The sequence below is a fragment of the Novosphingobium cyanobacteriorum genome (assembly GCF_029436685.1).
Classification (GTDB): Bacteria; Pseudomonadota; Alphaproteobacteria; order Sphingomonadales; family Sphingomonadaceae; genus Novosphingobium; species Novosphingobium cyanobacteriorum.
Genome location: NZ_JAROCY010000005.1, coordinates 1 through 112952, shown reverse-complemented (window position 1 = coordinate 112952; position 112952 = coordinate 1). Strand labels below are relative to the sequence as shown.

General features: G+C 66.3%; 105 protein-coding genes and 2 tRNA genes (1 of these 107 running past the window's edge). 40 read left to right on the top strand and 67 right to left on the bottom strand.

Annotated features, from left to right (window positions below; translation table 11 throughout):
• The 3 genes from rpoB to POM99_RS06755 all read left to right on the top strand — a co-directional run.
• Positions 1-4129, top strand: the 3' portion of a protein-coding gene (gene rpoB, locus POM99_RS06765; protein ID WP_277276097.1) for a DNA-directed RNA polymerase subunit beta. It extends 32 nt beyond the left edge of the window; the window shows 4129 of its 4161 coding nt (coding positions 33-4161); its start codon lies beyond the left edge, outside the window; its stop codon occupies positions 4127-4129.
• 128 nt (positions 4130-4257) lie between these two features.
• Positions 4258-8541, top strand: a complete 4284-nt coding sequence (gene rpoC, locus POM99_RS06760; RefSeq protein ID WP_277276096.1) for a DNA-directed RNA polymerase subunit beta' — start codon at positions 4258-4260, stop codon at positions 8539-8541.
• A 166-nt stretch (positions 8542-8707) separates the two neighbouring features.
• Complete coding sequence (locus POM99_RS06755; protein WP_277276095.1) at positions 8708-10507, top strand: methyl-accepting chemotaxis protein; 1800 nt, start codon at positions 8708-8710, stop codon at positions 10505-10507.
• 21 nt (positions 10508-10528) lie between these two features.
• On the opposite strand, the gene glpX is transcribed toward POM99_RS06755, so the two are convergent.
• Positions 10529-11521, bottom strand: a complete 993-nt coding sequence (gene glpX / locus POM99_RS06750) for a class II fructose-bisphosphatase (protein ID WP_277276094.1) — start codon at positions 11519-11521, stop codon at positions 10529-10531.
• A 146-nt stretch (positions 11522-11667) separates the two neighbouring features.
• On the opposite strand from glpX, the gene POM99_RS06745 reads away from it, so the two are divergent.
• The gene (locus POM99_RS06745) at positions 11668-12081 is read left to right on the top strand and encodes a hypothetical protein (protein ID WP_277276093.1); all 414 of its coding nucleotides are present in this window, start codon (positions 11668-11670) and stop codon (positions 12079-12081) included.
• Positions 12082-12094: 13 nt separating this feature from the next.
• On the opposite strand, the gene POM99_RS06740 is transcribed toward POM99_RS06745, so the two are convergent.
• Together POM99_RS06740 and POM99_RS06735 are read right to left on the bottom strand one after the other, a co-directional pair.
• Positions 12095-13411, bottom strand: a complete 1317-nt coding sequence (locus POM99_RS06740) for a homoserine dehydrogenase (RefSeq protein WP_277276092.1) — start codon at positions 13409-13411, stop codon at positions 12095-12097.
• 137 nt (positions 13412-13548) lie between these two features.
• Entirely contained in the window at positions 13549-14373 is an 825-nt protein-coding gene (locus POM99_RS06735; protein WP_277276091.1) for a hypothetical protein, read from the bottom strand.
• A 397-nt stretch (positions 14374-14770) separates the two neighbouring features.
• On the opposite strand from POM99_RS06735, the gene POM99_RS06730 reads away from it, so the two are divergent.
• From POM99_RS06730 to POM99_RS06715, 4 genes are all read left to right on the top strand, one after another.
• Positions 14771-15427, top strand: a complete 657-nt coding sequence (locus POM99_RS06730; protein WP_277276090.1) for an energy transducer TonB — start codon at positions 14771-14773, stop codon at positions 15425-15427.
• Between the two features lie 77 nt (positions 15428-15504).
• The gene (locus POM99_RS06725; RefSeq protein WP_277276089.1) at positions 15505-16260 is read left to right on the top strand and encodes a MotA/TolQ/ExbB proton channel family protein; all 756 of its coding nucleotides are present in this window, start codon (positions 15505-15507) and stop codon (positions 16258-16260) included.
• 125 nt (positions 16261-16385) lie between these two features.
• Positions 16386-16913, top strand: a complete 528-nt coding sequence (locus POM99_RS06720; protein WP_277276088.1) for an ExbD/TolR family protein — start codon at positions 16386-16388, stop codon at positions 16911-16913.
• 57 nt (positions 16914-16970) lie between these two features.
• Positions 16971-17402 carry an ExbD/TolR family protein gene (locus tag POM99_RS06715; RefSeq protein WP_277276087.1) on the top strand — a complete coding sequence of 144 codons (432 nt, stop codon included), beginning with the start codon at positions 16971-16973 and terminating at the stop codon, positions 17400-17402.
• Between the two features lie 149 nt (positions 17403-17551).
• On the opposite strand, the gene POM99_RS06710 is transcribed toward POM99_RS06715, so the two are convergent.
• Positions 17552-19993: a ligase-associated DNA damage response DEXH box helicase gene (locus POM99_RS06710; protein WP_277276086.1), complete on the bottom strand. Its 2442-nt coding sequence runs from the start codon at positions 19991-19993 to the stop codon at positions 17552-17554.
• A 194-nt stretch (positions 19994-20187) separates the two neighbouring features.
• On the opposite strand from POM99_RS06710, the gene POM99_RS06705 reads away from it, so the two are divergent.
• Positions 20188-21297: a BON domain-containing protein gene (locus POM99_RS06705; protein WP_277276085.1), complete on the top strand. Its 1110-nt coding sequence runs from the start codon at positions 20188-20190 to the stop codon at positions 21295-21297.
• 87 nt (positions 21298-21384) lie between these two features.
• Here the strand turns inward: POM99_RS06705 and pgmG are convergent, their stop codons facing one another.
• From pgmG to POM99_RS06690, 3 genes are all read right to left on the bottom strand, one after another.
• Positions 21385-22788 carry a phosphoglucomutase/phosphomannomutase PgmG gene (gene pgmG, locus POM99_RS06700; RefSeq protein ID WP_277276084.1) on the bottom strand — a complete coding sequence of 468 codons (1404 nt, stop codon included), beginning with the start codon at positions 22786-22788 and terminating at the stop codon, positions 21385-21387.
• A 72-nt stretch (positions 22789-22860) separates the two neighbouring features.
• Positions 22861-23172 (bottom strand): J domain-containing protein, encoded by a 312-nt coding sequence (locus POM99_RS06695; RefSeq protein WP_277276083.1) that lies wholly within the window; start codon positions 23170-23172, stop codon positions 22861-22863.
• A complete protein-coding gene (locus tag POM99_RS06690; protein ID WP_277276082.1) occupies positions 23169-23987 on the bottom strand; it encodes a division plane positioning ATPase MipZ in 819 nt (272 codons plus the stop codon). The genes POM99_RS06695 and POM99_RS06690 overlap by 4 nt, the downstream gene beginning before the upstream one ends.
• Positions 23988-24097: 110 nt before the next feature.
• On the opposite strand from POM99_RS06690, the gene panC reads away from it, so the two are divergent.
• The gene (gene panC / locus POM99_RS06685; RefSeq protein ID WP_277276081.1) at positions 24098-24949 is read left to right on the top strand and encodes a pantoate--beta-alanine ligase; all 852 of its coding nucleotides are present in this window, start codon (positions 24098-24100) and stop codon (positions 24947-24949) included.
• 22 nt (positions 24950-24971) lie between these two features.
• On the opposite strand, the gene POM99_RS06680 is transcribed toward panC, so the two are convergent.
• Together POM99_RS06680 and POM99_RS06675 are read right to left on the bottom strand one after the other, a co-directional pair.
• Positions 24972-25589 carry an energy transducer TonB gene (locus tag POM99_RS06680; RefSeq protein ID WP_277276080.1) on the bottom strand — a complete coding sequence of 206 codons (618 nt, stop codon included), beginning with the start codon at positions 25587-25589 and terminating at the stop codon, positions 24972-24974.
• A 91-nt stretch (positions 25590-25680) separates the two neighbouring features.
• Positions 25681-26316 (bottom strand): SOS response-associated peptidase, encoded by a 636-nt coding sequence (locus tag POM99_RS06675; protein WP_277276079.1) that lies wholly within the window; start codon positions 26314-26316, stop codon positions 25681-25683.
• Between the two features lie 30 nt (positions 26317-26346).
• Here POM99_RS06675 and POM99_RS06670 point away from each other — a divergent pair, with 30 nt between their 5' ends.
• Together POM99_RS06670 and POM99_RS06665 are read left to right on the top strand one after the other, a co-directional pair.
• The gene (locus POM99_RS06670) at positions 26347-27114 is read left to right on the top strand and encodes a class II aldolase/adducin family protein (RefSeq protein ID WP_277276078.1); all 768 of its coding nucleotides are present in this window, start codon (positions 26347-26349) and stop codon (positions 27112-27114) included.
• Between the two features lie 34 nt (positions 27115-27148).
• Entirely contained in the window at positions 27149-27658 is a 510-nt protein-coding gene (locus POM99_RS06665; RefSeq protein ID WP_277276077.1) for a (2Fe-2S)-binding protein, read from the top strand.
• Between the two features lie 196 nt (positions 27659-27854).
• Here the strand turns inward: POM99_RS06665 and POM99_RS06660 are convergent, their stop codons facing one another.
• On the bottom strand, positions 27855-29927 hold the full coding sequence (locus POM99_RS06660; RefSeq protein ID WP_277276076.1) for a TonB-dependent receptor: 2073 nt from the start codon (positions 29925-29927) through the stop codon (positions 27855-27857).
• A 145-nt stretch (positions 29928-30072) separates the two neighbouring features.
• Here POM99_RS06660 and arsC point away from each other — a divergent pair, with 145 nt between their 5' ends.
• Positions 30073-30414 (top strand): arsenate reductase (glutaredoxin), encoded by a 342-nt coding sequence (gene arsC, locus POM99_RS06655; RefSeq protein WP_277276075.1) that lies wholly within the window; start codon positions 30073-30075, stop codon positions 30412-30414.
• Between the two features lie 8 nt (positions 30415-30422).
• Here arsC and POM99_RS06650 read toward each other — a convergent pair whose 3' ends face one another.
• From POM99_RS06650 to POM99_RS06630, 5 genes are all read right to left on the bottom strand, one after another.
• Positions 30423-32108: an Ivy family c-type lysozyme inhibitor gene (locus POM99_RS06650; RefSeq protein ID WP_277276074.1), complete on the bottom strand. Its 1686-nt coding sequence runs from the start codon at positions 32106-32108 to the stop codon at positions 30423-30425.
• A 129-nt stretch (positions 32109-32237) separates the two neighbouring features.
• Positions 32238-32360, bottom strand: a complete 123-nt coding sequence (locus tag POM99_RS06645; protein ID WP_277276073.1) for a hypothetical protein — start codon at positions 32358-32360, stop codon at positions 32238-32240.
• 106 nt (positions 32361-32466) lie between these two features.
• Positions 32467-33600, bottom strand: a complete 1134-nt coding sequence (locus POM99_RS06640) for a M14 family metallopeptidase (protein ID WP_277276072.1) — start codon at positions 33598-33600, stop codon at positions 32467-32469.
• Complete coding sequence (locus tag POM99_RS06635) at positions 33597-34175, bottom strand: DUF4136 domain-containing protein (RefSeq protein ID WP_277276071.1); 579 nt, start codon at positions 34173-34175, stop codon at positions 33597-33599. Before POM99_RS06635 ends, POM99_RS06640 begins: the two co-directional genes overlap by 4 nt.
• A gap of 45 nt (positions 34176-34220) precedes the next feature.
• Positions 34221-34925: a DUF4136 domain-containing protein gene (locus POM99_RS06630; protein WP_277276070.1), complete on the bottom strand. Its 705-nt coding sequence runs from the start codon at positions 34923-34925 to the stop codon at positions 34221-34223.
• A 190-nt stretch (positions 34926-35115) separates the two neighbouring features.
• Between POM99_RS06630 and galE the strand changes: the two genes are divergently transcribed.
• Positions 35116-36123, top strand: coding sequence for a UDP-glucose 4-epimerase GalE (gene galE / locus POM99_RS06625; RefSeq protein ID WP_277276069.1), 1008 nt, complete (start codon positions 35116-35118; stop codon positions 36121-36123).
• Between the two features lie 61 nt (positions 36124-36184).
• Here galE and POM99_RS06620 read toward each other — a convergent pair whose 3' ends face one another.
• Positions 36185-37117 (bottom strand): isoaspartyl peptidase/L-asparaginase family protein, encoded by a 933-nt coding sequence (locus POM99_RS06620; protein WP_277276068.1) that lies wholly within the window; start codon positions 37115-37117, stop codon positions 36185-36187.
• Positions 37118-37166: 49 nt separating this feature from the next.
• Between POM99_RS06620 and POM99_RS06615 the strand changes: the two genes are divergently transcribed.
• Positions 37167-37661: a GNAT family N-acetyltransferase gene (locus POM99_RS06615; protein ID WP_277276067.1), complete on the top strand. Its 495-nt coding sequence runs from the start codon at positions 37167-37169 to the stop codon at positions 37659-37661.
• A gap of 119 nt (positions 37662-37780) precedes the next feature.
• Here POM99_RS06615 and POM99_RS06610 read toward each other — a convergent pair whose 3' ends face one another.
• The 8 genes from POM99_RS06610 to POM99_RS06575 form a co-directional block, all read right to left on the bottom strand.
• Positions 37781-38713: an electron transfer flavoprotein subunit alpha/FixB family protein gene (locus tag POM99_RS06610; protein WP_277276066.1), complete on the bottom strand. Its 933-nt coding sequence runs from the start codon at positions 38711-38713 to the stop codon at positions 37781-37783.
• Positions 38713-39459, bottom strand: a complete 747-nt coding sequence (locus POM99_RS06605; RefSeq protein ID WP_277276065.1) for an electron transfer flavoprotein subunit beta/FixA family protein — start codon at positions 39457-39459, stop codon at positions 38713-38715. Before POM99_RS06605 ends, POM99_RS06610 begins: the two co-directional genes overlap by 1 nt.
• An 82-nt stretch (positions 39460-39541) precedes the next feature.
• A complete protein-coding gene (locus POM99_RS06600) occupies positions 39542-41563 on the bottom strand; it encodes an acetyl-CoA carboxylase biotin carboxylase subunit (RefSeq protein WP_277276064.1) in 2022 nt (673 codons plus the stop codon).
• Positions 41564-41565: 2 nt separating this feature from the next.
• A complete protein-coding gene (locus tag POM99_RS06595) occupies positions 41566-41817 on the bottom strand; it encodes a hypothetical protein (RefSeq protein ID WP_277276063.1) in 252 nt (83 codons plus the stop codon).
• A gap of 317 nt (positions 41818-42134) precedes the next feature.
• Positions 42135-44279, bottom strand: a complete 2145-nt coding sequence (gene scpA, locus POM99_RS06590) for a methylmalonyl-CoA mutase (RefSeq protein WP_277276062.1) — start codon at positions 44277-44279, stop codon at positions 42135-42137.
• A 153-nt stretch (positions 44280-44432) separates the two neighbouring features.
• Entirely contained in the window at positions 44433-44870 is a 438-nt protein-coding gene (gene mce, locus POM99_RS06585) for a methylmalonyl-CoA epimerase (RefSeq protein WP_277276061.1), read from the bottom strand.
• Between the two features lie 2 nt (positions 44871-44872).
• Positions 44873-46051, bottom strand: a complete 1179-nt coding sequence (locus POM99_RS06580; RefSeq protein WP_277276060.1) for an acetyl-CoA C-acyltransferase family protein — start codon at positions 46049-46051, stop codon at positions 44873-44875.
• Positions 46052-46080: 29 nt separating this feature from the next.
• Positions 46081-47607: an acyl-CoA carboxylase subunit beta gene (locus tag POM99_RS06575; RefSeq protein WP_277276059.1), complete on the bottom strand. Its 1527-nt coding sequence runs from the start codon at positions 47605-47607 to the stop codon at positions 46081-46083.
• Between the two features lie 113 nt (positions 47608-47720).
• Between POM99_RS06575 and POM99_RS06570 the strand changes: the two genes are divergently transcribed.
• On the top strand, positions 47721-49130 hold the full coding sequence (locus POM99_RS06570) for a helix-turn-helix domain-containing protein (protein WP_277276058.1): 1410 nt from the start codon (positions 47721-47723) through the stop codon (positions 49128-49130).
• 103 nt (positions 49131-49233) lie between these two features.
• On the top strand, positions 49234-49629 hold the full coding sequence (locus POM99_RS06565; RefSeq protein ID WP_277276057.1) for an endonuclease domain-containing protein: 396 nt from the start codon (positions 49234-49236) through the stop codon (positions 49627-49629).
• Positions 49630-49755: 126 nt separating this feature from the next.
• On the opposite strand, the gene POM99_RS06560 is transcribed toward POM99_RS06565, so the two are convergent.
• From POM99_RS06560 to sucC, 3 genes are read right to left on the bottom strand one after another with little or no spacing between them, the layout of a single operon-like run.
• Positions 49756-50160 (bottom strand): hypothetical protein, encoded by a 405-nt coding sequence (locus POM99_RS06560; protein ID WP_277276056.1) that lies wholly within the window; start codon positions 50158-50160, stop codon positions 49756-49758.
• Positions 50161-50172: 12 nt separating this feature from the next.
• Positions 50173-51057, bottom strand: coding sequence for a succinate--CoA ligase subunit alpha (gene sucD, locus POM99_RS06555; protein ID WP_277276055.1), 885 nt, complete (start codon positions 51055-51057; stop codon positions 50173-50175).
• A gap of 3 nt (positions 51058-51060) precedes the next feature.
• Positions 51061-52260 carry an ADP-forming succinate--CoA ligase subunit beta gene (gene sucC / locus POM99_RS06550; protein WP_277276054.1) on the bottom strand — a complete coding sequence of 400 codons (1200 nt, stop codon included), beginning with the start codon at positions 52258-52260 and terminating at the stop codon, positions 51061-51063.
• 236 nt (positions 52261-52496) lie between these two features.
• Between sucC and POM99_RS06545 the strand changes: the two genes are divergently transcribed.
• Entirely contained in the window at positions 52497-53282 is a 786-nt protein-coding gene (locus POM99_RS06545) for a 3'(2'),5'-bisphosphate nucleotidase CysQ (RefSeq protein WP_277276053.1), read from the top strand.
• A gap of 156 nt (positions 53283-53438) precedes the next feature.
• On the opposite strand, the gene POM99_RS06540 is transcribed toward POM99_RS06545, so the two are convergent.
• The 3 genes from POM99_RS06540 to POM99_RS06530 all read right to left on the bottom strand — a co-directional run bounded on the left by POM99_RS06540 (position 53439) and on the right by POM99_RS06530 (position 56274).
• Positions 53439-54440: an aldo/keto reductase gene (locus tag POM99_RS06540; RefSeq protein ID WP_277276052.1), complete on the bottom strand. Its 1002-nt coding sequence runs from the start codon at positions 54438-54440 to the stop codon at positions 53439-53441.
• 363 nt (positions 54441-54803) lie between these two features.
• Positions 54804-55259: a hypothetical protein gene (locus tag POM99_RS06535; RefSeq protein ID WP_277276051.1), complete on the bottom strand. Its 456-nt coding sequence runs from the start codon at positions 55257-55259 to the stop codon at positions 54804-54806.
• Between the two features lie 322 nt (positions 55260-55581).
• Positions 55582-56274: a YiaD family glycine zipper/OmpA-like lipoprotein gene (locus POM99_RS06530; protein WP_277276050.1), complete on the bottom strand. Its 693-nt coding sequence runs from the start codon at positions 56272-56274 to the stop codon at positions 55582-55584.
• A 160-nt stretch (positions 56275-56434) separates the two neighbouring features.
• Here POM99_RS06530 and POM99_RS06525 point away from each other — a divergent pair, with 160 nt between their 5' ends.
• On the top strand, positions 56435-57760 hold the full coding sequence (locus tag POM99_RS06525; protein ID WP_277276049.1) for a hemolysin family protein: 1326 nt from the start codon (positions 56435-56437) through the stop codon (positions 57758-57760).
• Positions 57753-58085, top strand: coding sequence for an immunity protein CdiI family protein (locus POM99_RS06520; protein ID WP_277276048.1), 333 nt, complete (start codon positions 57753-57755; stop codon positions 58083-58085). The genes POM99_RS06525 and POM99_RS06520 overlap by 8 nt, the downstream gene beginning before the upstream one ends.
• 59 nt (positions 58086-58144) lie before the next feature.
• On the opposite strand, the gene POM99_RS06515 is transcribed toward POM99_RS06520, so the two are convergent.
• From POM99_RS06515 to POM99_RS06470, 10 genes are all read right to left on the bottom strand, one after another.
• Positions 58145-58558 (bottom strand): DUF3035 domain-containing protein, encoded by a 414-nt coding sequence (locus POM99_RS06515; protein ID WP_277276047.1) that lies wholly within the window; start codon positions 58556-58558, stop codon positions 58145-58147.
• Complete coding sequence (gene lspA, locus POM99_RS06510) at positions 58551-59099, bottom strand: signal peptidase II (RefSeq protein WP_277276046.1); 549 nt, start codon at positions 59097-59099, stop codon at positions 58551-58553. Before lspA ends, POM99_RS06515 begins: the two co-directional genes overlap by 8 nt.
• Complete coding sequence (gene ileS / locus POM99_RS06505; protein WP_277276045.1) at positions 59099-61951, bottom strand: isoleucine--tRNA ligase; 2853 nt, start codon at positions 61949-61951, stop codon at positions 59099-59101. Before ileS ends, lspA begins: the two co-directional genes overlap by 1 nt.
• A 99-nt stretch (positions 61952-62050) precedes the next feature.
• Positions 62051-63073, bottom strand: coding sequence for a glycerophosphodiester phosphodiesterase family protein (locus POM99_RS06500; protein WP_277276044.1), 1023 nt, complete (start codon positions 63071-63073; stop codon positions 62051-62053).
• Complete coding sequence (locus POM99_RS06495; RefSeq protein ID WP_277276043.1) at positions 63057-63995, bottom strand: bifunctional riboflavin kinase/FAD synthetase; 939 nt, start codon at positions 63993-63995, stop codon at positions 63057-63059. Before POM99_RS06495 ends, POM99_RS06500 begins: the two co-directional genes overlap by 17 nt.
• A complete protein-coding gene (locus POM99_RS06490) occupies positions 63992-64480 on the bottom strand; it encodes a dihydrofolate reductase (protein ID WP_277276042.1) in 489 nt (162 codons plus the stop codon). Before POM99_RS06490 ends, POM99_RS06495 begins: the two co-directional genes overlap by 4 nt.
• Positions 64477-65535: a 5-(carboxyamino)imidazole ribonucleotide synthase gene (locus POM99_RS06485; RefSeq protein ID WP_277276041.1), complete on the bottom strand. Its 1059-nt coding sequence runs from the start codon at positions 65533-65535 to the stop codon at positions 64477-64479. The genes POM99_RS06490 and POM99_RS06485 overlap by 4 nt, the downstream gene beginning before the upstream one ends.
• 103 nt (positions 65536-65638) lie before the next feature.
• On the bottom strand, positions 65639-66127 hold the full coding sequence (purE, locus tag POM99_RS06480; RefSeq protein ID WP_277276040.1) for a 5-(carboxyamino)imidazole ribonucleotide mutase: 489 nt from the start codon (positions 66125-66127) through the stop codon (positions 65639-65641).
• A 29-nt stretch (positions 66128-66156) separates the two neighbouring features.
• Positions 66157-66843, bottom strand: a complete 687-nt coding sequence (gene gpmA / locus POM99_RS06475) for a 2,3-diphosphoglycerate-dependent phosphoglycerate mutase (RefSeq protein ID WP_277276039.1) — start codon at positions 66841-66843, stop codon at positions 66157-66159.
• 42 nt (positions 66844-66885) lie between these two features.
• A complete protein-coding gene (locus POM99_RS06470) occupies positions 66886-67041 on the bottom strand; it encodes a hypothetical protein (RefSeq protein ID WP_277276038.1) in 156 nt (51 codons plus the stop codon).
• Positions 67042-67162: 121 nt separating this feature from the next.
• Here POM99_RS06470 and POM99_RS06465 point away from each other — a divergent pair.
• Positions 67163-67237, top strand: a tRNA-Thr gene (locus POM99_RS06465).
• 184 nt (positions 67238-67421) lie between these two features.
• The gene (locus tag POM99_RS06460; protein ID WP_277276037.1) at positions 67422-68402 is read left to right on the top strand and encodes a sensor histidine kinase; all 981 of its coding nucleotides are present in this window, start codon (positions 67422-67424) and stop codon (positions 68400-68402) included.
• A 1-nt stretch (position 68403) separates the two neighbouring features.
• On the opposite strand, the gene POM99_RS06455 is transcribed toward POM99_RS06460, so the two are convergent.
• Positions 68404-68730 carry a GNAT family N-acetyltransferase gene (locus POM99_RS06455; protein ID WP_277276036.1) on the bottom strand — a complete coding sequence of 109 codons (327 nt, stop codon included), beginning with the start codon at positions 68728-68730 and terminating at the stop codon, positions 68404-68406.
• Positions 68731-68806: 76 nt separating this feature from the next.
• Between POM99_RS06455 and POM99_RS06450 the strand changes: the two genes are divergently transcribed.
• Both POM99_RS06450 and POM99_RS06445 read left to right on the top strand, forming a co-directional pair.
• Complete coding sequence (locus POM99_RS06450) at positions 68807-69823, top strand: threonine aldolase family protein (protein ID WP_277276035.1); 1017 nt, start codon at positions 68807-68809, stop codon at positions 69821-69823.
• 10 nt (positions 69824-69833) lie between these two features.
• Positions 69834-70754, top strand: a complete 921-nt coding sequence (locus POM99_RS06445; protein WP_277276034.1) for a DMT family transporter — start codon at positions 69834-69836, stop codon at positions 70752-70754.
• Here POM99_RS06445 and POM99_RS06440 read toward each other — a convergent pair.
• Positions 70664-71503 carry a Rossmann-fold NAD(P)-binding domain-containing protein gene (locus POM99_RS06440; RefSeq protein ID WP_438822993.1) on the bottom strand — a complete coding sequence of 280 codons (840 nt, stop codon included), beginning with the start codon at positions 71501-71503 and terminating at the stop codon, positions 70664-70666. The genes POM99_RS06445 and POM99_RS06440 overlap by 91 nt on opposite strands.
• Before the next feature lie 15 nt (positions 71504-71518).
• Positions 71519-72829, bottom strand: a complete 1311-nt coding sequence (locus POM99_RS06435) for a M48 family metallopeptidase (protein ID WP_277276033.1) — start codon at positions 72827-72829, stop codon at positions 71519-71521.
• Between the two features lie 119 nt (positions 72830-72948).
• Between POM99_RS06435 and pepN the strand changes: the two genes are divergently transcribed.
• Together pepN and pgeF are read left to right on the top strand one after the other, a co-directional pair.
• A complete protein-coding gene (pepN, locus tag POM99_RS06430) occupies positions 72949-75591 on the top strand; it encodes an aminopeptidase N (RefSeq protein ID WP_277276032.1) in 2643 nt (880 codons plus the stop codon).
• Entirely contained in the window at positions 75588-76355 is a 768-nt protein-coding gene (pgeF, locus tag POM99_RS06425) for a peptidoglycan editing factor PgeF (RefSeq protein ID WP_277276031.1), read from the top strand. The genes pepN and pgeF overlap by 4 nt, the downstream gene beginning before the upstream one ends.
• On the opposite strand, the gene POM99_RS06420 is transcribed toward pgeF, so the two are convergent.
• The 8 genes from POM99_RS06420 to POM99_RS06385 form a co-directional block, all read right to left on the bottom strand.
• A complete protein-coding gene (locus POM99_RS06420; RefSeq protein ID WP_277276030.1) occupies positions 76344-76853 on the bottom strand; it encodes a DUF3828 domain-containing protein in 510 nt (169 codons plus the stop codon). The two genes, pgeF and POM99_RS06420, sit on opposite strands and share 12 nt — an antisense overlap.
• Positions 76854-76913: 60 nt before the next feature.
• Positions 76914-77528 carry an HAD-IA family hydrolase gene (locus POM99_RS06415; protein ID WP_277276029.1) on the bottom strand — a complete coding sequence of 205 codons (615 nt, stop codon included), beginning with the start codon at positions 77526-77528 and terminating at the stop codon, positions 76914-76916.
• A 150-nt stretch (positions 77529-77678) separates the two neighbouring features.
• A complete protein-coding gene (ykgO, locus tag POM99_RS06410) occupies positions 77679-77804 on the bottom strand; it encodes a type B 50S ribosomal protein L36 (protein WP_011446910.1) in 126 nt (41 codons plus the stop codon).
• A 324-nt stretch (positions 77805-78128) separates the two neighbouring features.
• Positions 78129-79052, bottom strand: coding sequence for an HpcH/HpaI aldolase/citrate lyase family protein (locus POM99_RS06405; RefSeq protein WP_277276028.1), 924 nt, complete (start codon positions 79050-79052; stop codon positions 78129-78131).
• Positions 79009-80316: an MFS transporter gene (locus POM99_RS06400; protein ID WP_277276027.1), complete on the bottom strand. Its 1308-nt coding sequence runs from the start codon at positions 80314-80316 to the stop codon at positions 79009-79011. Before POM99_RS06400 ends, POM99_RS06405 begins: the two co-directional genes overlap by 44 nt.
• Positions 80313-80768, bottom strand: a complete 456-nt coding sequence (locus tag POM99_RS06395) for a DUF2141 domain-containing protein (RefSeq protein ID WP_277276026.1) — start codon at positions 80766-80768, stop codon at positions 80313-80315. Before POM99_RS06395 ends, POM99_RS06400 begins: the two co-directional genes overlap by 4 nt.
• Positions 80765-81475: a sterol desaturase family protein gene (locus POM99_RS06390; protein ID WP_277276025.1), complete on the bottom strand. Its 711-nt coding sequence runs from the start codon at positions 81473-81475 to the stop codon at positions 80765-80767. The genes POM99_RS06395 and POM99_RS06390 overlap by 4 nt, the downstream gene beginning before the upstream one ends.
• 92 nt (positions 81476-81567) lie before the next feature.
• Positions 81568-83121: a DEAD/DEAH box helicase gene (locus POM99_RS06385; protein WP_277276024.1), complete on the bottom strand. Its 1554-nt coding sequence runs from the start codon at positions 83119-83121 to the stop codon at positions 81568-81570.
• 281 nt (positions 83122-83402) lie between these two features.
• Between POM99_RS06385 and POM99_RS06380 the strand changes: the two genes are divergently transcribed.
• Both POM99_RS06380 and POM99_RS06375 read left to right on the top strand, forming a co-directional pair.
• Positions 83403-84707, top strand: a complete 1305-nt coding sequence (locus POM99_RS06380; protein WP_277276023.1) for a M20/M25/M40 family metallo-hydrolase — start codon at positions 83403-83405, stop codon at positions 84705-84707.
• Positions 84704-84895: a DUF1289 domain-containing protein gene (locus POM99_RS06375; protein ID WP_277276022.1), complete on the top strand. Its 192-nt coding sequence runs from the start codon at positions 84704-84706 to the stop codon at positions 84893-84895. The genes POM99_RS06380 and POM99_RS06375 overlap by 4 nt, the downstream gene beginning before the upstream one ends.
• On the opposite strand, the gene POM99_RS06370 is transcribed toward POM99_RS06375, so the two are convergent.
• Complete coding sequence (locus tag POM99_RS06370; protein ID WP_277276021.1) at positions 84868-86262, bottom strand: alginate export family protein; 1395 nt, start codon at positions 86260-86262, stop codon at positions 84868-84870. The genes POM99_RS06375 and POM99_RS06370 overlap by 28 nt on opposite strands.
• Before the next feature lie 329 nt (positions 86263-86591).
• Here POM99_RS06370 and POM99_RS06365 point away from each other — a divergent pair, with 329 nt between their 5' ends.
• The gene (locus tag POM99_RS06365; protein ID WP_277276396.1) at positions 86592-87164 is read left to right on the top strand and encodes a TMEM165/GDT1 family protein; all 573 of its coding nucleotides are present in this window, start codon (positions 86592-86594) and stop codon (positions 87162-87164) included.
• Positions 87165-87299: 135 nt separating this feature from the next.
• Here the strand turns inward: POM99_RS06365 and POM99_RS06360 are convergent, their stop codons facing one another.
• Positions 87300-87797 (bottom strand): MmcB family DNA repair protein, encoded by a 498-nt coding sequence (locus POM99_RS06360; protein WP_277276020.1) that lies wholly within the window; start codon positions 87795-87797, stop codon positions 87300-87302.
• A gap of 40 nt (positions 87798-87837) precedes the next feature.
• Positions 87838-88266, bottom strand: coding sequence for a hypothetical protein (locus POM99_RS06355; protein ID WP_277276019.1), 429 nt, complete (start codon positions 88264-88266; stop codon positions 87838-87840).
• A gap of 173 nt (positions 88267-88439) precedes the next feature.
• Here POM99_RS06355 and POM99_RS06350 point away from each other — a divergent pair.
• A tRNA-Arg gene (locus tag POM99_RS06350) sits at positions 88440-88516 on the top strand.
• A gap of 224 nt (positions 88517-88740) precedes the next feature.
• Here POM99_RS06350 and POM99_RS06345 read toward each other — a convergent pair.
• From POM99_RS06345 to POM99_RS06305, 9 genes are all read right to left on the bottom strand, one after another.
• Positions 88741-89346 carry a TetR/AcrR family transcriptional regulator C-terminal domain-containing protein gene (locus POM99_RS06345; RefSeq protein ID WP_277276018.1) on the bottom strand — a complete coding sequence of 202 codons (606 nt, stop codon included), beginning with the start codon at positions 89344-89346 and terminating at the stop codon, positions 88741-88743.
• A gap of 146 nt (positions 89347-89492) precedes the next feature.
• Positions 89493-90089: an FMN-dependent NADH-azoreductase gene (locus tag POM99_RS06340; protein WP_277276017.1), complete on the bottom strand. Its 597-nt coding sequence runs from the start codon at positions 90087-90089 to the stop codon at positions 89493-89495.
• An 8-nt stretch (positions 90090-90097) separates the two neighbouring features.
• Entirely contained in the window at positions 90098-91300 is a 1203-nt protein-coding gene (locus POM99_RS06335; protein ID WP_277276016.1) for an aspartate aminotransferase family protein, read from the bottom strand.
• 66 nt (positions 91301-91366) lie between these two features.
• Positions 91367-93802 carry a TonB-dependent receptor gene (locus tag POM99_RS06330; RefSeq protein WP_277276015.1) on the bottom strand — a complete coding sequence of 812 codons (2436 nt, stop codon included), beginning with the start codon at positions 93800-93802 and terminating at the stop codon, positions 91367-91369.
• A 264-nt stretch (positions 93803-94066) separates the two neighbouring features.
• Positions 94067-94966 carry a phosphotransferase gene (locus tag POM99_RS06325; RefSeq protein ID WP_277276014.1) on the bottom strand — a complete coding sequence of 300 codons (900 nt, stop codon included), beginning with the start codon at positions 94964-94966 and terminating at the stop codon, positions 94067-94069.
• Between the two features lie 76 nt (positions 94967-95042).
• On the bottom strand, positions 95043-96281 hold the full coding sequence (locus tag POM99_RS06320; RefSeq protein ID WP_277276013.1) for an acyl-CoA dehydrogenase family protein: 1239 nt from the start codon (positions 96279-96281) through the stop codon (positions 95043-95045).
• Positions 96282-96324: 43 nt separating this feature from the next.
• The gene (locus tag POM99_RS06315) at positions 96325-97779 is read right to left on the bottom strand and encodes an amidase family protein (RefSeq protein ID WP_277276012.1); all 1455 of its coding nucleotides are present in this window, start codon (positions 97777-97779) and stop codon (positions 96325-96327) included.
• Position 97780: 1 nt separating this feature from the next.
• Positions 97781-99016, bottom strand: coding sequence for an acyl-CoA dehydrogenase family protein (locus tag POM99_RS06310; RefSeq protein ID WP_277276011.1), 1236 nt, complete (start codon positions 99014-99016; stop codon positions 97781-97783).
• A 648-nt stretch (positions 99017-99664) separates the two neighbouring features.
• The gene (locus POM99_RS06305) at positions 99665-100609 is read right to left on the bottom strand and encodes a hypothetical protein (protein ID WP_277276010.1); all 945 of its coding nucleotides are present in this window, start codon (positions 100607-100609) and stop codon (positions 99665-99667) included.
• Positions 100610-100646: 37 nt separating this feature from the next.
• Between POM99_RS06305 and POM99_RS06300 the strand changes: the two genes are divergently transcribed.
• Positions 100647-101156: an OmpA family protein gene (locus POM99_RS06300; RefSeq protein ID WP_277276009.1), complete on the top strand. Its 510-nt coding sequence runs from the start codon at positions 100647-100649 to the stop codon at positions 101154-101156.
• A gap of 12 nt (positions 101157-101168) precedes the next feature.
• Here POM99_RS06300 and POM99_RS06295 read toward each other — a convergent pair whose 3' ends face one another.
• The 4 genes from POM99_RS06295 to POM99_RS06280 form a co-directional block, all read right to left on the bottom strand.
• Entirely contained in the window at positions 101169-104195 is a 3027-nt protein-coding gene (locus POM99_RS06295) for a CHAT domain-containing protein (RefSeq protein WP_277276008.1), read from the bottom strand.
• A 377-nt stretch (positions 104196-104572) separates the two neighbouring features.
• Positions 104573-106057, bottom strand: a complete 1485-nt coding sequence (locus POM99_RS06290) for a N,N-dimethylformamidase beta subunit family domain-containing protein (RefSeq protein ID WP_277276007.1) — start codon at positions 106055-106057, stop codon at positions 104573-104575.
• 182 nt (positions 106058-106239) lie between these two features.
• Positions 106240-107097 (bottom strand): SMP-30/gluconolactonase/LRE family protein, encoded by an 858-nt coding sequence (locus tag POM99_RS06285; protein ID WP_277276006.1) that lies wholly within the window; start codon positions 107095-107097, stop codon positions 106240-106242.
• Entirely contained in the window at positions 107094-108155 is a 1062-nt protein-coding gene (locus tag POM99_RS06280; RefSeq protein ID WP_277276005.1) for an aminotransferase class III-fold pyridoxal phosphate-dependent enzyme, read from the bottom strand. Before POM99_RS06280 ends, POM99_RS06285 begins: the two co-directional genes overlap by 4 nt.
• Between POM99_RS06280 and POM99_RS06275 the strand changes: the two genes are divergently transcribed.
• The 9 genes from POM99_RS06275 (at position 108140) to POM99_RS06235 (ending at position 112812) form a co-directional block, all read left to right on the top strand.
• Complete coding sequence (locus tag POM99_RS06275; protein ID WP_277276004.1) at positions 108140-108388, top strand: DUF6878 family protein; 249 nt, start codon at positions 108140-108142, stop codon at positions 108386-108388. The two genes, POM99_RS06280 and POM99_RS06275, sit on opposite strands and share 16 nt — an antisense overlap.
• A gap of 3 nt (positions 108389-108391) precedes the next feature.
• Positions 108392-108790, top strand: coding sequence for a DUF6915 family protein (locus POM99_RS06270; RefSeq protein WP_053556590.1), 399 nt, complete (start codon positions 108392-108394; stop codon positions 108788-108790).
• On the top strand, positions 108774-109118 hold the full coding sequence (locus POM99_RS06265; protein WP_053556493.1) for a hypothetical protein: 345 nt from the start codon (positions 108774-108776) through the stop codon (positions 109116-109118). Before POM99_RS06270 ends, POM99_RS06265 begins: the two co-directional genes overlap by 17 nt.
• Positions 109119-109137: 19 nt before the next feature.
• A complete protein-coding gene (locus tag POM99_RS06260) occupies positions 109138-109833 on the top strand; it encodes a hypothetical protein (protein ID WP_053556494.1) in 696 nt (231 codons plus the stop codon).
• Entirely contained in the window at positions 109830-110954 is a 1125-nt protein-coding gene (locus POM99_RS06255) for a phosphoadenosine phosphosulfate reductase domain-containing protein (RefSeq protein ID WP_277276003.1), read from the top strand. Before POM99_RS06260 ends, POM99_RS06255 begins: the two co-directional genes overlap by 4 nt.
• Positions 110955-110977: 23 nt before the next feature.
• The gene (locus tag POM99_RS06250) at positions 110978-111358 is read left to right on the top strand and encodes a hypothetical protein (protein ID WP_053556495.1); all 381 of its coding nucleotides are present in this window, start codon (positions 110978-110980) and stop codon (positions 111356-111358) included.
• Between the two features lie 20 nt (positions 111359-111378).
• The gene (locus POM99_RS06245) at positions 111379-111636 is read left to right on the top strand and encodes a hypothetical protein (protein WP_053556496.1); all 258 of its coding nucleotides are present in this window, start codon (positions 111379-111381) and stop codon (positions 111634-111636) included.
• A gap of 183 nt (positions 111637-111819) precedes the next feature.
• Positions 111820-112362, top strand: a complete 543-nt coding sequence (locus tag POM99_RS06240; RefSeq protein WP_277276002.1) for a hypothetical protein — start codon at positions 111820-111822, stop codon at positions 112360-112362.
• Positions 112363-112557: 195 nt separating this feature from the next.
• Positions 112558-112812 (top strand): hypothetical protein, encoded by a 255-nt coding sequence (locus tag POM99_RS06235; RefSeq protein ID WP_053556498.1) that lies wholly within the window; start codon positions 112558-112560, stop codon positions 112810-112812.
• Positions 112813-112952 lie beyond the last annotated feature (140 nt).

Genomic DNA, 112952 nt, shown 5'->3' with positions numbered 1-112952 from the left:
GAAGAAGCGCATCCGCAAGATCTTCGGTGACATCCACGAAGTGGTGCAGATGCCGAACCTGATCGAGGTGCAGCGCGAATCGTACGAGCAGTTCCTCCGCTCCGATCCGGCGACCGGCTATGTCTCGGGCCTGGAAAAGACGCTGCGTTCGGTCTTCCCGATCCAGGACTTCGCCGGCACCGCCAGCCTCGATATCAAGGAAAAGGACGGCTACGTTCTCGAGGCGCCGAAGTACGACGTGACCGAATGTCGCCAGCGCGGCATCACCTACGCCGCACCGATGAAGGTGACGCTCAAGCTCGCGACCTTCGAGGTCGATGCCGAGACCGAGACCAAGTCGCTCATCGATATCAAGGAGCAGGACGTCTACATGGGCGACATCCCGCTCATGACCGAGAACGGGACGTTCTTCATCAACGGCACCGAGCGCGTGATCGTGTCGCAGATGCACCGGTCGCCCGGCGTGCTGTTCGACCATGACCGCGGCAAGACGCACTCTTCGGGCAAGTACCTCTTCGCCGCGCGCGTGATCCCCTATCGCGGGTCGTGGCTGGACTTCGAATTCGACGCCAAGGACATCGTCAACGTCCGCATCGACCGCAAGCGCAAGCTGCCGGTCACCGCGCTGCTCTATGCGCTGGGCCTGAACGGCGAACAGATCCTCGACTACTTCTATGACAAGGTCGTCTGGGCCCGTGGCGAAGGCGGCTGGCGCGTGCCCTTCGTGCTCGACCAGTGGCGCGGCGCCAAGCCGGCGTTCGACATCGTCGATGCCAAGTCGGGCGAAGTGATCTTCCCCGCCGGCCAGAAGATCAGCCCCCGCGCCGCCAACAAGGCGGCCAAGGACGGGCTCGAGGAACTGCTGATCCCGACCGAGGAAATCTTCGGCCGCTATTCGGCCAAGGACCTGATCGACGAATCGACCGGCCGCATCTGGATCGAAGCGGGCGACGAAGTCTCGCCTGAAAACCTCGACATGCTCGACAAGGCCGGCGTCGACCGTCTCGAACTGCTCGACATCGACCACGTCTCCACCGGTCCGTGGATCCGCAACACCATGAAGGCGGACAAGGCCGAGGACCGCGACCACGCGCTGGCCGACATCTACCGCGTGATGCGCCCTGGCGAGCCGCCGACGCGCGAAACCGCCGAAGCGCTGTTCGACGGCCTGTTCTTCGATCCGGACCGCTACGACCTCTCGGCCGTGGGCCGCGTGAAGCTGAACATGCGCCTGGGCCTCGATGCCGAGGACACCATAACCACGCTGCGCACCGAGGACATCCTCGCCGTGGTCAAGGAACTGGTGAACCTCAAGGACGGCAAGGGCGAAGTCGACGACATCGACAACCTCGGCAACCGTCGCGTTCGTTCGGTGGGCGAACTGCTGGAGAACCAGTACCGCGTCGGCCTGCTGCGCATGGAACGTGCGGTCAAGGAGCGCATGAGCTCGGTCGACGTGTCGACCGTGATGCCGAACGACCTCATCAACGCGAAGCCCGCCGTGGCTGCGGTGCGTGAATTCTTCGGTTCCTCGCAGCTCTCACAGTTCATGGACCAGACCAACCCGCTGTCGGAAGTGACGCACAAGCGTCGCGTCTCGGCGCTCGGGCCGGGCGGTCTCACCCGCGAGCGCGCCGGCTTCGAAGTCCGCGACGTTCACCCGACCCACTATGGCCGCATCTGCCCGATCGAAACGCCGGAAGGCCCGAACATCGGTCTGATCAACTCGCTTTCCACCTTCGCGCGCGTCAACAAGTACGGCTTCATCGAAACCCCGTACCGGAAGGTTGTCGACGGCAAGGTCACGCGTGACGTGATCTATCTTTCGGCCATGGAAGAACAGAAGCACACGGTGGCGCAGGCTTCGGCCGAAACCAACGCCGATGGCTCGTTCGTGGAAGAGCTCGTCTCGGCCCGCCAGAACGGCGAATTCGTGATGGCTCCGCGTGACACGATCACGCTGATGGACGTTTCGCCCAAACAGCTCGTCTCGGTCGCCGCCTCGCTCATTCCGTTCCTGGAAAACGACGACGCCAATCGCGCGCTCATGGGCTCGAACATGCAGCGCCAGGCCGTGCCGCTGATCAAGGCGGATGCACCGTTCGTGGGCACCGGCATGGAAGAAACCGTCGCCCGCGATTCCGGCGCCGCCATCTCGGCGCTGCGTTCGGGCGTGGTTGATCAGGTGGACGCCACCCGTATCGTGATCCGCGCCAGCGGCGATATCGAACCCGGCCAGTCGGGCGTCGATATCTACCGCCTGCAGAAGTTCGAACGCTCGAACCAGTCCACCTGCATCAACCAGCGCCCGCTGGTGAAGGTGGGTGACCTGATCGAGAAGGGCGACATCATTGCCGACGGTCCCTCGACCGAGTTTGGCGAACTGGCGCTGGGCCGCAACGTGCTCGTCGCGTTCATGCCCTGGAACGGCTACAACTACGAAGACTCGATCCTGATCTCCGAACGGATCGTGAAGGAAGACGTCTTCACCTCGATCCACATCGAGGAGTTCGAGGTCATGGCCCGCGACACCAAGCTCGGGCCCGAGGACATCACCCGCGACATCCCGAACGTCGGCGAGGAAGCCCTGCGTAACCTCGACGAGGCGGGCATCGTCTACATCGGCGCCGAAGTGCACCCGGGCGACATCCTCGTCGGCAAGATCACCCCCAAGGGTGAATCGCCGATGACGCCGGAAGAAAAGCTGCTCCGCGCGATCTTCGGTGAAAAGGCCAGCGACGTGCGCGACACCTCACTCCGCCTGCCGCCGGGCGTTTCGGGCACGATCGTGGACGTGCGCGTGTTCAACCGCCACGGCATCGAGATCGACGACCGTACCCGCGCCATCCAGAACGAGGAAATCGAACGCCTCGCCAAGGACCGCGAGGACGAGCGCGCCATTCTCAACCGCGCCACCTTCAACCGCCTGAAGGACATGCTCCTCGGCCAGGTCGCCTCTTCGGCGCCCAAGGGCATCAAGAAGGGCACCGAGATCGACGAGCAGGTTCTCGCCGATGTCGAGCGGCACGAATGGTGGAAGTTCTCCGTGGCCGACGATGCGCGCCAGCAGCAGCTGGAAGCGGTCAAGGGCCAGTACGACGCCAGCGTCAAGGCGATCCAGGAGAAGTTCGAGGACCGCAAGGAGAAGCTGGAGCGTGGTGACGAGCTCGCTCCAGGCGTGCTCAAGATGGTCAAGGTCTTCGTCGCGGTGAAGCGCAAGCTGCAGCCGGGCGACAAGATGGCCGGCCGCCACGGCAACAAGGGCATCATCAGCCGCATCCTGCCGCAGGAAGACATGCCGTTCCTCGAGGACGGCACCCCGGTGGACTTCGTGCTCAACCCGCTGGGCGTGCCTTCGCGCATGAACGTCGGGCAGATCTTCGAAACCCACCTCGGCTGGGCCGCCCGCGGCCTCGGCAAGCGGATCGGCGCGGCGCTCGACGCCTGGCGTGAAGCGAACCCGAACCCCGAAGCCGGCCAGCCGCCGGAAGCGGTGCGCGAGCTGCTCAAGGAGATCTACGGCGACAACTACACCGCCGAGATCGACGCGCGCAGCGATGACCAGATCGTCGACTTCGCGCAGTCCGTCCGTGCGGGCGTGCCGATGGGCTCGCCGGTGTTCGACGGCGCGGTGGAAAAGGACGTGACCGACATGCTGCGTCTGGCCGGGCTCGATGAATCGGGCCAGGTCACGCTGTACGACGGCCGCACCGGCGAAGCCTTCGACCGCAAGGTCACCGTGGGCATGAAGTACGTGCTCAAGCTGCACCACCTGGTCGACGACAAGATCCACGCGCGTTCGATCGGGCCCTACTCGCTCGTCACCCAGCAGCCGCTGGGCGGCAAGGCGCAGTTCGGCGGCCAGCGCTTCGGCGAAATGGAGGTCTGGGCGCTGCAGGCCTACGGTGCTGCGTACACGCTGCAGGAAATGCTCACGGTGAAGTCCGACGACGTGGTCGGCCGCACCAAGGTCTACGAAGCGATCGTCAAGGGCGACGACACTTTCGAGGCCGGCATTCCCGAAAGCTTCAACGTGCTCGTCAAGGAAATGCGCTCGCTGGGCCTCAACGTCGAACTGTCGTCCTTGGACGACGAGGACGACGACGGCCTCGCGCAGGCGGCGGAGTAAGACGAACCTTCCCCCCTCCCGCTTGCGGGAGGGGCTGGGGGAGGGCCTGTTAGGGCAGGCACTTTCCCAGAGCGAACATGCCCTCCCCTAACCCCTCCCGCGAGCGGGAGGGGAAATGGAGCGAACAGATGAACGACCTGACCAAATTCACCAACCAGCTCGCCAAGCCCGAGACCTTCGACCAGATCCAGATCGGTCTGGCCTCGCCCGAGCGCATCCGCAGCTGGTCCTTCGGCGAGATCAAGAAGCCGGAAACCATCAACTACCGCACGTTCAAGCCCGAACGTGACGGCCTGTTCTGCGCGCGCATCTTCGGCCCCGTGAAGGACTACGAGTGCCTGTGCGGCAAGTACAAGCGCATGAAGTACAAGGGCGTCGTCTGCGAAAAGTGCGGCGTCGAAGTCACCGTCACCAAGGTGCGCCGCGAGCGCATGGGCCACATCGAACTGGCCGCACCGGTCGCGCACATCTGGTTCCTCAAGTCGCTGCCCTCGCGCATTGGCCTCCTGCTCGACATGCAGCTCAAGATCCTTGAGCGCATCCTCTACTTCGAAAGCTACGTGGTCACCGAGCCGGGCCTGACCCCGCTCGAAAAGTACCAGACGCTGACCGAGGACGAACTGCTCGACGCGCAGGACGAATACGGCGAGGACGCCTTCAGCGCCGGCATCGGTGCCGAGGCCGTCAAGCACATGCTGATGAACCTCGACCTCGAACAGGAACGCAAGGACCTGCTGGAGGAGCTTGCGACCACCAAGTCCGAGCTGAAGCCCAAGAAGATCATCAAGCGCCTCAAGGTCGTGGAATCGTTCATCGATTCGGGCAACCGCCCCGAATGGATGATCCTCGATGTCGTGCCGGTCATCCCGCCCGAACTGCGCCCGCTGGTGCCGCTCGACGGTGGCCGCTTTGCCACGTCTGACCTCAACGATCTCTATCGCCGCGTCATCAACCGCAACAACCGTCTGAAGCGGCTGATCGAGCTGCGCGCGCCGGACATCATCGTCCGCAACGAAAAGCGCATGCTGCAGGAAGCGGTTGATGCGCTGTTCGACAATGGCCGCCGTGGCCGCGTCATCACCGGCGCCAACAAGCGTCCGCTCAAGTCGCTGTCCGACATGCTCAAGGGCAAGCAGGGCCGCTTCCGCCAGAACCTGCTCGGCAAGCGCGTCGACTATTCGGGCCGTTCGGTCATCGTGACCGGGCCCGAGCTGAAGCTGCACCAGTGCGGCCTGCCCAAGAAGATGGCGCTCGAGCTGTTCAAGCCGTTCATCTACGCGCGGCTGGATGCCAAGGGTCTGTCGATGACCCTGAAGCAGGCCAAGAAGTGGGTCGAAAAGGAACGCAAGGAAGTCTGGGACATCCTGGACGAGGTGATCCGCGAACACCCGGTCATGCTCAACCGTGCGCCCACGCTGCACCGCCTGGGCATCCAGGCGTTCGAACCCGTGCTGATCGAAGGCAAGGCGATCCAGCTGCACCCGCTCGTCTGCTCGGCCTTCAACGCCGACTTCGACGGTGACCAGATGGCCGTCCACGTGCCGCTTTCGCTGGAAGCCCAGCTGGAAGCGCGCGTGCTGATGATGTCCACCAACAACATCCTCAGCCCCGCCAACGGCAAGCCGATCATCGTGCCTTCGCAGGACATGGTGCTGGGCCTCTATTACCTGTCGATGGACCGCAAGGGCGAGCCCGGTGAAGGCATGCTGCTGGCCGACATGGCCGAAGTGCATCAGGCGCTGAACGCCGGCGCGGTCACCATGCACTCGAAGATCACCGCGCGCGTGCCGCAGACCGACGAGAACGGCCAGCAGTACCTGAAGCGCTTCGAGACGACTCCGGGCCGCATGCTGATCGGCGAATGCCTGCCCAAGAGCCACACCGTGCCCTTCGAGCTGGTCAACCGCCTGCTCACCAAGAAGGAAATCGCGGACGTCATCGACCAGGTCTATCGCCACACCGGCCAGAAGGAGACCGTGCTGTTCGCCGACGCGATCATGGCGCTGGGCTTCCGCAACGCGTTCAAGGCGGGCATCTCGTTCGGCAAGGACGACATGATCATCCCGGCGAGCAAGGACGCGCTGGTGGCCGAGACCAAGGAACTGGTCGCTGATTACGAGCAGCAGTACCAGGACGGCCTGATCACCCAGCAGGAAAAGTACAACAAGGTGATCGACGCCTGGAGCCGCTGCGGCGACCAGGTGGCCGCCGCCATGATGGACGAGATCCGCGCGACCCCGGTGGACGAGCACGGCCGGGAAAAGCCGGTCAACTCGATCTACATGATGTCGCACTCGGGCGCCCGTGGTTCGCCAACCCAGATGAAGCAGCTGGCGGGCATGCGCGGCCTGATGGCCAAGCCTTCGGGCGAGATCATCGAGACGCCGATCATCTCGAACTTCAAGGAAGGCCTGACCGTCCTTGAATACTTCAACTCCACCCACGGCGCCCGCAAGGGTCTGGCCGACACCGCGCTCAAGACGGCGAACTCGGGTTACCTGACCCGCCGCCTGGTCGACGTGTCGCAGGACTGCGTCGTCACCATCGACGATTGCGGCACCGAACGGGCGCTGGAAATGCGTGCGATCGTGCAGGGCGGTTCGACGATCGCCTCGCTGGGCGAGCGCATCCTCGGCCGTACGCTGGCGGAAGACCTGGTCGAGGCCAAGACCGGCGCGGTCATCGTTGAGAAGGGCACCCTGCTCGACGAACCGACCGTGGCCCGCATCGAGGCGGCGGGCGTGCAATCCGCACGCATCCGTTCGCCGCTGATCTGCGAAGCCCAGCAGGGCGTCTGCGGCACCTGCTATGGCCGTGACCTCGCGCGCGGTACGCCGGTGAACATCGGTGAAGCGGTCGGCGTCATCGCCGCGCAGTCGATCGGTGAACCCGGCACGCAGCTGACCATGCGTACGTTCCACATCGGTGGTGCGGCGCAGGTGAACGAGCAGTCGAACCTCGAAGCGCTGTGCGACGGTACCGTGGAATACCGCGATATCCCGACCATCATGGACAGCCGCGGGCGTCGCCTGTCGCTGGCCCGCAATGGCGAGATCGCGGTGATCGACACCGACGGCCGCGAACGCGCGGTGCACCGCGTGCCTTACGGTACGCACCTGCTGAACGAAAACGGCGCGACCATCGCGCAGGGCGATCGCCTGGCGGAATGGGACCCGTTCACCACGCCGGTGATCACCGAAAAGCCGGGTATCGTCCGCTACCAGGACCTGATCGACGGCCGCACGCTGACCGAACAGGTCGACGACGCGACCGGCATCGCCCAGCGCGTGGTGACCGAAAACCGCGCCGGTGGCCGTGGCAAGAAGGAAGACCTGCGTCCGCGCCTGACCCTGCTCGACGACAACTCGGGCGAGGCCGCGCGCTATCTGCTGGCGCCGGGCACAACCCTGTCGGTCGAAGACGGTCAGGAAGTGAAGGCGGGTGACATTCTCGCCCGTGCCTCGCGCGAAGCCGCCAAGACCCGCGACATCACCGGCGGTCTGCCGCGCGTTGCCGAACTGTTCGAAGCCCGCAAGCCGAAGGACAATTCGATCATCGCCAAGATCGCCGGCCGCGTGGAATTCGTCCGTGACTACAAGGCCAAGCGCAAGATCGCGATCATCCCGGAAGAGGGTGATCCGGTGGAGTACCTGGTGCCGAAGAGCCGCGTGATCGACGTCCAGGAAGGCGACTACGTCAAGAAGGGCGACAACCTGATCTCCGGTTCGCCGGACCCGCACGACATTCTCGAGGTCATGGGCGTCGAAGCCCTGGCCGAGTACCTCGTGGCGGAAATCCAGGAAGTCTACCGCTTGCAGGGCGTGAAGATCAACGACAAGCACATCGAGGTGATCGTTCGCCAGATGCTGCAGAAGGTCGAGATCACCGACGGTGGCGACACCACCCTGCTGCCGGGCGAACAGGTTGACCTCGAGGAGATGAACGACACCAACAGCAAGCTGGAAGCGGGCCTGCGCCCGGCCGAAGGCAAGCCGGTGCTGCTCGGCATCACCAAGGCTTCGCTGCAGACGCGTTCGTTCATCTCGGCCGCGTCGTTCCAGGAAACCACCCGCGTGCTCACGCAGGCGGCCGTGGAAGGCAAGAAGGACTCGCTGATCGGCCTCAAGGAAAACGTGATCGTCGGCCGACTCATCCCCGCCGGTACCGGTGCGGGCATGAACCGCCTGCGTGTCGCCGCTTCCAGCCGCGATGCCGCGCTGCGCGCCTCCTACCGCAAGCTGCAGGAATCGCTGATCGCTCCGGCGACGGCGGCCGAAGAGCACGCGGCCGAGCTGGCGCAGGGTCCGGAAGCGGCGATCGGTGACGATCCGCTGGCCGTGGTCGAGGGTGAAACCCACGGCACCGATGCCGATGCGGGTGACTACCTGATCGAAGGCGGCGACGAAGCGTAAAAACGGACATCGCCTAAGTCATTGAAAAAGCCCTGCCGGACTTGTTCGGCGGGGCTTTTTTGCGCGAAAGTTCTACGCATAAATAGGAAGCGGCGTTCTGATCGGACGTTAACCCGGATGAGGGACACTCTCAGCACAGTGAGAAGAACCGTGCGGAGACGATAGGATGATCAGTCACAAGGCGAGGCTTGGTGCGCGCCTGCTTGTGGGCTTGCTGCTTGCCGGCATCCTGATCGCCAGCGGCGTCGTCTATGCCGTCCGCCACGGCGGCCCGATTACCAAGCGGATCGCCCTGCAGGATGAACTTGTGGCCGATATCCTCCCGCCACCCGCTTTCGTCGTGGAATCCTATCTCCACGCCTCCCTGATCCTGCATGATCCTTCCCAGGCACCGGCCCAGTTGGCCGAGCTCAAGGAGGAGAAGGAACAGTTCATCGCCCGGCGCGCCTATTGGCGCTCCGCCCCCATTCCCGACACGATGCGCCCCGATCTTGACCAGACGATCGCCACCGCCGCGCATTTCTGGGACGTGATCGACACCAAGTTCCTGCCCGCCGTCGCGGCGGGTGATCAGGCCGCGATGAACGCTGTCTTCAACGATGAACTGACGCCTGCCTATGCCGCACAGCATGAACAGGTGGTCAAGCTGGTCGCTCTTTCCGCCAAGTTCCGGCAGGAAGCGAGCGACACCGATGCCACCCGGATCACTGCCGCGCTCGGCCTGCTCGTCGCGCTCGCTGCCGGGGTATTGGCCGCCATCCTGTTGATCGCCAAGGCTGCCGATCGCCTGGTGGTAAAGCCGCTGGTGGACACCGCCGATGCGATGAACATGATGGCCGGGGGTGACTATACCCATGCCGTCGAAGGCACCGAACGCCAGGATGAAGTGGGCCTGATGGCCCGCGCCATGGAAGTGTTCCGTGCCAACGGCATCGCCCGGCTGCAAGCCGCTGCCGACCAGGAAGCCGTGGTCATCGCGCTGGGCACCGGGCTGGACAAGCTGGCATCGAAGGACCTTGAACACCGGATCGAGCAGACCTTCCCCGAAGGGTACGAAGAACTGCGGCGCAACTACAACGCCGCTGTCGATTCCCTCGCGGCCGCCCTGCGCACGGTTCGCGTCGGCGCCGGCAGCGTGCGCTCCAGCATTGCAGAGATCCGCGCTGCCGCCGATGACCTTGCCCAGCGCAACGAACAGCAGGCCTCCCGCCTGGCCGACACTGCCGGCGCGATGAACGGCGTGACCGGGTCGATCCAGGAAACCGCCGGCAGCGCCATGCGGGTCGAAAAGGCCATCGCCGCCGCGCACCAGGAAGCCACCGAGGGCGGCGCCGTGGTCCAGCGCGCGGTGCAGGCCATGGCCGAGATCGAGAACTCCTCGGCCGAGATCGGCAAGATCATCGCCGTGATCGACGGGATCGCCTTCCAGACCAATCTTCTTGCGCTCAACGCCGGGGTGGAAGCGGCCCGGGCCGGGGATGCGGGCAAGGGCTTTGCCGTCGTTGCCAGCGAAGTGCGCGCACTCGCCCAGCGCAGCGCCGACGCCGCGCAGGAGATCAAGGCGCTGATCACCGCCAGCAGCGAGCATGTCGGCGCGGGCGTCGAACTGGTCGGTGAAACCGGATCGAAGCTGGTCGGCATCGTCAACCGCGTGGGCGAGATCACCGGTCTGATCGGAGAGATTGCGGGCGCGGCGCAGAGCCAGGCCGAAAACCTGCAGCAGGTGAACGTCGCGGTGGGGGAAATGGACCGGATGACGCAGCAGAACGCTGCGATGGTCGAACAGTCATCGGCCGCCGCACGCAGCCTGTCTGCCGAGGCGGAGCGACTGACCGAACTGGTCGCCAGCTTTCGCACCCGCAATGTCGACAACCGCCCGATGCGCGTGGCCAATCCGGAACGGCACCGGCGCAATTCCGCGCTGCAGGATGAATCCGGCCCGGTGCGGATGGCGCTCGCCAGCTAGGCCGAGCGCCATCGCCAGGCCTCAGCGCGGCTTGCGGTGTTCGCCCTTCACCCAGCGCACGGTGCCCGAACTGGCGCGCATCACCACCGATTCAGTGGTCATCACGCCGTTCTTGTGGATCTTCACGCCATCCAGCAGCGAACCATCGGTCACGCCGGTGGCGGCAAAGATGCAGTCGCCCTTGGCCAGTTCCTTCAGGTCATACTGCTTGTTCAGGTCGGTGATGCCCCATTTGCGCGCGCGGGCCTTCTCGTCCTCGTTGCGGAACAGCAGGCGGCCCTTGAACTGCCCGCCCACGCAGCGCAGCGCCGCTGCGGCCAGCACGCCCTCGGGCGCGCCGCCCGATCCCATGTACATGTCGACGCCGGTTTCCTCGTTGGTCACCGCGATCACGCCGGCCACGTCGCCGTCGGGGATCAGGTTGATGCCGCAGCCCAGCGCGCGCAGCTCGGCGATCAGGTCGGTGTGGCGCGGGCGGTCAAGCACGCAGACGATGATGTCGCCCGGTTCCACGCCCTTGGCCGCAGCCACCGCGCGCACGTTGTCGGAAACCGACTTGTCGAGATCGATGATCCCCTCGGGATAGCCGGGGCCGACGGCCATCTTGTCCATGTACACGTCGGGCGCGTTCAGCAGGCCGCCTTCCTCCGCCACGGCCAGCACCGCCAGTGCGTTCGGCCCGGCCTTGGCGGTGATGGTCGTTCCTTCCAGCGGATCGAGCGCGATGTCGATCTTCGGGCCCGTGCCCGGCGCGGCGCCAACCTTTTCGCCAATATAGAGCATCGGCGCTTCGTCGCGCTCGCCTTCGCCGATCACCACGGTGCCGTCCATCCACAGCTCGTTGAACGCGGCGCGCATTGCTTCCACGGCGGCGGCGTCGGCCGCCTTTTCGTCACCACGCCCGATCAGCTTGGAGGCGCCGATGGCGGCGGCCTCGGTCACGCGGACCATTTCCAGCACGAGGACGCGATCGAGGACTTGCGAAGCGGCGGGATTGTGGTTTGGTGCGGTCACGTTGACTCCAATGGCTGGCGGCGTGAAATAGGCCTGTGCAGACGTATGCGTGCCCTAACCCCATGACAGCCCGTTTGTCGAGAGCGGGGCACGGCCCAATCGCGTCCGGGGCGCTCGCAATCTGTCTGATCCTGTTCGCATTGGCCATGCCCGCGCAAACAAGGGCGGCCGAAACCACCTATCGTCTGCCCCAGCAGGGTGACACCGCAGAGACAGCGCCCCCCACCCAGGCCGATCTCGCCCAGCGCCTGCTCACCCCGCTGAAGCGTGAACGCTGCATCCCGTCGTCCGATGGGGAAACCATCGTGGTCTGCGGCAACAATGAAGAGAACGCGCGGCAGAAGCTGTCGGAGAACCACGAGCCGGACACATCGCGGCAAAGCGGCGACGGAACCCCGCGTGCGCCGAACGTATCGGGCCTGCGTGATTGCAGCCGCGGGTGCCTCGGCTTCGGCGGCGTGCCGCCACCGATGTATTACTTCGATATCACCAAGCTGCCGGAACCGCCTGCGGGCTCTGACGCGGACCGAATCGCCAAGGGCGAGATCCGCGCCCCCTAAGGCGCCGTTCCGCTCATTCTTCCAGCAGCGGCATCACCAGGGGCGGTTCGGCCAGGCTGGGTGATCCTTCCAGCAGGCGCAGCGCTTCGGCAATCCCGCTTTCGGGCCCCTCATGCGTGACCAGCGCCACCAGCACGCGCTCCTCGCCATTCACTTCCACCCGGCCCTTCTGGATCAGGCTTTCGATGGAAACGCCGGCATCGCGCATGGCCGCGGCGATTTCCGCCAGCGTACCCGGCCGGTCGGCCACGGTGAATCGCAGATAGGCCTTGCCCGTGCGGTGCCCGCTTTCGGCGGGGGCGGCCTGCGTCAGTTCCGCCGCGGGAATCGAGAACGGCGCACCGATATCGCCCCGTGCGATGTCGATCAGGTCTGCCACCACCGCGCTGGCGGTCGGCCCATCGCCGGCGCCCGCGCCCTGGAACAGCAGCCGGCCCACGAAGTTGCCTTCCGCCACCACGGCATTGGTCGCGCCGTCCACGTGGGCCAGCGGGTGGTCGCGATGCACCAGGTGCGGGTGCACGCGCTGGAACAGGCGATGGTTGCCCTGCGCATCCACTTCGGGCTCAGCCATGCCGATCAGGCGGATGTAGTATCCCAGCGCATCGGCCTGCGCGATGTCTGCGGCCAGCACGCGGCGGATGCCGGTTGCGGTCACGCCCTTGAAATCCACGGCGGTGCCGAATGCGATGGCAGACAGGATCGACAGCTTGTGCGCGGCGTCGATGCCGTCGATGTCGAAGGTCGGATCGCTCTCGGCATAGCCCTTGGCCTGCGCCTCGGCCAGCACGTCGGCAAAGTCGCGACCGGTGTCTTCCATGGTGGAGAGGATATAGTTGCAGGTGCCGTTCAGGATGCCATAGACGCGCTTGATCTCGTTGGCCGCTGCGCCTTCCTTCAGGCCCTTGATCACCGGGATGCCCCCGGCCACCGCGGCTTCGAACTTGAACGCCACCTTCGCCGCCTCGGCCTTGGCCGAAAGCTCAAGTCCATGGTGCGCGATCATCGCCTTGTTTGCAGTCACCAGCGCCTTGCCGGCTTCGAACGTGGTGCGCGCCAGCGCAAGCGCCGGGCCATCGGCTCCGCCCACCAGCTCCACCACCACGTCCACGTCGGGCCGTTCGCCCAGGATCACCATGTCGTCTTCCCAGGCATAGCCGGAAAGGTCGACCCCGCGGTCCTTGCTGCGGTTGCGCGCGCTGATCGCGGTGATCTGGATCGGGCGTCCCGCCCGCCGGGCAATCAGGCTGGCATTCGCCTCGATCAGGCGAATCACGCCGCCGCCCACGGTTCCCAGCCCGGCCAGCGCGATGCGCAATGGTTCGCTCATGATCACCCCGTCCCGCCGCACACGCGGCGCTGCAATATGGTCGCCGGCCCGTGCGCCGGCGGAATCGTGCGCGCCTTAGGCGGATGCGCGCGGAGCCGCAACCGTCCGAAGTCACGATGCCGGGTCAGAATGCGCTCTCAAGGCTGGGTGCGTGTCCGCGCACAGGGCCCCAGTTCGCGCACCACCTGTGCATAGTCCTCGGCCGCCACGCGGCGCAGCTGCGCACTGGGCGAGATGTTGGCCCGGTCGGGCAGGGTGGCCGGCAGAGAACAGGCCAGCCGGTACCACGCCAGGCTCTCGGGGGCGGGCGGACGCGCCGCCTGGTCCACGATCTCGCTGAACGACACGCCCCAGGTGGTGTCCATGCCGGGTCTGCGAATGATCGAAAGCGAAACGGGCTTGCCGCCCTCGGTGGCGAAGAACAGCTGGGTCTCGCCTTCGCCGGCCAGGTTGCCCGGCACGTGCAGCGCTTCGCGCAGGGCGGTGATGTGCGGCGGCGCATCGGGCTGGACCATCTCGGTCAGGATGGCGCGCAGCTTCTGTTCCAGCTCGGCGCTCCATGGCAGCATCGCATCCGGCGCCACCAGCGCCAGGTCTGCTGGCTTGCCCGGCACGGTGCGCGCCAGCACCAGCACCGGCAGCTTGTTCAGCTTGGGCGGCTTGCCCTTCGCGTCGAGCGGGACATCCGCCAGGAATCGCACCGATTCGCCGGTCGCGGGGCCGATCAGCAGCGCCTGCGTCGTCGCTTCTATATAAAAGCGGACCCTGCCCGGTGCGATGCCGGGCGAATCCGCAGGTTTCAGGCGGGATGCTTTGCGCACCTGCACCTTGGCCACGAAATCTGCCGGAAGGGCCAGGTCCACCAGGTCGGCATAGGTAAGCGGGCTGGCAGCCGGCGCAACGGCGCCAGCGGTGCGAATCGGTGCCGCCTGCGGTTGCGCCTTCGCGTCCCCTGTTGACACCCCGACAAGCCCGAAGGCGCAGATCATTGCTGCAACTGGAAAAAATGGCAGGCGGATCATTCTCTCGGACCTTCGCAAATCGGGAATATGAAACATCGCGCAATTCAGCCGTTTCAGCCAGCGCAACCGTGAATCAGTCATTAATGGATAAAGCATTTGCGCACCCCAATCCTTGGCGTTAAAGCTTGCCGCCATTCGGGCAATCCAAAAACAATCGCCCGAAACAGCCGCCGCCGGGACCCTTGCGCCCGATGTCGGCGGACCGGGTTGCCGGCAGGGTGGATTGAAATCGCTGGATTGGCCTTTCGTGCGGGACGGTGATCCTGCACGTGGCTCCGTCATGATCTGCGCCAACCCGGCGTGGGGCAGGGCGGAAGATCAGGAGTTATGGAGCTGAATGGCATACGCTGACCAACAGATGAGCGGTAACAAGATCACCGCGCTCATCGTCGTTGCGATTCTTCATGTCGTCGTCGGCTATGCGCTGGTCACTGGCCTCGCGTACTCGGCCTTCAAGAAGATCAAAGAGGTGACCACCGCGGTCAAGATCGACGAGGATAAGCCGCCGCCACCGCCGCCGCCGCCGCCGCCGAAGGATGCGCCGCCGCCGCCGCCGATCGTGGCGCCGCCGCCGCCGATCAGCTTCAACGCGCCGGCTCCGCAGCTGCAGACCGTGACGGAAGCGCCGCCGCCTGCGCCGCCGCCGCCCGTGGTCGTGCTGCCGCCGCCGCCGGCTGCACCGCCGCCGCCGCCGCCGCCGCCGACCCCGTTCCAGCCCAAGGGCCGGCCGGGCGAGTGGGTGACGACCAACGACTACCCGTCGCGTGCGCTGCGTGAAGAACGCGAAGGCGTGACCGGTTTCCGCCTGGACTTCGACGCCACTGGCAAGCCGTCCAACTGTTCTATCACCCGTTCGAGCGGCAGCCCCGATCTCGACGAGGCGACCTGCTCCAACCTGATGCGCCGCGCGCGCTTCAAGCCGGGCATGCAGAACGGCCAGCCGGTTGCCGGGTCCTATTCCAGCTCGGTCCGCTGGGTCATTCCGAAGGATTGATCCCGGGCCGTGCCTGGCGGCACGTCACACCTTTCACGCACTTTGCACTTTTTTGAATTCTTGAGAGGAAGATCCGAATGCTTATCCAGACGCTCGCCGCGGCCGCGACCACTGCCGCGCCGCAGAACAAGTTCGGCTTCGTCGAAGCCCTTCAGGCCGGTGGTTTCATTTCCTACGCCACCGTCATCATCCTCGGCATCATGTCGTTCGGTTCGTTCTTCATCCTGTTCACCAAGTTCTTTGAACAGTCGAAGATCATGAACCAGTACAAGAACAACGTCGCCAACTTCTGGCGCGCGCCCACCCTCAAGGAAGGCGCTGCCAAGCTCGAGAAGAACTCGGCCTGGCGCCAGATCGTCGACGACGGCATCGCCGCCGAAGACCAGGTGTCGAAGATGGACGCCACCGAAGCGCACGATTGGACCCACGGTTCGCTCGCCCGCTCGGAAGCCTCGATCAACGCCAAGCTCGCCAGCGGCCTGCCGTTCCTCGCCACCGTGGGCGCCACCTCGCCGTTCATCGGTCTGTTCGGTACCGTGGTCGGCATCTACCGCGCGCTGATCGCCATCGGTCTGGCCGGTTCGGCCTCGATCGACAAGGTCGCCGGCCCGGTCGGTGAAGCTCTGATCATGACCGCGCTCGGTCTGCTCGTCGCGGTTCCCGCGGTGCTCGCCTACAACTACCTGCAGGCCCGCAACAAGCGCATTGCCGAACTGCTGACCGGTTTCAGCACCGACGTGCTCGCCAACCTCGCCTCGAAGGGCGTGGTGAAGCCTGCCGTCCCGGCTGCTGCCGCTGCGAAGCCGGCTGCTCCGGCTCCGGCCAAGAAGTAAGCTGTAACCCTGGGACCGGCGGGTTCTCCGTCGGTCCCGGTTTCCGGAAACGCGGGTCTTTGCCGGGGAATGGAATTCCCTGCTCCCCGGCCCTCCCGCGGCTCAGATCGGATAGGATGTAACCAATGGCAATGTCTGTAGGCGGCGGCGGAGAAGAACGCCCGATGTCGGACATCAATACCACGCCGCTCGTGGACGTGATGCTCGTGCTGCTGATCATCTTCCTCATCGCGGTCCCGGTTGCGATCCAGACCATCGAAAAGCTGAAGGTCCCCGTCCTCGCTTCTGAAGAGACGCAGGACAAGGTGGAAAACCTGCTGCTGGCCGTGGTTTCGACCGATGCCGCCGGCCGCAGCCCCGGCCAGCCGGGGTATGAAGGCTCCTCGCCCAACGGCGAATGCCGCGTCTACCTCAACAACATCACGCCGGTGGACAACACCGAACTCGCCAAGCAGGCTTTCGATCGTCTCGACGCGATCGTGAAGCGTGAAGGCGGCGCCACGAACATGGACCCGGACAAGATCCCCGAAGTCCACATCCGCGGTGACGTGCACGTGCCGTGGCGTTGCGTGGCCGGTGCGATCTACAACGTGCAGATCGCCGGCTATCCCAAGGTAGGCTTCATCTCCACCCCGGTGGACCCGAACGGCTGAGCCAGGCGCCGGGCTGAGACACGCCCGGCGACCGACGATCGAACAGGAGTACTCCCCATGGCAATGAGCGGCGGCAAGGACGACGGCTCGCCGATGATGGAAATGAACACGACGCCGTTGATCGACGTCATGCTCGTTCTCCTCATCATGTTCATCATCACCATCCCCGTTGCCACCCACTCGGTGAACGTGAATCTTCCGCAGGCGACGCCTCCGAAGAACGACGTGAAGATCGATCCGGTGAAGAACAAGCTGGGCCTCACCGCCCAGAACCAGATCGTCTGGAACGGCTCGGCGATCACGCCCGGCAACCTCCAGTCGCTGCTGAAGGCAACGAAGTCGATGAAGCCGGAGCCGGAACTGCAGTTCCAGCCCGATGCCTATGCGAACTACGAAATGGCGAACTACGTCCTGAAGATCATCACCGATTCGAAGGTCAGCAAGTTCGGCTTCGTCGGCAACGAGAACTACGCCGTCTTCGGCAAGTGATCGTCTGATCCGCAAGGGCCATTGATGGCAGGAAAAAGGGGCGGTGCAGACCGCCCCTTTTTTCGTGCCGCTCAACCCCTGAAAATGCGGTCTCAACCGCTCTCAGTCGATCTCAACCCCCTCTCAATCCGTTTCAACCCCCTGTCAATTCACGCGTCCGAAGGCCGCATCGCAGCCGCCGCCAGCCCTTCCGCCTCGGCCAGCAGCTCGTCGTCGGCCGCGCCGGCGGGCAGCGTTTCGCGCCCGATCATCACCATCACCGGCACCGCCAGCGGCGTCACCCGGTCCAGCTCCACATGCACCAGCCGCCGCTGCGCCCGCTCCAGCACATCGGCCAGCCGCGCAAGGTCGGTCATCCGCGTCCGCGCATCCGCCCAGGCCGCCTCGATCAGCAGGTGGTCGGGCTCATGCTTGCGCAGCACGTCATAGATCAGATCGGTGGAGAAGGTGACCTGCCGCCCGCTCTTGCGCTTGCCCGGATGCTGGCGCTCCACCAGTCCGCCGATCACCGCCACTTCGCGGAAGGCGCGGCGCAGAAGGTAGGAATCCTGCACCCATTCCACGAACTCGTGGGTCAGGATCTCGGGCGAAAGCAGCCGCGCTGGATCCTCGATCCGCCGCAGGCCCCATACCCCCAATGAATAGTCATTGGCGACAAAGCCCATCGGGGAAAGGCCGGCATCCGCCATGCGCCGGGTGATCAGCATGCCCAGGGACTGGTTCGCGTTCCACCCCTCGAAGGTATAGAGCACGCTGTAATGCTTCTCGCGATGCGGGAAGCTCTCCACCAGCAGCTCGCCCGGCTGCGGCAGGCGGCTTCGCCAGTCCTGCACCTCAAGCCATTCCCGCACATCGTCGGGAAAGCGTGCCCAGCCCGCACGATCGGCCAGCATCGCCTGCACCCGGTCTGCCAGATGGGTGGTCAACGGCATGCGGGCGCCCATGTAACTGGGAATCTGCCCGGCGGATTTTGCAGCCTTCACAACGAGTTCCAGATCGCGAACGCCCTCCACTTCAAGGTCCAGCCCGGCGAACCGGAAGGTATCGCCCGGCCGCAGCGATGCGCCGAAGTTCTCCTCCACCTTGCCCAGCGAACGCCCGTTGCGGAAACGCACTTCCAGCATTTCGGCATCGACAATGATCCCGGCATTCAGCCGGTGCCGCGCCGCCTGCTCCGGGTGCGCCAGCCGCCACACGCCCGCCTTGTCGCGCACGATCCGCCGGAACCGGTCATAGGCGCGCAGCGAGTAGCCACCCGTCGCCACGAACTCCAGCACCCGAGTCCACCCGGCTTCGTCCAGCCAGCTGTAGGCGAGCGAGGAGCGCACTTCGGCCAGCAGCGCCTTCTCCTCGAACGGCCCGGCGCAGGCGCAGGCCATCACGTGCTGCGCCAGCACGTCGAGCGCGCCGGGGCGGAAGTCCTCGCCATCGCGCCGCCCTTCGTCCACCGCGTCCTTGGCCGCCATCGCCTCAAGGAATTCGAAGCGGTTGCCCGGCACCAGCAGCGCGCGCGAAGGCATGTCGAGCCGGTGGTTGGCGCGCCCGATCCGTTGCAGCAGGCGCGATGAACCCTTCGGCGCGCCCATCTGCACCACCAGGTCGATATCGCCCCAATCCACGCCCAGATCGAGGCTGGCGGTGCAGACCAGTGCCCGCAGTTCGCCCCGGGCCATCGCGCCCTCGACCTTGCGCCGCGCCTCCTTCGACAGCGAGCCGTGGTGGATGCCGATCGGCAGCTTGTCGTCATTCACGTCCCACAGCAGCTGGAAGATGTACTCCGCCAGGAAGCGGGTATTGGTGAAGACCAGTGTGGTGCGGTTGGCGCGGATCAGGTCATAGATCTGCGGCACGGCCCAGGCGGCGGCATGACCGCCCCACGGCACGCGCTCCTCCTGCGGCAGCAGCAGCTCCACCTCGGGCGGGGCGCCGGGCTCGCCTTCGACCAGCGCAACGCTGTCAACATCCCCCCACGGCGCCAGCCAGCCGCGAAACGCCTCGGGATCGGCCACGGTGGCGGAAAGCGCGGCACGCTGCATGGCGGGGGCCAAGGCCTGCAGCCGCGCCAGCGAAAGCGCCAGCAGGTCCCCACGCTTGCCGGTGGCAAAGGCATGCACTTCGTCGATCACCACGCGCTTCAACGTGGCGAACAGCTCCGTGCTTTCGGGATAGCTGAGCAGCAGCGAAAGCGATTCGGGGGTTGTCAGCAGCACATGCGGCGGGCGGGCGCGCTGCCGCGCCTTGCGGTCAGACGGGGTATCGCCACTGCGCGTCTCCACCCGGATCGGCAGGCCGATGTCCTCGATCGGGGTCAGCAGGTTGCGCTGCACATCATGCGCCAGCGCCTTCAGCGGGGAGACATAGAGCGTGTGCAGGCCTTCGGGGGCGGCGGCGCCATGCAGCAGCGAAGGCGCGAAATCGGCCAGAGTCGGCAGGAATCCCGCCAGAGTCTTGCCCGCCCCGGTATCGGCCACCAGCAGGGCGTGCTTTCCCGCCCGCGCGGCGGCGAGCATGCCCAGCTGGTGCCGCCTTGCACGCCAGCCCCGCCCGGCGAACCAGTCTTCGATCTCGGCAGGGAGGGCAGGGTCGATCATCGCGTGTGGTGTAACGCGCAAGGCGGCGGAACGCACCCGCCGTATGGGGCACGACCAGACGCCCCAGCCCCGCGACAGGCATCCGGACCCCGACCTGGGCTGCTCCGTTGATTGCACGAGCGCCGGCGGGATCTTCCTCCCCGTCGGCGCGCCCCCATACAATTCCCCGCATTTTCCAGTACAAGGAGAGAGCCATGGACGACCGCAACGATCGGGACCGCTTCGACAGGGATCGCTTTGACAGAGATGGGTACCATCGCAGCCGGGACTACCGCGAACGCTATGGCCACGATCGGTCCGGCGAGCAACGGCCGGCCTGGCGCGGCGAAGGCCGGGACTACCAGAGCAATGAGCGCGCGGACGAGAGCCGCAGTGACTACGGCAACCGCGACTATCGCGGCCACAGCCAGTCCCGCGACGACTGGTCGATCGGCAACACCGACCGCAATCGCTATGGCCGGGAGACCGACCGGAGCCGTGAGACCTCGATGAGGACCAGCGCCGGTTATACCGGCGACTATCGCGGCGGTTACGGCGCTGCATCGCAGACCGGCGACTACTTTGGTGTCGGCGATTTCGGGTCGGGCAGCCATGCCTGGGATCGTGGAAACAGCGGATCGCGAGGCTATTCGGCCTATGGTGGCGGCAGCGGCGGGCAGACCGTGCAGCGCGACAACCGCCAGTGGGGCGATCGCCAGATGGGTGGCTCCTACCAGCCCGGCGAAGGCTATGCCCGCGACGACAACCAGCGCGGCTTCATCGAACGCGCCACCGACGAAGTGATGAGCTGGTGGGGCGACGAGGACGCCGCCCGCCGCCGTGAGCAGGATCATGCCGGGAAGGGGCCTTCGGATTACACCCGGTCTGACGAGCGTATCCGTGAGGATGCCAACGACCGCCTGACCGATGATTGGCGGGTCGACGCCCGCAGCATCAGCGTGACGGTGAACGATGGTGAGGTGACATTGAACGGCAGTGTGCCGAGCCGGCAGGAAAAGCACCGCGCCGAGGAATGCGTGGAACGCGTTTCCGGGGTGAAGCACGTGCAGAACAACCTGCGGGTGACCGGTGGCGATCGTGCCTCCACCACGGGCAATACGATGGGCGCCGGTTCATCATCGCCATCGCCGCTGGGCCAGACCGCGCTGCCCGGCAGCCAGTCAGGCGTGCCTGCCACCACGGGTGAGCCGGGCTATCAGAGCGAGCTGCAGTCTCGCAGCGATGCGAACCGCACCGGCAAGACGGCCGATGGCGCGCAGTCCGGCAGCACAACGTCCGGCAGCACCACTGGCGGGCGGGCGTAAACCCTCAACCACGGGGCCGTTGCCCCCAATCCACGGCCCCATGGGTTGGTGCCCCGCCGGATCGGCGGGGCGCCTTCCTGTTTGCGATCAGTGGCCGGCCTGCGGGCCGCGCTCCAGCCCGGAAGCCTCAAGCTGGGCGTCGATCTGCGTCATCAGCCGCTCCAGGCCTTCTTCCGAGTAGCTTTCGGCACGCGCCACCAGCACGTCCTGCGTGTTGGATGCGCGCAGCAGCCACCAGCCATCGGGCGTGTTGACGCGCGCGCCGTCGGTGTCGTTCACTTCGGCCCCATCGGCCTGCAGGCGCGCCTTCACTTCATCGATCACCGCGAACTTGCGGCTTTCATCCACCTGAAAGCGCAGTTCGGGCGTGTTGATCATCGCCGGCATCGCGCCACGCAGGGCTGTTACGGACTTGCCGAGGCGCACGGACGCGGCAATCAGCCGAATCGCAGCATAAAGCGCATCGTCAAAACCGTAATATTCGTGCGCGAAGAAGACGTGGCCGCTCATTTCACCGGCCAAGGGGCTGCCCGTTTCCTTCATTTTGGATTTGATCAGGGAGTGCCCGGTCTTCCACATCAGCGGCGTGCCACCCAGTTCGCTGACCCGGTCAAACAGGGCCCGGCTGGCCTTAACGTCGGCAATAATGGTCTGGCCCGGAACGATTTTCAGCAAATCCTCGGCATAGATCATCAGCAGCTGATCGCCCCAGATGATGCGGCCTTCGCCATCGATGGCACCGATCCGGTCACCATCGCCGTCAAAAGCAATTCCGAAGTCGAGGTTTCCGGAAGCGACAGCTTCCCGCAGATCGACAAGGTTTTTCTCTTCCGTCGGATCAGGATGGTGGTTTGGAAAATGCCCGTCGACTTCGGTAAACAGCAGGGTGTGCTTTCCGGGCAGCAGCGCGGTGAGCTTTTCCACGACCGGGCCGGCGGCGCCGTTGCCGGCATCCCACGCGATGGACAGGCCTTCGAGTTCGGCCGGGGCGATGCCGTCCAGGCCCTTCACCAGGCGGGCGACGTACTCGTCCATGATGTCGACGGATTCGGATGTGCCGTTGCCGGATTCCCAGTCACCGCTTCCGGCGAGGACGCCGAGATCGAGTATGTCTGGACCGAAGAACGGACGCCCCTGAAATACCATCTTGAAGCCATTGTAATTGGCGGGATTGTGGCTGCCAGTTATCTGTATGCCGCCATCCACTTCTGGCATTGAAGCCGCTGCGTAGTACAGCATCGGCGTAGGGCCGAGGCCGATCCGCACCACGTCGATCCCGCTGGCGTTCAATCCTTCCACCAATGCGTGTTCCAGCACGGGCGAGCTGACGCGGCCGTCATAGCCGACGGCCACCTTCTTGCCGCCCGCACGTGCGATGCGGGTGCCGAAGCCGCGGCCAATGGCGCGGGCATCGTCGGGGCCAAGCGTTTCGCCGATCACGCCGCGGATATCGTATTCGCGCAGCACGGTGGGGTGGAACGTGTGGGTCATCGCGGAACAGGTCCTTCGTTATGCAAGGGGCCGGAACGCGTTGGGCGCGCGCCGGCTCGGCTGATCTGCCCTTCAGGCGCCGCGGCTTGTGGCGCTGCGGCTTTTCTCTCCCAGTCGCGCGAGCAGGATATCCCGCGCGGCATTGGCTTCGTGCACCGCTTCGGACGTACCGCCCCTGTCCGGGTGGACCCGTGCGATAAGCTTGCGGTGGGCATCGACGATTTCGTCACGCCCGGCAGCCGGAGCTACCCCCAGAAGGTTGCGCGCACGTTGCTCCGCGACCGAACGGGCATCGGAGCGAAACAGTTCCCACGGCCACTTGCCCGTAAGCAGGCGGACGGCGAGGCTGGCCAGCAGCGCAAGTTCCAGCAGTTTCAGGATCATGCCGCTCCTTCAAGCGCAAGCTGGCCCGATCCGGACGTTGGCACCGGCAGGTTCAGGCCGGCCACCAGCGTGCGCAGTTCCTGCCGCGCGACGAGGTGACTGGTGCCGAGTTCGCCAAGGTGCCCCTTGTCCAGCAGGGTGAGGCCGCTGGGAAACAGCTCGCGATAGATCACGCGTTCCGAAAGGCCGCTGGCGATGCGGAAACCCACGCGCTTTGAAAGCTCTGTCAGCGCCTGGTCGATGCGCCGCTGGTTGCGCGCTTCGGTATAGCCGGTGCGGTTGCGCACCACGACCCAGTCCATCTCTCGCCGCGCATCCTTGATCGTGGCCATCGCCCGCTTCTTGCGCGCTTCCCAGATCAACTCGGCATAGAACGACAGGCGGCGCACCTTGAAGGTTTCGGCATCCACTTGTCCGATCAGGTCAAAATCGACGAAACTGTCGTTCAGCGGGGTGACCAGCGTATCGGCGCGGGTGGCGACATGGCGGGCCAGCGGATCGTCGCGGCCGGGGGTGTCGAACACGATGAAGTCGTGCCCCTGGCCCAGCTGCTCGGTCAGTTCGTCCAGCGCCTCGATGCTGTCATGCCCATAGACGCCGAAGCTGGCGCTGGGCAGCGCGATTTGGCGCCGCTTCATGGTTTCGGCACGGTTCTCGAAATAGCGGTGCAGCGTGCGCTGGCGGGAATCGAGATCGATCGCGGCAACGCGCGCGCCCTGGTATGCCAGAGCCACGGCGACGTGGACCGCCGTGGTCGATTTGCCGGTGCCGCCCTTTTCGTTGGCGAAGACGATGCGGTGTGGTCCGGTCGACACAGGGCTTTCTCTCTCAACGCGTTGCTTTAACCGAGCGCTTGATGCCCGGGGGATCGGGGGCTAGGGGCGGGCCCTTGTCCTGACATTGGCTTAAAGGAGCGGCTTGCGCCGTGCAAACCATCTCTCGCCTTGATGCGCTGCGCAATGCGGTGGATGGGTTCAAATCCGGGGGAAAAACCCTCGCGCTCGTCCCCACCATGGGCGCGCTGCACGAAGGGCACCTGACACTGGTGCGCGAGGCGAAGGCGCGGGCCGACCATGTGGCGGTATCGATCTTCGTCAATCCGCTGCAGTTCGCACCGGGCGAGGACCTCGATGCCTATCCGCGCCGGCTGGCGCAGGATGCCGCGCTGCTGGAGGCGGAAGGCGTGGACCTGCTGTGGGCACCGACGGTGGATGTGATGTATCCTTCGGGGTTCGCCACCACGGTTTCGGTCGGCGGGCTGGATGCGGTGCTGTGTGGCGCGGCGCGGCCGGGGCACTTCGATGGCGTGGCCACGGTGGTGGGCAAGCTGTTCAACCAGGTTCGCCCGGATATCGCGGTGTTCGGGGAAAAGGATTGGCAGCAGCTGGCCATCATCCGCCGCATGGCGCGCGATCTCGATCTGGTGGCACCCCATGCCGATGCGATCGTGGGCGTGCCCACGGTGCGCGAGGCCGACGGGCTGGCGATGAGCAGCCGCAACCAGTACCTGACCGCAGCGCAGCGCGCACAGGCCGCTTCGCTCTCGCGCGCCATGCGCCATGCCATCGCGCAACTGCAGCAGGGCGAGGTGGCGGGGCCGGTGCTGGCCGGGCTGACCGCCGAGATCATCGCCGGGGGCTTTGCCAGCGTCGATTATGCGGACCTGCGCGATGCGGCGACGCTGGAAGCGATGGACCGGCTCGATGGCCGGGCGGCGCGGCTGTTGGTGGCGGCGCGCATCGGATCGGCGCGGTTGATCGACAACATGCCGGCCTGAGGCTGGCCGATCTACAGGCGGATCACGCCCCGGCGTGGATGCGCACGGTGGCTTCGGTCACATAGGGCACCGGCTGGCCGCGCTCGTCCTGCAAGGGGCCGGTGCGAAAGATCGTCCGCGCCTTGCAAATTGCCCGGGCGAGATCGGCCTGGGATTCGTCCTTCGCGCCGCATTGCGTCACCGCGCCCTTCCGGCTGACCTGCAGCACCATGCGCACGTCGGTCAGTGGCGGGGTATCGGCGGCAGGGGCGACGCGCACGTCGTAGTCAGGGCCGGGCTGAACCGCCGCCACCTTGTCGGCATCGGGGCTGCCGGGAACCCACAGCCGCACCGTGGTGGTCACCTGCGCATGCGCGGGCGCGCCATCCAGCAGGCGGGCGGCGAAGTAGCGCTTGCGCATGGCGATCTCGCAGATGCTGTTGCCGAGTGAGGCATCACCCACCACCGCCGCCACGCGACAGCCGATGGGACGGCCATAGGGATCGACGCGGATTTCGATCGTGGCCGCGGCGGACTTGCCCGTGGTCAGCGCTTCGGCGGGGTATTCCTCGGCCGTGACCAGCCCGGGCAGGTCTGACTGGGCCATGCCGGGCGTGGCAAGCGCGGTGGCGGCAGCAAGAGCGGGCAGCAGCAGGGGCATGGCGTTCTCTCCTCTCGCGGGCGGAGAGAATACGCCCAATGGGCCGAAGTACGCCAGTGTTACATTTTCATGTCACATCCATATCACCGAATTACAGCAGCTTGCCCTGCGCCGAGGTTTCCTCCTGCGGCGAATCATCGGGCGCAACTTCGTGCATCTCGGCATCGGGAAAGGGGCATTGCAGCGCGGCGGCCCGTTCCAGCGGCGCGGAAAGCCAGCGGTCGCAATCCGCACCGGGCCGCAGCATCACCGGCATCGCCTTGGGATGCACCGCCCCCACCGTCATGTTCGCCTCGCAGGTCAGGAACGCGAAGCGCGCACCCTCGGGTGTCGGTCGCCACAGCCCGGCGAAGGCGAACAGCGGCGCATCGCGCATCGTGAACCAGTGCTTGCGCTTGCGCCCGGTGGCGGGATCGGGGGTCAGCGACCATTCGGAAAACTCGGTCACCGGCACCAGGCAGCGCCGCGCCGGATCGGCCAGCGCCCCGCGCCACATCGGCGAATCGAGATTGCGGATATTGGTCACCGGCCGCTTCACCTGCCCAAACGGCGGCCAGCCCCAGCGCATCATGTCCAGCCGCCGCGCGCCGTCCTGAGCCACCACCACCGGGGCCATCTGGTCTGGGAAGATCTCGTGAAACGGCGGCAGGTTGCGCCCTGCGGTATCCGCGGCAAACAGCTGCGCGATTGCTTGCGCGTTGCCGGTCATGCGATACAAGTTGCACATAGAAACGCGAAGCCTTTCGGAGAGCACGCCATGGCCACCAGCATGCGCCCCAATATCGAATGCAGCGACGCCGAATGGCAGGCGCGGCAGAAACTGGCCGCATGCTATCGCATCTTTGACCTGATGGGATGGTCCGAATCGGTCTACAACCACATTTCGCTGCGCGTGCCCGATGAAGAGAACGCCTTCCTGATCAATCCCTTCGGCCTGCTCTACAGCGAAGTCTGCGCCAGCAACCTGGTGAAGATCGACATCGACGGCAACAAGCTGGACGGCAGCCCCCACGCGGTGAACAAGGCCGGCTTCACCCAGCACGGCTATTTCCACCGCCACCTGCACTGGGCGCACGCCATCTGCCATGTCCACACCACGGCGACGATGGCGGTATGCAGCCTCGAGGAGGGGCTGCTGCCGATCAACTTCTATGCCTGCAACTTCATCGGCCGCGTCGCGTATCATGATTTCGAAGGTGTCACCGTGCGCGCGGAAGAGGGCGAACGCCTGCTCAAGAACCTGGGAAACAAGAACATCCTGATGCTGCGCAACCATGGCCCGGTGGTGATGGCGCCCACGCTGGAAGGCATGTTCCTGCAGCAATGGGCGCTGCAGCGCGCCTGCGAGATCCAGATGGCCACGCTTTCCATGGGCCGCCCGCCCAGGTTCGTGCCCGAAGAGGTGATCGCCGTGCACCAGCGCGACCTGAAGGAAGCGACCCCGCCCGGCGGCGGCCCCGGCATGGGAGACTTTGCCGCATGGACCCGCCGCATCGACAAGATCGACCGCAGCTGGCGGGATTGAGCGGCAGACACCGCCGGGCTAGAGCGGGCGCACCATGGCCCGCCTGACCGTCAACAACCAGCCGCTCGAATTCCGCCTGGAAGACGATACGCCCCTGCTGTGGGCGGTCCGCGATGCGGCGAACCTCACCGGCACGAAGTACGGCTGCGGCACCGGCGAATGCGGCGCCTGCATGGTCATCGTCGACGGGCAGGCCATGCCCAGCTGCACGCTCTCGCTGGGCGAGGCCGAGGGGCGCAGCGTGACCACGATCGAAGGCCTTTCGCCCGATCGCACCCACCCGGTGCAGCAGGCGCTGGTGGCGGAACAGGCGATCCAGTGCGGGTTCTGCACGCCGGGGCTGGTGATGAACGCCGCCGCCCTGCTGGCGCGCAACGCCAATCCCACCGAGGCGGACATCGCCGCCGCGCTCACCAACATCTGCCGCTGCGGCGTCTATCCCCGCCTGATCCGCGCCATCCAGCGCGCCGGCCGTATCCTGCGCGGCGAGGAACGCGGCCTTCCCATGCCCGCCCCCGCCACATCGACCGCGCCGGGTCTTTAACTTGCATAGCGCCCATGGGGTGCTCGCAGAGTTCGCAGAGAAGAAGGGGAGGCCGCAGAGCGCTTTCTGCGGGCCGAAGGCCCTCCACCCGATGGCGCGCTTGCCCGTGAAGGGCCTGCCTGAGCAATCAGGTCATAACATCCCTGCGGTCTCTTTTCCCTCCGCGCCTCTGCGAGAAACAATACTCCTGAAGCTCTCAGAACTTCGCCCGGATCGTCAGCCGCGCATTCAGCGGCTTGCCCGTGGTGATGTTGTTGTCGGTGTGGGCCGAGGGGAAATAGTCGGTGTCGAACAGGTTCTCGACATTCAGCTGCAACGCGATCCTGTCAGACAGGTCATAGAACGCCGCTGCATCCACGCGGGTGAAGGCGGGCAGGCGCACTTTGTTGCTGATCGTGGTGTACATCGAAGACTGATGCGTCAGCCCCAGCCCGAGGCCGAACCGCTTGGTAAAGTCATAGCGCGTCCACGCCGAAGCCTGCATGTGCGGCAGCTGGGCCAGCGTGCTTCCGGCAGGAATTTTCGTACCGCCGCTGGTGATCGCCGAGCGGACCTCTCCCTCCTGCAACGCCAGGCCCAGGCTCGCCTGCCAATTGGCCATGATTCGCCCAGCGAGAGAGAACTCGACGCCCTGCGCACGGGTCCGTCCGGATTGCTGTACGTTGCCACTGTCGTCGGTGAAGCGCGTGTTGTCGCGCGTGAGGCGGTAGATCGCGCCGGTCAGCGCCAGCGCGGGGTTCACGTCCCACTTGAAGCCGGCTTCCACGTTCTCGAACTGCTCGGGATCGAGCGTCGCCTGCGTGGCGTCCAGCGATCCGAACTGGTCGCCCGACTGCGGCAGGAAGCTGCGGGTATAGCTGGCGTAGAACGACATCTCCTTGCGCGGCTTGAGGATGATGCCGCCGCGCGGAGACCACTTGTTGTCGGTGCGCGATGCGCCCGTGCCGTTCACCGCGCCATCGATGCTGAAGCGGTCATAGCGCACCCCGCCCACGATCTGCAGGAACGGCGCCAGCTCGATCTGGTCCTGGATATAGGCGGAAAGCGTGTCGACGCTGCTCACGGTGGCGCGGCGGTTGGCGGTGAAGGTGGCGGTGGGGATGGTCAGCCGCTGTGCCAGCGTAACGGTTGAACCTGCAGGAAACACCGCATCGAAGCGCAGGCCGTCGGTATCCTGCTTCGAAGCTTCGAACCCGGCGAGCAGGGTGTGGCCGATGCCGCCGGTCTGGCCTTCCCACACCAGGTTCGCCTGCCCGATCCAGCTCTCGCGCACCGTGGCGCTGCTGTATCCGCTCAAGGTCACGGTGTTGTTTGCCGGGTTCACCGCAGCGCCGGCGAAGAGGTTGCCATAGTACTTGTCGGTGTGGCTGTACTGCCCGATCACGTTGAAGGTCAGGTTGTCGGCCAGCTGCTGGTCCAGCCGCGCCTGCGCGATATGCGCCTTCACCTTGGCCAGGTTCAGCGCATCGGACCCGAAGAAGGTGTTGTCGTATTCTTTCAGCGGGCCACCGTTGATCGAAGGCACGCCGCGATCGGTGGTGCGGCTGTCGTCATCATAGTTGTAGGACAGCTCGATCCGCGTATCCGGCCCGGCCTCAAGCGCCAGCGTGGGGTTCACGCCGATGAAGCGCCCGTCGAAGTCCTGCCGGTGGTTGTTGAACTCTTCGTAGGTGGCGTTCAGGCGCGTGCCGATCATCTCGGACAGCGGCTGGTTCACGTCGCCCGCAATGCTCCACGCGCCGAAGCTGTCCACGCTGCCGACGGCGGACGCCATGCTCTTGCCGAGGTCAGGCGTCTTGCTCACGCGGTTGATCACGCCGCCGCCGCCGCCCCGGCCAAACAGCAGCGCGTTGGCGCCCTTCAGCACTTCCACGCGCTCGATGTTGTAGAGCGAGCGGTAGTACTGCGTGTCGTCGCGCAGCCCGTCGAGGTAGAAGTCGGCGGTGGTGTTCTGCCCGCGCAGCGTCACCTGGTCGCGGTGGCCTTCGCCCTGGCCCAGCACCACGCCTGGCACATAGCGCAGCGCGTCGCCAAGCTGCGTCACCGCCTGGTCGTCCAGCTGCTCACGCGTCAGCACCGTCACCGTCTGTGGCACGTCGACCAGCGGGGTGGGGGTCTTCACCGCGTTGGCGTCTTCGGGGCGGTATCCCACCGCCTTGCCCGTCACCACGATCGTCACCCGGCCCTCGGCATCGGCGGCTTCCTCGGCAAAGGCGTGCGAGGGCGCCAGCATGGCGGTTCCGGCAAGCAGGGCGGCGATACGGATCATGGAAATTCCCCTTTCGCTGCCCCCGTTAATGCGAGTCGTTTTCAATAGCAAGGGAGATTGCGAATTAATCGCAACAAGCGCCGCCGCTTCCACGCCAGTGGAAACAACTCTAGAGCACGGGGCACGGAATCTGCGGAGAACGGCAATGAAAGCAATGATCTGGCACAACCCCGCCTGCGGCACCTCGCGCAACACTCTGGCAATGCTGCAGCAGGCGGGCGCCGAGGTGACCGTGGTCGAATACCTGAAGACCCCGCCCACGGCTGAAAAGCTGGCGCAGCTCTATCGCGATGCGGGCATCACGCCGCAGCAGGGCCTGCGCCTGCGCGGCACCGATGCCCAGGAACGCGGCCTGCCGCAGGCGGACGACGCCACGGTGCTGGCCGCCATGGCGACGGAACCGAAGCTGATCGAGCGCCCGCTGGTGGAAACCGACAAGGGTGTGCGCCTGTGCCGGCCCAAGGAACTGGTGCTCGAAATCCTCTGATCGGGGGGCTAGTGCCCGGCGTGGGCGGCCTCGGCATCATGCGCCGCCGCCGCCGCCTTTGCCGCGGTCGCCTTTGCGGCAGCCACCTTGCCATCGCCACTGTGCCCGGCCGTATGCCTGGCTTCGGCCGGGGCGCTTTGTCCTGCCCGGTTCAGGCGGGCATGGATGCGCGCCACGATTTCCTCGGCCGAAGCGCCTTCCTGCAGCCCGCCCACGGCGGAAACGCCGCCTTCGGGATCTGGCGTCTCTTCCGCCTCGCCGCCTTCGCCCATGGTCTGCGCCGCCAGTCCGCGCGGGGGTGGGGGCGGATGGGGAAAGCCTTCGCAGGCCGGAATCTCGCGCGATCCCTCTTCGTCATAGATCCATGACGAAGCGGCCGTGGGCATGCCCGTCTCGGGATTCACGTAAGGCTGGGTGATGCAGATCGACACGCGCTTGTTGGCGGTGTCGTATTCGGCCACGAAGTTTTCCTGCCCGCAGGTTTCGGGATTGCAGGCGCGCACCAGGATCCGTGCGCCGGTGCGGGTGATCGGTCCTGTCGCGCGCACGCGATCAAGCATGCTGTCGATGCGCGCGGAAACTTCCGGCCCGCCAACCAGCTCGTCGACCGCGTCCTTGAACTCCTCGCTTTCGAAGATGGTCTTGTCCTCGATGCGGAAATCCATCCCTTCGCCCACATAGCGCATGATGCCCTCGGGCTCGGGCGCGGCGCTTTCGTGCGCGGCGGGGGAGGCTTCCACCGTATGGACCAGCGTGCCCATCCAGTAGGACAGCGCGTTGCTGCCCAGCAGCAGCGCGGCCAGCCCGGCGATGGCCGGTACGCCACCGGGCAGCGCAAGCCGGGGCAGCGCGATCTTTGGCAGCGAGCGCTTCTTGCGCTCCTTCTTCGGGGCGGGTTGCTCCGCCTCCGGTTCGGACACGTCGATGACTGCAGGCGCATCCACCACTTCAGGTGGCGCTTCTTCGATCTCGTCCACCGGCTCCGCAGCGGGTGGCGGCGGATCGGCAACTTTTGCCACCGGGGCAGGCGGCGGCGCGATCTCGCCGAGCAGATCATCCAGCGGATCGGGTTCGGCAGGCGGCGCGGGAAGCTCGCCCAGGATATCGTCCAGCGGATCGATCTCCGGTGGCGCTGCGGGGGCGGGGGCAGGGGCGGGAGCGGGCGCAGGCGTCAGCTCGCCAAGGATATCGTCGAGCGGATCGACCGTCGGCGGCGCTGCGGGCACCAGCTCGCCCAGGATATCGTCAAGGGGATCGACCGTCGGGGGCGGGGCGGGGGCAAGTTCGCCCAGGATGTCGTCGAGCGGGTCCACCACCACCGCGGGTTCCGGCGCAGGGGGCGGGTCGAGGATTTCGCCCAGCAGGTCATCAAGATCGATGCTTGCGGCAGGTGTTGCAGGTGTGGCGGGGGCGGCTGGCGGTGCGGCGGGCAGCTCGGCCAGGATGTCGTCCAGCTCGGTCACCGCCACGCCCAGCGGGGCAGGGGATTGGGCTGGGGTCGGTTCGGGGGCTGAAAGTTCGGCCAGCAGGTCGTCCAGATCCGCACCTGGTGCGGGGGCGGTGGTGGTCGAGGCGAATTCGCCCATCAGGTCGTCGATGCCCAGCGCAGCCGCGCTCGGCGGGGCGAGCTGCGTCTTCGTCGTGCGCTTGCGGACCGGCTTGGTTGCCGTGTTGCCCTGCGGTTTGCGTGCCATTGCCCCGGAAATCCGAACCCTGTTGCCCCTGCGCCGCGCGAAACGCGGCAGGAACGGATTAACCATGAAACTTGCACGCCGCGTGTGGCGCAGGTTACGTGTTTCTGCGGATGGGAGAACGCCGGGGCGTCAGAACGGGAAGGCGCGACCGGCCATGATCAGCGACAGCGCGCAGGCCAGCACGATTCCCGTCCGCACGATCTCGGCCAATGGCAAAACGGGCAGGACAACGGGGCGCAGCGCTTGGATCATTCCCTGCTTCTGCGCCCGTGACTCTTAACGCCCGGTAAAGGGGGCTGAGGGCGGTTGAAAACGACTGAAAGGGGGTGGAAACGGGTTGAGACGGATTGAGCGGGGATCAACCCCGCTCGACCAGCCACTCGTAAAGCGCCGCCATGCAGTCCCGCGCCAGCAGCTTGCTGCGCTCCGGGCTCCACCCCTGGATGGCGCAGGGCAGGTCGTCGTTGTCCTTGAACGGCATCTCCAGCGTCATCGCCACTGCACCGAAGCGTTCGGCTACCTGGTTGGTGGACATGGTCAGGTTGGCGGTGCCGGGACGCGCCTCGGGATAGCCGCGGCGGGTCTGGAAATCGGGGGTGCGGCGTTCCAGGATGGCGCGATAGCGGCGGTATCCCACGCCCTGCGCCTCGGTCCATGAAGGGATGCCTTCGAACCCGGCAAGGAACACGTGGGGAATCGCCTCGTCCCCGTGGACGTCCATGGCGAAGTGGACGCCGGTTGCGTCCATCGCGTTGCGGATGGCGAGCACTTCGGGAGAACGTTCCGGCGTGGGTTCGTGCCATTCGCGGTTGAGGTTCACGCCCGCGGCATTGGTGCGCAGGTGGCCGCGCGCCGAACCATCCGGGTTGGCATTGGGCACCACGTTGAACGTGCAGCGCTTGCGCAGCGCGCGGCCGTGCGGATCGGCCGGGTCGGTCAGCAGGTCCAGCGCGCCTTCCATCCACCATTCGGCCATCGATTCGCCGGGATGCTGGCGGGCATAGAGCCAGACCTGCACCGGCCCTTCGCCCAGCATCAGGCAGTCGATCGCCCGCCCATCAAGGCTGTGGCCCAGCACGCGGTGCGTCACGCCGGGGTTCTGTGCCGCCTGCGCCACCAGGTCGAAGTGCCGCTCCAGCGAATAGGGCGCGAAATAGGCGAAGTGGCACAACCCGCCTTCGGGGGTGTGGCGGATGGTCAGCGTGCCGCTATCCTCCGCCCGGTCATAGCTGGTTTCCGCCCGCGCCCAGAACTCGCGATCCTCGGAAACCACAGCGCGATAATTGGGCCAGCCATCGGGATAGGCCGAACCGCCAAGCCCGGTGATCCGCAGGGTCAGCGGCTGGCCCGCCGCGCCCGCCACGCGGAAGTGGAACCACTGGAAGAAATCGGACTGGTGGTCCTTGCGGATGCGCAGGGTGGCGGTGCGGCCCTCGATGCCGAGGACTTCGATGTTGCCGCTGTCAAACGCGGCGTCGATGGCGATGGTCATTTGACCACGATAGTCTCACCCGACCTGCCGGGGAAGCCCGCGAAGAGAGCGTGGGCAAGGCGCGGGGCCGCCTGCTGCACCGACGCGCGCGCGTCCTTGGCGGATTCGGTGTTTTCCGCACGACCCTCCCACAGCGCCTTGCCGCTCAGGCGATCACGGATGGTCACCGACAGCCGCGTATACGTGCGCTGCTTTGGCCCGCCGCCAAAGCTGAAGCCGAGCCCGAGCCCGACGCCGCTGTTCCATCCGCCGGTCGATCCGCCAACGCCGACCGAGACCGGGTTGCGCGTGCGTTCGCTGGTCAGTGTCTCGCGCTCCACCCGCACTTCCACCACGCGGTCCGCCGCGCCGGGCGTCGATTCACCAAACCCGAGCAGCGCCACTTCCTTCTGCACCGCAGAGAGCCAGGTGCCGGTCTCCAGGCTTTGCGAATCCATGCCCGCCGCGGGCACGACCGCCGCCGCGCCGGTGCGCACGCTGGCCAGCGTTTCGGGCGTGTGGAACCGGGTGACCTCCACCGGCTTCGCAAAGGCGGGGGTCGAGAGAAGGGCGAGAGCGATGAGGCAATGACGCATCCCGCGCTTATGCGCCTGACCGCATGCCCCGTGCAATAACATCGGTTATTCGGCCGCCGGTGCCGGCGGCGCGGCAGGCGCATCGAGCGGGCCCGATTCGAGCGGGGTCACGCTCTGCCCATCGGGAAAGCGGGCGAACAGCGCGGCGGCGAGGCGGTTGGCGACCGCGCCGTTGTCGAGTCCCGCATCGTCCTCGCGCGACTGGCCCTGTGCGTGCCCTTCCCACAGCACCCGGCCACTGGCCTTGTCGCGGATGCGCACGTCAAGCCGGGTGGAGACGATGGCCTTGGCCGGCTTGCTCAGATCCACCGCCAGCGCCATGCCGAAGCCGGTGCCGCGATTGCTCACCGTGGTGCTCACCGCGCCTGAAACCGGCCTGTGCGGCGCTTCTTCGGGCACCACGGTGTGGTGGCTCACGGCCACCTGCACCACCTGCCCCGGATCGGCAGCGGTGGCGGTGTCATAGCCGTGGCGGGCCAGCTGGTCGACAACGGCGGCTTCATAGACGGGCAGCTTCCATTCCGCCTCGGCCCCTTGCGCAGCCGAAACGACCACGCGCCCCTGGCCCAGCGCAGCGCCCGCGTCCGCCGCGCGGAAGGTTTCGATGTCGATCTTTTTCGACGGCTGCACGCGCCCGCGCTCCACCCGCTCCTCACGCCGCTCCTCACCCCAGCCGCCGCGCCCGCCGCGCCAGCTTTCGCGGCCCCAACCATCCATCGATTGCGCCAGTGCGGGGGCGCAGATCGCCATCAGGGGCAGAAGGATTGCAAGAGTGCGGACCCGGTTCATGTGCAGGCGCCTTTCCGGCCGGAGTGTGATGCGATCCCGCTTCGGGCGCTAGGCCCGATGCGCTGTCACCATGCTGAACGGATGAAACGGGGATTCCCTGCACGGCCCATGCTGCTAGTGCGAAGAGACGAGGGTAAACGAGGTGATTCGCATGGGTGACAAGGTTCCTGTCCTGGTGACCGGCGGCGCGGGATACATCGGCAGCCATGCCGTGCTCGCGCTCAAGGATGCTGGCTGGAAGGTGGCGGTGATCGACAACCTGACCACCGGCTTCCGCTTCGCCATTCCCGAAGGCGTGCCGCTGTACGAAGGCGATATCGAGGACGGCGCGCTGGTGGCGCGGATCATTGCCGAACAGGGCATTGGCGCGATCATGCACTTCGCCGGTTCGATCATCGTACCCGAATCGGTCGAAAATCCGCTGAAGTACTATCACAACAACACCGCCAAGAGCCGCGCGTTGATCGAGGCGGCGGTGACGGGCGGGGTGAAGCACTTCATTTTCAGCTCCACCGCGGCGACATACGGCATCCCCGAGGTTTCGCCGGTGACCGAGGACAGCCCCAAGCAGCCGATCAATCCCTATGGCATGTCGAAGCTGATGACCGAGACGATGCTGGCGGACACGGCGCGGGCGCATCCGATCAACTTCTGCGCGCTGCGCTATTTCAATGTGGCCGGCGCTGACCCGCAGGCCCGCACCGGGCAATCGACCGCCGGCGCCACGCACCTGATCAAGGTGGCGGTGGAGGCCGCGCTGGGCAAGCGCAGCCATGTCAGCGTGTTCGGCACCGATTACGACACGCCCGATGGCACCGGCGTGCGCGACTATATCCATGTGTCGGACCTCGCCAACGCGCATGTGCTGGCGCTGGAAGGGCTGATCGACCAGCCGGAACGCTCGCTGACGATGAACTGCGGCTATGGCCGGGGCTTCTCGGTGCTGGAAGTGCTGGATGCGGTGGACCGGGTGACCAACCTGAAGATCGTGCGCGAAATGGGCCCGCGCCGCGCGGGCGATCCCGATTCGCTGATCTCCGACAACCGCCGCATCAAGGCGACGGTGCCGTGGGTGCCGCAGTACGACAACCTCGAGACGATCGTGACCCATGCACTGGCATGGGAGCGCAAGCTTTCTGAGATCCGCGGGCAAGGGTGACGGGGCAGCTGGCGGGGGCGGAAAGGCCATCCGGCCATTCCTGGGCCGCACCCGCCTGCGCCTATTCTCCGAAGATCCCCACCTCGCACAGGCCGGTGCTGTCTGCCCGGCCCCTGAACATCCCCGGCGTGGTGTGGGCGAACACCGTTTCGCCCGCAGGCGTCACCACGATCACCCCGCCCACGCCGCGCATCGCGCCCACTTCGGCCAGCACCGCGTCGGCCGCCCCCTGCGCGCTTTCACCGCCCAGCCGCATCCGGGCACAGATCTCGTGGGCCACACCCACGCGCATGAACTGTTCGCCCGATCCGGTGCAGCTCACCGCCCCGGCGCGGTCGTCGGCATAAGTGCCTGCGCCGATCACCGGCGAATCGCCGATGCGGTTCCACCGCTTGCCGGTCAGCCCGCCGGTCGAGGTGGCGGCGGCGACATGGCCCGCCGCGTCGCAGGCCACCGCGCCCACCGTGCCGTATTTCAGCCCGTCGTCGAACCAGCCCAGTTTCCTGGCCTTCAGCTCCTGCAGCTGCCGCCAGCGCTCCTCGGTGGCGAACCAGTCCGGGTCGACCTGCTCCACCCCATGCTCGCGCGCAAACTCCTCCGCGCCCGCGCCGGCCAGGAATACGTGCGGCCCCGCCTCCATCACCGTGCGTGCCAGCTTCACCGGGTTGCGGGTGTGCGTCACCCCCGCAACCGCGCCCGCCGCGCGGCTGGCGCCGTCCATCACGGCGGCGTCGAGTTCGTTGGTGCCGTGGTAGGTGAACACCGCGCCTCGCCCGGCGTTGAAGAGCGGATCGTCCTCCAGCGCCACGACGCTGGCGGTCACCGCGTCCATCGCGCTGCCGCCTTCGCGCAGCACCGCCGCACCCGCTTCCAGCGCCGCGTGCAGCGCCGCCTCGTGCGTGGCCACGCCCGCGTCATCCATCGTGGCGCGCTTCATCGATCCTGCCCCGCCATGGATGGCGATGGCCCACTGCTTCCCGCTTGTCTCGCTCATGGCAAAAGCGATAGCAGATGAAACGAACCGTGCCAGCAAGGGAGCATGCATGCCGGGCAAGAAGGTGGATGGGCTGCACATTCGCGAAGACGACCTGACGGGCGAGGATATCCAGGCCCTTGTCGCCATCCACCTTTCGGGCATGCATGCCAGTTCCCCGGCCTGCAAGGTCCACGCGCTGCCGGTTGACAGGCTGCGGGCGCCGGGCGTCACCTTCTATTCGGCCTGGGTCCGTGGCGCGCTGGCGGGCATGGGTGCGATCAAGCAGCTCGACGCCAGGCATGGCGAGCTCAAGTCGATGCGCGTCGCGCCCGAATGGCTGGGCCACGGGGTGGGCGAAGCCATGCTTCTCCACCTCATCGCCATCGCCCGCGCCCGGGGCTATACCCGCGTCAGCCTCGAGACCGGCCGCGGCCCCGCCTTCGAACCCGCGCTGGGCCTCTACCGCAAGCACGGCTTCACCGCCTGCGAGGCCTTTGGCGACTATGTGGCCGACGACTTCAGCCAGTGTCTGAGGCTGGGGCTGGAGGGGCCGGAAGTTTAGGACGCATTGCCCATTTGAGACATGGCGAGCTTCCAGGACGGCTACGCTGTTTGAATAGCTTCAAAGAAAAAGGGCCCCGCGTTGGCGGAGCCCCTTTCTTATCGCGTCGAGTGGGATGCTCAGAGCTTTTCGGTCAGCTCGGGCACCAGCTTGAACAGGTCACCCACCAGGCCGATGTCAGCCACCTGGAAGATCGGGGCGTCCTCGTCCTTGTTGATGGCGATGATGGTCTTGGAGTCCTTCATGCCGGCAAGGTGCTGGATCGCGCCCGAGATGCCGACCGCGACGTAGACTTCCGGCGCCACGATCTTGCCGGTCTGGCCGACCTGGTAATCGTTGGGCACATAGCCTGCGTCCACCGCGGCGCGGCTGGCGCCGATCGCGGCGTTCAGCTTGTCAGCCAGCGGGGTGATGGTGGCGGCGAAGGTTTCCGCATCCTTGAGCGCACGGCCGCCCGAGACGATGATCTTGGCCGAGGTCAGTTCGGGACGTTCGCTCTTGGCGATTTCCGAGCCGACGAAGCTGCTGGTGCCGGCATCGGCCGCACCGCCAACCGCCTCGACTGCGGCGCTGCCGCCGATTGCACCGGCCTTGGCGAAGGCGGTGCCGCGCACGGTGATCACCAGCTTGGCATCGGTTGATTCGACCGTGGCGATGGCGTTGCCGGCATAGATCGGACGGGTAAAGGTCTTGGGACCTTCAACCGAGAGGATATCGGACACCTGCATCACATCGAGCAGCGCGGCAACGCGCGGGGCGACGTTCTTGCCGGTGGTGGTGGCGGGCGCGAGGAACGCGTCATAATCCGCCATCAGCGAGGCCACGAGCGGCGCGACGTTTTCAGCCAGTGCGTTGGCGAGCGACGCATCGTCGGCCTTGAGCACCTTGGCCACGCCTTCGATCTGCGCGGCAGCAGCGGCGGCGCCTTCGCAACCCGAGCCGGCGACCAATGCGGTCACTTCACCCAGCTTTGCAGCGGCGGTCACGACGGCGAGGGTGGCGTCCTTGACGGAGGCGTTGTCGTGTTCGACCCAAACGAGAACCTTCGACATCAGGCTACTCCCAGTTCCTTGAGCTTGGCGACGAGGGCGTCCACGTCTGCCACCTTCACGCCGGCAGAGCGCACCGGCGGTTCGGAGACCTTCAGCGTCTTGAGCCGCGGCGCGGTGTCGACGCCGTAGTCCGCCGGCGCCTTGGTGGCGAGCGGCTTGGACTTGGCCTTCATGATGTTGGGCAGCGAGGCATAGCGCGGCTCGTTGAGGCGCAGGTCGGTGGTGACCACTGCCGGCAGCGCCAGCTTCACCGTTTCGAGACCGCCATCGACTTCACGCTTCACCACGACCGAATCGCCTTCGACGGCAACTTCGTTGGCGAAAGTGCCCTGCGGACGGCCGAGCAGCGCGGCGACCATCTGGCCGACCTGGTTGCTGTCGTCGTCGATCGCCTGCTTGCCGGTGATGATCAGGCCTGGCGCTTCCTCGTCGGCAATGCCCTTGACGATCTTGGCAACCGCCAGCGGCTCCACCTCGTCATCGGTCTGGACGAGGATCGCGCGGTCCGCGCCCATCGCCAGCGCCGTGCGCAGCGTTTCCTGCGCCTTGGCCGGGCCGACAGAGACCGCCACGATCTCGGTCACCACGCCCTTTTCCTTCAGGCGAATGGCTTCCTCGACCGCGATCTCGTCGAACGGGTTCATGCTCATCTTCACGTTGGCGAGATCAACACCCGTGCCGTCCGCCTTTACCCGCGGCTTCACGTTGTAATCGATCACGCGCTTCACGCAGACCAGGGCTTTCATCTTCTCAAGCCTTTCCGTGTTTCTCAGCGCTGCGCTTACTTTGCGCTTACGTTAACGTCAACTGCCCTCCGGGGAGAGCGACTCATTCCATCTCAAGGATGATGGCGTCCACGGCAAGGCTTTCACCCGCCTTGGCATTGACCGCCTTCACCTTGCCTGCCTTTTCGGCGCGCAGGATGTTTTCCATCTTCATCGCCTCGACCACCGCCAGCGGCTGGCCCGCTTCAACGGTATCGCCTTCGGCCACGTTGAGCGCAACCAGCAGGCCCGGCATCGGGCAGATCAGAAACTTAGAAAGATCCGGCGGGATCTTTTCGATCATGTGCGCGCGCAAGGCGGCAACCCGGCGCGGCAAGGCCTGCACGGTGAAAATGCGGCCGCGCGTGGTCATTTTCCATCCGGTGGCGGTGCGCGACAGCTTCACGCCCAGCACGTCGTCACCCACTTCGGCCTGGACGAAGCGTTCGCCCGGCAGATAGGCCATGGTCAGGTCAACGCGATCGCCATTCACCTTCACCTTCTTTTCGCCCACCGTGACCTTGTGGTCCACGCCATCGACGAGGACCTGCCACTTGTGCACGGGTTCGAGCCGCCCGCCGAGCTGGCCATCGATGCGGCGGGCGCGATCGGATTCGGCGGTGGCGATGAAGCCGGCGATGGCCGCCAGCTTTTCATGCAGCCCTTCGGCCGGGGCGGCGCCGGTGAAGCCCTCGGGATATTCCTCGGCAATGAAGCCGGTGGTCAGCTCGCCCGAGCGGAAGCGCGGGTGCTGCATGATCGCACTGACGAAATCGATGTTGTGGCCCAGCCCTTCGATCTCGAAGGCATCCAGCGCGGCGATCTGCTTGTCCGCCGCTTCGTCGCGCGTCTTGCCCCAGGTGATCAGCTTGGCGATCATGGGGTCATAGAACATCGAGACTTCGCCGCCTTCATAGACGCCATCGTCCACGCGCACGCCGTCCATGCCACGGCGGCCATTCTCGGCGCCGTCGTCGGTCCAGCCGGCCACGGGCGGCTGGTAGCGCACCAGGCGGCCGGTGGAGGGCAGGAAGCCGCGATAGGGGTCTTCGGCATAGACGCGGTTCTCGATGGCCCAGCCGTCGATCTTCACATCATCCTGCCCGAAGGCGAGCTTTTCACCGGCGGCGACGCGGATCATCTGTTCGACGAGGTCCACGCCGGTGATCGCTTCGGTGACGGGGTGTTCCACCTGCAGGCGGGTGTTCATTTCAAGGAAATAGAACGATTCGCCCGTCGGATCCGCGCCAGAGACGATCAGTTCGACTGTGCCGGCGCTGTAATAGCCCACCGCGCGGGCCAGCGCGACGCACTGTTCGCCCATCGCCTTGCGCATCTTATCCGTGACGAAGGGCGAGGGCGCCTCTTCGACCACCTTCTGATGGCGACGCTGGATCGAGCATTCGCGTTCGTTGAGGTAGAGAATGTTGCCGTGCTTGTCGCCGAGGATCTGGATCTCGATGTGGCGCGGGTTGAGGATGAACTTCTCGATGAACACGCGGTCGTCGCCGAACGAGTTCAGACCCTCGCGCTTCACGGCCTCGAAGCCTTCGCGCACGTCCTTCTCGTTGTAGGCAAGGCGCATGCCCTTGCCGCCGCCGCCGGCGGAAGCCTTCATCATCACCGGATAGCCGATCTCGTTCGAGATGCGCACGGCGTGCTCGGTGTCCTCGATCTCGCCCACGAAGCCGGGGACGACGTTGACGCCCGCTTCCTTGGCGAGCTTCTTCGATTCGATCTTGTCACCCATCGCGGCGATCGCGCCGACGGGGGGCCCGATGAACTCGATGCCCTCGGCGGCCAGCGCCTCGGCAAAGGAGGTGCGTTCGGAGAGGAAGCCGTAGCCCGGATGGACCGCCTCGGCCCCAGTGGCCTTGCACGCGGCGATGATCTTGTCCGCGATCAGGTAGGACTGCGCGGCTGGCGACGGGCCGATGTGCACGGCCTCGTCCGCCATCTGCACGAAAGGCGCGCGGGCGTCGGCGTCGGAATAGACGGCGACGGTCTGGATGCCCATGCGACGCGCGGTCTTGATCACGCGGCAGGCGATTTCGCCACGGTTGGCGATGAGGATTTTCTTGAACATTCTTATTCCTTCTCAGCCTTCGCTGCCCGCAGCACCGAAGCAATCCGGATCAGGTCGACAGTAAAGATCAGCGCAAACAAACCGAGATACATCTGGCCGGCAGGAGCGAAGCATTCTGCCCACAAGCGAGAGCGTGATTCCTGCAGCTTGCAACTCGTTTCCAGCGTGGTGAGCAACGACCAAAGTGTTGCCCCCAGCAGAACCCACATCAGCAGGCTGGTCAAAACGAATGACATACGACGACGCCCGCTCATGCCATCGTACCTTCACCCCCCGTCACCCCGGACTTGATCCGGGGTCCCGCCGTTCCTGCCACGCTGCGCAAGGCAGCGGGACCCCGGGTCAGGCCCGGGGTGACGGAATGGGAAAAGGCAGTCCACAAGCTCAAAATTTCCATCTCCAAGCCCTCTCCCCGCTCGGGGAGAGGATAGCGCAGCTTGCTCCGCAAGGAGCTAGCGAAGCTTGGAGAGGGGTGCGCTGCGCCCGAGAGCGCACAGGCCCCTCTCCAACTTCGGCTAGGCGGCAAGCCGCCAAGCCTTCGTATCCTCTCCCCGTGCGGGGAGAGGGTAAATTACTCCGCTGCTGCCAGTTCTTCGCCCGCAGGCGGCATGTTGTGGCCCAGCAGGCGCAGCATGTCCGCCGCGCATTCGACGACGTTGGAGCCGGGGCCATAGATGCCCTGGACGCCGGCTTCGCGCAGGAAATCGTAGTCCTGCGGCGGGATGACGCCGCCGGCGACGACCTTGATGTCCGCGCGGCCGGCAGCTTTCAGGTGGCCGATCAGTTCGGGGATCAGCGTCTTGTGCCCGGCGGCGAGGCTGGAGGCGCCGACGGCGTCGACGTCCTTTTCCAGTGCCAGCTTGCAGGCTTCTTCCGGAGTCTGGAACAGCGGGCCGGAGGTGACGTCGAAGCCCATGTCGGTGAAGGCCGAGGCGATGACGTTGGCGCCGCGATCGTGGCCATCCTGGCCCATCTTGGCGACGAGCATGCGGGGCTTGCGCCCGAGGCGACGGGTGACCGCCTCGACGCCATCGAGAACCTGCTGGTAGCGGCTGTCACCGGCATAGGCCGCGCCGTAGATGCCCTTGACCGGGGTGGGCACGGTGCCGTGGCGGCCGAAGACGATTTCCATCGCGTCGGAGATTTCACCCAGCGTGGCGCGGTGACGCGCGGCCTCGACCGCCAGTTCGAGCAGATTGCCGCCGGTCTTGGCGCCTTCGGTCAACGCGTTCAATGCGGCGCGGCACTTCGTCTCGTCGCGGGTTTCGCGCACGCGCCTGATGCGGGCGATCTGCGCTTCGCGGACAACGTGGTTGTCCACCTCCAGCGTTTCGAGCTGGTCTTCGTTGGCGAGGCGGTACTTGTTGACGCCGACGATCACGTCTTCGCCGCGATCGACGCGGGCCTGGCGGCCGGCGGCGGCTTCCTCGATCATCGCCTTGGGCCAGCCGGCGGCGACCGCCTTGGCCATGCCGCCTTCGGCCTCGACGCGTTCGATGATCTCCCACGCCTTGTCGACAAGTTCCTGGGTCAGGCTTTCGATGTAGTACGACCCGCCGAGCGGATCGACCACCTTGGTCATGCCGGTTTCTTCCTGGATCACGATCTGCGTGTTGCGCGCGATGCGGGCGGAAAAATCGGTGGGCAGCGCGATGGCTTCATCCAGCGCGTTGGTGTGGAGCGACTGGGTGCCGCCCAGCATCGCGGCCATCGCCTCGATCGTGGTGCGGATGACGTTGTTGTAGGGGTCTTGCTCCTGCAAGCTGACGCCCGAGGTCTGGCAGTGGGTGCGCAGCATCTTGGAGCGTTCGTCCTGCGCGCCGAGCTTGGTCATCACGCGGTGCCAGAGGACGCGCGCGGCGCGGAGCTTTGCCACTTCCATGAAGAAGTTCATGCCGATGGCGAAGAAGAACGAGAGGCGGCCAGCGAACTTGTCGATATCGAGGCCCGAGGCGACGCCATACTTCACGTATTCCATGCCGTCGGCGATGGTGAAGGCCAGTTCCTGCACCTGCGTCGCGCCGGCTTCCTGCATGTGATAGCCGGAGATGGAGATCGAGTTGAACTTCGGCATCTCGCGGCTGGTGTAGCCGAAGATGTCGGAGATGATCCGCATCGAGGGTTCGGGCGGGTAGATGTAGGTGTTGCGGACCATGAACTCCTTGAGGATGTCGTTCTGGATGGTCCCGTCGAGCAGCTTGCGGTCGACGCCCTGTTCCTCGCCCGCGACGATGAAGAAGGCGAGGATCGGGATCACCGCGCCGTTCATGGTCATCGAAACAGACATCTGATCGAGCGGGATGCCGTCGAACAGGATCTTCATGTCCTCGACGCTGTCGATGGCCACGCCCGCCTTGCCGACATCGCCCACCACGCGGGGGTGGTCGGAGTCATAGCCGCGGTGGGTGGCGAGGTCGAAGGCGACCGAGAGGCCCTTCTGCCCCGCAGCCAGGTTGCGGCGGTAGAAGGCGTTGGATTCCTCGGCGGTGGAGAAGCCGGCGTACTGGCGGATGGTCCAGGGGCGGCCGGCGTACATGGAGGCGCGCACGCCGCGCGTGAACGGGGCGAAGCCAGGCAGGCCGGGATCGGCCTTGACGTCCTCGGCGGTGTAGAGCGGCTTCACGGCGATCCCTTCCGGGGTCTGCCATGTAAGGTTCTTGCCCTTCACTTCCTTGGTGGCGGCGGCCTGCCAGTCTTGCAGCGTCTTGTCGGTCATTCCCTGTCTCCATGCCCCTCTCTCCGTGTCGGGGAGAGGATACGAAGGCTTGGCAGTTTGCTGCCTTAGCCGGAGTTGGAGAGGGGGCCCTGTCCTCGCGGACGCTGAACCCCCACACCCAACCCTCTCCCCACCGGGGAGAGGGCTATCGATTCAATGCGCCTCTTTCGGCGTTTCCATGATCTCGGTGAGCTGGCCGCCCATGTCCTTGGGGTGGACGAAGAAGATCAGCGTGCCGTGGGCGCCAATGCGGGGTTCGCCCAGCACGCGCTTGCCCTGGCTTTCGAACCAGGCCTTGGCGGCGTGGATATCGGGCACTTCGTAGCAGAGGTGGTGCTGGCCGCCGAGCGGATTGGCGGCGAGCCACTTGCCCACGGCGCTGTCCGGGCTGGTCGGCTGGATCAGCTCGATCTGCGTGCCGGCCGTGCCGTTCTGGCCCGGGGTGTTGACGAAGCACACGCGCACCTGCTGGCTTTCCAGCACGAAAGGCTCGGTGATGTCGCTCGCGCCCATCACGTCGCGGTAGAAGGCGATGGAAGCGTCGATATCCGGCGTGGCGACGCCGACATGGTTCAAGCGGCCCAGCTTCACGATCAGACCCTTTCGATGACCATGGCGATGCCCTGGCCGCCGCCGATGCACATGGTGATCAGGCCATAGCGGCCGCCGGTGCGGTGCAGTTCGTACATCGTCTTGATGGTGAGGATCGCGCCGGTGGCGCCGATCGGGTGGCCGAGCGAGATGCCCGAGCCGTTGGGGTTGGTCTTGGCGGGATCGAAGCCGAGTTCCTTGGCGACGCCGCAGGCCTGCGCGGCGAAGGCTTCGTTGGCTTCGATCACGTCGATCTGATCGAGCGTGAGCCCGGCGCGCTGCAGCGCGACCGGCACGGCCTTCACAGGGCCGAGGCCCATCACGTTCGGTTCGACGCCGGCATGGCCCCAGCCGAGGATCTTCGCCATGGGCTTGAGCCCCAGTTCCTCCACCGCCTTGCCACTGGCCAGCACGACCGCGGCGGCGCCATCGTTGATGCCGCTGGCGTTGCCGGCGGTGACGGTGCCGTCCTTCTTGAACACCGGCTTGAGCCCGGCGAGCGATTCGGCGGTGGTGTCACCGCGCACGTGCTCGTCGGTGTCGAACACCGTCACGCCCTTGCGCGTCTTGATCTCGACCGGGACGATCTGTTCCTTGAAGTAGCCCGCGGCGATGGCGGCGGCGGCGCGCTTCTGGCTTTCGGCGGCGACGGCGTCCTGCTCTTCACGGCTGATGCCGCAGCGTTCGGCGACGTTCTCGGCCGTCACGCCCATGTGGATGCCTTCGAACGGATCGTGCAGCGCGCCGAGCATGGCGTCCATCAGCACCTGGTCGCCCATCTTCTGCCCGTTGCGGGCGGTGAGGATCATGTGCGGGGCGTTGGACATGCTTTCCGCACCGCCGCCCACGGCGACGTCCTGTTCCCCCAGCGCGATGCCCTGCGCCGCCGAGACGATGGCCTGGAGGCCCGAACCGCACAGGCGGTTGACGTTCATCGCGGGCGCTTCGATCGGGATGCCGGCGTTCACCGCGGCGACGCGGCTGACGTAGGCGTCCTTGGGCTGGGTCGGCACGACGGTGCCGATCACCACGTTCTGCACCTTGTCCGCCGTGATCCCGGCGCGGGCGATGGCTTCCTTGATGACGATGGCGCCGGTTTCAGCCGGACGCAGCGAAGCGAGGCTGCCGCCGAACGAGCCGATGGCGGTACGCGCGCCCGAAACGATGAAAATGTCGGTCATGATCATGAAATCCTTGGACTATCCGGCGCTCAAAGCGGGATGTTGTCGTGTTTCTTCCACGGGTTCTCGAGCGCCTTGTTGCGCAGCTTGCGCAGGCCCAGCGCGATGCGGCGGCGGGTCGAGTGGGGGTGGATCACTTCGTCCACGAAGCCCTTGCTCGCCGCCACGAAGGGATTGGCGAAGCGGTCTTCGTATTCCTTGGTCTTCACCGCCTGCTCTTCTGCAGAAAGGCCGCGGAAGATGATCTCGACCGCGCCCTTGGCGCCCATCACCGCGATTTCGGCGGTCGGCCAGGCATAGTTCAGGTCACCACGCAGGTGCTTGGAGGCCATCACGTCATAGGCGCCGCCATAGGCCTTGCGGGTGATCACGGTGATCTTGGGCACGGTGGCTTCGGCATAGGCGAAGAGCAGCTTGGCGCCGTGCTTGATGATGCCGTTGTGTTCCTGCGCCGTGCCGGGAAGGAAGCCGGGCACATCGACGAAGGTGACGATGGGGATTTCGAAGGCGTCGCAGAAGCGGACGAAGCGCGCCGCCTTCTTCGACGAGTTGATATCGAGCACGCCCGCCAGCACCATCGGCTGGTTGGCGACGACGCCGACGGTGCGCCCTTCGATACGGCCGAAACCGCAGATGATGTTACCCGCGTGCTTGGGTTGGACTTCGAAGAAATCGCCCTCGTCCAGCACCTTGCGGATGACTTCGTGCATGTCATACGGCTGGTTGGCCGAGGCCGGGACCAGCGTGTCGAGGCTGTTGTCGAGCCGGTCCCACGGATCGTTGCTGGGACGTTCGGGCACGCCCGACTGGTTGGACAGCGGCAGGTAATCGAAGAATTCGCGCGCCATCAGCAGCGCCTCGATATCGTTTTCGCAGGCGAGGTCCGCGACCGAGGTCTTGGTGGTGTGGGTGACCGCGCCGCCCAGCTCTTCCTGCGTCACGATCTCGTTGGTCACGGTCTTGACCACGTCGGGCCCGGTGACGAACATGTAGGAGCTGTCCTTCACCATGAAGATGAAGTCGGTCATCGCCGGGCTGTAGACCGCGCCGCCGGCGCAGGGGCCCATGATCAGCGAAAGCTGCGGCACCACGCCCGAGGCGAGCACGTTGCGCTGGAAGATTTCGGCATAGCCGCCCAATGAGGCGACGCCTTCCTGGATGCGGGCGCCGCCCGAATCGTTGAGGCCGATCACCGGGGCGCCGACCTTGAGCGCCATGTCCATGATCTTGCAGATCTTCATGGCGTGGCGTTCGGACACCGCACCGCCGAAGACGGTGAAATCCTGGCTGAACACGAAGACGAGGCGGCCGTTGATCGTGCCGCTGCCGGTGACCACGCCATCGCCGGGGATGGTGGTTTCGGGCATGCCGAAATCGACGCAGTTGTGTTCGACGTAGGCGTCGACTTCCTCGAAGCTGCCTTCATCGAGCAGGATATCGAGCCGTTCGCGCGCGGTCAGCTTGCCCTTGGCATGCTGCGCATCGATGCGGCGCTGGCCGCCACCCATGCGCGCGGCTTCGCGGCGCTTTTCCATTTCGGCAATGTTCGCGGACATAAATGAGCCCCGGAAATGACAGATCGGATGGGGCGTTGCCGCATTCGCGAAGGCCTGTCCAATGTAATCCTGCAAAGTTGCAAAGCATGACTTTGCAAACTACCCTGCCATTTATGGCGAACCGGCGACTCTTTGCAGGGCAGGCCCTGCGCACACTGCGACAAAGGCGAGGGCTGAAACAGGCCGACATGGCGCAGGCGCTGGGCATCAGCGCGCCCTATCTTTCGCAGCTGGAATCGGACGAGCGGCACCTGACCCCGGCGCTGGCCGACGCGCTGCGCGCGGCCTTTCCGGTAGACTGGGCCGACCTTGCGCCCGCAGACGGGGAGACGCTGGCCGATGCGCTGCGGCTGGCGCTGGCCGATCCGCAGCTGGCGGGATCGGTGCCGGGCGAGCAGACCGAACGGCTGGCGCGGCAGTTTCCCGCCTTTGCCGAACAGTTCGTGGCGCTGCACGGCCTGTTTGCCCATAGCCGCCAGCGGCTGGAGATGATGGACGAGACGATCGGCGCGAACCTCGCGTCTGGCGGGCGGCTGCCGTGGGAGGAAGTGCGCGACTGGTTTCACCTCGCCAACAACTATGTCGACCGCATCGACCGCGACGCCGAGCGGCTGGCGCACGAGATCGCGGGCGAGGAGGCGAGCCCGCGGGTGCGATCGATGCAGCAGTGGCTGCGCCGCGAAGGGGTGAGCGTGGAATGGAAGAGCGGCGGGGCGATGCGCCGCTTCGACGCAGCGAGCCGGCACATCCAGCTCGATTCCAACCAGCCGCTGGAATCGGGGCGGTTCCAGCTGGCCTACCAGGTGGCGGCGCTGGCGCTTTCGGAACAGATCGCCGGGATCGTGGCGGCGGCGCCCTTGCAGACCGAAGCGGCGCGCCACCTGCTGACGGTGGGGCTGGGCAACTATGCCGCGGGGGCGCTGCTGATGCCCTATGAACGGTTCCGCACCGCAGCGCGCACGCTTCGCCACGATATCGACCGGCTGCGCCAGCTGTTCCATACCAGCTTCGAGCAGTGCTGCCACCGCCTGTCCACGCTGCAGCGCCCGCAGGCGCGCGGCATTCCGGTGTTCTTCTGCCGGGTGGACATGGCGGGCAACATCACCAAGCGCCATTCGGCCACGCGGCTGCAGTTCGGCCGCTTTGGTGGGGCCTGCCCGCTGTGGATCGTGCACGAGGCTGTCGCGATCCCTGACCGCATCCACGTGCAGCTGGCGGAAATGCCCGACGGCATCCGCTATGTCTCGATTGCCAAGGGGCTGGTGAAGCCATCGGGCAGCTTCTACCGCCCGCCGCGCCGCTATGCCGTGGCGCTGGGGTGCGAGGCGGCGCTGGCCGACGAGTTCGTCTATGCCGACGGGCTGAACCTGAAAAGCGAGGAGGCGATGACGCGCATCGGCATTTCCTGCCGCATCTGCCCCCGCGACCGCTGCGACCAACGCGCGTTTCCGCCGAGCGACCGGGGCATCGATGTGGACCCGAGCCAGCGGGATCTGGTGCCTTATCGGATTGTGGAGGGGTAGGGGGGCGCGGCACCATTACCCCTCCGTCAGCCTTCGGCTGCCACCTCCTCTTCCAAGGGAGGATGGGTTGGCAGGTGGGCAAAAATGGCGCACGTTACGTTGCATGCTTCATGGACCGAAAGGGACGCAGCAACTGGCGGCGGGAATGCGGCAGGCCATGTCGTTGCCCGAGGTGCTGTTGTGGCGGCAATTGCGGTTTCGGCCGGAGGGGCTGAAGTTCAGAAGGCAGCATCCGGCGGGCCGCTACGTGCTTGATTTCTTTTGCGCCGAGGCGAGGTTGGCGATCGAGATCGAAGGTCATGCGCACAACACCGGGGATTGGCCCGAGCGTGACCGGGTGCGCACGCTGTGGCTGGAGAAACAGGGGATCAGGGTGCTGCGGATCGCGGCTGCGCGAGTTCTGCAGGACCCGGTCGGGACAGCGGAAGCAATTGCGCAGTACGCGCAGTACGGCCGGCCCGAGCATCCTCCCCTGCAAGGGGAGGGGGACCGCCCGTAGGGTGGTGGAGGGGTACTGGGCTAGGGTTGTGCTGACCGGTCTAGCGTGGCGCTTTCCGTTACCCCTCCGTCAGCCTTCGGCTGCCACCTCCCCTTTCAGGGGAGGATGAAAGAGGCGGTCAATTTCTCAAAGGCGCGACCAGTATTCGGTCCAGAGCTCCCGCCATTCGGATCGTGTCTTGTCCGGTCCGAGGAGCCGCTCGAGTGCCCGGTACTGCTTGTGGCACCGGCGCATTGCCGCTCTATCCCAGCGATGCACCTTTGCTTCGTCAGTATCGATGTCGAAGCCCTTTGCGGTCATGAATGTGGCGTAGCAGTCCAGCAGCCGCTCATAGGCGCCGCCGGGGTTGGCATAGGGATCTTCCTTGGCTGCCACGGCTTGCGGGGCGAAAAGCATCAAACTTGCGATTGTCGCGAACGTCTTGAGTTGAACCACCACAGGCCCTCCAATCGTCGCCACCAGCGCCAGCAGGTGGGCACACATATGAAACAGGCCGGAAGGTTTCCCTTCCGGCCTGTTTTCTTGTCGCAAGGTGCGAGGGGATCAGCCCTTCAGCACTTCGGCCAGCGTTTCGCCCAGCAGGCTCGGCGAGGGGCTGACGCGGATGCCGGCGGCTTCCATCGCGGCGATCTTGCTTTCGGCATCGCCCTTGCCGCCCGAGACGATCGCGCCGGCGTGGCCCATGCGGCGGCCCGGAGGGGCGGAACGGCCCGCGATGAAGCCGGCCATCGGCTTCTTGCGGCCCTTCTTCGCCTCGTCGATCAGGAACTGCGCGGCCTGCTCCTCGGCGTCGCCGCCGATTTCGCCGATCATGATGATCGACTTGGTGTCGTCGTCGGCCAGGAACAGTTCGAGCACGTCGATGAAGTTGGTGCCGTTGACCGGGTCACCACCGATGCCGACCGCGGTGGTCTGGCCCAGGCCGATGTTCGAGGTCTGGAACACGGCTTCATAGGTGAGCGTGCCCGAGCGCGAGACGACGCCGACCGAACCCTTCTTGAAGATGGAGCCGGGCATGATGCCGATCTTGCATTCATCGGGCGTGAGCACGCCGGGGCAGTTCGGGCCGATGAGGCGCGACTTGGAGCCCGAGAGCGCACGCTTCACGCGGACCATGTCGAGCACCGGGATGCCTTCGGTGATGCACACGATCAGTTCCATCTGCGCGTCGATCGCTTCGAGGATGGCGTCGGCCGCACCCGGAGGCGGCACGTAGATGCACGAGGCGGTGGCGCCGGTCATGGCCTTGGCCTCGGCCACGGTGTCATACTGCGGCAGGCCGATGTGGGTGGTGCCGCCCTTGCCCGGGGTGACGCCCGCGACCATCTGCGTGCCATAGTCCAGCGCCGCCTGGGTATGGAACGCGCCGGTCTTGCCGGTCATCCCCTGGGTGATGACCTTGGTGTTCTTGTTGACGAGAATGCTCATGGTTCAGGAAACCTTCCGGACTTCGGCCACGATCTTCTGCGCGGCGTCGCCAAGGTCGTTGGCGGGAACGATGGGGAGACCCGAGTTGGCGAGGATGTCCTTGCCCTGCTGCACGTTGGTGCCTTCGAGACGGACGACCAGCGGAACCTGCAGGTTCACTTCCTTGGCCGCGGCGACGATGCCGTCGGCGATGATGTCGCACTTCATGATGCCGCCGAAGATGTTCACCAGGATGCCCTTCACCGCGGGATCGCGGAGAATGATCTTGAACGCCGCGGTGACCTTTTCAGTGGTGGCGCCGCCGCCCACGTCGAGGAAGTTGGCCGGGAATTCACCGTTGAGCTTGATGATGTCCATCGTCGCCATGGCAAGACCCGCGCCGTTGACCATGCAGCCGATGTTGCCGTCGAGCTTGATGTAGGCGAGGTCGTACTTGCTCGCCTCGATCTCGGCCGGGTCTTCCTCGGTCTCGTCACGCAGGGCGACGACTTCGGGGTGACGGTAGAGCGCGTTTGAATCGAAGCTCATCTTGGTGTCGAGGACGAGCAGGTTGCCGTCCTTGGTTTCGACCAGCGGGTTGATCTCCAGCATGTCGCAATCCAGCGCGTTGAACGCGGTGAACAGCTGCTTGGCGATGGTGCCGGCCTGCTTGGCGAGATCGCCCGAAAGCTTGAGCGCAGCGGCCACGGCGCGGCCGTGGTGCGGCATGAAGCCCTGTGCCGGATCGACCACGATCGTCGCGATCTTTTCGGGAGTCGAGTGGGCGACCTCTTCGATGTCCATGCCGCCTTCGGTCGAGACGATCATGGCGACGCGGCCGGTGCCACGGTCCACCACCATCGACAGGTAGTATTCCTTGGCGATGTCGACACCGTCGGTCACGTAGAGGCGGTTCACCTGCTTGCCGGCTTCACCGGTCTGCACGGTGACGAGGGTGTTGCCGAGCATTTCCTTGGCGAACGATTCGACTTCCTCGACCGACTTGGCGAGGCGGACGCCGCCCTTGGCGTCGGCAGGCAGTTCCTTGAACTTGCCCTTGCCGCGGCCGCCGGCGTGGATCTGGGCCTTGACCACATAAAGCGGCCCCGGAAGCTGCTTTGCAGCCGCGACGGCTTCTTCAACCGTCAGGGCGGCGATGCCGGCCGGAATGCCGACGCCGAACTTGGCGAGCAGTTCCTTGGCCTGATACTCGTGGATGTTCATGCAGAGTTCCCCGCTGTGACAGGTGGGAGGAAAGCGCCCAGCGGACGCCATTGCCCACGCTGAGTCGCGCCGCCTTAAGCACAGGGTTCCCGCCTTGAAAAGGGGCGAGATGCCGCACCCCGACCAAAGAAGAGGTATCAGGCCACGGAATTGTGCATACGAATGAGTAAAAGGATGGCTTCGGCTTCCCGCGCAAACCCTTGCGCCGGTGCGCAGGTTCCCGCATCGCGATGGGAATGATCGATTATGCCCGCCTGGAAGAGATCGTGCGCGAAGCCGGACGCATGGCGCTGGCGCGCTGGCCGGGCCACGGGCACGATCTGAAGGTGTGGGAGAAGTTGCCGGGCAACCCGGTGTCCGAAGCCGACATCGCGGTGGATACCTTCCTGAAGCGCGAGCTGAAGACGCTGCTGCCATCGGCGGGCTGGCTTTCGGAAGAGACGGTGGACCACCCCGAACGGCTGGCGCGCGGGCTGTGCTGGCTGGTCGATCCGATCGACGGCACGCGCGACTTCGTCCGTGGAAGGCCGGGCTGGTGCATCTCGGTGGCGCTGGTGAGCGCGGGGCGGCCGCTGATCGGCATGCTGGATGCGCCGGCGCGGCGCGAGTTCTGGATGGCGACGGCTGGCCAGGGGGCCACGCGCAACCGGGTGGCGCTTTCTGCGAGCTCCCGCACCACCCTGGCCGGATCGCGCGTGCCCGCCGATGCGCTGGCCAAGGTGGACCAGGACCTGACCATGGTGGACAAGCCCAATTCCATCGCGCTGCGCATCGCCATGGTGGCCGCGGACGAGGCCGACCTGCTGGCCACTTTGCGCTGGGGCTTCGAATGGGACATCGCGGCCGCCACGCTGATCGCGCGCGAGGCAGGCGCGGCGGTGAGCGACGCCTTTGGCCAGCCGCTGGACTACAACAAGCGCGACCCGCGCGCCTTTGGCCTGCTGGTGACCGCGCCGGCGATCCACGACGCCGCGGTGGAGCGGCTGGCGGAGCGTGCGGCGCGGCTGGTGAAGGAAGCTTGAGCTTTTCGGAAACTACGTAGAGGCGCGGTTTGGCGCGACTTCTTTGGACGTTGCGCCAAGGCGGGTCGCAGCGGGCAACCACCCCAGCGGTGACGCCCGGCCTTTGGCCGCGCTCCCCCACCCCAACCCCTCCCCGCCGGGGTGGGGCTTTTCGGATCACGCTTCGGCGAAGTCTTCCGTGTCGATGGTGGGGCGCATGGCGGCGCCATAGCGGTGGCCGGCGACGGTCTGCTGGTTGATCAGCGCGTCGACTTCGGAAGCGGTGGAGGCGGGGATCGCCCAGTCCCAGCGGGCGATGTTTTCGGCGAGGTGATCGGGCCGCATCGTGCCGGGGATGGCGACGACGTGTTCGCCGCGCGAGAGCACCCATGCCAGTGCGAGCTGCGCCGGGGTGACGCCTTCACGCGCGGCGATCGCGCCGAACCGCGCGGCGAGATCGCGGTTGTGCGCGAAGTTGCCATCCTGGAAGCGCGGCATGGCGAGGCGGATGTCCTTTTCCGGCAGGCTTGCGACATCGAGCGCGGGATCGGCGAGCAGGCCGCGCCCCACGGGCGAGAAGGCGACGAAGGTGATGCCGAGTTCGCGGCACACTTCCAGCACCGCGATCTCGGGATTGCGCGTCATCGGCGAATATTCGGTCTGCAGCGCGGCCACCGGGTGCGTGGCGTGGGCGCGGCGCACGGTTTCGGCGGACATCTCCGAGAGGCCGATCGCGCCGATCTTGCCCTCCTTGACCAGGTCCGCCAGCGCGCCGACCGAGTCCTCGATCGGCACGGCGAAATCGCGGCGGTGGAGGTAGTAGAGATCGATGTGGTCGGTCTGCAGCAGGCGCAGCGATTCCTCCAGCGCGGCGCGGATCGTCTCCGGCTTGCAATCGATGCGGCGCTTCTGCCCGTCGACGATGATGCCGGTCTTGCTGGCGAGGAAGAACTGGTTGCGGCGACCTTTGAGCGTCTGGCCGATGAGGGTTTCATTATGCCCGGTGCCATAGATGCGCGCGGTATCGAGGTGATCGTAGCCGAGATCGAGCGCGCGATCGAGCAGGCGGGCGCCGTCCTCGTCGGACGGGGGCGTGCCATAGGCCCAGCTGAGGGACATGCAGCCGAGGCCGACGGGATTGACCTGGCGGCCGGCGATGGTGCGGCGGGTGATGCTCACGGGAAATCTCCTTTGCCGACCCTTTAGGGCTTGTCTTGCTCCGGCGGAAGCGCGGGCGGCGTGTCTTTCATCGGGTGGCGAGAGGCTGGGTTGGGCAGGTTTGGCGAAGGCGTCAGCGCTGGCGATGGGGTTGCGCCGGGGTGGTTCGACAGGCTCACCACGAGCGGGTTTGGGATTGGGGGGGGGGGGGGAAGCGGACGTTCCGCCAAGGCCGCTCCTGCATCACACCGGTTCGTCATCCCGGGCTTGACCCGGGATCCCGCTTTTTTGGGCAAGCGGTGTGCTGGCAGAGATAGCGGGACCCCGGGTCACGCCCGGGGTGACGGTTGATTTTGGGTGGAAAGCAGACGATTTGAGATCAGATCAAAACGGCGGGCTGTCTACGACCAAGCAACGAGCAAGCCTTTCGACGATAGGCCGATATAGCGCCACCTTCGCGCGGGGATATTTAAGCTGCATGGTCACGAAACGATCATCGCGCTTCACAGCCTTGATATAGAACTGGAATTTGGCTCCGTCATCGCCTGACAGGACAATCCAATCCACTTTGCCAGCGCGGTAAGTGATCCGGCCCCTATTACCAGTGTAGGTACCGGCCTCGTTAGCCGTCCAATCGGCAAGACTTATGTCAACCGCATATTGCCCGAAGACCAGAAGTTCAGCGCCCTTCTCATCTAAGAATTTTCGTCCATCAGCGTTATCCGCCTCTTGTTGGGGCTTGAATGCTGCAGGATAACAGGTCGAGTAACCGAACCGAGCATTGGCGTAAGTCGGCCAAGCTGTTGCTCCCGCAAGCATTGCGGTGAAAATGAGTGCCATGATGGGAGCCTACAAAAGCTGCAGATGTCTGCAAGTGGGCGAAAACGGCCAACCCGGTTAACGAGACCCGTGGCACCATCCCCGCCCACCCTGAGCTTGTCGAAGGGTGCTGGCGCTGGTGGTGGGGTTGCGCTGGGCTGGTTCGACGGGCTCACCAGGAGCGGAGTTGCCTAGGTGGCATGTTCCGGGTCGGAGCATGAACAAGCCAAGCCCTGTGTCGAGCACGGGGCGACGCAAAGGTATCGGGTTGAGGGCTTGAGCGCGGATTGGCGCGGCGGGCCTCTTCACGCGCGGCGCGTGAAGAGGCCGCCTTGAGCGCGCTTTACTGGCCGGCGCGGGCGCGGGCGACGTCGTCCTGGGTGACGGGGACGATCTTGATTTCCACGCGGCGGTTGGCGGCGCGGCCCTCTTCGGTGGCGTTGCTGGCGACCGGCTGGGTCATGCCGAAGCCTTGGCTGCGGATGCGGGCGGCCGAAACGCCGCGCGAGGAGAGGTAATCCGCCACGGCACGGGCGCGGTTTTCCGACAGGCGCTGGTTGTAGGCGGCCGAACCCGTGGAATCGGTGTGGCCATAGACGTCGATCAGCGAGTTCGGGTACTGGCTGAGCGAGGCGGCGACCTTGTCCAGCGTATCGCGGAAGGCGGGCTTGATCAGGGTGCTGTCGGTATCGAAGGTGACGCCGTTGGGCAGGTTGACGAGGATCGCCTGGCCATTGTCGACCGGGGTCACGTCAACGCCCGAACCGGCGGTGGATTCCTTCAGTTCCTTGATCTGCTTGTCCATGGTGTAGCCCACCGCCGCGCCGGCGATGCCGCCGATGCCGGCGCCGATGATGCGGCCGGTGCCGCCGCCGATCAGGCCGCCGAGCAGCAGGCCCGCCAGCGCACCGGCGCCGCCGCCGATGGCGGTGCGCGAAACCTTGCGTTCGCCAGTGTTGGGATCGGTGACGCAGGCCGAAAGGCTGACGAGCGAAACGGCACAAAGGCCGGAAATGAGCGTGCGACGGATCTTCATGGTATTGGTTCCCCTTCTGCGGCCGTTCCCGGCGTCTTTTCGCGACGGGAACCTAGTGCACAACGGCGACATTACGCCAGCCCCGCATGAACGGTTCCCGAACGCAACGTATCCCAAGCGCCCTTCGCGCAGCGCATCAAATCTGCTAGCGGCTGAAACCGTGACACCGTTTCCCTGGCCTGACGCCTTCGTGATTGTTGGCCTCGTCGTGCTTAACGGCCTGTTTTCCATGTCGGAACTGGCGATCGTTTCTGCACGCCCGGCGCGCCTGAAGGTGCTGGCCGAAGGCGGATCGCGCGGTGCGCAGACCGCGCTGACGCTGGCCGCGGACCCCGGAAAATTTTTGTCGACGGTGCAGATCGGCATCACGCTGGTGGGCATCATCGCCGGCGCCTATTCCGGATCGAGCCTGGGCGGGCCGACCGCCGAGCGGCTGGCGGCATGGGGCGTGCCGGAGCGGTATGCCGACGATGCCGGCTTCGTTCTGGTGATCGCGATCACGACATACCTGAGCCTGGTGGCGGGCGAGCTGGTGCCCAAGCAGCTGGCGCTGCGCGCGGCGGAGCCCATCGCCGTGATCGCATCGCGGCCGATGGTGGTGGTGGCCAAGGTGACCGCGCCGTTCGTGTGGGCGCTGGACCGGTCATCGGGCATGCTGCTGCGGCTGTTCGGGCTGAGCAAGGGCGGGGAACAGGAAGTCACCGCCGAAGAACTGCACATGATCTTTGCCGAGGCGACCCGATCAGGCGTGATCGAGGAGGACGAACGCGCGCTGATGACCAGCGTGATGCGGCTGGCCGAACGCCCGGTGCGCGAGGTGATGACCCCGCGCACCGAACTGCACTGGATCGAACGCCGGGCCACCGAGGCCGAGCTGCGCGCCGCGATCGAGGACAGCCCGCATTCGCTGCTGCTGGTGGCGGACCGATCGGTCGACAGGATCGTGGGCGTGGTGAAGGTGCGCGACGTGCTGGCGGTGCTGCTGCGCGGGCGCAAGGCGATGCTGGCGCGGCTGATGAAGAAGCCGGCAATCGTGCCCGACCAGCTCGACACGATGGACGCGCTGAAGGTGATCCAGCAGGCCGAAGTGGCGCTGGCGCTGGTGCACGACGAATATGGCCACCTGGAAGGGATCGTGACCCCGGCAGACCTGCTCTCCGCCATTGCGGGCAACTTCGTGGCGCACAGCGACGAAGGCGATGTGCCGATGATCACCGAGCGCGAGGACGGATCGCTGCTGGTTTCGGGCGCGCTGCCGGCCGACGTGCTGGCGGACCGGCTGGGGCTGGACCTGCCCGAGGACCGCGACTTCGCCACCACCGCCGGCTTTGCGCTGAGCGTGCTGAAGAAGCTGCCGGTGGAGGGCGAGTACTTCATCGACCAGGGCTGGCGCTTCGAGGTGGTGGACATGGACGGGCGCAAGATCGACAAGCTGCTGGTGGCCCACGCCAAGGCCGCGCACCCGCCGGCGGAGCTGGATGGCTAGGGCGGTGGCCGCACCGGGCCGGTCCGTGGCGCTGCGGATCAAGGTGATGCCCGATTACGAGTGCGCCCCGCTGTGGTGGGATGGCGGCGACAGGGTGGGCGATGTTCCGCCGGAGGAGCTTGGCCTGCCCGACGCGCTGTGCCGTGATCTGTGGGACTGGGCCGCGCGCCATGACGCGACATTGGATCGCGATGATCCGGCCAGATCCGGCTTTGGCTCGGACGAGGCGTTGAAGGCGTTCGAAGCCGAGGGACTGCAGCTGACGCGGCGGGTGGCCGAGGCGTTGGGCGACACCGCCCGGGTACGGTGGTGGCGCGAGCGCTGAAACGCAGAACCCCCGCGCAGGGCGAGGGCTTCACGACATTGGCAAGGGATGGGTCAGCCTTAGCCGGCGGTGCCAGCCTGGGCTTCCGCGCCATCGCCCTGCGGGGCGGCGAGGATGTTCTGCACGGCGGCACCCTTGGCCACGGTGCGGGTCTGCGGATCGCCCACGGTGCTGCGGATGCCGACGGCCGAAGCCCCGGCCTTGCCCAGCGCGTCGGTTTCCACCGCGCTGCGCGGGGCGGGGCCGCCGAACAGGGCATCGAGCGCCTGCTTGGACGAATCGACATCCTGCGGGCGCGGGGCGCCGGGGTTGGGCGGGGCGAGCGCGAAATCGGGCGGCACCACCAGCGGCGCCTGGCGCGTCACCGCGAATTCATCGGGCCGCACGCGGTTGAACAGCGAACCGCCGGACGCGCAGGCCGAGAGCGTGCCCGCGCCAAGGACCAGCAGGCAAAGGGTGGCGGACTTACGCATCAATCGTCTCCGTGGCGGCAGGAACGTCGCCCTGTTGGTTCTCGTCGGCGCCCGGCTTTTCGCGCGAAAGCAGCGAGCGGGCAAGCAGTATCAGCACGCCGAAAGTGATGGCGGCATCGGCGATGTTGAAGATCAGGAAAGGGCGCCATTCGCCGATGTGAAGGTCGGCATAATCGATCACGAAGCCCCACATGAAGCGATCGTAGATGTTGCCCATCGCCCCGCCGAGCACGAGCGCGAGGCCGAGGAGATCGCCCGTCAGGCGTTCTCGCAGCATCCACACCGCCACGCCGAGCGCGATCAGCCCGGTGACGAGGATCAGCCCCATGCGCATTTCCGCAGAGGTCGCGGTGAACATGCCGAGCGAGACGCCGAAGTTCTGGGTGAAGCGCAGGTCGAAGAACGGCAGCAGGGTGTAGGGCCCGCTGCGTTCGAGGTCATACGGACCGACCAGAAGCCATTTGACCGAGCGATCCAGGGCGAAGACGGCCAGCGCGATGGCGAAGGCAATGGCACGCCGCGCCGCGAGGGAGCGCGCCATCAGGCAACCTCTCCATCGATCGTGGCGACGACATCCTCGCACCGCCCGCACAGCGCGCCATCTTCGGCCACGTCGGGCAGGTGGCGCCAGCAGCGGCCGCACTTGTGGTCAGAGGTTCGCGTCACGATCACGCCATCGCCCTGCCCGCGCACGACTGTCCCGGTGATGAACAGCTCGGCAAGATCGGCCTCGGGTGCGGAATCGGGCACGGTGACGACGGCTTCGAGACCGGAGCCGAGCACCTTTTCGCGGCGCAGCGGCTCGATCGCCTCGTTCACCGTGGTGCGCAGGGCGCGCAGTTCGGCCCAGCGGTCTTCATCCACGGTGGAGACCGGCAGTTCCGGCCAGGTGAGCAGGTGGACGCTGTCTCCATCGGGGTAGCGCGACTGCCACACTTCCTCGGCGGTGAAGACCAGCACCGGTGCGGCATAGCGGACCAGCGCGTGGAACAGCACATCGAGCACGGTGCGATAGGCGCGCCGCTTCGGATCAGCCGGCGCATCGCAATAGAGGCTGTCCTTGCGGATATCGAAGAAGAAGGCCGAGAGGTCTTCGTTGCAGAACTCGCTGAGCGCGCGGACATAGGTGTTGAAGTCGAAGTCCGCGATCGCCTGGCGCAGCGTGGCGTCGAGCTTTTCGAGCTGGACGAGCATGTAACGCTCCAGCTCGGGCATTTCGGCCACCGGCAGGCATTCGCCTTCCGCAAAGCCTTCCAGCGCGCCGAGCAGGTAGCGGAAGGTGTTGCGCAGCTTGCGGTACTGGTCGGCGACGCCCTGGAGGATTTCCTTGCCGATGCGGTGGTCCTCGGTGAAATCGACCGAGAGCGCCCAGAGGCGGAGGATGTCGGCACCATAATCGCGCATCAGGTCGATCGGGCTGATCGTGTTGCCAAGCGACTTGGACATCTTCATGCCCTTGGCGTCCATGGTGAAACCATGGGTCAGCACCGCCTTGTAGGGCGCATGGCCGCGCGTGGCGCAGGCTTCGAGCAGCGAGGACTGGAACCAGCCGCGATGCTGGTCGCTGCCTTCGAGATAGAGGTCCGCCAGCGGGCCCAGGTAGCCTTCGGGGCGGAGCAGGTCGGGCCACTTGCCGGATTCGAGCACGAAGGCGTGGGTCGAGCCCGAATCGAACCAGACGTCGAGAATGTCGGTTACGCGCTCGTAGTCCTCGGCCTTGTAATCCGGCCCCAGGTATTCCTGCGCGCGGGCGTCTTCCCAGGCGTCCACGCCCTCGGCACGGATGGCGGCGACGATGCGGGCGTTGACGGCGGGATCGGACAGGTACTGGCCGGTCTTGCGATTGACAAACAGGGTGATCGGCACGCCCCACGCACGCTGGCGCGACAGCACCCAGTCTGGCCGGCCTTCGACCATCGCGCCGATGCGGTTGCGGCCCTTTTCCGGCACAAAGCGGGTGTCGGCGATGGCCTGCAGCGCCGTCTGGCGCAGGGTCTTCGCCTCTGCCACGTCGCGCAGCATGGCTTCGAGCGGATCGAGGTCTTCGGGATGATCGCCCGGCAACGGGCGGTCCATCGGCACGAACCACTGCGGCGTGCAGCGGAAGATGACCTTGGCCTTGGAACGCCACGAATGCGGGTAGCTGTGCCTGTAGTCCGCGCTGGCCGCCATCAGCCCGCCGCTGGCGCGCAGGTCTTCGCAGATCGGGCCGTCGGGCGCGTTGAATTTGGGGTTGATGACCGAGCCCTGCCCGCCGAGCCAGCCCCAGTCCTCGCGATACTTGCCTTCACCGGTGACGGCGAAGACCGGATCGATGCCATTGGCCTTGCACAGCAGGAAGTCGTCCTCGCCATGGTCGGGCGCCATGTGGACGAAGCCGGTGCCCGATTCCACGGTGACGAACTCACCCGAGAGCAGCGGGCGCGGCGTGGCGTAGAAGCCGCCGAGGTGGTGCATCGGGTGGCGCACCTTGGTGCCCGCCAGCAACGCGCCCTTCACGAAGAAGTGCATGTCGTGGCTTTCATGCCCCAGCCGCTTGACGAAGCTTTCCACCAGCGGTTCGGCCACGAGCAGGCGGCGGCCATCGACCTCGATCATGTGGTAATCGATGTGATCGCCATAGGCGACCGCCTGATTGACAGGGATGGTCCACGGCGTGGTCGTCCAGATCACCACCGAAGCGCCCATCAGGTCGGGATCTTCGGCCTCGATGATCTCGAACGCCACGTCGATCTGGGTGGAGACGATGTCCTCGTACTCGACTTCCGCCTCGGCAAGCGCGGTCTTCTCCACCGGGCTCCACATCACCGGCTTGGCCCCGCGATAGAGCTGGCCGGATTCGGCGAATTTCAGCAGCTCGCCAACGATGATCGCCTCGGCGGTGAAGTCCATCGTCAGGTAGGGATTGTCCCAATCGCCGTTGATGCCCAGCCGCTTGAGCTGTTCGCGCTGCACGTCCACCCACTTCTGGGCATAGGCGCGGCATTCGGCGCGGAATTCCTTGGGCGGAACCTCGTCCTTGTTCTTCTTCTTCTTGCGGTACTCTTCCTCGACCTTCCATTCGATGGGCAGGCCGTGGCAGTCCCAGCCGGGCACATAGGGCGCGTCCTTGCCCAGCAGGCTCTGCGTGCGGACGACCATGTCCTTGAGGATATGGTTCAGCGCATGGCCGATGTGCATGTCGCCATTGGCGTAGGGCGGGCCATCGTGAAGGATGAACTTTTCCGCGCCCGCGCGCGCATCGCGCAGCCGCCGGTACAGGTCCATCTCCTGCCAGCGCGCAAGGATGCCCGGCTCCTTCTGCGGCAGGCCGGCCTTCATCGGGAAATCGGTCTTCGGCAGGAAGACGGTGTTGCGGAAGTCGCGAGCTTCCTGGCGCTGCTGTTCGGTCATGACCGGTGGGCGTTAGAACAAAGCGCTGCAGCAATAAACCCCCATCCCCCGCATCGGGCCAATCCCCGAAGATCGACCCCATGCGGGGAGGCGGCGGCTTTATTCACCCTGCTCGTCGCGATTCTGCGCAGCGATCGCCTCTTCATTGGTGCGGGCGTCCAGACTGGGGCGCAGCGCGGGGCCAACCGTCCAGAAATCGTCCACCATCACGTGACCATGGTAGCTGACCGGGATCAGCGGCAGGTCTGCTGCATGGCGCAGGCCGGCACCGTTGCCATCGCGCGTGGCCAGCACCTGCCCTCCCACGGCGGTGATGCGGCCCTGCAGCCGGTTGGGCCAGCCCCACAGGGTGAAGGTGCCATCAAGCGGCGCGACAAGCGTGCCCGACTGGCACGCGCCGGGAGTGAGGCCGGTCCAGCCCATCAGGCGATAGCTGCCGGTGCATGACTGCGCGCCTTCGTCCGTCCAGGCCCAAGCCTTTGGAAATGCGGCGCGAAATGCGGAAACGGCTTCATCCTTGCCGGTGAAGGCATCGCCCGTTGCCCCCGGATCGCGGCCCATCGCCTTGAGCTCCTGCACCAGCAGGCCGGCGGTGGCGGCATCGGGTGTGGACAGACGGAAAAGGAAACGGGCACGCGGATTGAGGTCGATCGCCTGCTCCAGCGTGGTCGCCAGCCCGACGCCCTTGCCGCGCAGGGGGAACGTGGCGCCCTTGTCTGCCGTGTAGCCATACCCGAGATCGAGCGCGCGCAGCTGCGCCAGCGTGGCCCCGGCCACCGGACCCTTGCCATTGGTGCGGCAATCCAGCGTGGCATCAGGGAAAAGCACCAGCGCGTTGTCCGCCGTGCGGGCGAGATCAACCGCCACCATGTCGGCCCCCATCCGCTGCGCCATCAGCACCGCGCGTTCGGTATCTTCCAGGATATCGTGGATCGGCGGCAAGATCTGCGTGGCCGGGCATGGTGACTTGCGCCCACCGGGCAGGTATTGCTGGGCAATACCACCATTTGCGATCAATCTAACGTGGCCCGGCGTGTCTGCCGCGATCCAGCTGGCATTGACGAAGGTAAGTATCAGGAAAGCAACCGCGCCAACAAACGCAATTCTACGTAACCAGATCATCGCCCAATAGCCCCCGTGCCTGCTCGCAGTCCCGTTTCATTTGTTGGACCAGAGCATCGAGGCTGTCAAACTTGGCCTCGGGACGAAGGAAATGATGGAACAGGACTTCGATCTCCTGCCCATAAAGATCACCGGCAAAATCGAAGAAGTGGGGCTCGAGCAGTTCCTTGGGCGGATCAAAGGTGGGGCGGATGCCCAGGTTGGCCGCGCCCTTTACCTTGCGCCCCCCGGGCAGGTGCGCGGAGATGGCATAAATGCCATAGCGCGGACGCAGGTACATGCCCATGTCGAGGTTCGCCGTGGGGAAATCGATGGTGCGCCCCACCTTGTCGCCATGCTGGACCAGACCACGGACCGCGAAGGGTCGGGTGAGCAGGCGGGTCGCCTCCTCGCAATCTCCCGCCTTCAGCGCGTCGCGGATGCGGCTTGAGGAAACGACCTCGCCCGCTTCGTCCACTGGGCCCACGGCACGGGCGCGGATGCCATGGCGCGCGCCGAGATCCTGCAGCACCTGGGGGTTGCCGCCGCGCCCCTTGCCAAAGGTGAAGTCTTCCCCGGTGACCACGCCGACGACGCCAAGGTGACCGGAAAGGCCATCAGAGATCCAGCTTTCGGCGGTCATGCCCGCCACTTCCGTGCCGAAGTGGATCACCAGCATGGCATCCGCCCCGGCGGCGGCGAAGAGTTCCTGCCGCTGGTCCAGCGTGGTCAGCCGGAAGGGTGCGGCATCGGGCGTGAAATAGCGCACGGGGTGCGGATCGAAAGTGGCGACGATGGCCGGGCGGCCTTCCGCCTTCGCCCAGCGGATCGCCTCACCCACCACGGCCTGGTGGCCGAGGTGGAAGCCGTCGAAGTTTCCGAGCGCGACGATGCCGCCGCGCAGGGCTTGGGGCACGGGCTGGCGGCTGTCGAGCCGGATCATGCCGCGCGCTCCAGCGTGACAAAGTCGAACGCCGGGGTTTCGCCCACGGCGGCATGGCATTCGCGCGCGGTTTCGCGCCATTGCGCGCCGGGCGGCGGCATGCGCGTGTCGCCGGCGTAATCGGCGTGAATCTCGGTAAGCTCGAGCCGTTCGGCCACGGGTTCGAACAGGGCGAGTACTTCCGCGCCGCCGATCACCGCGACCTCGCCCGTGCCCGCCAGAGCGAGCGCGGCGGCAATGGTGTGGGCGACTTCGGCACCCGGCGCGGCGAAAGCGGCATCGCGCGTCAGCACGATATGGCGGCGACCGGGCAGCAGGCCGGGAAGGCTCTCGAACGTCTTGCGGCCCATGATCATCGGCTTGTCCATGGTCAGCGCCTTGAACCGCTTCAAGTCGGCGGAAATGCGCCAAGGGAGCGTACCCTTGTCGCCAATGGTGCCGTCTGCCGCGCGCGCCACGATCAGGAACAGGCCCTTTCGCGTCACAGCACCAGCCGGGTCACGTGGCCCATCTTGCGGCCGGGACGCACCGCAGCCTTGCCATAGAGATGGAGATGGTTGGCTTCGTCCGAGAGGATCTTGGGCCAATCGTGGGCATCGTCGCCGATCAGGTTGTCCATCACCACACCCCGCGCCGCCAGCGCGGTGGAGCCGAGCGGCAGACCGCAGATGGCGCGGACATGGTTTTCGAACTGGCTGGTGAGCGTGCCCTCGATGGTCCAGTGGCCGGAGTTGTGGACGCGCGGGGCCATCTCGTTGAACACCGGGCCATCCGCCGTGGCGAAGAACTCCAGCGTCAGCACGCCGACGTATTCCAGCGCATCGGCCACCTTCTTCGCCAGCGCGCGCGCATCTTCGACCTGCGCGAGGATCACCGGCGCGGCGGGCACGGTGGAGCGATCGAGGATGCCGTTCTTGTGCACGTTCTCGGCGCTGTCCCAGAAGCGCACGTCGCCTGTCGCTGTGCGGACGAGGATCACCGAGAATTCGGCCTGGAAGGTGACGAAGCCTTCGTAGATCAGCGGCTTGGCCGGCAGTTCAAGCCTATCGGCATCGGCCGGCTGCATGATCCGCCACTGGCCCTTGCCGTCATAGCCGTCACGCCGCGTCTTGAGGATGCCGGGCGTGCCGATGCGGGCAACGGCGGCGCGCAGGTCTTCCGCCGAATCGACCTGCGCCCACGGAGCGGGACGGCCGCCGAGACCTTCGACGAAGGACTTCTCGTTCACCCGGTCCTGCGCCACTTCCAGCGCACGGGCCGGAGGATGCAGCGGTGCGTGGGGGGCGATGGCCGCCAGCGGCGCGGCGGCGACATTCTCGAACTCGTAGGTGACGACGGCGCACTGCGCGGCGAAGGCGGCGAGCGCGGCCTCGTCGTCATAGGCCCCTTGCGTGAACTGGGCGCAGACGTCGGCGGCGATGGAATCGGCCTCGGGCGCAAAAACGTGGCAGCGGTAGCCGAGGTTGGCCGCAGCGAGCGCGATCATCCGGCCAAGCTGGCCGCCGCCGAGGATGCCGATCGTCTCGCCGGGGGGGATCATGTTCCGCTCCTGTTGCGAGGGTCCTTCGACAGGCTCAGGACGAGCGGGCCTGGGGGCAAATCGCCCAAGCCCAAAAACCGCTCATACTGAGCTTGTCGAAGCATCATCCGACCGGCTTCTCCGCCACAGATTCGGTCTGCGCGGTGCGGAAGGCGATCAGCCGATCGGCCAGCGCATCGTCGGAGGTGGCGAGGATCGAGGCGGCGAGGATGCCCGCATTGGTTGCGCCCGGCACGCCGATGGCCAAGGTGCCCACCGGGATGCCGCCGGGCATCTGCACGATGGAGAGCAGCGAATCCATGCCCTTGAGCGCCTTGGATTCCACCGGCACGCCCAGCACGGGCAGGTGAGTCATCGATGCGACCATGCCCGGCAGGTGCGCCGCGCCACCGGCGCCGGCGATGATCACCTTGAACCCTTCGGCATGCGCGCCCTTGGCAAAGGCGACCAGCCGGTCAGGCGTGCGGTGCGCCGAAACGATGCGGCATTCATGCGCAACGCCCAGCTTTTCCAGCACGGCGGCGGCGTTCTTCATCGTCTCCCAGTCGGACTGGCTGCCCATGACGATGGCGACGCGCGGCGTTTCTGTCATCCCCTGCCCCTTTCAGGCCGTCTTCGCGATCAACGCTCGGACAGGTAGTAGCGCTCGATCTCGGCGAGGTTGTCGTCGAGTTCATAGACGATCGGCTGCCCGGTCGGGATTTCCAGCCCGGTGATCTCGTCATCGGAAATGCCCGAAAGGTGCTTCACCAGCGCGCGCAGCGAATTGCCGTGCGCGGCGACCAGCACCGTCTCGCCCGCCTTGAGCGCCGGGGCGATCTTCTGCTCCCAGCAGGGCAGCACGCGGGCGATGGTGTCCTTGAGGCTTTCCGTGGCGGGCACGGCGATGCCGGCATAGCGCGGATCGGCCGAGAGATCGAACTCGCTGCCCTTGTCCAGCACCGGCGGCGGCACGTCGAAGCTGCGGCGCCAGACCTTGACCTGCTCGTCGCCATGCTTGGCGGCGGTCTCGGCCTTGTCCAGCCCGGTCAGGCCGCCATAGTGGCGCTCGTTCAGGCGCCAGTCCTTGTCTTCGGGCACCCACAGGCGGCCGCAGCCTTCGAGCACGAAATGCAGCGTCTTGATCGCGCGGGTCTGCAGCGAGGTGAACGCGGTGGTGGGCAGCACGCCCTTGTCTTTCAGCAGGTGGCCGGCGGCCAGCGCCTCGGCCGCGCCCTTCTCGGTCACGTCCACGTCCCACCAGCCGGTGAAGCGGTTTTCCAGGTTCCACTGCGACTGGCCGTGGCGGATAAGGATCAGGCGAGGCATTAGGCGCGCATCCTGTTGTGCTGATTCAAGGAAAAACGCGCCCTAGCGTTCGTCCCCGGATTTGGAAAGGTCGCTTTTGGGCAGCGATTCGGGCGTGGTGGCCATGGCGCGGGCCTGCGCCTTGCGCCGGTGCAGGTTCTCGCGCAGCCGGGCGGCGAGCCGTTCCTCGCGGGTTTGCGGGGTTTTCGCGTCGGTCATCGCGCATCCTTTGCCGCGCAGCCGCCATTCTCGCAAGGCCGCGCTTGACAAAGCAGGGCCTCGCCGCCAAAGCGCGCCCCTGCCCGCCGCCGGTCCGCCGCGGCGGCAGCGGAAATGGTGTGCTGCTGTAGCTCAGTGGTAGAGCGCATCCTTGGTAAGGCTGAGGTCGGGAGTTCAATCCTCCCCAGCAGCACCATTTCCCCGATCCCACCGCTCCGGACAAAAATTTTGCGGTGTGCGTGGCGCGAAAAAGAGCCTTTTTTCACCGGAACTTGGCGGCGTTTGCCGTAATCGCGGCAAGCCCTGGCTTACCTTCGATATATGGAACCGAACCGGTCAACACGCTTTATCGCCTGTTGTCGTCGTCCGGGGCCCATTGAATGCTGTCGAAAGCCGACCTCTCTCCGGAAAGCCTGTCACGCGTGCTTGAACAGAGCAGCGACTGCGTGAAGCTGGTCGATGCGGACGGCGCGCTGTTGTGGATGAACCCCAATGGCCAATGCGCGATGGAGGTCGGCGACTTTCAATCGCTTGGTGGCAAGGAATGGGCTTCGCTGTGGCCGGTTGAGACACGCCCGCTGATCCGGGAGGCCATGGCGGCGGCGGCCAGCGGCCAGATATCGCGGCTGGAAGCATTCTGCCCCACCGCCAAGGGCAGCCCGCGCTGGTGGGAAGTGAGCATTTCCGCGGTGCGCAGCCCGGAAGGGGCACATACCGGCTTCATAAGCATTTCCCGCGATGTAAGCCAGCTGCACGCCGACCGCGAAGCGCTGCAGACGTTGCTGGCGGAAATGCGCCACAGGCTGAAGAACAGCTTCGCCATGGTTTGCGCCATGCTGCGGTCGATGGCGCGGGGGCACGAAGGCAACACCGCCTTTGCCGGGGAAATGGTGGCGCGCATCTCTGCGCTTGCCACCGCGCAGACCCTGTTCGACGGGGAACAGGCGGTGACCGCGCTGGATGACCTGCTTGGCACGCTGATCTCTCCGTTTCGAGACGAGGACCGGCCGCTGATCGCGCTGACCTGCCCCCAGGCGCACGAAGTTTCGCGCGAACACGCGGACGCGATCTCGCTGGTGATCGGGGAGCTGACCGTCAACTCAACCAAGCACGGCGCGATCGGCCATGGCGGCAGCATCACCCTTTGCGCGCTTGTGGAAGACATGCCCGATACGCGGCAACTGGCGATCACATGGTCAGAACAGGGACACCGCCCCGTTGCCGGAACGTCGCGACCCGGCGGGCAGGGCCTGACGCTGATCGAGCGCATCTGCCGCGCACGTGGCGGCAGCTTCACCATCGAATGGCAGGAGCAGGGCCTGGACGCGCGGTTGATCCTGCCGGTGCCTGCCGCGGCCTAGCTCAGGCCCGCAGGTCTGCCCATTCCGGGTGGCGGCGGAAGGCGGCTTCGATGTAGCTGCATTGCGGCACGATCTTCCAGCCGAGCCGACGCGCATCGGCGATCAGGGCATCGACCAGCTTGCCCGCCACGCCGCGCCCGCCGATCTCCGGCGGCACCAGGGTATGATCGGCAACGAGTACCTCCTGCCCGGCTTCACCTTCGATCCGGCGATAGGTGAGCCGCCCGATGGCGTCGCTGCCTTCCACCCGCGCGTGATATTCGCCCCGCGCACCCTGATCGAACTGGGTGATGGTGACGGTTGCGGATTCTGCGGGGGAATCGGACATGCGTAAGACCTTCCTTGATGGGCCATGACGGTGACCAGCTTGACCGGCAACGCCGCAGGCATCATCCGGTTTCGCGATGAAGTTCTTCTCCGACAACACCGCCGCCGTCCATCCCCGGGTGTGGCAGGCCATGCACGCCGCCGATGCGCCCGATTCGGGCTATGACGGCGATGCCCTGTCACGGCGGCTGGACGAGGCCTTTTCCACGCTGTTCGACACCGAATGCGTGGCGCTGTGGGCGGCTACCGGCACTGCGGCCAACTGCCTTGCCCTGTCGGCCATGGTCCCGCCCCACGGTGGCGTGGTCTGCCACCGCGAGGCGCATATCGAGGTGGACGAAGGCGGCGCGCCGGGGTTCTACACCCACGGGGCCAAGCTGATGCTGGCCGACGGTGACGGCGCCAGGATCGATCCGGCAGCGATTCGCGCGGTGATCGACCCGATCCGCAATGATGTGCACCAGGTGCAGCCGCATGCGATCTCGATCACGCAGGCCACCGAGTATGGCCGCGCCTACCGGCCCGAAGAAGTGGCCGCGATCGGCAGCCTGGCACGCGAACGGGGCCTTGGCCTGCACATGGATGGTGCGCGCTTTGCCAACGCGGTGGCGTTTCTGGGCTGCCGTCCCGGCGACGTGGCCGATCGCGCAGGCGTGGATGCGCTGACCTTCGGCTTTGTGAAGAACGGCGGGATGAGCGCCGAAGCCATGGTGTTCTTCGACCCTTCGCTGGCAGACGTGGCGCGCTATCGCCGCAAGCGGGCGGGCCACCTGCAGTCCAAGGGACGCTATCTGGCCGCACAGCTGCTCGCCATGCTGGAGAGCGACCTGTGGCTGGAAAATGCCCGCGCCGCCAACGCCGCCGCGCTGGAGATTGCCGCTGCCTGTGCCGATAGACTGATGCACCCGGTGGAAGCCAACGAGATCTTCGTGGTGCTCTCCCCCGCCGAGCAGGATGCGCTGCGCGCGCAGGGGTTCGATTTCTACGACTGGCCGGCTCCGGCTGGCGCGTCGGGCGCGGCGCGGCTGGTTACGGCGTGGAACAGCCATCCGGCGCACGTGGCGGCGCTCGCCCGCGCCATCGCCGCCTTGTGAAAGCCGCGAGGTGACGAGCCAGAGCCCGCCGCAGCGCGTGTGGACCCCGCGCATCGTGTTCGGGTTCGCGGCGATCACGCTGATCTGGGGATCGACCTGGCTGGTGATCAAGGACCAGCTGGGAGCGGTGCCGCCAAGCTGGTCCATCGCCTATCGCTTTGCCATCGCGTCGGTGAGCGCCTTTGCCCTTGCCACGTTGCGGCGCGAGCGGCTGGCGCTGGGCGGCGCCGGGTTGCGGCTGGCGGCGCTGATCGGGCTGCTGCAGTTCTGCGGCAATTTCCAGTTCGTCTATCGGGCCGAAAAGTACCTGACTTCGGGCGTGGTGGCGATCCTGTTCGCGCTGCTGCTGGTGCCGAACGCGCTGCTGGCCCGGGCATTTCTGGGCATGGCGGTGACGCGGCGCTTCCTGATCGGTTCGGTGATCGCCCTGGGCGGGATTGCCATGCTGCTGCTGCACGAATGGCGCACCGGCGGGGCGGGGGCACGCGATGTGCTGCCGGGCATCGCGCTGACCCTTCTCGGCCTGGCCTGCGCTTCATGTGCCAACGTGCTGCAGGCGACGCAGGAGGCACGCCGCCATCCGCCCATCGTGCTGCTGGCCTGGGGCATGCTGGCCGGTGCGATCATGGACGTGTCCTTTGCCTGGGCCACGGCGGGGCCGCCGGTGTTCGATGCACACGCGCGCTATTGGCTGGGTGTGGCATACCTGGCGGTGTTCGGATCGGTGGTGACCTTTCCGATCTATTCGGTGCTGCTGCGCGTGCTGGGGCCGGGGCGTGCCGCCTATTCCAGCGTGGCGATCCCGGTGGTGGCGATGTTCCTGTCCACCGTGTTCGAAGGTTATCGCTGGTCCGTGCTGGCGGCAGCCGGCGCTGCGGTGGCGATGGCCGGTCTGGTGGTGGCGCTCAACGCGCGCAAGCCTTCGCGATAGGTGGGATAAAGCGGCCGCCAGCCGAGCACGCGGCGCGCCTTGCCATTGGCCACCCGACGGTTCTCTGCATAGAAGGCGCGGGCCATGGGGCTGAGCCCGGCCTCTTGCACCGTCTGCAGTGGCGGCGGTTCCACGCCCAGCAGGCGGGCCGCTTCTTCGATCACCGCATTCTGGGTGCAGGGTTCGTCGTCGGACAGGTTGTAGACGCCCGGCGGCCCGGCCATGCCCGCGATCACCCCGCCCGCGATGTCCGCCACATGCACACGGCTGAACACCTGCCCCGGCAGGTCAATGCGGTGCGCCGTTCCCTGCGCCACCCGGTCAAGCGCGCTGCGCCCCGGGCCATAGATGCCGGGCAGGCGGAACACCCGCACGCGCGGATCAAGCGCCTGCCAGGCGAGGTCCGCCTCCACCCGCGCGGTGCGCCGGCCGCCGCCGACGGGCGCGCCCTCATCCACCCAGGCCCCCTGGGTATCACCATAGACGCCGGTGGCGGACAGATATCCGATCCATTGCGCCGCGCAGCCCTGCATCGCCGCGCCATGGCGTTCCAGCACGGGATCACCGCCTTCGCGAGCCGGAGGCACGCTCGACAGGACATGGCTGGCCCAGCCGAGCGCGGCGCCAACAGCGGCATCATCGGCGAAGTCGGTGTCGCCCGCCCGCCCGGTGGCGCGCACCTGCCACCCCTGCGCGCGCAGCCGATCGGCCAGCACCTGTGCCGAATAGCCCAGCCCGAAGACGAACAGTCTCACTCCCAGCCCTCAGTCCTTGCCCGGCCCCTTGGCAGCCATTGGCGGCGGGACCACTTCCACCGCATTGGCCACGTGGTCCTTCTTCCACTGCATGGCCATGCGCACGCGGGTGGCGCCCGATGGGTGGTCATAGAACAGCGCCTCTTCCCATGCTGGCGGGTCGATCTTGCGATACTGCGAAAGCTCCATGGCGATCGAGGCGAAGCCATCGGGCTCGCGCGCCACATCAAGCCCGAAGACGTCGGCCTCGCTTTCCTGGATCCGAACGATGGCATTGGTCAGTGGCGATGCGAGCAGCGACAGCGCGGCATAGACGCCGATCAGCACCGGAATGGCGGCGGGATCGGCAATATCGCGCAGCGCCCAGCGCCGCCCGCCCCACACCACCAGCGCGGGCATCACGCGCGAGGCCATCCACAGCATCACCGCCGTGAGCAGCGCCAGCGCCCCCAGCGTCCACCACAGGTGCCTGAGCACATAGTGGCCCATCTCGTGCCCCATCACCGCCGCCACCTGCGGCACGGTGCCGCGCTTGAGCAGGTTGTCGTTCAGCGAGATGCGGACCGTGGGCCCGATGCCCGAGACATTGGCGGAAATCCGGTCAGACTGCCGGGAGGCATCGACAAGGTAGATGTGTGCGGACGGAACCCCTCGCGCTTGGGCCATCGCCACGATGCGATCGCGCACCGGGCCTGCGGGCAGTTCCCTGTAGGTGTTGAACATCGGCGCGACGAAGACCGGGAACAGCAGCAGCATCAACGCCATCGCGCCGGTGACCACGCCCGTGCCGAGCAGCCACCAGCGGCGCGGCGCGCGGCGGATCACCGCCATGATCGCCAGCAGCATCAGGCTGCCGAACACCATGGTCAGCGCCAGCGCGATGCCCTGATCGCCCAGCCATTCGCCGAATGTCTGGTTCATCAGGCCATAGTTCTTTTCGCGCACGTAATCGGCCCAGATCGACCACGGGAACATGATCAGCGAACTGACCAGCAGGAACAGCGCGGCACAGGCCAGCGTCACGATCCACGGCCGCCAGCCGCTGCGCTCCATGCGGGTGCGCAGGCCGGCCAGCAGGCGCAGCCGCACCATCACCCAGCAGGCCAGCACGGTGACGAGGCCGCCAATGTATTCAACCCAGATGCCGCCGTCGAAATAGGCGTCGGACCGCGCCCGGGCCGCGCCCTGCAGCGTGTTGAGATAGGCCTGCGTGGCATGTTCCACATCGAACGGGGCAGCGTGGGCCAGCCCTGCGCATCCCAGCCCCACAGATCCCAACAGGGCCGCCGCCACGGCCAAGCGCTGCATCATCCTGATCATCGTCGCTCTCCGCCCGCAAACCCGATCATGGAGTAGCTTGCGCGGGGCGGGGGCTGTCAAGCAGCCATTCCCGGCATGAAGGCGATTGCCCTTGCCGCCCTGCACCCTACATTGGCCGCATGAACGATCTTTCAAGCACGCCCGCCCTGCCGGCTGAAGCCCAATTGCCCGATGATGGGCAGCCCACCGTGATCAACCGGCTGGACTATACCCCGCCGGCCTGGCTGGTGCCGCAGATCGCGCTCGATTTCGCGCTTTCGCTTGATGCCACGCGGGTGCTTTCGGTCTTGAGCGTGGAGCGCAATCCGGCCAATCCCGCGCCCACGCTGCGCCTGAATGGCGATGGCATTGCCGCACGCAGCGTGAACGTGGACGGGCAGCCGCACAACGACTGGCGCATGGACGGGGCGGACCTGCTGATCGACCTGCCGGGCGAGGCACACACGGTCACGATCGAGACGGTGGTCAATCCCACCGCCAACACCCAGCTTTCGGGGCTCTATGCCTCGGGCGGGATGCTGTGCACGCAGTGCGAGGCCGAAGGCTTCCGCCGCATCACCTTTTTCCCCGACCGGCCCGATGTGCTCTCGGTCTACACGGTGAAGATGGCGGGCGATAAGCAGAAGTTCCCGATCCTGCTGTCCAACGGCAACCCCGTGGCCAGCGGTGAGGGTGAGGACGGCACCCATTGGGCCGAATGGCACGATCCCTGGCCCAAGCCTTCGTACCTGTTCGCGCTGGTGGCGGGCGACCTCGTCGCCTCGCGCGACAGCTTCACCACCCGTTCCGGCCGCAAGGTGGACCTGGCGATCTACGTCCGCGCGGGGGACGAAGCGCGCACCGACCATGCCATGCGCAGCCTGATCGCCTCGATGGAATGGGACGAGGAGGTCTATGGCCGTGAATACGATCTCGACCTGTTCAACATCGTCGCCGTATCGGATTTCAACGCCGGGGCGATGGAGAACAAGGGGCTCAACGTCTTCAACACGCGCTACATCCTGGCCGATCCGGAAACCGCCACGGACGGCGATTACGATGCGGTGGAAGGCGTGGTGGCGCACGAATACTTCCACAACTGGTCGGGCAATCGCGTCACCTGCCGTGACTGGTTCCAGCTGAGCCTGAAGGAAGGCTTCACCGTGCTGCGCGACCAGCAGTTCAGCGCGGACCGGGGCAGCGCGCCGGTCAAGCGGATCGAGGACGTGCGCATCCTGCGCGCCGCCCAGTTCCCCGAGGATTCGGGCCCGCTGGCGCATCCGATCCGGCCCGATTCCTATCAGGAGATCAGCAACTTCTACACCGCCACGGTCTATAACAAGGGGGCAGAGGTTATCCGCATGATGACCGTGCTGGCCGGCCCGGAGCGCTTCCGCAAGGGCACCGACCTCTACTTTGACCGCCACGATGGCGAGGCGGCAACCTGCGAGGACTTCGTCAAGGCGATCGAGGACGGCGCGGGGCTGGACCTCACGCAGTTCCGCCGCTGGTACCAGCAGGCCGGCACCCCCCGCGTTGACGTGGCCGTGGCCCACGCGGGCGACACCGTGACGCTCACCCTGAAGCAGACCGTGCCCCCCACCCCGGGCCAGCCTGACAAGCAGCCGATGGTGATCCCGCTGCGCACCGCCCTGTTCGACCGCGCCACCGGAAAGCATGACGGCGAGCACCTGATCGTGCTGGCTGAAGCTGAACAGAGCTTCAGCTTTTCCGGCCACGCCACGCCCCCGGTGCTTTCGATCAACCGCGGCTTTTCCGCGCCGGTTGCCATCGCCAGCCCGGTCTCGAACGAAGACCTCGTGTTCCTTGCCGCACATGATGACGATCCGTTCGCCCGGTATGAGGCGATGCAGCAGCTGGTGGTGCAGCACCTAGTCTCCGCCGTGCGGGGCGAGCTGTCGCCCGCGCAGCGTGATGCCGGGCGCAAGGCCATCGGCGAGGCCTTTGCCGCTGTGCTGGCCGACGGGGCACTGGATGACCTGATGCGTGGCGAACTGGTGATCCTGCCCGGTGAGAGCTACCTCCACGAACAGCTCGCCCCGGTCGATCCCGGCAAGGTCCGCGCCGAGCGCGAGGACCTGAAGCGCTGGCTGGGCGAAACGCTGAAGGCCGAGTGGACCACGCTGCATGATCGTTGCTCCGCCGTGCCCTACAGCCTCGATGCCGCGGCCCGGGGTGCGCGCAAGCTGAAGACGCAGGCGCTGGTCTACCTTGCCCCGGCGGCCCCGACCGAAGCCGCCCGCCGCGCCCGCGCGCAGTATGACGCCGCCACCAACATGACCGACCGGCAGGGCGCGCTGATGGTCCTTGCCGGGCTCGATGTGCCCGAGCGTGCGGTGGCGCTGGCCGATTTCCACCAGCGCTTTGCCGGGAACATGCTGGTGATCGACAAGTGGTTCTCGCTGCAGGCGGGATCGCTCCACCCCGATGCGCTGGCACATGTACAGGCGCTGGCGGGGCATCCCGACTTCACCCTGAACAACCCCAACCGCGTCCGCGCGCTCTACATGGCCGCCGCCGCCAACCCCGGCGTGTTCCACGATGCATCGGGCGCGGGATATCGCATGATCGCCGACCTGATCCTGCAGCTGGATCCGATCAACGGCAATGTCGCCGCGCGCTTCGTGCCGCCGCTGGGCCGGTGGAAGAAGATCGAGCCGGCGCGCGCCGCGCTGATGCGTGCGGAGCTGGAGCGCATCGCCGCGCAGCCCGGCCTTTCACGCGATGTGCGCGAACAGGTGAGCAAGAGCCTGGAAGGATGAACGAGCCTGTCGAGGTTCTGACCCACCCGGGCCTGGCCGGCGCGGCGCACGGTTTCCTGGGCCGCAGGGGTGGCGTCAGCACCGGCATCCATGCCGGGCTGAACGTGTCCTATGCCGAGGATGAGCCCGCCCATACCGCCGAGAACCGCCGGCGCGCGGGCGATGCGGTGCTGCCGGGCGCACGCCTGCTCACCTGCTTTCAGGTCCATTCCCCCGATGTCGTGACCGTGGACGAACCGTGGGAGGATGCCGACCGGCCCCACGCCGATGCGCTGGTCACCCGCCAGACGGGCGTGCTGCTGGGCGTGCTGACCGCCGATTGCGCGCCGGTGCTGTTCCACGACGCCCATGCGGGCGTGATCGGTGCGGCCCATGCCGGGTGGAAGGGCGCGTTCACCGGCGTGACCGACCGCACGGTGGAGGCGATGGAAGCGCTGGGCGCATCGCGCGCCAACATCGCCGCCGTGGTCGGCCCGTGCATCGCGCAGAAAAGCTATGAGGTGGACAGCGCCTTCGAACGCCGCCTGCTGGAAGCCGGGGGCGAGAACGAGCGCTTCTTCCGCGCCGGGCGCGAAGGGCATGCGTGGTTCGATCTGGAAGGCTATGTCGCCGCGCGGCTCCATGCCGCTGGCGTCGGCCAGGTCGGCATGCTGGGGCAGGACACTTATGCGCAGGAGGACCGCTTCTTCTCGTTCCGCCGCGCCACGCATCGGCAGGAGCCGGGTTATGGCCGGCAGATCTCGCTGATCGGGCTAGAGCCCTAAGGCACCGCGCCCACGCACGTGCGCGTCCACGGCGCGGGCCATCGCTTCGCTGAAGCGCTGGCCTTCCTCGCTGGCGATGTCGTCGATGCGCCAGCCCGCCTCCTCGCGCACCATGTAAACGCGCAGGCGGCGTGACCAGCCCGCCGCGCCGATCAGCCGCACGCGCACTTCGGCCGAATCCGCACTGCCGTTTTCCACCACCAGCAGCGGCGGTACTTTCAGGTGGTGCGGATCATCGCACAGGCACAGCCACTCGCGCGAAAGGCTGCGGTGGCCATCGGCCGCTTCCAGCGCGGTCATGCGGTCATGCAGGGCGGTCAGGCGCTGCGAGAGATAGCCGGTCCACAACGGCGCGCGGTCACGCGGGCCGAGCAGGCCGGCGAGATCGAGATAGAGCACGTTGAGAGTCTGCGCCGGGGTGGCCATCGGCAGGTCATCGGGCACGCGCGCCATGGCCGGAGTGGCCAGCAGGGCCATCGCCATCAGCATCCGCCGCATTGTCGTCTCCTGCACAGTCTACGCAAAGCTATCCCACCGTGCCGGGACCTGCGCAATCGCTCAGAGCAGGCCGCGCTGTTCCATTTCGGCGCGCAGGGGCGCGGCACCTTCGACGAAGTGATGCGCCTGCCAGCCCAGCGCACGCGCGGTGGCGATGTTGGCGGCGTTGTCATCGATGAACAGCATCCGTTCAATCGGCAGGCCAAATCGTGCGGCGGCAAGGTCGAAGATTGCGCGCCCCGGCTTCACCAGCTTCTCCACGCCGGAAACGACAATGTCTTCCATGTGGTCCAGCACCGGGAAGGTCGGGCGGAACATTGCCCACGAATCGGCGCCGAAGTTGGTGATGGCAAATTGCCGCACGCCGCGCGTGGAAAGCTCGCCCACGATCTCATGCGTCCCGTCGATCGGCCCCGGCACGGCATCCAGCCAGTCGGTGCGGTACATCTCGATCAGCCCGGCCAGATGCGGGAACTGCGCCTTGCGCGCGGCCACCATGGCGTCCATCGGCTCGCCCGCGTCATGGCGGAAATGCCATTCCTCGCTGACCACCTCGGTGCAGAACCATGCGCGCTCGGCATCGTCGGGAATCGCATCGCGCCAGATGCGCGGCAGGTCCCACTGCACCAGCACGCGGCCGATATCCCACACGACTGCTGCGATGGTGTCGGTCACGAATCACCTGTGCGAGAGAGTGGCTGGGACATGAACGACCCGGGCCTATAAACGACAATGCCCCCGCAGTGCGGGGGCCAAGGCCTCATCAAAGAGGCTTGCCGGGATCCGCCATGGCCCGCCGTCGCGGACCATGGCGAAACTGTTTGATCAGCCCTGACGCGCCTTGAAGCGCTTCTGGGTCTTGTTGATCACATAGACGCGGCCACGGCGGCGGATCACGCGGTTGTCCCGGTGGCGGTCCTTGAGCGACTTCAGGCTGTTGCGAATCTTCATGTCCGAATCCCTTTGCCCGAAGCGACCGGGCCGAAAATTGAAGCGTGGCCGTTACCCACGGCCCTGTGGAAAGTCAACTCTTGGCAGGTGCGGAAAGGCCACCCGCCCCTTCCTTGCCGGCATCGGCCTGATCCCCCGCCCGGATGTCCGATCGGACCACCCAGCAGCATTGCCTGCCGCGGGGGCAGGGCGGGTGAGCGGGCCGGTTGAACAGGGTCGCTATTCCTCTCGGTTAAGCGGGGATGCCCCTGCGGAAGCGGCGATCACGATTCGCCGATGCTGGCCCACTTTGCGCCGATGATGGTGCTCCGATCCATAGGCACGCTACCGCGCTCCGATCGCCTCGGCCTGCTTGATCAGCTTCACCGCCATGTCCCGGTGCAGCAGCTCGGCCATCTTGCCGTTCACGCGCAGCGCGCCCTTGCCCGCATTGGCGGGGTCGGCAAACGCCGCCACGATCGCCTGCGCCTCGGCCAGCTCGGTCTCGTCCGGCGCAAACACGCGATTCGCCACGGCGATCTGCGATGGATGGATCAGCGTCTTGCCTTCCATCCCCAGTTCGCGCGCCTGCGCACATTCGCCTTCAAGCCGTGCGGGATCATCGATGGCGTTGCACACCCCGTCCAGCAGGATCAGCCCGTTGGCCCGCGCCGCCAGCAATGCCTGCACCAGCACCGGCAGGAACGCCGCCCGTCCCGGCAGCTGGGCGATGCCGGTGTCCTTGGCCAGGTCGTTCAGCCCCAGCACGAATCCGGCCAGCCGCGTGTCCGCCGCCATCGCCGCGATCCGTTCCAGCGCCAGCACCGCGCGCGGCGTCTCGATCATCACCCACAGCGCCACGGTGCTGGCATATCCAGCCGCATCCATCGCGGCGGAAAGCGCGGCAATGTCCTGCGCCGTGTCCACCTTGGGCGCCAGCAACGCGTCCAGCGGCGCAGCGGCCAGCGCGGCGATATCGTTGGCGCCCCATGGCGTGGACAGTGCGTTGATCCGGCCGATCAGCCGGCGGTGGCCAAACCCGCCGGCCTGCGCCTCGCGCACCAGCGCGGCGCGCGCCTCTTCCTTCATCCCGGGCGCAACCGCGTCTTCCAGATCCAGCGCCACCGCGTCGCAGTCCAGCGTGCGGGCCTTTTCCATCGCGCGCGCATTGCTTGCGGGCATGTACAGCACCGAGCGCAGCGGCCCGGTCGCATCAGGCGTCAGATCAGGCTGGGCGGGCGCTTCCGCCGGTGCCGGGTTGCTTGGCATTGGGTTCCTCCACCGAATCGAGGCGTCCTTCCTCGCGCGTCGGCATAGGAGCGATGAAGCGCAGCGCAAGCGTCAGCGCCATCCACACCGCCGCCGCATCCAGCGCGAACGGCAGGCTGATCTTGTCGGCCACCGTGCCCCACAGCCATGCCCCGGCCGCCATCCCGCCAAACGTCACCGCCTGGTAGATCGAAAGGCACCGTCCCAGGATCGCCTCGGGCGAACGCAGCTGCATCGCCACGTTCAGGCTGGTCATCGCGCAGACCCAGCCCATCCCGCCCAGCAGCGAGGCGATCAGAGCCAATGGCATCGATCGCGCCGTGGACAGCACCAGCAGCGATACGATGAACGCGGCCGCGCCCACGCTTACCACGTTTTCGCTGCCAAAGCGCCGCCGCGCCTTGCCCACCCACAGCGCCACCACGATCGATCCGATGCCGAACGCGCCCAGCATCAGGCCATAGTCCAGCTCCGTGCCGTGCAGCAGCTGACGGACCACCGTGGGCAGCAACGCCTGCATGCCCGCCGCGCCGATGCCGAAGCAGGCCCCGCGCAGCAGCACCTTGCGGATCGGGATGGATTGCCAGCAGAATTCCGCGCCGACGCGGATCGCCGCCAGCATTGGCTGGCGCTGCGGCCGCGGTGCTTCGGGCCGCCACAGCCACAGCACCACGATCATGCCGATATAACTGGCCGCATTGATCGCAAAGGCCAGGCTTACGCTCCACAGCGAAATCAGCAGCCCGCCCAGCGCCGGGCCAACACTGCGCGCCAGGTTGAACGATATGGCGTTGAGCGCAATGGCCTGCGGCAGATCCGCCCGGCCCACCTGCAGCCGCACCGATGCCTGCCATGCCGGCCCGTTAAGAGCGGTGCCAATGCCCACCATCAGCGTCAGCGCCAGCAGCGACAGCGGCGTGATCCAACCGGCATAGCCCATCACGGCGAGGATTGCGGAAACCGCCAGCATGCCGGTCTGCGCCGCCATCATCACCCGGCGGCGGTCGAAATTGTCGGCAATCGCCCCGGCAAACACGCCCAGCAGCAGGATGGGAATCGTGGCCGATGCCTGCACCAGCGCCACCAGCACGTGGCTGCTGGTCAGGTCGGTCATCAGCCACGCCGCCGCAACCGACTGGATCGTCGATCCAACGTTGGAAAACAGGTTGGCGATCCAGATCGACCGGAACGCGGGATAGCGGAACGGAGCAAGCGCGCCCCTGCCGGTCGGCTGATCGGGAGGCTGGGGCGGCGTCGATGTCACAACAGGTAGCGCACCTTCATGCTCATCTTCACCGGCTGGCCCGATACCTCGAATGCCGCCGCGTCGAACTTGGGCGCGCTCAGCCGCACCGGTGCGTCGCGGCTGAAGCCGAAGCCTTCCTTGGGCATGCCGATGAAGGACCAGTCCATCTTGCCGTTGCCGTTCTCGTCATGCAGCAGGGCAATGGCATAGCGGCCCGGTGGCACGTCGTGAAACACCACGGTCCCGGCATCGCTCGCCTTCACGATCACGCGCTTCGCCGCAGGGTCCAGGTCGCACTTCTTGGGAAACATCGCAGCGTTGCCGGTAAGGCACATGCGGACAAAGCCGTTGCTGTCCCGCATGGCGTTCACGTTGACGGAGACGGTCGTCCCGATCGGCGCATTCGCGCCAAGCAGCGCCAGCGGTGCCAGCATCGCCAGTCGCTTCATGGCGCGGCCAGTGGTGTTCATGGCGCGGAAAGCCCCTTGTCCGTCTTGCACAGATGATCCCAGTGGCGAAAATACAGGCCGTAGTTGCATTTATACTGCTCGTGATGGCGGTGATGGTGGCTGGCCGTTATCAGCCACTTCCCTGCCGGGGCATGAACGATGCGGCGCGGAAAGATTTCCCAGCCCATGTGGTTGGTTACCCCCATCACCGTCATTACCAGCAGCACCAGCCCCAGCATGCCCACGTGGATCGGCACCACAAAGACCAGCGCGGGGATGAACAGGCCCACGATTGCGGCCTCGATCGGGTGAAAATTCATGGCGGCCCATGCCGTGGGCGGGCGGCTGGCATGGTGGATGCCATGGATCGCGCGGAACACCTTCGGGCGGTGCATCCAGCGGTGCGTCCAATAAAACCAGGTATCGTGCAGCAGCAGGTACAGCAGGAAGGAAACCGGCAGCCACCACAGCGGATAATCGCGCGGATCGGCATAGATCCGGGTCCAGCCATGCTTCTGCCAGCCCCACGCGATCACGCCTGCGGGCACGCCATAGATCGCGGCTGAGGCAAGGCTCCACGCGATCTCGCGCCGCATCTGCTGTTCCAGCCCGGCATAGCGCCCGGGCCGCACCCGGTGCGTCAGCCAGGCGAAAAGCCCGCTTGTGGCGAGATATCGCACCGCAACGATCACGGTCATGGCAAGGGCCGAAAGCCAAAGGCTGTCCATGCGCGCCTCCTGCCAGAATCGCGCCGCCGGGGACAGGGGGAAGAAGGGCCTATTCGGCGCTTCTTTCCCCGTTGTCGTTTTCGCAGCCCCGATCAGCCGGCGCGGCGCACCTTGTTGCGGTGCTGGCCCACGCCCGGCGCGCCGCGCGGGCGGAACCGGCGCTGCTGGCCATCACGTTCGCCTTCCGGGCGCTCGGCCCGGTCGGTATGCAGCGGATTGCGCACCGGACCGCGCTCGCCATCGCGGCGCTCCTGCCGCGGGCTCACGTCGCGGGGCTTGCCATCGCGACCCTGCGCGCGGCCGCCATGGGCCTGCTGGTCGCCCCGGCCACCGCCGCTGCGTCCGCCATCGCTGCGGCCACCGCCGCTGCGCTGGCCCCCATCACGCTGGCCCCCGCCACGCTGGCCGAACCGGCCCCGCGCATCGCGTTCCTCGCGGCGGGCATCCTGCGCGGCTTCCTCGGGCTTGCGGCTCGGCGCGGGCAGCTTCGCCGCGTCGGCCAGGAAGCCTTCGGGCAGCGGCATCACGTCGATCTTCACCCGCGTCAGCTTCTCGATGTCCTTCAGATACGGCTTTTCATCCGGCGCGCAGAAGCTCATCGCGATGCCTTGGGCCCCGGCGCGCGCGGTGCGGCCGATGCGGTGCACGTACTGTTCGGGCACGTTGGGCAGCTCGAAGTTGAACACGTGGCTCACGCCCGAAACGTCGATGCCCCGCGCGGCAATGTCGGTCGCCACCAGCACCGGGCACGAACCCTGGCGGAACGCCTCAAGCGCGGCGGTGCGCTGCGCCTGGCTCTTGTTGCCGTGGATGGCGCGGGCGTCGATTCCGGCGCTGGACAGGTGGCGCACCACGCGGTCCGCGCCATGCTTTGTGCGGGTGAACACCAGCGCGCGGTCCAGCTGCTTGTCAGCCAGCAGCGCGCGGATGCGCAGCGTCAGCAGCGCCTGCTTTTCCCCCTGGTTCAGGAAGGTGATGTACTGTTCCACGCGCTCGGCGGTGGTCGATTGCGGGGCAACCTCAACCTTCACCGGATTGTGGATGAACTGCTTGCCCAGGTCCTCGATCGACTTGGGCATCGTCGCCGAAAAGAACAGGCTCTGGCGGTTCTTGGGCAGCAGGTTGGCCACCCGCTTCAGCGCGTGGATGAAGCCCAGGTCCATCATCTGGTCGGCTTCGTCCAGCACGAAGATCTCCACCCGGCCCAGCGTCAGCGCGCGCTGGTCGATCAGGTCGAGCAGGCGGCCCGGCGTGGCCACCAGGATGTCGGTGCCCGGCACCAGGCGGCGGGCCTGCTTGCCCACCGGCACGCCGCCGAACACGCATTCCACGCCCAGATTCAGGTTCTTGGCATAGCTCTTCATGTTGTCGGCAATCTGCGCCGCCAGTTCGCGGGTGGGCGAAAGCACCAGCATCCGGCACGAGGCCGGCTTCCGGGGCTTGGGATCGGCGGCCAGGCGGTGGAGCGAGGGGAGCGAGAACGCGGCGGTCTTGCCCGTGCCGGTCTGGGCGATGCCCAGCAGGTCGCGCCCTTCCATCAGCGCGGGGATCGCCTGGCGCTGGATCGGCGTGGGATCGTTGTAACCCTTGGATTCAAGCGCGCGGAGAATGGGCTCGGCAAGGCCAAGGTCGGAAAAATAGGACATGTGATTCCAATACGTTGGATGCAGCGCGCGCAACCGGAGGGCGCGCGCGGCAGGGTCGAAACTGCGACCCGTGCGTGAAGGGGAAGCCGGTGGTGCAAGCCCGTTCGGCCGGGGCGGATCGCAGGTGCTGTCTCGCACCGGATCTCACGCTGGCTCAGGCCTACGACGGAACTGTCGCCGGTCTTGCTGCGGCGCACATAGGCGGCATTGCGCGCAAACGCAAGGAAATTGCGTGAACAAGGGGAGTATGCCTGCACGCGCCGCCGGGCTAGACAGGCCCTATGCGCGCCTCAGCCCCCCTTCTGTCGCTTTCAGCCCTGCTTCTGTCCTTCTCAACCGCTCTTGCTGCACCGCAGCATGATGCGGCGGAAAAGCAAATGATTTCAACGGTTGAGGTGGAAAAGGACCGTACGCTGGCGCTGCTGCAGCGGATGGTCGACCAGAACAGCGGCAGCCGCAACATCGCCGGCAACAAGGCCATGGCCGCCATGCTCACGCCTGAATTCGAGGCGCTGGGCTTTACGGTGCAGTGGCTGCCGATGGAGCACACCGGCCGCGCCGGGCACCTTGTCGCGACCCACGCAGGGCGCGGTCCGCGCCTGCTGCTGATCGGGCATATCGACACCGTGTTCGAGCCCGACAGCCCGTTCCAGCGCTTTGAAAGGAAAGGTGATTTCGCCACCGGGCCGGGCGTTTCGGATGACAAGGGCGGCATCGCGGTGATGCTCGCCGCGCTGCGCGCGATGCAGGCGGCGGGCACGCTGAAGGATGCGCAGATCGTGGCCTTCCTCACCGGAGACGAGGAGGACAGCGGCGCGCCGCTGAGCGAAGCGCGCAAGGACTTGATCGCGCAGGGAAAACTGGCCGACTACGCGCTCGATTTCGAAGGGCTGGTAACGCAGGACGGGCAGGACATTGGCTCCATCGCCCGCCGGTCGGTGCAGGATTGGACGATCACCGTCAGCGCAAGAAGCGCGCATTCCAGCGGCGTGTTCGGATCGAGCGGGGATGGCGCGATCTATGCCCTGTCCCGCATCATCGCCGCCATGCGCGCCGAGATTCCCGAACCGAACCTGACGCTGAACGTCGGCCTGATCGCGGGCGGCGCGCAGGCCGATCTGGCGGCGGATGAGGCCCACGCCAGCGCCGCGGGCAAGACCAACATCATCCCCGCGCAGGCCCTGGCGCGCGGAGACCTGCGCACGCTTTCGCCCGAACAGAACGCCGCCGCGGTGGCCAAGATGCAGGCGATCGTCGCGCGCGATTATCCGGGGGCGAAGGCCACGCTGCAGATCGGCGAAGGCTATCCGCCGATGGCGCCGACCGAAGGCAACAAGGCGCTGCTGGCCAAGCTGAACATGGTCAACACCGCGCTCGGCCTGCCGCAGATGGGCGCACTCGATCCGGCCAAGCGCGGGGCGGGGGACATCAGCTTCGTGGCGGCGGACGTGGATTCGCTGGCCGGCATGGGCCCGGTTTCCAGCGGCGATCACACCCCGGCCGAAACGGTCGACATCCCCAGCATCTGGCGGCAGGCCAAGCGCGCCGCGCTGTTGATGAGCAGGCTGGCGGCCGAACGAAAATGACAGCGCCCGTGGCCGAAGACGTGCCGAGCCCCTGCATCGGGGTCTGCGTGGTGCAGGCCGATACCTGCACCGGCTGCCATCGCACGCTGGCCGAGATCGCCGCGTGGTTCACCGCCGCCGTGGCGGAAAAGCGCGCGATCCTGAAAGCCGTGGCCGCGCGTCAGAGCATCAGCGACAGGTCGATGTAGCCATAGGTGGTGTCACCCGTTGCGGGCGCATTGGGCGCGGACTTCAGCACGCCGCCCTTGATCAGCACCACGCCGCCCGCCTCGGCCTGCAGCAGCCCCGGCACCAGCCAATGCCGCAGCCGCGCATCCAGCTGGTGCCCGGCAAAGCGGCCAGAAGCGCCCGTGGCATCCTTCACCCCGGTGGTGGCGAAGGCATCGCGCCGGTCTTCCAGCCACAGCGCGCGATATGTCGCCTGCAGGTCGGTGTGCTTCGAAAATGTCAGGTCCACCCGCGCCCCGGGCGAAACGATGTTGCTGCGCTGAAGTGCGCCATAGAACGCCGTGGGGCCGAAGTCGGCGCGGCGTGAACCATAAAGCGTATCGAACCGGCCATACCGGCCCGGCTTGCCGCCATCGCCGCTGGCTGCGTCAAACAGCACGGCGAAACGCGGGTGCCACGCACCTGTCATGCTGTAACCCGCCTCGGCATGGGTCCACCACGCGCTGACGGTCACGTCGGCGAGGTCTGTCGCACTGGTCGATCGCCGCGTCTTGCCGAACTGCCAGGCAACTTCGACATCATGGTCCCACGTGCCCGCCGCCGGCTTGGCAAACAGCCGTCCGCCTAAGGTGCCGATCCGGCGATTGCGCGTCAGGCGCCCCGGCGCGTCGCGCTCTGCCAGGCCGAAGGCATAGGCCTCAAGCGTGCCGCCCAGCACATGCGGCAGCGTCAGGTCCGCGCCATAGAACTGCAGCGTGCCCGATTCCCGGTCCAGCACCACGCGGTTGTCATGGATGCCCGGCGCATCGTCAGGCAGGCGCGCCTGCGGCATGACCCAGAACGCCTGCGCGTGGATTCCGCCAGCAGCCGTCCATTCCAGGTTCGCCCCGGTGAAGGCATTGGTGGTGTTGCGAAAGCGGTTGCGTGCCACCAGGCGGCGCGAGCCGATGTCCATGGTCTGGCGGCCCAACGTCAGCAGGCCCCTGCCACCCTTGGCACCCTTGCCCCAGTCGCCCAGCTCCACCTTTACATAAGCCTGCACCGGTTCCAGCGCGTTGACCTCGGCCGTACCTGCGGTGGAATTGGCCGCCTCGCCAAACATGCGCGCGTCCCACACCTCGCCGCCGATCCGCACCGGCCCGGTGTCGTATTCCACGGCCAGCGTGCTGCGGATGGAAACCGCGCTGTCACTGCGCGGGCCGGTGGGGCGGAACTGGCCGTCGATCGCTTCGCCGCGCACGCGGATGCTGGCGGTGATCGTCCAGTCTGGCCCTGTGCCCAGCGCGCGGGCCAGCGGGCCGGCCTCGGCATGGGCGGGGGAGGCAAGAAGACCGGACGCAAGGGCGCAAGGCGCCGCCAGCGCGGTCAGGAAAGCTCTGTTGGTCACAGTGGCGCTCCGGACAGGATCTGGTGCGGTCTCTCCATTGTCTATCGATGGAGTCGACTTTTCGCGCGGCGGCCTTGGCAGGATTCTCCGGGGATTGCCAGCACCGTATTGCCCCGCTAGGGCCGCTGTACGTCACCCGGGGAGTAGCCGCCTGTGCTCAGTGCAGGTCCGGTGCGTCAACATGCTTGGCCGAGAGGCCATGGCGCAGGCGAGGGGCCTTGGCCCCTTGGGCGAGACCGATGGCAGCGCACTTTTCGTCCCGGCCGGGCGGAAGGGTCCGCTGTCGTTTGTCTCGATGGTTCGCCCGGCCCCGAAAGCGTTTTTCCATGATCGAAGCCATCACCACCTCGACCGCGATCGTCGCGCTCGCCGAAATCGGCGACAAGACGCAGCTGCTGGCGATCGTGCTCGCCACCCGTTTCCGCAAGCCATTGCCCATCGTGCTCGGCATTCTCTTCGCGACGCTGGCCAACCACTTCCTCGCCGCGCTGCTCGGCGCCACGGCGGCGCAGTTCCTCGATGGCACCTGGTTCCGCTATGCCGTGGCCGCCGGTTTCCTCGCCATGGGCCTGTGGACCCTGGTGCCCGACAAGCTGGACGACGACGGGGACGACAAGCCGGCGCGGTTTGGCGCTTTCCTCACCACGCTGGTAGCGTTCTTCATCGTCGAGATGGGCGACAAGACGCAGGTCGCCACGATCGCGCTGGGCGCCCGGTTCCACGATGCGCTGGCCGTCACCATCGGCACCACGCTGGGCATGATGCTGGCCAACGTGCCGGCGGTGTTCCTGGGCGAGGAACTGGTCAAGCGCGTGCCGCTGAAGGTGGTGCGCTGGGTGGCCGCAGGCCTGTTCCTGGCGATCGGTGCGTGGCTGCTGCTGCAGACCGCGGGGATCGTCTAGAGTTTGTTCCACTGACGTGAAAGGCGGCACCGGCCCACTCCCCCGCCCGGCCACCCAACGGAATTGTACACTGTGGGTGGCCGGGCGGAGGAGTGGGCCGGTGCCGCGCCTGTTTCAGTGCATCTGAAACAGAACCTAAAACCCCTCTCCCCACGCCGCGCAGTGCGGATCCGCGCCGACGAGGTGGCGGCGCAGCGCGGCGCGGGCCAGCCGCTCAACCTCCGCCTTGCGCCGCGCCGCCGCCATCGGCAGCGCCGGGGCAGGGCGCAGGATTTCCGCGTCATAGCCATCGGCCACGATCACCCCGCAGGCATGGGGCAGGAAAGCCTCGCTTTCCAGGCAGGCACGGTCGAGATGCGGGGCAAGGCCCCAGTAGAAGCGGTCGCAGTGGTCAAGGTAATCGGTCCACTTGCCATCGCCCAGCAGGTCTGCGCGCGAAACCTTGATTTCGACGATCACCACCCGCCCCTTGGCGTCTATGCCCATCAGGTCCGCCCGGCGGCCATTGCGCAGCGGCATTTCCGGCAGGCACCAGATATCGTTGCGGGCAAACAGTCGGCAGATTCCGCGCGCCACGGCCCGGGCCTCGCGCTCGGTTGCGGGTTCAAGCTGCGAAAGGGGCGATTCGGGCATCGCCGCAGTTTAGGAACAAAGTGCGAACGGGTAAAGCCGTTCAGGCGCGGCGACGCACGCCCAGCGGCGGCACCAGCGCCAGCAGCGCGGCGCGGGCCGATTCGAACTCGCGCCACAGCGCCTGCGCGGCGGGCGTGGGCGAAATGCCCCGCGCGCTCACAGCCAGCAGCGCGGCAAGGCCCGGTTCCATGATCGCGGCCAGATCATCCACGCCCTGTTCGGCGCGTTCGTGCCGCCAGCCGCCGATATCGCGCATGATCGCGGGGAAGTTGCGCACTTCGGGCCTGCGCGCTTCGGGCGGCAGCCCCGCCAGCTGGCACACCACGGCGGCGGCATCGTGAAGCGCGGACCACTTCATCGACATCGCGCTTACCGCTGCACTGCCGAATCCGGCCCGGCCCGCACCGGGAAACTGCCCGGCCGGGGTACTCGCTCCAAACGGCGTTCCGCCGCTGGGGGGAGGAGACATGCTCACCATGAGTCGGAGTTTTACGCGATTCGTCGCTACCAAATCACTAACCGTCACGGGATTGATATTGCGCCGGGACGAACCGTGCTGGCTGCCCCTGCGCCATTCGATGCCAATCGCCGTGGAAAATCGCTGGCAAGCCGGCGCATGCGCTGCTAGGTGGCGCTTCCCAAGCACCCGTAGCTCAGCTGGATAGAGCGTTGCCCTCCGAAGGCAAAGGCCACAGGTTCGAATCCTGTCGGGTGCGCCATTTTCGTTCCGCTCGAGGCATTGATCCTTCCGGTGACCGGGAGGCCGGAACCCCGCGCCGCCAAGCAATGCTCTGCCCGGTGTTGCGGATCATCCGTCTGATCAATTCCAGGCAATGGACCACGGGCGTGATCTGGTTTTGGCGAGGCCTGGCCTTCGGGCTGCGCGGCGCAAGACGGGCAGATTGGTCACCGCTGCGTCCTTCGACCAGCCCGGCTTGATCCCTCAGAAGCCGCCGATGGTCTCGATCTTCTGGGCCATGGTGCGTGCCAGTGCCAGGCGCAGCCCATTGATCAGGGCGTCGAGCGCAAAGCGAAACGCCTGATCGTGATCATAATTCTCGATGGGGCGATCGGCACGCTGGCGCTCGCTGTCCTCGTGCAATTGCCAGCCAACCATGAAGCGGGTGATCAGCTTCGATCCATAGATCGCGTGCTCTTCCGAAAAGCCGGCCTCGCGCAGCGGCTTTGACAGCAGATCGCGCGGTTCGGTAGGCAGTGACGCCGCCACGAGCCTTGCCCCGTCGCGATAGTCCAGCACCACTTCGTAGCTGCGTGTCGCCACAGCGCGCAGCCATTCGTCCCACGGCTCTCCTGGATGGGGCGAACGCAGCACCGGCAGCAGAATGGCTGCGGCCATATGGTCCAGCAGCACGGCCTTGCTTGGAAAATGGCGATACAGCGCCGGACCTTCGACGCCGAGATGATCGCCCAGTCGCCGTGTCGTCAGCTTGTCGAGCCCGATTTCATTGAGCAGTGCCAGCCCTGCTTCGACGATCGTCTCTCGCGACAGGGTTGCCTTCCGATCCGGCTCTTTGCTCTTGCGATCCATCAATGCCTCATGTTGCACGGACCACAGCCGATACCGCCAGGGACCGGCACGCGCGTTAGCACCAGAAACATCGCAAGTAACCCGGGTCTCTGCCCATATCCGCAAGGCAGATCGGGGAGGGCGGTTCTCCACCCTCCCCATCCACGTCAGAGCGCGGCGATCTCTGCCTTGGCGGCGGCAAGCGAAGCCGCGCGCATTTCGGGTCCGAAGCCGATCTTGTCGGCCCGCACGATCGTGAGATCCGTGACGCCGAGGAAGCCGAAGAACACGCGCAGCAGGCTTTCCTGATGTTCGGCCGCATCGCCCGCTTCATACATGCCGCCCTGCGAGGACGCGATGATCACGCGGGTGTTGCCGGCCAGGCCCTTTGGCCCGGTTTCGGAATAGGTGAACGAGATGCCGGGCACGCCAAGCCGGTCGATCCAGGCCTTCAATTGTGAAGGCACCGAAAAGTTGTACATCGGCGCGCCGATCACGGCCACGTCTGCGCCCATGAACTGATGGAGATAGGCAAGCTGGGCCGGGGCCGCCGCCTTCATGGCATCGCTCTGCGCTTCGGGCGGCAGGCGCAGCGCGCCAGTGGTCACCACATCAAGGTGGGGCACCGGATTGGCTTCAAGATCAAGGCGTTCCACTTGCGCACCAGGGGTCTTGGCCTGGAGATGGGCAACGATGGCTGCCGTCAGCTCACGCGTGACGGAGTCCGCTCCGGTGGTTGAACTGTCGATATGCAGGATCTTCATAGTGTTCCTCACAGGTTGGAATTCTCAACATCGCCAACAGCCTTGGCGAAGGCCGCGACAAGGCGGTCAGCCTCGGCCATGGCGATCACCAGTGGCGGCCGGATCTTCAGCGCCGCGTTGCCCCGCCCGGCCGCACCAATCAGCACGCCATCGCGGCGCAAGGCATTGACGATTGCGGCGGCGATCTCGCCAGAGGCGGTCTGCACGCCAATAAACAGACCGGCCCCGCGCAGGCCGGTCAGCAGCGGCGATGCCGCGATCACCGGCGCAAGGCCCGCCATCAGGTGCCGCCCGATGCGCGCCGCGTTGTCGATCAGACCTTCATCTTCGATCACGTCGAGCGTGGCCAGAGCCGCCGCGCAGGATACCGAGCTGCCACCGAAGGTATTGAAATAGCGCTGATGCCTGGCAAACTCCGAGGCAAGCTCATCGCGCAGCAGCAGTGCGGCAACCGGCTGGCCATTCCCCATCGGCTTGCCGGTGGTCACCATGTCGGGCACCACGCCGTGGCGGGCAAAGCCCCACATGCCGGTGCCGGTACGGCCAAAGCCGGGTTGCACTTCATCGGCTATGAACAGCCCGCCTGCGGCACGGATGGCGTCCACGCCGCCCGCCAGAAAGCCCGTCGGATCGGCAATTGCGCCGTCGCTGCCGAAGATCGTATCGACCAGCAGCGCCGCCGGAAGCACGCCATCGGCCTCCATTCGGGCAATCGCATCTTCGACCAGCGCTGCGAACTGTTCAGGCCCTGCCGGTTCGAGCGGCATCGCGATCGCATAGACATCCGGGCCGAGCGGCAACCCGGTTACCGGCGACATGCCCTGCAGCAGATCCGACGTTCCATGATAGGCGCAATCGGTGACGATCACGCCGCGCCTGCCCGTCACCATGCGGCTGATGCGGATGGCCAGGTCGTTGGCCTCGCTGCCGGAGTTGGTCAGCACCACCTTGCCGATGGTCTCGGGCAAGGTTGCCAGAAGCCGCTCGGCCAGCAGGACGGGATGTTCGGTCAGGTAGCGGGTGTGGGTATTGATCACGCCGCCCTGCGCCGCCATCGCCGCCCCGATGCGCGGGTGGCAGTGCCCGGCCACAGGCACGTTGTTGTAGGCATCGAGATAGCGCCGCCCGTCGGCATCCTCGATCCAGCACCCTTGCGCGCGCACCGCGTGAACCGGCTGTTCGTAGAACAGCCGGTAGCTGGGCGATAGCACGCGATTGCGCCGGGCAAGCAGTTGGGATGTTTCAGGGTTCATCGACTTGCCCGGCATCGGTATCGATCAGAAGTTACGCGTCAAGGTCAGTGCCCACTGGCGCGGCGCACCGGGCGAAACCGAAGTCAGCCCGGATTGCTGCGCCTGATCGAACCGCGTGTTTTCGTAGTAGCGGTTGCCGAGGTTGGTCACTTCCAGCGCCAGCCCCCAGTCGCGGTTCTTCGATTTCCACGCGAGGCGCGTCGTCGCGAGGAAATAGCCCTCGATCCGGTTGGTCGGCCCGTTCAGCGCTTCGGTGAAGACGTGGCTCTGGTATGAGCCATCGGCCCGCAGCGTCAGCAACCCGGCATCGCCATCAAGGATGTCGTACTGGATGCCGGCCGCACCCTTCCACTTCGGCGTGAACGGCGTGACCATGTTCAGCGCGATGAAGGTGGCAGGATCGGTGCGCTTGTACTGGAAATCGAGGTAGCTGCCTGACAGGTCGATGGACAGGCGATCGGTCGGGTACGCCGACAGTTCCACTTCCACGCCCTTCACCTTGGCGGTGCCGGCATTGTTGGGCTGGAAGCAAGGCGCAATCGGGCAGGCCAGGACATTGAGGATGATGTCCTTGTAATCGTTGACGAAGCCCGCGACGTTGAAGCGCACGCGGCGATCGAAGAGATCGGTCTTGAAGCCGATTTCGTAGGACGTGATCGTTTCGGGCTTGAACGATTTCAGCTGTCCGACATCGAACGGCACGCCGTTGACCGGATCGATCTGGCCATTGGCCACCGGCAGGATCGTGCCCGGCGCGAAGAACGGACGCGGGTTGACGCCACCGGCGCGGTAACCGGTCGAAACCTGGCCATAGACCAGCACTTCGTCCGAGAAGCGATAGTCCAGCGCCACGCGCCAGTCGAAGCGCTTGCCCTCATAGCCATCGGTCAGCCCGTTGAGCCCGAGCAGCGCGCAGTTTGGCGCGTTGGCCGGATCGAATGGAGCGCGACCGGGCAGGCAGGGCGTGCTCGGGATCGTGCCATCGGGGTTGGAGCGGAAGTATTCCTGCGTCTTGCGGTCCCACGTATGGCGAATGCCGCCCGAAAGGCGCAGGCCATCGGTCAGCTTGAAATCGCCGTTGAGGAACAGCGCGGTGGATTTGCTGGTGCTGTCCTCAGGACCCTGGTTGAAGTTGAGCCCAACGTAAGTCAGCGCCAGACGGGCCGCAAAGGTTGCCGTGCCGCGGAAGTGGAACGCACCAGCCGTCAGGTTCAGCCTGCCATCCATCAACCGGGCATTCGCGCGCAGCTCCTGGCTGAACTGCCAGTTCTTCAGCTTCTGCAGCGCCAGCTGGTTCATGACCGGGCTGCCATCGGCGTCTTCGGCAAACGTCGCGGTGTAGTCACGATAGGCGGTGATCGAACGGACCTGGAGGTTGTCAGACACGTCCCACTTCACGTTGCCCGAGATGCCGTAGCTATCGAGGTGCGAGATGATCGGGATGCTGAACGGGGTATAGGGGTCCTGCCCGGTGGGTGCGCGCGTGTCGGTAAAGGTCGAATAGGTCCAGTAACGGTTGCGCCCGGCGGTATCGCAGGAGTTCGGGCCATAGGGCACGAAGCGACAGTCGAACGGTACGGGCGGCGTTGCCGGATTGCCGTCGTCGATGGTCAGGCGCGGGTTGTTGGCAAAGCGGAGCACATCGGCGCCCGCTTCGGAACGATCGCGCGTTAGATCGCCGATCAGGCTGACATCGAGGTTGCTCGCCGGAAGCCAGCGCAGATAGATGCGCCCTGCCGCCAGCGACTGCCCGCCCAGCGTGCCAAGCTGGCAGCCATCGCCAAGGTTGGGGGCGGCGGAAACGCCCGATCCGAGATGGGTGCAGGCATAGTCCATCCGCTTGACGAAGCCTTCGCGATTGCGCGAGACGGCGGAGACGCGGGCGAAAAGCTTGTCCGGCGCAATGGTGAAATCGGCCATGGCCCGGGCATCGAAGCGCTTGTAGGCGCCACCGGTGACCGAGATCATGCCCGAGTTGTCGCCGCTGGGGGCCTTCGAGAACATCTTGACCGCGCCGCCGATGGAATTGCGTCCCGCCAGCGTGCCCTGCGGGCCGCGCAGCACCTCGACGCGATCGAGATCGAGCAGTTCGACGAGCGAGCCGGTCAGGGTCGAATAATACACATCGTCGACATAGATGCCCACACCCGGCTCCAGCGCGGGAATGAAATCGGACTGGCCCACGCCGCGGATGAAGGCGAGCATGGTCGAACCGAAGGCCTGCCCTTGCGGGGCAAGGGTGACGCTGGGGGCCTGGCGGGCGATTTCATAGATGTTGGTCTGGTTGCGCGCCTGCAGCATGTCGCCGGTCGCCGCCGTGATGGCGATCGGCGTGTCCTGCAGGCGTTCGTTGCGCAAGGTTGCAGTGACGACGATCTCTGATGTCTTGCCGCCTTCGGGCGGGGTCGTCGCGCCGCTATCCTGCGCCAGCGCGTTTGCCGATGCAAAGGCCGCGATCATTCCAAGGGCCGATGCGCCAAGACGCAGGCCTGCGAAACTCGGACGTGTCAGTGAACGCTGTGCTGTCATGTCATTCCCCCCTCTTTTTCAAGAAGCCGTTCTCGTTCCTGCGGCAGTCGGCCCATCATTTTTGATTGTTACGGCCGATCTAGTGTTAGCAGTGGTATCATCCCCATTGTTTCGTGAAAAGAACAAATTTGATTGAGGTGCACCCTCCGCGATCCACCGGTCGATCGGCATCTCCCGGGATGGCGCAGCGTGAGGTCAGGCCGTCTGCGAAAGAAGCGATTGCGCGAAGGCCACGCGCCAGGCGAAGTACTTATCATCGAAGGCCGCAAAATGACCGGAATCCTCATTTTTCTCACGATAATGCGTGGTCATCACAACATTCTGGACCACCCTTGCGGCCACCAGCCGGGGCAGGATTGCCCGCTCCTCAGGGGTGAGTTCGACGGCCGATTGGTACCCATCGAGAAAGGCCTGTGTCATTGCCTGGGCCGTGGCGGGACTCGCCATCTGACCAATCATGCCGACAGCGACGTCACACACGCGCGCCGTGTGAAGGGCATCGCCGAAATCAATGATTCCGGCGATTCGCTGCGAATCATCGCTAGCAACGATAACATTTCTGGCATTGAGATCGTTGTGGACGAACTGCCGCGGCATCGTTTCGAGCATCGGCGCCGTATCCCGGGGGAAGCGATCCATGAACGGGAGGACGAAATCGGCGAAAGGCACCTGGCGCAAGGTATCGGCGATCGCGGCAAGGTCAGGCACGCGGCGCAGATCCCAGATCAGTCGCCGGTGCATGGCGGGGTGCGCGAAATCACGCAGGGCCAGGCCAAGCCTTCCAGCCAGTTCGCCACAGGCCCGTGCCTGCACTTCGCTGCGCGCAACGTCCATCAAGGGCGTTCCGGGCAGGAAAGTGTAGAGCACCGTCAGGCGCTCTTCCGCGTTACCGCCGGCAACCCGGACATAGTCTTCGCCCTTCGCCGACTTCGCCAGGCGCGGGACGGAAAGATCGGGCGCGCGGGCTTCAAGATGCCGCAGGACGGCACAGAGCATGTCCGCTTCCGGCCCGGGCGTTTCAGGGGCAAAGACCTTCAGCACGAACTCCCCGTGCACAGACCGGACGCAGAAATTTTCGTCGCGCTCGGTGGTCAACGGGGTGATCGTGCCGGACAGGTCGTAGTGTTCCGCCAGCAGCCGGGCTGCGCCCTCCAGCCCGACTTTCGCCATATCAGGCCGCCCGATCGAGCAGCGTGAGCCGGGCCAGCTGGATCGCGGTATTCTCGCGCTGCAGCACGGGGTGTGTGCGCAGCACCGCAATGTTGCGCAGGATGCGTCCGATCGGCATGCCCTGCTTGGCCGAAGCGGTGGTTCCGGCCGTGCGATAGATCAGATCGATCGCCGCCCACGAAAGCTCGACGCAGCGCTGGGCGATCATGGTCAGTTGCAGGCCCTTGGCGGTATCGAAGGGCGTGCCTTCATCCCGTGCCGCGCGGGCGAATGCCATGTAGTCCTCGCCCGATTTCACCATCGCCGCCTCGGCCGTCAGCACAAGCGACAGGGCTTCACCATAATACTGCTGGGCCACCGGATCGTGGCAGCGTTCGCGGAACGGCGGCGCCATCGACTTCTTGGTCAGCAGCAGTTCCTCGAAGTGATCGAGCGCGCCGCGTGCTGCGCCAACGGCCACAGCCGCAGTCTCACCAATCAGGAAGGGGCCGATCAGGCCGGAATACATCGGATTCTCGTGCAAGGGCACGTGTGCGTCGAGCGGCTCCGCCCCGCGCGCCATCCCGCCAACGGCAAGCGCGCGATGGTCGGCCACGAACAGGTCGGTCACCGTCACGCGCTTCGATCCGGTGCCGCGCATGCCCATCACGAACCAGTCGTCCTCGATCACGCAATCACCAATGTCGACAAGGAGCTGCACCAGCGTGCCGCCCTCGTCTCCATCAACGCGGGCAAGGCCCATGAAGTGCGTGCCGAGATCGCAGCCCGAGGCCGAGACCCAGCTGTGCGAGATGCGGTAGCCACCCTTTACCCGACTGGCAGTGCCGAGCGGCGTCAGTGCGCCGGGGCAGCGGGCTTCCCCATCCTTGCCATAGATTTCCACCTGCGTTTCAGCAGGATAGCGCGAAAGGAGCAAGGGATGGCCGCCCACCAACGAGGTGACCCAGCCGGTCTCGCTGCACCCCCGCGCGATTTCCATGATCACCCGGTAGAACGTGGCGATATCGAACTCATAACCGCCAAAGAGGCGGGGCTGGACCATGCGGAAGAAGCCACCTGCGATCAACGCATCGGCGACCGCCTGCGGCACGCGCCCGCCACTTTCGCATTCGGCCTGCGATGCGCGCAGCAGCGGGCGCAAGGCGATGGCGCGTTCGAGCATGCGCTGGGGCGTCAGGTCAGGTTCGGGCTGCGGAAGAGGTTGCATCCGCACGGCGATTTCGGCGGCGAGGCTGGCCATGGGTCGAGTCCTTAGGAGGGGGATTTCAGGCGATGGGCGCTGTTCAGGCGAGCGACGGCGGCGCGTGGAAACGGTAGTCCAGTTCCGCCTCGATCAGCGCGGCAAGGCGCACGGTGGTGCGGTCCTCCATGAACGGGCCGATCATTTGCAGGCCCAGCGGAAGCTCTCCTGCTTTTCGGGGCACTGGCACGACGGTTGCGGGCAGATCGGCCACCGTGGCCAGGCTCGGCCATGACAGTTGCGAGAGATAGACATGGCTCTCCCGATCGACTTGCCGACGCCGGTGCAATTGTGCGCCAATGCCTTCGCCCGAAAGGTCGTGTTCGAAGGCAGTGGTCGGGAAGACCGGGCAGACGATTGCATCCCAAGATCGAAAGAAGCTGGCCCAGGCCGCCTTCAGGACGCTGCGCGCATCGAGCAGGGTCTGCCACGACGGGCCGCTGCCGTTGGCGCATTGTTCGAGGATATCGGCATACCACAGCGCATCCTGGCCGAGCGTTGCGCGCTCCGCCTCGTCGACCCGGAAGGGCTGGCCGCCGAGGACGATGGAGAACAGGCTGCGGATGTACGTTTCGAGCGACAGCATCGGATCAAGATCCGGGCGTGCCGTGGTCGATACCGTGGCGCCGCTGGCAGACAGGGCCTGCGCGATTTCATCGATCGCAGCCCGGGTCTCGGCACTCGCGGCATAGGGGAGATCGCCGGTCCAGATCGCGATGCGGAAATCGGCCAGGCGTTCGTGGCGGCTAGGCGGGGCGTGTGGCCCCGCGCGGGTCAGCGCATCGAGTCCGAGTTCAAGGTCTGCCGCGTAGCGGGCTAGCGGGCCGGCGACCGAGAGATCGGGCTCCACCTTGACTTCGGGCATCGGAGGCACGTGGCCAAGCGTGGGGATCAGGCCATAGCTGCCCTTGTGGCTGAACAGGCCGCACATGTGCGCCGGAATGCGGATCGAACCACCGATGTCGCTGCCCAGTTCGAGCGGCGTGAGCCCCATCGCAAGAGCCGCTGCCGCCCCGCCCGAAGAACCGCCAACCGTGCGGGAGATGTCCCAAGGGTTGCGGGTGAGGCCGTAGATCGGGTTGTCCGTCTGGTGGTCCGCGCCGCCGATCGGCACGTTGGTCTTGCCAAATATCACCGCGCCTTCGGCCCTGAGCCGGGCAACAGGGCGGGAATCTTCCGACGAGACATTGTTGGCGAGGAACGGCAGGCCAACCGTGGTCGGCAGGCCCTGCGCGCCCCAGGTTTCCTTGACCGTCATCGGCAGGCCCGCGAGCAGGCCGGTTCCCTCGCCCGGGCCTTCCGCATCGAAGCGGCGGGCAGCCGCGCGAGCTCGTTCTGCATCAAGCACGACGACGGCATTTACCGACGGGTTCAGCCTTTCCACCCGGTCCAGATGCAGATCGAGCAGTTCCTCGGCGCCGATGGCGCGGCGGCGCAGCAGGGCGACGAGATCGGTCGCCCGCGCCATGCCAAGGTCGCTGTCCAGCACTTCGGCCATGTCAGGAAGCCACCGCGAATGCCGTGCGGCCGACGGCATGAGCAGCATCTTCAAGCTGCAGGACGGCGTGGGTGCGCAGAACGTTGAAGTTGCGCAGGATGCGGGTGAGCGGGTGGCCTTCGCGCGCGGCTGTCGACGTGCCGCCGGCGTGGAAGACCAGCTGGAACGCTTCCCAGCCGAGCTGCACCGCCTGTACGGCAATGGAGCGCAGCCGCAAGGCGCGCATCTGGTCGAACGGTACGCCGTCGTCGTGCCATTCCTGCGCATATTCCATGAATTCGTGGCCTGCCTGGACGAGGGCCGCTTCGGCCGTGGAAACAAGGCGGAAGGCCGTGCCGAAATTGCGCTGGTGGATCGGGTCCGTCCCCTTTTCATGGTAGGGAGGGTAGGCTGACTTCTTCGTGCGCAGGATTTCCTCGTAATGATCAAGCGCGGCCCTTGCCGTGCCGACGGCGACGCAGGCCGTCTGGCTGATCAGGAAGGGTGAAATCGACGCGGAGTACATCGGATTGTCGTTGGTGGTGCAGGCGAGATCAAGCGGCTCTGCCCCGCGCATCATGCCATGGCAGCGCATCACGCGGTGTTCGGGGACGAAAAGGTCGTTGACCACGACGCGCTTCGATCCGGTGCCGCGCATGCCGATCACGTTCCAGTCATCGATGATCTCGAAGTCCTTGCGATCGATCAGGATCTGCGCCGGTTGCGGGCCATCGGCCGTCTCGATCATCACCAGCGGCATGAAGTGCGTGGAGATGTCGCAGCCCGAACCGTTCTGCCAGGCGGCGGTGACGCGATAGCCACCATCGACCGGCACGGCCTTCCCGGGCGGTGCGAATGAGCCCGAGGCGCGAAATTCGCCCGTCGTGCCATAGGCTTCGGCTTGCGCCTGTTCGGGGAAGCGGGCGAGCACGACCGGCTGTCCCGAGACCAGTGCCATGACCCAGCCCACATCGGTGCTGCCACGAGCGATTTCCATCATCACCTTGTAGAACGTGGGCACATCGCATTCGAGACCGCCGAAATTGCGCGGTTGCACGATGCGGAAGAAGCCTGCGCCATCGAGTTCTTCGAGCAGGTCCTGCGGGAGGCGACCCTGACGCTCAGCCTCGGCTTCCATGGCGCGCAGGCGCGGGCGGAGTGCGCGGGCACGTTCGAGCAGGGCCTTTGGCGTGATCGAGGCGAAGTCTGCCTGCGCGGGCGAGGCCGGATGATCTGCGGATAGGGCAGCGGATGCCATGCGTAATTCTCCCGCCTGTGCGCCTTGCTGACGCGTTATCGCTGGTAACGAATCACTTGTTATCAGTGGTAACTCGGTTGCGTCAAGCGGGGAAGCAGGCGCGCCAACCTCTTTCAGCGCTGGCTCCCCTGCAGCGTCTGGTCCGACGGCCTGGGGCATGCACGATGCCCTTGCGCACATGATGGCCATCGCAAGCAGGCGCGCACCTGCAGGCAATCCGCGTCACAGCCGGGATGGTCTGACAAATGTGCAGCAGGCGATGTGTTATCGTTGATAGCAGAATTGCAGGCCATCCGTCTGCCAACGGTAGTTTCGCCGGTCCGTCGTCGGAAAACTGGGCAGGTGGGGCGTGCATCAGCGGTGCGCGGGCCTCGTCCGGCGCGTGATGTCGGCTTGCGATCTTGCGATATCTCAGGCGCCGAGACTTGATGATCAGCCTTTTGATCCTTCGACGCTGCCTGACGATGTCAGGGCATTCATCGCTTGCGCAGAGGCACGCCAAAGACAGTGAGTTCAGGCGATGCGCGCCCTCGGTCGAGCTTTGCCGCGTGAAACAAGACCCCACTTTGGCAAGCTGGCTCGGCCCGCAGAACTCCCCCACCCTTCAACCAGGGGCCCACCGCTTTCGCGTAAGCTGCCCCGAGGGACCTATTGCTTGAGGTCCAGTTCCTCGATCTCGCACATCCCGCAGTCCGGTGCGGCCACGGCCATGTGTGCGCCGCGCTCGTCCCAGCGGATCCAGTAGTCGAAAGGTTCGCGCCGGGGGCGGGGCGTCCAGCCCTGCGGAGCTGACACCAGCAGCAATGACCGGCACGCCTCCTCGCCCTCCGGGCACGGACGCTGGCTCTCTTCGCCATCGGCGCCGTTCACGGTGCAAGTCGCGCGGTTCGCATCGAACAGCGCTTCGGGGCGGGCATCGCCGGTCAGGTCGGGCAGAAGGGCCAGCGCATCCTCGGTATCGGGCTCGCCCCCGCCCGATCGGCACCATGCGGCAAAGCCGTCACGCGCGGCGAGGGCGGGGGGCACGCGTTCTATCGCCTGCGGATCGGCCTGCACGATCGGCCCGGCATAGCCCCTGGCCTCGCCGGGGGGCGGTGCCTGCAGGAACCAGCCTGCGCCCGCTGTGCCGTCAGGCACCCAGGCAAAGGCATAGCGGCAGTCCTCGCTGCCGGTGGCCCCGCACAGCACCCCGTTGAGCGAGACCTCAAGGCGCCGGCCAGCCGCCACCGTGAAGTCCAGCGCCTGCAGCGCGAAGGCGCGGCGATAACGGCCGCCCTGCATGGTCCACACTTCCACCGGGCAGCCGCCGGTGCCGCACAGCATGCCGCTGGGAGCGGCGCGCATGTCCACCAGCCAGTCCTGCGCCCCACCCTGCGCCCCGATCTGTGTCTGCGGCCCGGTGAGTGACACAGGGCGATAGAGCCTGCGCGCGCGGGCGATCTCGGCCGCGGTCACGCCGCCTTCGCGCAGTTCGGCGGTCACGTCGGCGACCAGTTCGGCCGGGGGGGCGGATTGCGGCGGGGCGGCATGCGCGGGCGCTGGCACGATCGATATCGACAGCAGCACCGGCAAAAGGCATCTGGTGGGGCGCATGGGCATGATCCTGGCCTTAACGGGGGGCAAAACGGCGATGAAGCGAATGGGAAGGCTGGCGCAGGCGGCCGCGTTGGCGGTGGCATTGGTGATGGCGGGCACCGGCAACGCCGTGGCGCAGGCACCCGCCGTGCGCATCGAAAACGGACTGCTGGTCCTGCCGCAGGTCGTGCGCTTCGCCGAAAAGGGAGACACGCTTGCCGGTGAAAGCGAGGCCGCACTCGCCGCAGTGGTGCGGTTCCTGGCGGAGAAGCCCTCCATCACCCTGCTGCGCGTGGAGACCAACACCGCCGCGTTTGCGGATCCGCAGGCGAACATCGGGCTTGGCCGCGCCCGGGCGGAGCGGTTGGCGGCGTGGTTCCGCGATCATGGCGTGGATTGCGGCCGGCTGATCTTCGTCACCTTCGGGTCCGACAAGCCGGCCGGGCCACAGGGCAGCCCGATGAATGATCGCGTCGATTTCGCACCGGCCAGGCTGCGCAACATCGCGATCGGCGGGATGCCGGTGGACGGCAACGGCGTTACCGTGCAGGCGCCCTGCGGCTGAGCCCACGGGTTCTCAGCGCCCTTCCGCCGCCACCAGCACGAAGGGGCTCCACGCCGCCGGGTGCGCCCAGAACTCCTGCCAGGCGGGCAGGGGGGTGCCGTCGGGCCGCTTGCCCGTGCGCACTTCCGCCATCGCCGTGCGCAGCGCCTCCGCCTTGGTCATCCCCTGGCGTGAGAGGCGCATCGTCTCCACCGTCAGCACCGCGGTCACCTCGTCGGACACGCGCCAGTGGCTGGCCAGCAGCGCCCGCGCCCCGGCGTGAAGGAACGCGCGACCGAGGCCCGAAAGGCTCTGCGATCCCGGCGTGCCGTCGGATGCGGCGGTGTTGCAGGCAGACAGGATCACCCAGTCGGCATTGAGCTTCAGCTTGGATGCCTCGCTGGCGGTCAGCAGGCCGTCGTCGTCGGGCGAAGCCACGGCGGGCGGGGTGAAGACCAGCCCCGGTTCCGCCGCACGCCCCACTTCCTGCGGCAGCAGGCCATGCGTGGCAAAGGCCACGATGCCCGCCTGCGCCAATCGCGGATCGTGCTTCAGCGCGCCCTCGGTTGCCGCCTGGCCCAGCCGCAGCGCGCCTGGCGGGGTCTTCAGCGCCTCGGCCATGCGCTTCAGCTCGATCTCGGTGCCGGGCAGGGGAGATAGCTTGCGCAGCGCATCGGGGCTGGCCACGGTGATGCCCTGGATGCCTGAACGCAGGCGGCGGCGCCCGCCGCTCTCCACGCTGCGCGATCCGCCCTCTGGCCCCAGCAGGCTGGGCGCGCCATAGCCGACAAAGGGCCGCGCCGCGCCGCCTGTCGAGGCCGCAACCTTGGCCAAGCGCAGTGCGGAAACGGCCGGCAGCGTGATGAACGCATACTTGTCGCCCAGCCACTTCGTCTGTTCCAGCGTGTTCACGTCGCCCGCTTCGGCCTTGTCCTTGTCGGGGTCGAAGTCGGTCACCAGCAGCGGCAGCGGCACCCCGCCCAGCGGCCCGGCGATGGTCACGAAAACCCGCTTGGCCTTGCCCAGCCCCGGCTCCAGCGGTGCGAACAGGTTGCGATAGAGGGTAAAGGCCGCCGCCCGGTCAAAGCGGGGGAAGAAGGCGTCGATGCCCTTCAGCTCTTCATCGCCGCTGGCGGTCTGGTCCATGTCCTCGGCACGGGTGCAGCTCGCCTCGTCCACCCGGCAGCGCAGGCGGCGCACCAGGTCCGCCACCGGCTCGGTCGCGCCCATGCTGACGCGCAGAAGCGACTGGTCGGGCGAGATGACCAGCGCGTAGTAGTCCTTGGCGTTGGGCACCATCAGCACCAGCGCCTCGTCCGGCGCAAGCCGCGCCTGCACCTCGGCGATGGAAAGCGGCGCAGGCGAAACCAGTTCCTCGAACGCGGGGAAGCGCTGCTTCAGCTGCGCGTCCACCGTCGCCAGTTCCGCCGCCGCTGCGTCAAGCGCCTTGCGCTGCTCCACGATGCCCGGCGACTTTCCCTCGGCCAGCGCCTTGGACAGCGCATTGCTCAGCGCGCGGGCACGGGCGACCAGCTGCTGCTTGCGCGTGACCAGCTCGCCCAGCGGGCCATCGCCCGCCACCGATCGCGCCGCCGCCTCGGCCATGGCCTGCCCGGCAGAGGACTGCTCCAGGTCCTGCGCGGCGATGAACAGCTCGTTGCGCAGGGTCGCCTGCGCGCCCGCCTCGTCGCTCCCCTCGATCTTCCCGCGCGTCGCCTCGATCAGCGCGCCATAGGCCATCGACAGCGGATCGTGCGTCTTGCTGTCGCCCGCCACCGCGCGGGTCAGCGCCGCGCTCGCCGGATCGGGCGCGCTGTTGGCGTATCCCCCGGCCAACCGCGCATCGCGGTGCTTGCGGGCAATGGTCGCCGCCTCGCGCGCCAGTTCCAGCGCCTCGTCCGTATGGCCGCCCGCCGCCACCAGCGCGCGCGAAAGCGTGGTCAGCAGGATCACCAGGTCCGGGTGGTCGGGGTCCAGCTTGCGCTGGATCGGCACGCCATAGCGCAGCAGCGGCACCGCTTCTTCCGCCTTGCCCTGCCCCAGCAGCGCGGAGGCGAGGTTGTAGCGATACTTGGCATAGGTGATGTCGTCGTCCGTTGGCCCGTCGGGCAGCATCCCCTCATAGATTTCCAGCGCATAGCGGGCGTTCTGCTCCGCCAGCGCATAGCGGCCCTGGAAGTTCTGGCGGAACGCCATGTTGTTGTACGTGCGCGCCACGATGTGGATCGGCCGGCTGAAATAGCGGGTGCGGATCTTGTTCACTTCGTCGAAGTAGTAATCCGATTCCTCCACCTTGCCGATCGCGCCGAGCTGGTCGGCTTGGCACTCCATCAGGTTGGACAGACGGATCGCCGCGGCCATGCTCTGGAACGAACCGTTGTTGTTCTCGTCCGCACCGGTGGCACGCCACACCGCCTCCGCCCGCGGCGCGGCTCCGGCGGCCAGTGCGATGGCTTCTTCCGAACGGCCGAGCTGCCCGAGCGTCCAGCACAGTTCATAAGTGGCGGTGAAGGCATCGTTCGAATCCGCACCATGCGCCGCCACCTGCATGTCCAGCAGGTCGCGCTGCGCATCGGCCTGTTCGGACAGGTGCTGTGCATTGCCCAGGTATTCCGCCAGCGCCGATTGCAGCGCGATGCGGATCGCCGGGTCACCGGTGGGTGCGGCTGCCACGGCCCGGCGCAGCAGCGCCTCGCCCTCTGCCGGCTTGCCCTCTGCGCGCAGCAGGTCGGCCTCTTCGCCCGCCATCATCCGCGCGGAATAGCTGTCGGGCCCCTGGCGCGCCGTCAGCACCGCCCGCTTGCGCTCCAGCACGCGCCGCCGCCCGGCATTGTCCTGCAGGAAGAGGTAGGCGGAATCGAGCGTGGCGAGGCCGAAGTCCTCGTCATCCTCGCTCGGCGCCGGCCCCTTGGACACCAGCACCTCAACCAGCGGCGCCAGCTTGCCCACCATCTCGGCATTGTCGTCGGCCACTGCCGTCGCCAGCCGGTCGGCCAGCGGCCGCCACGATGCATTGCTGCCCCCGGTCACGGCCGGGGTCTGCGCCAGGGCCGCTGCCACCGGAAGTGCCGTCGCCAGCAGGATCGGAATTATCGAAAAACGTCCAATGCCGCGCATCGTATCAAGAGGCCCCCACCCCAAAGGGGACATCCCATGCCCCTTGCCTCACGGCATAGAGCGCCAGAATCGCCGCATCAACCGTGCATCCGGAATGCCAGGCCTGCACCAGCTGCGCTGTGATCGGTGACACATTGTCGTCAAAGGCTTCCGATCCGCCCAGCGAGGCGGTTTGCCGCGCAGCGCACCAGAACACGGGCCATCGAGATATTCTGCGCACCGTCTTATCGTGATGGGCCATTCCGCCAGAGCCTCAAACGGGCCCTGGTCGAGTTCCGACCCTGGCGCAGAAGGGCAACGCGGCGGCGCACCCGGCTCAGCTAGCCTGCGGAAAAGCGCCTGAGGACATTCATCGTTACCGTGTGGACCTGCTGGTCTGCCCGTGTCAGTCCCATGATCCATTCACACGTCCCGGCGGTGAACACTTCCCCCTTGCCCTTTCCGAAATGAACAATCATGCCCGAACCGCGTCGGCGTCGATCCAGGGCTTCCGGCGTGACCTCGCCGTCAATCGCCTGTGCCGCGAAGGCCAAATCCGCGTTACGGATGTAATACGCAGCTTGATCGTCCTGAATGACGTCTTCCGCCAGTGTAGCCGGGGCCATGGCCAGAATTTGCAGGTCATTCGGCGCGCCGTCCGCTCCGGTGGGGTATGGCAAACCCCGCTCGAACCCGTATTCCAGGCCGTCCACCTCGTAGCCGAAGACTTCACTGGCATCGCCCAGGATGTCACCATACCGCAGGCCGGTTCCGGCAAAGGCCCAGTGGCCCGGCTGGTAGGTGGTGAAGCCGCGCGTACCTGCTGGCGCGAAACCGCCCCATGAAGCATACATGCCGCGCAGGGCATTCACCCCGAATGTCTGGGCGCCGGGGCGGCTCACAAGCCGGTCTTCCCACGCGCTAGTCAGCAGATGGGCTTGATCGGTCCCCCGGACCGGGTCTTCACTTGCCGCATCGTACTTGTAGCAGATCTGGGTCCGTCCTTCGTCTTCGAGGCGAATCTGCCAAAGGAAGTTGCCTGCAAAGCGCGCGACCTTGCCCCCGCCCTCCACGAAATGATCAACGTGATCGCGCATCGTGGCGGACCAGTATTCATCATGACCGACGAATATCAGGCACCGATAGCCATCCAGCAGTTCAGGCCGATAGTGAAGGTCGGTCTGCGTGATCATGTCTATGGCAAGATTGTTCCGCTCTGCCCACACGACGAAATGACGATCGAACTGGGCCCATCCGGCAGCGCTGGCATATTGGCCGAAGCCATTGGCCAGGGCCCATTCCTTCATCCGGTACTGTGGCGGCGCAAGCGGTGGGCGATGGCGGTCGGAAACGATGCGCGGGGCACCCTCTGGCAGCCAGACAAGGCCGTGCCGCCATGGCCGCTTCAGGCTGAGAACCGGCGAATATCCGTCCCTGCCCTGGTAATGATTGGCGCCTCCCCAATCGTTGTATGCCGTCCAGGTTGCGGTTGGCAGCACCAGGAGAAACGGTGTGCGGCGGGGGCCGTGCGGACGGACAACGAAGAACTGCTGGTGCACGAAACGTGTCCCGTCGGGTCTTTCGCACGAGGCAATGACCCGAAAGAACCCGGACGCACAGGACGATGGCACGGTCCAGCGATAGGCAACCGGCCAACCGCAACCGAGCCGCACGACATCCTCGGGAATGGGGACATGGCGTCCCGGAATGGCTCCGGACTGATGCACCGATTGCGGCACGGCCCCGTCTCGGACGATTTCCAACGACCATTCGCGCGCCGTCGTGCTGGCGTGGAAAAGCACCTCTGCGCCGGGCGCATAGGACATCTGGTCAGTATAGACATGCACGTCGGGCCACATCGGGTTCTGCCCCGGGGCGTCATACCAGTGGCGGGCCATCCAGCCGTCGTCGGCTCCGCTCGCCCCGGACCTGCGCGATCCGACATTGACGACATTGCGGTCCGGAACCGGTGTGTTTCCCTGTGTTGCGCCCATCGCCCGCCAACCCGTCACAGATCCATGGTGACAAGCTTGCCCGGCAGGCCGAGCGTGATCCAAAGTTTCCCTCCGCCAACCGCAAGATTGGTGGGGTCGCTTCCCGCCTCCATCTCGATCGCGCGGACATGGCGCCCGCCCATGTCGACAACTGACACCCGATCGCCCAGACTCCCGGCGACGTAGAGCAGGTCCTCATGGATCAGGATCCCATCGGGCGCGGTACCATCCTCGAACTGGCACCACATGGTTGGCTGGCCCACGCGGTCGCCATGCCAGGGAAGCTTGATGATCGCCTTGAGCAAGGTCATCGCCACCAGCAAGGATCCGTCCGGATGGAAGGCCAGTCCGTTGGTGAAGCCGTAGAAATCCAGGAGGTGGGTTGCCGGCCCACCGATCGAGGCGGCAAACAGGCGCCCGCCCCCATAGCCCGGGATTCGGCCCTCGGTTCCCCAGTCCTCCACCTGTTCCCAGTTCTGCGGGTCAGTGAACATCACTTTCCCTTCGGGCGAAAAGACCAGGTCATTGGGACGCCAAGGCCCTTCGCCGGGCAGATCCGTCACGACATCCTCGACCAGCCCGTCCAGGCTCACGCGCTGGATGCGGCCGGTCACCTGGTTGTCCATCACCTTGACCGCGTGCAGGCCATCGGGGGCCACGCCTCCATTATTGGCAATATAGAGCGCACCGTCGGGGCCCAATCGCATGCCGTTGGGCGATCCGTCGAGCCGGGCGATCACGCTGGTCTCTCCCGCCCGGTAGCGGCGCACGCATTGGTGCAGCAGATCGACGAAGGCCACGCTCCCGTCCGGCAGGAACGCGGGTCCTTCGGGAAAGCCCAGCCCTTCGACGATCGTTTCGAACTTGCTCATGCCTTCCTCCCGCCACTTTCCACGGCCGCTTCCAGATTTTCCAGCGCCGCCCCCACGCGCGCCACCAGATCGTCGATCTGCGCTTCATCTATGATCATCGGCGGGCAAAAAGCGATGGCTTCTCCCAGTGCGCGCACGATCACACCTTCCGCCAGCAACAGCCGGCCCATCGTCTGGGCAAGGTGCCCTGCGCCATGATGGCTTGTCTTGCGGTCCTTGTCGGTCACGAACTCGATCGCGGCAAGCAGGCCCGTTCCGCGCACTTCGCCAACCAGCGGGTGGTCGGAATAGCGCTGCAATCCGGCCAGCAGGCGTTCGCCCATGGCTGCGGACCGGCCGGACAGATCCTCTTCCTCGATGATCCGGATGGTTTCCAGCGCGACTGCGCAACTGACCGGGTGGCCGCTGCTCGTGAAGCCATGGCCCAGGGTGCCGATCCGGTCGCTTTCGGCGGCGATCGGCTCGAACACCCGGTCGTTGATGAGAACGGCGGCCAGCGGCGCATAGGCAGAGGTCAGCTGCTTTGACACGATCATGATGTCCGGCGCGATTCCGAACGTGGTCGATCCGAACATGGTTCCGGTCCTGCCAAAGCCGCAGACGACTTCGTCGACCACCAGCAGGATGTCATGCCGTCTGAGCAGCGTCTGGATCTTTTCCCAATAGCCCGAAGGCGGCACGATCACGCCTCCGGCACCCTGCACCGGTTCGGCAAAGAACGCGGCGATCGTTTCGGGACCTTCGGCCAGGATCATTGCCTCAAGCTCGGCAATCAGGCGATCACTGAATGCCTGCTCGTCCTCGCCGGGCAGCCCCTCGCGCCAGAAGTGCGGACACCGCGTGCGCAGGATGCGCTGGGCGGGAACATCGAACGAGGTATGGTTGCCCGGCAGGCCGGTCAGGGCCGCCGCCGAAAGGGTCGATCCGTGATAGGCGCGGTCCCGAACGATCACCTTCTTGCGGTGCGGCTGTCCCAACGCGTTCGACCGATACCAGCCTGCAGGGACCAGCGGACCACGATGGCACCGCACCGGAACTGCCGATGCCCGAAATGCCATGCACGTCCTGGTCAGTTCCCTTCCGCGGCGACGCATTCGAGGTCGACACGACCTTCGCCCAAGCGATCGACGATCTCGGCCTCGAGATGCTGGCCCAGAAGCACAACGGTTGGGAGGACGGCGACGGCGCCTTCGGCGAGCTCACCATCGACATCGCCGCGCGCAAGGCCGTCCTCGAACACAGCGTTCGGATCACCGAGACCGAGTGCTTCACCCACGAATGGGAGGGCTGACCGATGTCGCACTGCTACTACCATTGCCTGTCGTCGGTTCGCCGCTGGGGCGGACGGGTCGAGGATTATCGGGCGCTTCACGACTGGTTCGACCAGTCCAAGGCGATCATCGCCGACCCCCGGCACCGTGCGCTGCGTCACCATGCCGAAGGCATCTTCATGCTGGAGACGATCTTCGGCCAGACGATCGTCAACAGCGACGGCCGCATCGTGCCGGTCCGCCTGATCGGCGAGCAGCACGTCATCGAGGATCTCGGACGCGTCCCCTCCTTCGCCGATTGGGCCCGCGAGATACGGCCCGCCAGCTGGATGCTCCGCGCGAATCCGCAAGGCTCGCCGGGCCTCGACCCCGACATCATCACCGTCACCGTGAAGGGAGAGGCCGATGCTGACCGACTCTGAGCGCTTCGCGTTCACCGCGCACCGCATCCACGCCTTCGAGACGACCGGCAACGCCTACGATGCGACGCAGATCGACGAGGCGATCGAGACCGGCGACACGCTGCTCGTACACGCCGAAGGCGTCGTCGCGGTCGCTATGACCTGGCCGTTCGCCATCACCACCGCGCACGGCCACCTGCACAGCATGGCGCCGTCGAAGGACGGCGACACACTAGAGATCGTCGCCGAATCGCTGAAGGTCGAGCCTGGCGCCATCCGCCGTGCGGCCGAGTTCGCGCGGCAGCTCGGTTTCGAAATCGACCCCGCCGTCGCCCCCCTTCTCGCCTGACGGCAACCGGAGACCCACCGTGGCAAACAACTATCTTCAGGCCGCATTCGCGGTCACCGTTACCGCGTCCGAAGCCCGCCTGATCGCCGCGGTCCAGCGCGCGATCGAGGCCATCGACAACGGCGTCGAGGGCGATGAAGCCACCGCCTTCGTGGCGGACCTCGGCCCCGAATTCGCGACCGCTTTCCCGGGCGGTGATGCCGACCCGTTCGCCGGCGTCATGACGATCTTTCCCGACGCGGATTTTCCCTGTCTCGACGCCGACATCACCATTGAGGACGGACCCGAGGCCGACACCAAGATCGTGAGCTTCACCGGTGACCAGTTCGGCGTCGAACAGGTCGCGAACCTGCTGTTCGCGTGCGCCAAGTCCGCGTTGCCGCTCGGATTCCAGTACGCCTACACCTGCGATCGGCTTCGCCACGACGAGTTCGGCGGTGGGGCCATCGTGATCACCCAAGCCGGGATCCGCTACCACAGCACATCCGATATCCTGCGCGCCGGCCTCGACGGCACACCTACCGACGAAGGCCGTTCGGGCTTCGTGCTCGCCACGCGCGACCCCGAGCATGGCTTGTCGTTCTGGAACAACGAAACCGGTTTCGGACGATTGGCTGAAGCGACCGTTTTTTCCAAGGCCGAGGCCGCCGCGTTCGACAAGCCGATTGCGCACGACGAACCCGAATGGCTCGCATGCCCGGCAGGGTCGCCGTGACCGCCGTCAACCGTATCGTCCTTCCCGCGGCCAGCGCAATCCCCCCAATCGCGCTCCCGCCGGAGATCGAGCGGGCACTGCGGGACGGTGCCTGGGCCGTATTCAACCTCTCGGGCGGCAAGGATTCCTCGGCCGCGCTGTTCGCGACCATGTTGGCGCTGGATGCCATCGGGCATCCGCGCTCCCGGCGCATAGCGGTCCATGCCGACCTCGGCCGCGCCGAATGGGACAGCACCCCTGATATGGTCGAAGCGCTGGCCGTGCGCGCGGGAATCCGGCTGCACGTTCGCCGCCGCCGCGGAGGTGACTTGATCGACCGCTGGGAACAGCGCTTCGCCAACGGGAAAGCCCGTTACGAGAATCTCGAGATCTACAACCTCATCGGTCCGTGGTCCTCGGCCTCACTCCGATTCTGCACGTCAGAGCAGAAGGCGCAGGTGCTTGGGCCCTTCCTCGCACGCGAATTCGCCGGCGAAACGATCGTCCAGATCATCGGCATCCGACGCGACGAGAGCGCCGCGCGCAGCAAGGCGCCGGAATGGAAGCCCGACGACCGCTTCGCGAGGCCGGGGAACGCCAACGGCACCGCCATGATGGTGTGGCACCCGATCGTCCATTGGGCGACCGATCAGGTCTTCGCGCTGCATGACGCCCTCGGGATCCCGCTCCACGAAGCCTACACCTGCTACGGCTCCACTCGCCTATCATGCCGCTACTGCGTGCTGCAGTCCCTGGCAGACGCCAAGGCGTCGGCTTCAGCGCCGACCAATCGCGAAGCGCTCTTGCAGTTGGTCGACCTCGAGGCACGCTCGACCTTTTCGTTTCAGCCCGCGCGATGGCTCGCCGACACCGCACCGCATCTGCTCCCCACGACGCTGCGGGCGGATATCGAGCGCGCGAAGCGCGACGCGGCCGAGCGCCGCGCGCTGGAGGCTGCGATGCCCGCCGATCTGCGGTTCTGCAAAGGCTGGCCACCCCGCCTGCCGACGCTCGACGAGGCAACCCGGATCGCGGCGTCCCGAGCATCGATCCTGGCACGCCACCGCCTCGACAATCGCTTCAGCGATGCCCGCGCCGTGCGCGGCCGCTTCGAGCAGCTGATGCTCGCCAAGCCCGCCTGATCCTCTCAACACGGAGAAGTCCCATGCCCGATATCACCGAACTGCCCGTCATGCGGGCGGCCGACGCAACCGCGATCGGCTTCGCACAGTTCAATGACGTTCCGCACAAGGTGATCGACATTCCCGACGGGGGATTCACCCTGACCACCAAGACGAGCGACGGCAATCGCGTCACCTTCTACTTCGGACCCTACGAGACCGGCGGCCCACCGGCGTTTATCGACATCCAGTACCACGATCGCGGCTCGACGATTCCGAACGCGAACGGCGGGCAGTCGCCCACCTTCGACTGCTTTGCCATCACCCGGGGCGGCACCCACGTCGTCGACAGCCGCAAGCTCGAAGAGGCCAAGAAGCCCTCGATCCTCGTGATGCTCCTCGAGCGCCTCGGAGCGCCGTCGTGAAGGAACCAGAGTATCACCGGATGATCGCCGCCCGCGATGCTGTCCGCGCGCGCCTTAACGGCTTGCAGGACCGTCTTCGCCGCGATGCCGCACGCTCCGCCAATTCGCCAGCGGCGCATCGTGGTGACAGCGGATGGCGCAAGACCGATGAGGTCGAATACCAAGATTCACTGGCGCGCCTGCAGCACGCCCATCGGTCGGACATCGGTGCGCTGACCGCCAAGCTGGACCGCCAGCAGGCGGCGATCCGAGCATTCATCATTCGCAACCCCAGCTGACGCGGACGAAAGGCAAGGGGGAACGGCAGATTGCTCCGGAACGGATGCAATAGCTCACAAGCGACAAGTAAACCGCCGCAAGCGACTGGATTGCCTCGCTTTGAGACAATCTGTTCGCAGTCGCACAAGGACTCTTGTCAATCGTGAATTTGTTCTGAACATACAGATCGAAAGGATACGGCAATGCACCGGGTCCACCACTTCGCTTCCTCCGCGGCGGCGCTGTCCGCGCTCCGCGACAATCAGGTTGAACCCCAAGACGTGCTTCTCGTCACAGACGAATGCGTCGTGGCAACGGCGGGGCCTACACCCTTCGCCGTGACTGTCGAGGCCGGGAGCTTCGCCGTCCTCGACGATGCTGCGGCCGACGACAACGGGATGATCGCCGGGGTACCGATGGACACCGTCGTCAAGGCCGTCGACGAAGCCGTTCGGCATTACATGCCGCTCGCCGATCCGTTCGTGCCTTACGCAACGCTTCCGCTGCGGTCGTCGGGATGTGCGCTCGCGCACAGCTTCACCTTCGACGAGATCCTGCTGGTCGCCGAAGCGATCAACCATCGGGCCCGCAGGTTTGCGGAGAAGCTCGCACAGTCTCCGGATGACCATGTCGCACGGTCGGTCTGGATCGCCAGCATCGCCCAGCTGGAGACGGCACGCCACAAGTTGCTCGAGGGCAGCTTCGGTCCAGGGGCGGGGGAGGGCTCACCGGCACTCCCAGCGTGACGCGCGGACCCGGCGTCGGTCAAGGATCGGCGGTCCCCCCAATTTTCACGTCGCGGTCTCTTGCGAGCCCGCCGCCTTAGAAAATCGGTTCCCCCACCGCCCGCCATGCGGCGCGACGGGCTGCGCCCGATCGCGTCCCTGACCTCCTGGTCCCGCGCGTCCTGCCGGAACCCTCGTCAGATCAAGGAGGTTACCATGACGAACATGCCAATCGACTTCTTCCGCGCGCTGCGTTCTGCTAAGATCAGTGCAGACGAAGCCCAGAAGGTGGTCGAAAGTCTCGAAGGACACATCGCCGTGAAGATCAGCGAAGCCAATGCCAGCCTCGTCGGCGAACTGAAATCCATGCGCAAGGACATGGGCACACTTCGGTGGCTGCAGGTTACCGCGATCTCGCTCAGCGTCATTGCTGGAACCATCGGGGGCTACGCCGCCGCGATCATCAAGTGATCCAAGGGGGCTTCGGCCCCCTCACATGGGAGTTCTCAGGTCAAGAGGCTGTGCGGTAGAGCGTGCAGCCTCTTTCCTTCCGCACAATCATATCTGTTCTACCTTGCCGGTTCGGCTGCCAGCCGCAGCAATGAACCAAA

What these genes read in the sequence shown, in the direction of transcription:
- rpoC (WP_277276096.1), top strand. Translation starts at nt 4,258, where the DNA reads ATGAACGACCTGACCAAATTCACCAACCAGCTCGCCAAGCCCGAGACC.
- POM99_RS06755 (WP_277276095.1), top strand. Translation starts at nt 8,708, where the DNA reads ATGATCAGTCACAAGGCGAGGCTTGGTGCGCGCCTGCTTGTGGGCTTG.
- POM99_RS06745 (WP_277276093.1), top strand. Translation starts at nt 11,668, where the DNA reads ATGCCCGCGCAAACAAGGGCGGCCGAAACCACCTATCGTCTGCCCCAG.
- POM99_RS06740 (WP_277276092.1), bottom strand. Translation starts at nt 13,411, where the DNA reads ATGAGCGAACCATTGCGCATCGCGCTGGCCGGGCTGGGAACCGTGGGC.
- POM99_RS06730 (WP_277276090.1), top strand. Translation starts at nt 14,771, where the DNA reads ATGGCATACGCTGACCAACAGATGAGCGGTAACAAGATCACCGCGCTC.
- POM99_RS06725 (WP_277276089.1), top strand. Translation starts at nt 15,505, where the DNA reads ATGCTTATCCAGACGCTCGCCGCGGCCGCGACCACTGCCGCGCCGCAG.
- POM99_RS06720 (WP_277276088.1), top strand. Translation starts at nt 16,386, where the DNA reads ATGGCAATGTCTGTAGGCGGCGGCGGAGAAGAACGCCCGATGTCGGAC.
- POM99_RS06715 (WP_277276087.1), top strand. Translation starts at nt 16,971, where the DNA reads ATGGCAATGAGCGGCGGCAAGGACGACGGCTCGCCGATGATGGAAATG.
- POM99_RS06710 (WP_277276086.1), bottom strand. Translation starts at nt 19,993, where the DNA reads ATGATCGACCCTGCCCTCCCTGCCGAGATCGAAGACTGGTTCGCCGGG.
- POM99_RS06705 (WP_277276085.1), top strand. Translation starts at nt 20,188, where the DNA reads ATGGACGACCGCAACGATCGGGACCGCTTCGACAGGGATCGCTTTGAC.
- pgmG (WP_277276084.1), bottom strand. Translation starts at nt 22,788, where the DNA reads ATGACCCACACGTTCCACCCCACCGTGCTGCGCGAATACGATATCCGC.
- POM99_RS06695 (WP_277276083.1), bottom strand. Translation starts at nt 23,172, where the DNA reads ATGATCCTGAAACTGCTGGAACTTGCGCTGCTGGCCAGCCTCGCCGTC.
- POM99_RS06680 (WP_277276080.1), bottom strand. Translation starts at nt 25,589, where the DNA reads ATGCCCCTGCTGCTGCCCGCTCTTGCTGCCGCCACCGCGCTTGCCACG.
- POM99_RS06675 (WP_277276079.1), bottom strand. Translation starts at nt 26,316, where the DNA reads ATGTGCAACTTGTATCGCATGACCGGCAACGCGCAAGCAATCGCGCAG.
- POM99_RS06670 (WP_277276078.1), top strand. Translation starts at nt 26,347, where the DNA reads ATGGCCACCAGCATGCGCCCCAATATCGAATGCAGCGACGCCGAATGG.
- POM99_RS06665 (WP_277276077.1), top strand. Translation starts at nt 27,149, where the DNA reads ATGGCCCGCCTGACCGTCAACAACCAGCCGCTCGAATTCCGCCTGGAA.
- POM99_RS06660 (WP_277276076.1), bottom strand. Translation starts at nt 29,927, where the DNA reads ATGATCCGTATCGCCGCCCTGCTTGCCGGAACCGCCATGCTGGCGCCC.
- arsC (WP_277276075.1), top strand. Translation starts at nt 30,073, where the DNA reads ATGAAAGCAATGATCTGGCACAACCCCGCCTGCGGCACCTCGCGCAAC.
- POM99_RS06650 (WP_277276074.1), bottom strand. Translation starts at nt 32,108, where the DNA reads ATGGCACGCAAACCGCAGGGCAACACGGCAACCAAGCCGGTCCGCAAG.
- POM99_RS06645 (WP_277276073.1), bottom strand. Translation starts at nt 32,360, where the DNA reads ATGATCCAAGCGCTGCGCCCCGTTGTCCTGCCCGTTTTGCCATTGGCC.
- POM99_RS06640 (WP_277276072.1), bottom strand. Translation starts at nt 33,600, where the DNA reads ATGACCATCGCCATCGACGCCGCGTTTGACAGCGGCAACATCGAAGTC.
- POM99_RS06635 (WP_277276071.1), bottom strand. Translation starts at nt 34,175, where the DNA reads ATGCGTCATTGCCTCATCGCTCTCGCCCTTCTCTCGACCCCCGCCTTT.
- POM99_RS06630 (WP_277276070.1), bottom strand. Translation starts at nt 34,925, where the DNA reads ATGGCGATCTGCGCCCCCGCACTGGCGCAATCGATGGATGGTTGGGGC.
- galE (WP_277276069.1), top strand. Translation starts at nt 35,116, where the DNA reads ATGGGTGACAAGGTTCCTGTCCTGGTGACCGGCGGCGCGGGATACATC.
- POM99_RS06620 (WP_277276068.1), bottom strand. Translation starts at nt 37,117, where the DNA reads ATGAGCGAGACAAGCGGGAAGCAGTGGGCCATCGCCATCCATGGCGGG.
- POM99_RS06615 (WP_277276067.1), top strand. Translation starts at nt 37,167, where the DNA reads ATGCCGGGCAAGAAGGTGGATGGGCTGCACATTCGCGAAGACGACCTG.
- POM99_RS06610 (WP_277276066.1), bottom strand. Translation starts at nt 38,713, where the DNA reads ATGTCGAAGGTTCTCGTTTGGGTCGAACACGACAACGCCTCCGTCAAG.
- POM99_RS06605 (WP_277276065.1), bottom strand. Translation starts at nt 39,459, where the DNA reads ATGAAAGCCCTGGTCTGCGTGAAGCGCGTGATCGATTACAACGTGAAG.
- POM99_RS06600 (WP_277276064.1), bottom strand. Translation starts at nt 41,563, where the DNA reads ATGTTCAAGAAAATCCTCATCGCCAACCGTGGCGAAATCGCCTGCCGC.
- POM99_RS06595 (WP_277276063.1), bottom strand. Translation starts at nt 41,817, where the DNA reads ATGAGCGGGCGTCGTCGTATGTCATTCGTTTTGACCAGCCTGCTGATG.
- scpA (WP_277276062.1), bottom strand. Translation starts at nt 44,279, where the DNA reads ATGACCGACAAGACGCTGCAAGACTGGCAGGCCGCCGCCACCAAGGAA.
- POM99_RS06580 (WP_277276060.1), bottom strand. Translation starts at nt 46,051, where the DNA reads ATGACCGACATTTTCATCGTTTCGGGCGCGCGTACCGCCATCGGCTCG.
- POM99_RS06575 (WP_277276059.1), bottom strand. Translation starts at nt 47,607, where the DNA reads ATGTCCGCGAACATTGCCGAAATGGAAAAGCGCCGCGAAGCCGCGCGC.
- POM99_RS06570 (WP_277276058.1), top strand. Translation starts at nt 47,721, where the DNA reads ATGGCGAACCGGCGACTCTTTGCAGGGCAGGCCCTGCGCACACTGCGA.
- POM99_RS06565 (WP_277276057.1), top strand. Translation starts at nt 49,234, where the DNA reads ATGCTTCATGGACCGAAAGGGACGCAGCAACTGGCGGCGGGAATGCGG.
- sucD (WP_277276055.1), bottom strand. Translation starts at nt 51,057, where the DNA reads ATGAGCATTCTCGTCAACAAGAACACCAAGGTCATCACCCAGGGGATG.
- sucC (WP_277276054.1), bottom strand. Translation starts at nt 52,260, where the DNA reads ATGAACATCCACGAGTATCAGGCCAAGGAACTGCTCGCCAAGTTCGGC.
- POM99_RS06545 (WP_277276053.1), top strand. Translation starts at nt 52,497, where the DNA reads ATGATCGATTATGCCCGCCTGGAAGAGATCGTGCGCGAAGCCGGACGC.
- POM99_RS06535 (WP_277276051.1), bottom strand. Translation starts at nt 55,259, where the DNA reads ATGGCACTCATTTTCACCGCAATGCTTGCGGGAGCAACAGCTTGGCCG.
- POM99_RS06530 (WP_277276050.1), bottom strand. Translation starts at nt 56,274, where the DNA reads ATGAAGATCCGTCGCACGCTCATTTCCGGCCTTTGTGCCGTTTCGCTC.
- POM99_RS06520 (WP_277276048.1), top strand. Translation starts at nt 57,753, where the DNA reads ATGGCTAGGGCGGTGGCCGCACCGGGCCGGTCCGTGGCGCTGCGGATC.
- POM99_RS06515 (WP_277276047.1), bottom strand. Translation starts at nt 58,558, where the DNA reads ATGCGTAAGTCCGCCACCCTTTGCCTGCTGGTCCTTGGCGCGGGCACG.
- lspA (WP_277276046.1), bottom strand. Translation starts at nt 59,099, where the DNA reads ATGGCGCGCTCCCTCGCGGCGCGGCGTGCCATTGCCTTCGCCATCGCG.
- ileS (WP_277276045.1), bottom strand. Translation starts at nt 61,951, where the DNA reads ATGACCGAACAGCAGCGCCAGGAAGCTCGCGACTTCCGCAACACCGTC.
- POM99_RS06500 (WP_277276044.1), bottom strand. Translation starts at nt 63,073, where the DNA reads ATGATCTGGTTACGTAGAATTGCGTTTGTTGGCGCGGTTGCTTTCCTG.
- POM99_RS06495 (WP_277276043.1), bottom strand. Translation starts at nt 63,995, where the DNA reads ATGATCCGGCTCGACAGCCGCCAGCCCGTGCCCCAAGCCCTGCGCGGC.
- POM99_RS06485 (WP_277276041.1), bottom strand. Translation starts at nt 65,535, where the DNA reads ATGATCCCCCCCGGCGAGACGATCGGCATCCTCGGCGGCGGCCAGCTT.
- purE (WP_277276040.1), bottom strand. Translation starts at nt 66,127, where the DNA reads ATGACAGAAACGCCGCGCGTCGCCATCGTCATGGGCAGCCAGTCCGAC.
- gpmA (WP_277276039.1), bottom strand. Translation starts at nt 66,843, where the DNA reads ATGCCTCGCCTGATCCTTATCCGCCACGGCCAGTCGCAGTGGAACCTG.
- POM99_RS06470 (WP_277276038.1), bottom strand. Translation starts at nt 67,041, where the DNA reads ATGACCGACGCGAAAACCCCGCAAACCCGCGAGGAACGGCTCGCCGCC.
- POM99_RS06460 (WP_277276037.1), top strand. Translation starts at nt 67,422, where the DNA reads ATGCTGTCGAAAGCCGACCTCTCTCCGGAAAGCCTGTCACGCGTGCTT.
- POM99_RS06455 (WP_277276036.1), bottom strand. Translation starts at nt 68,730, where the DNA reads ATGTCCGATTCCCCCGCAGAATCCGCAACCGTCACCATCACCCAGTTC.
- POM99_RS06450 (WP_277276035.1), top strand. Translation starts at nt 68,807, where the DNA reads ATGAAGTTCTTCTCCGACAACACCGCCGCCGTCCATCCCCGGGTGTGG.
- POM99_RS06435 (WP_277276033.1), bottom strand. Translation starts at nt 72,829, where the DNA reads ATGATCAGGATGATGCAGCGCTTGGCCGTGGCGGCGGCCCTGTTGGGA.
- pepN (WP_277276032.1), top strand. Translation starts at nt 72,949, where the DNA reads ATGAACGATCTTTCAAGCACGCCCGCCCTGCCGGCTGAAGCCCAATTG.
- pgeF (WP_277276031.1), top strand. Translation starts at nt 75,588, where the DNA reads ATGAACGAGCCTGTCGAGGTTCTGACCCACCCGGGCCTGGCCGGCGCG.
- POM99_RS06420 (WP_277276030.1), bottom strand. Translation starts at nt 76,853, where the DNA reads ATGCGGCGGATGCTGATGGCGATGGCCCTGCTGGCCACTCCGGCCATG.
- ykgO (WP_011446910.1), bottom strand. Translation starts at nt 77,804, where the DNA reads ATGAAGATTCGCAACAGCCTGAAGTCGCTCAAGGACCGCCACCGGGAC.
- POM99_RS06405 (WP_277276028.1), bottom strand. Translation starts at nt 79,052, where the DNA reads ATGCCAAGCAACCCGGCACCGGCGGAAGCGCCCGCCCAGCCTGATCTG.
- POM99_RS06395 (WP_277276026.1), bottom strand. Translation starts at nt 80,768, where the DNA reads ATGAACACCACTGGCCGCGCCATGAAGCGACTGGCGATGCTGGCACCG.
- POM99_RS06390 (WP_277276025.1), bottom strand. Translation starts at nt 81,475, where the DNA reads ATGGACAGCCTTTGGCTTTCGGCCCTTGCCATGACCGTGATCGTTGCG.
- POM99_RS06385 (WP_277276024.1), bottom strand. Translation starts at nt 83,121, where the DNA reads ATGTCCTATTTTTCCGACCTTGGCCTTGCCGAGCCCATTCTCCGCGCG.
- POM99_RS06380 (WP_277276023.1), top strand. Translation starts at nt 83,403, where the DNA reads ATGCGCGCCTCAGCCCCCCTTCTGTCGCTTTCAGCCCTGCTTCTGTCC.
- POM99_RS06375 (WP_277276022.1), top strand. Translation starts at nt 84,704, where the DNA reads ATGACAGCGCCCGTGGCCGAAGACGTGCCGAGCCCCTGCATCGGGGTC.
- POM99_RS06360 (WP_277276020.1), bottom strand. Translation starts at nt 87,797, where the DNA reads ATGCCCGAATCGCCCCTTTCGCAGCTTGAACCCGCAACCGAGCGCGAG.
- POM99_RS06355 (WP_277276019.1), bottom strand. Translation starts at nt 88,266, where the DNA reads ATGTCTCCTCCCCCCAGCGGCGGAACGCCGTTTGGAGCGAGTACCCCG.
- POM99_RS06345 (WP_277276018.1), bottom strand. Translation starts at nt 89,346, where the DNA reads ATGGATCGCAAGAGCAAAGAGCCGGATCGGAAGGCAACCCTGTCGCGA.
- POM99_RS06340 (WP_277276017.1), bottom strand. Translation starts at nt 90,089, where the DNA reads ATGAAGATCCTGCATATCGACAGTTCAACCACCGGAGCGGACTCCGTC.
- POM99_RS06330 (WP_277276015.1), bottom strand. Translation starts at nt 93,802, where the DNA reads ATGATCGCGGCCTTTGCATCGGCAAACGCGCTGGCGCAGGATAGCGGC.
- POM99_RS06320 (WP_277276013.1), bottom strand. Translation starts at nt 96,281, where the DNA reads ATGGCCAGCCTCGCCGCCGAAATCGCCGTGCGGATGCAACCTCTTCCG.
- POM99_RS06315 (WP_277276012.1), bottom strand. Translation starts at nt 97,779, where the DNA reads ATGGCCGAAGTGCTGGACAGCGACCTTGGCATGGCGCGGGCGACCGAT.
- POM99_RS06310 (WP_277276011.1), bottom strand. Translation starts at nt 99,016, where the DNA reads ATGGCATCCGCTGCCCTATCCGCAGATCATCCGGCCTCGCCCGCGCAG.
- POM99_RS06305 (WP_277276010.1), bottom strand. Translation starts at nt 100,609, where the DNA reads ATGCGCCCCACCAGATGCCTTTTGCCGGTGCTGCTGTCGATATCGATC.
- POM99_RS06300 (WP_277276009.1), top strand. Translation starts at nt 100,647, where the DNA reads ATGAAGCGAATGGGAAGGCTGGCGCAGGCGGCCGCGTTGGCGGTGGCA.
- POM99_RS06290 (WP_277276007.1), bottom strand. Translation starts at nt 106,057, where the DNA reads ATGTCCTATGCGCCCGGCGCAGAGGTGCTTTTCCACGCCAGCACGACG.
- POM99_RS06285 (WP_277276006.1), bottom strand. Translation starts at nt 107,097, where the DNA reads ATGAGCAAGTTCGAAACGATCGTCGAAGGGCTGGGCTTTCCCGAAGGA.
- POM99_RS06275 (WP_277276004.1), top strand. Translation starts at nt 108,140, where the DNA reads ATGCCCGAAATGCCATGCACGTCCTGGTCAGTTCCCTTCCGCGGCGAC.
- POM99_RS06280 (WP_277276005.1), bottom strand. Translation starts at nt 108,155, where the DNA reads ATGGCATTTCGGGCATCGGCAGTTCCGGTGCGGTGCCATCGTGGTCCG.
- POM99_RS06270 (WP_053556590.1), top strand. Translation starts at nt 108,392, where the DNA reads ATGTCGCACTGCTACTACCATTGCCTGTCGTCGGTTCGCCGCTGGGGC.
- POM99_RS06265 (WP_053556493.1), top strand. Translation starts at nt 108,774, where the DNA reads ATGCTGACCGACTCTGAGCGCTTCGCGTTCACCGCGCACCGCATCCAC.
- POM99_RS06250 (WP_053556495.1), top strand. Translation starts at nt 110,978, where the DNA reads ATGCCCGATATCACCGAACTGCCCGTCATGCGGGCGGCCGACGCAACC.
- POM99_RS06245 (WP_053556496.1), top strand. Translation starts at nt 111,379, where the DNA reads ATGATCGCCGCCCGCGATGCTGTCCGCGCGCGCCTTAACGGCTTGCAG.
- POM99_RS06240 (WP_277276002.1), top strand. Translation starts at nt 111,820, where the DNA reads ATGCACCGGGTCCACCACTTCGCTTCCTCCGCGGCGGCGCTGTCCGCG.
- POM99_RS06235 (WP_053556498.1), top strand. Translation starts at nt 112,558, where the DNA reads ATGACGAACATGCCAATCGACTTCTTCCGCGCGCTGCGTTCTGCTAAG.